The organism is Pseudomonas sp. P4_B4, from assembly GCF_056402255.1.
In genome coordinates, this window is sequence record NZ_JBFUHS010000016.1 from 1 (window position 1) to 115343 (window position 115343).

The window sequence follows — 115343 nt, forward strand, 5'->3', positions numbered from 1 at the left end:
AGATGCACCACGGCCCGGAGCTGGTCGAGCGTGACGCCGCCATTGGCGGCCACGCTGACCGTGAACACCAGCAGGTTGCTGAGGGCTGTATGCCCTTCCACCACCGTGCCATTGAGCGACAGGTTCACCGCCTGGCCCGAGGCCGTGTCCGTCAATCCGGAAGCCCCGGCCACCACGCCCAGTGCATAGGTCAGCGTGCCGGCACCATCGGCGCCAAACGCCGAGTTGAAGTTGGCGGCGAAGCTCTGGGTGTCATTGGTCGTCAGTATCGTTTCGTCCACCGTCAATGTCGGCTCCGTGCCGGTGGTGGTAATGCTCGGTCCATCGTCGTCGAAGATGATCCTGGAGCCGATTTCGGTTTTTGTAATTGAGGCCTGGACCAGCGTGAAACCACCAATATCAAAATCGGCGTGCTCATTGCCCTTGGCAGTGACGGCCGCGCCGTTCTCGACGAGCACGCGGTTGTGGTCCGACGTAGTGGTGTATTCAATCTGGTAGCCGGCTTTAACGCCGGTGATGGTTGCGACCCCTGCAGCAATGCTGATGGTGATGGCCGGATCATTCACCGAGCCGCTTGAATTCTCGATCACCTGCCCGGTGCTATTGTTGAAGACTCGAACATTGGTGATGGCCACCGACGCATCACCCGCATACCCATTGATGAAATCCGCGCCAGGCTCAGCAGCGGTGCTGAATGCGCTGACTCTTACCACGGCACTCTTGCCACTTTGCAACTGCACAACGTCGAAACTGGCCATCTTCGCATTGAAGACGTCGGTAAAGTCGATGTTGGATTCAACATCGGCTTCGTTTTGACTGAGGTTGGGAATGGTTAGATCCTGCCTGGCACCCGTGACGAACGAAAAACGGATGCCTTCCTGTTCCGTAATCATCTGGTTGTTGGTGCCTAAGGTGGTCGGGTTAGCCGCCTGGCTGGTAATGATCGTGTCGCCAGTGTTTATATTGGCGCCGCTTGACTGGTCAGCGGGGTCCTTGCCGGTGGCGATGATGGTGGGATCCGTGATCCGCAACACACCAGCGTCATCGACAATGTTCGGATTCGCCTTCGTGAACATCAGGAACAGGTTCGAACCGGAGGGCACACCGGTCAGACTGAATTCCAGGTCCTGGCTAGCCCCGATGAAAACCTTATCCAGCAGATTGAGCGAATCATCGGCATTCGTCATAACGGGATGTTTGAGCGGTTGGTACTCCACGGTCCAGATCTTGCCACCCGTGGCCGGCGATCCGGTTTCATCAATATAGGCAGCGAACACGATCGCGCCGGTTGCACTCCCGGCTCGGCCCACAACGATGTTGTTGTTCGTATCCGTATAGAGAAGGATGCTGGTGCCATCGAGGGTATCCAGTCCGCTGTCCTCGCCATTGAGCGGTGCGCCAGAGAAGCCGACGAAGCTGATATCGATACTGCTTGCTCCGGGGTCAGCGGTGATGGTGAATGCATTGCTGCCGGTGTTGTCCGCGGCACCGGTATAGCCACTCAAGGCCGCCCCCGTGGCGGTACCTGCCCCCAGTGCGGCTAAACGGGTAGTGAAGGTCGAAGGCAGGGACGCCACCAGAATGTCATTGTCGTCAGCGTCCCCCGCAGGGGTTGGAGTGGCAGTGGCGTTCTGCAATCCGGCCGTTTCGTCCAGCGTAACGTCCTCGCCGGTTGCCACGACGCCCAAAACGCTGTCCGTAAACGACATTGTCGCCACGGCGTCATCAGCGGTGCCGACCACTCCATCGGCGCCCGCAGAGGCCGCTGTGAGCAGAAACGTTGCGCCTGCCGAGTCGTCGGGATTCACGTACCACGAAGTGGTGACGCTGCCGTTGACTTGGCCGTCGAGATCGCCGGCGCCGCCGTCGGTCACGGACCAGGGCTCGTGACCCTCGCCGGTGTTGGTATCGAGCACATCGTCGGACGTGCCCCACACACCATCCGCGCCAGCACCGATGGCATGGTCCACTTCGAGCGTCACTGTGCTGCCGGCGGCGAAGCCGCTGGCCGTGATAATGGCGGTGCTGCCGGGTGCGTAGTCTTTAAGGTCGGTGGTGACGAACGGAGTGTTTGGGCGGGGTGGATCGCTCACGTAGGTAAAGGTCCAGTCGTGGCTGGCGGGTGAAAGATGGTCATCGGCGTTGTTGGTCAGGTCACTCGTTGGCGATGAGGTTTTCTTGCGCATAGTCATGACTTTCTCCTGAGTGGGTCCAGTCATCGGGGGTCGACCTTGGACCATTTTATGATCTTCTATAGGTCCCAACTATGAACAAGCACCGCAGGCTACACATCGACCGATACTCCCAGGCGGGATGGGAGATTCAGACTACTTGGGAGAGGAGATGGAACGTCACGAAGGTAGAGTTGATGGCTTCGATAAATCCCCGGCATCCGGGCTTTTCGAACGTTATCTACAAGTCGTGAAAATGAAGCGTTGAAACAGGCGGGGGAGCTGCAAAATATGGTGTCCCAGGGCAGGTTCGAACTGCCAACCTTCCCCTTAGGAGGGCCATCTAACAGCCTAATGACTCTAGACTACCCCAGCAATCACGGAGATTTCAAGGGCTATTGAGTACAGCAGTACACAGCCGTATAGTTCCTTTTGCACCCACATTGCACCCACGAAGGCACAGTGAAAGAGAAACTGACAGTTCGGCGCCTGTCCTCCCTCAAGGTCACGGGGAAGGAATACGAAATCCACGACAGCACGGTGCCTGGCCTCTTCGTCCGTGTGACCAAGGCCGGCGCCAAGTCTTTCTTGGTGACTTGGGCCAGGGGCAAGAAGAAGACCCTCGGCCGGGTCGGCATCATGACCCTCGACCAAGCCCGAGAGGAAGCCCTACTGTACCTCAACGAGGCGCGCAAGCATGGCGAGCCCCTGGCTGTCGCCCAGGGCCGCACGGCGGCCACCTCCCCCACCCTTCGCAACTTCATCGATGACACCTACCTGCCGTGGTTCAAGGCCCACCACCGAGGCCACGAGAAGACCGCGCACACTCTTTCGACCAGCTTCAAGCCGATCATGGCCATGCGCCTGGTGGAGGTCTCCGGCCGCGACCTGGAGCAGATCCGCACCGGCTGGCTGAGGGCCGGCAACAAACCAGCCACAGCCAACCGCAAGATGGGCACCATCAGCGGAGTCTTCAGTCGGGCCGTGGACTGGAACTATCTGGAGGCCTCACCGCTGGACAAGGTGAAGGCGCTGAAGGTCGACGCCAAGGGTCGCATCCGCTACCTGTCGAAGGATGAAGCCAAGGCCCTCCGGGAGGCCCTGGACGCGCGTGAGGAGCGCATGCGGGTGGAACGTGACAGCGCCAACCAATGGCGCGCCGAACGCAGGCGGGAGCCCATGGCGGACCTGCGCGCGCTCGCGTTCTCCGATCACCTGAAGCCCATGGTCGTCCTCTCGCTAAACACCGGGCTACGCCGCGGCGAGCTGTTCAACCTGCGCTGGCCACACGTGAACCTGCAGGGAAAGACCCTTACCATCGCCGGCGAGGATGCCAAGACCACCGAGACCCGGCATATCCCATTGAACGCCGAGGCGCTGGCGACTCTGCAGGCATGGAAGAAACAGGGCGACGCTGGCGGCTATGTCTTTCCCGGCCAGGAGGGTGAACGCATGACGGACGTGAAAACGGCCTGGCTGGAGTTGCTGAAAAATGCCGGGATCGAAGACTTCCGCTGGCACGATATGCGTCACGACTTCGCGTCACGCTTGGTGATGGCTGGGGTTCCGCTGAACACCGTTCGCGATCTGCTGGGGCACAGCGACATCAAGATGACGCTCCGCTATGCCCACCTGGCGCCAGATATCAAAGCTGCGGCGGTGGAGTTGATCTAGCTAGCAAAAGATCAATCTTGATCCGACTCTTCTTGCCTGACCCGCTGTTCTATTGCCACATGCAGCTTGGACTTGAAGCTTTCCAAGTCTTGCTTAGGCACCTTGATTGGCTCACGCGAATCGTCCCCCTCACTAAGAGCCTCGCCGATCGCTTCTTCCACGGCCCGCCACATCCGCTCAGTCAGCCCTCGATCACGGAGATGGGGGATGTCAGCATTGGTGAGCACCACTACATCCTTGCGGCTTTCGACGATTTCGATGATGGTCGGCCAGCTATCCGCGATTACGCTGAGCTTCGCGTTTTCCCATGGCGAGCAATCCTCAGCAGAGCGAGGCAACCGGTGCCAAAAGGGCGGCGACAGCTTAATCGTCTCCCATATGCGGGTTTCCTCATACGAAAGCAATTGCGGATAACGGGAAGCCAAGAGCACCAACCGCACTCCTTCGTTACTAGACCACAAGCGGTCGTCGAGACTAGATGCCAAGTCAGTGGGCGCATCTGGATCTTCGTGTTCAGCGAATACCGACCTTGGAAGCGACACGTCCGCCAAGGCTTGCTCGACAGCCCATTCAACTACGCCGGTAACAGTTCGCTTCTGAATACGCGCAGCGAGGTCAATCCCGTATTTGATTCGGGGATCGATTCGCAGCGAAACGCTTACGGTCGTTGACTGGTCAGCTGACTTTCTTGGGCGTGCCATAGATGTCCATCTCTTTTTGAACGCAAAGTCTGCTAGCAAACGCAACTGCTGTCAATTTTGCAATTCCGTCCAGATTCGTTCAGTTGTTTTGTGCAGCATTTGCTTGCACAAAACGCAAATGCACCCTAGCATCCTCCTCCCGGTAAACCCTCAACCCGACCAGTAAGAGAATCGACATGACCCGAGCAGCCCCGATCATTCCGCTTGCAATTGGCCCTGAAGAAGCTGGCCGCATGAGCGGCCACACCCGTTCCGCGATCTATGATGCGATCGCGAAAGGCGACCTGGAGTCCTTCAAATCCGGCAAGCGCCGCCTGATTCTGGTTAAGCAGTTGGAAGCCTGGCTTAACCGCCTCGCAAAGGAGAACGCCCGATAGCTACCACTAGCATTACCGCGCCCTTAAGCCCCACAGCCTGAGATAGCCTCGTGAATGTTGACGTCAGGAGAGTGCTAAACCGAGCTGATATCTGCATCGAGTTCGGACGGCTTGTCATTCTCCCCACCAGCGGTGCTCCTGTTCCACAGCACTGGTTTCAGGAGCACTCGCCCGGTCTTACCCGAGAAATCCTGACCACCCTCGGGATAGAGGCATACGAATACTGCAGCTACACAACAGGGTATTACGGTAAGCACCAAGCGGCCGGCGTAACCCTGCAGTTCGAGTCCGCAATATCCGACTCAACACCCTACGCCATGTTCAATGCAAATCTAACGCGCAGCCGGAGTACCAAAACAGCCAAGAAGGGCTCGCCTCTACCGAAAGGACACTTTCGCATCGGCAAGCGCTGCCACCTATATCGCTTCTGGAAATCAACGGGGCTTCCTGAACCCACACGCCTGGCAGCTCTCCACGACTACATGGGCAACCTGGCTGGCATCCTGTTCACGGCAGACTGGGTGAAAGGCCGCGAAAACCGTATGGATGCCGGCTCGCTACGCCCCTTGTCCGTCTCTGCAGGGGAAATCCGCAAAGCATTTCTACCGGACAACTTACGGACAACACCCGGACAAGCGCCGGACAACATCCAGACAAGGGTGCCGGACAAGGATTCCGCTCTATCCCTTGAAAATCGAGGTCTTCAGCCAAAACCAACTACGTGTCACGAAAACCACGGTAAAGCGGTAATCAGTGAGCGCAGGGACAAGGGAGCTGGCTCGTTCCCTCCTCAGCGCCAGACACCTCAGGAACAGCATTGGGAGGACTGGCTCAACGACTACAAACGCCCCGTGCAACCAGACTCCGACTTTAAACAATCGGTGGGGAGTCTCGAATGAGCGGTGCTGGCGGACTATCTGTTCGGTTGAGCAAGCGGGGCTGGCTAGAACTCAGCTGATTTGCTGTGGCTCCTTGAGCGAAGCCCCTACCTGCCGGCTAGGCTTCACAAAACTCACACGAGAATGCAGTGGCCAATCATGATGTTTCAACAAAACCCTTTCGAGTCCGAAGCCGCCCGCTCATTGTTGGATCAGCTGCTGGAGGACTCGCGCCTCTATCACGGTAGCTCTGACTACAAGATGCTCTTGGACTTCATGGTGAAGCTCAGGAACTTCGCGCCCTTCAACGCGCTGCTGCTGCAGATCCAGAAGCCGGGACTGAGCTACGCCGCGTCGGCATACGACTGGCGAGAGCGCTTCAATCGCCGTCCTAAACGGGATGCCCGCCCTTTGCTCATACTGTGGCCCTTCGGGCCAGTGGCTCTGGTTTATGACGTTCAGGATACCGAGGGGGCCCCACTTCCCGCAGACGTCAAATTTTTCCAGGCGAGCGGTGATATCACCGAGGAACGCATGATGCGTTTCCTTACCCTGATAGAGCGCAAGGGCATCAAGCATCATTACTTCGATGCTGGTGACTGCAGTGCCGGCTCCATCGAGCAGGTTCGAAAGCCGCCAGCCCCAAAAGACACGAAAGACAAAAAAGCCAAGGAGCCCAGCGAATACCTGATGCGGATCAACCACAATCACACCCCCAATGTGCAATTCAGCACTTTGGCGCATGAGCTCGGCCATCTTTTCCTTGGACATCTCGGCGCTGACGAGCGACTCAATATTCCCCAGCGGCTGCGGCTGACTGAGGCTCGAATGGAGCTGGAGGCCGAGTCCTTCGCCTATTTGGCATGCAGCCGCAATGGGGTTGCGTGCAGTTCGCAAAGCTACCTGGCCAATTACGTCGACAAGCACACAAGCGTCGATGACCTCGACATCTACCAGATCGTCAGGGCGGTCGGTCAGATGGAAACCCTCTTGGAACTGACCGCCCATACGCACTATGAGGTGCCCAAGGCCAAGCAGTGAAGGGACATGGCTCACTTGTTTGTCCTGACGAAAACTTCACTTCAAATTGCCAAATGATTTCGACAAATCCCTGGGAGAAAAAAATGGGCGGATGGGGTAGTGGGCGCGGACAGGTTGGCAAGGACACCACATACGACATGCTGGCACTGGATGTTCGTCTCCTGCAGCGTGATGGCCTGCTTTCACCAGGCAGGACTGTCGACAGGTGTTGGTCGCTCAATGGTGAAAAAGTCGGCTCCATCCAAATTCGGGCAAAGGCTGACCATGTAACTCTCAACTACCGAACCCGAGTCAGTGGCGCCGAATGGCCGACGATGGCGTACCCCGTCTTTCTGGAATGGACAGACTGCGCCTATGGCGGGCGTCGGCCATGGTTTCTGTGCCCTGGGCAGGGCTGCGGGCGGCGCGTGGCGATCCTGTTCGGCGGATCAGTCTTTGCCTGTCGGCACTGTCACAAGCTGGCATATTCAAGCCAGCGGGAACGCTTCCGTGATCCGGCTATGCTTCGTACCGACAGAATCCGAGAAAAGCTGGGTTGGAAGCCAGGCATCTTCAACGGTGAGGGAGTCAAACCCAAGGGGATGCACTGGAAAACCTATAACCGCCTGAAGGCCGAACATACTGGGTATGTGCTGGCAACGCTAATGGCTATGGAAGACTGCTATGAGATGTTCGAGCACGAACAGGCCAGGATTGAATAACTGCTGAACCTTGCCAGCTGCAAAGTCCGCCCGACGCACTGCCACTGACCAGTCATTTGCATTCGTCCTGACCAACCGTTTGCATTCGACTTGACCAGCACACGCCGTAGTGACGACCGGCAGAGAACGGCCGATACTGTTGAAAAAGTCGGTCCCTCCAGACTGCCCGCGTACTGACTGCTGAAAACGCCTTTTTTGCGCGCAGCTACGCGAAATCTGAGCCCGGAACCCTCTGCTTAAAGTAAAGATTCCAATCTCAAGCGCGTACTTTTCTATCGTGGAAACTATGGCCGACTTTTTCAACAGAATCGGCCAAAAGCAGCCATTGAGGCTAGACAATAAATCTGTGTTCTTTTGGGATGTCGATGATGTGCTGGAAATGGCTGAACAGAAGGAGGCCTGTCGCGATAGCAGGCGGGCGCCTGCTTTTCTGGCCGTCGCAGCTCAGTCAATCATTAACGCAGTATGGATAATAAGAGGGCTTGAGTCATGAAATGAACCTCTGACCCAGATGTCTTCCCGGCCATGTCTCCGGACCAGATGCACAACTGGTGCTTTAGCTGGAACTCGTCTAGAGCCCGACCAGCGACAAGGCCAGTTTTTGCAAGCGCCAAGCTCGGGCTCCGAGTGGCGAGTTCATCTAGCGACGCAACTTCCGGTGCCTTCGCGCCTGCGGGGGTCACGGGTAAGCGATGTACCCTGCCCGCCACAGTAATTTTTTCCAACGCCGCAAACGGCCCGGAAACAGTTTCGCGATTAAATCCGACGAAGACGACACGCGCCGACGAGGCCTTCAGCTTATGAAGGTTGCCCTGCACATCAAGGGCCTCGAAGAGAAGGAGGTCCGTGTAAGCATCCTTGCCAGCGGCGAGTGCTCCCGGCCTCCCCCCGGGTTTGCCCMAGATTGCAAGCCCTCCATTGCTGTGCGCTGCAAGGGCGAAACGCGGCGACGCCACACTCGTTTGCACCTGCTCTGGGTCACTTGGAACGACCGGCGGATGAGCATCTCCCAGAGCCGTGATTACCTTGTGCACATCAGAGAGCAGACCCGGCAGCGCGCCAGTCGCTGCCAAGTTGTGCGACAGATTTGCCGGCCGCGGTATGGCAAGCAGTGCGTGCTTGCCGCTGGCGACAAGCGCACTCTCGAGCCCTCGGGCGAGGATCACGTTGAGCTTTCCGTCAGGGTACGTGAAGTGATCGGTAAATTCAGGAATCCCCCTTCCGCCGCCGTCGTGCGTCGGTGTACCGAGCATAAGTACACCGTAGTCGATCACAGCATCGCGGAGGTGTGCCGCCGTGATCTCTATATCAACAGGCGAAGGAATTCCTTGGTGGTTCTGGGCAGGTGGGAGATCGCATAGAACATCCGTAGCAGGGGCTCCGCGGCATCCGTGCGGGGTGGCGACGTACCAGAACTGGGGCAGTGTCCCATCAGTGCGACCGAGTATCCGGGCTGTCGAGGCAAACGGCTTGTGACTTGCTCGAGGATTGAGCTTTTCGAGCCTCTCAGTGAACTCGGGTGCTAGACCGGTCACGTCGACCAGGCCCGCCCGCACCACCAACAGTGACCCGCCGCGGAAGACGATCAAGGGATGAAGGCCAGGGATCTGCCGACGATGCTTCTCCTTTCCTGTCAGTACGGTGTAACTGGTCCCGCTTAAGATCGGAAACAGGTCCGTGGACTTTGGCTCTTGCTGCAGTGTCTGGTCAACCCGTAGCACTTCAACGAACGAGCCCCTAAACATCGTTCCTAAAATCAACTCGAAATGAATCGATTCCACGGCGTCGGATATCTCGATTTGTGCCCATCCCGGCTTCACTTCGACTTGAACTTTCGCTTCTTTGGCTTCTTTGCCCGGATCGGCCGGTTTGTAGGCTTTGACACTGAGCGCTACCTTGGACAGCAACGGATGGTCGCCATTCCGCCAGTTCAGGGTCAAGATCATGCTTCCTCCTCCGGCTCGCGATCGACCCCGAGCGGTGGGCTGGGCTGGCTGATGATCGCCACAATTGCTTCCGCACGTGCCGTGAGTTCCGCCAAAGGGTCCGGGTCGGGTGCGGGTGGACGGTCGAGCACGGCGAGTAAGTCTTGGAGCGGCCGCGTGTCGCCAGCGGAAATGATGGCCGCAATAATGGCGTCGGGCGAGACGGAGAACCATTGCACCGGTGCTGTGGTCGGAACTGGCGCAGTGACCAGGTTAAGCCAGCCCGGTAGCTCGGGAAGCGTCAACACCTCCCCTACCAGGGGCGCATGGTTACTGAGTGTTGAGTAGGCTGTAGGATCGCCAACGAAGGCCTCGGCAAGCCCCTCAGCCGTATCGCCCGGCCGCACCGTGTACGTGCCGAGTGGCGTCCAGCCAACTGGTTCGGGGATAGTAGGCAACGGGCCAACAGCACTGGGGTGTGGCTCCAGATACACCGTCGCCATCGTTCCGCCGGTCGCCTGCAGAGCCAGGGTAAGGTGTCCGTCCGCGGAGATGTTCAGCGCTGCCCCACGCCCCTCTACCCTCACCTCCCCTGCTAGTGGGGCGACCAGGGTTGCCGTCACTGCTACCCGCGTGGCGACGACGATATCAAGGGTGTCGCCTGGGTTGACCACAAGTGGTTTGACGCTGGGGGTAAGAATCGCATGCGCCGGCGGGTAGCCTCCGGGCGGTGGCCATGCCCTCCCCGTTAGGTTGCCGACGACGGTCAACGCCGATCCCCAATCAACCTCAAGCCCACTTTGGTGAGCCAAGTACGCGGTGGCGTGACCGTTAGAGTCGGTCGTCAGGAACTCGATCACATCGGGGTTGGTCAAGATGACGTTTAGGTTCGCCAGCGGATCGCCGTACTCGTTGATAAACCTCAGCGTGGTCAAGGTGCCAAGCTTCCCTTCGCGGGCAGCCTGGATCTTATCGAGGCGCATTACCGTGGCCGGCCCAACGTCGTCGATGATTTGCGCAACTGGCACACCGAGCAGGTCCCGCTTGAAGTTACGAACCGCTTCGGCCGTCTCATTGCCATAATTGCCATCGGCGCCCCATTGCGGAAGGCAATTGGGGTTCCACACCAGCAGGGCTTGCTGCACCTTCCAAACCGCGTCTCCGGGAGTGTTCTTGGTCCGGGAAATGCGATCCTGATCTGCCGCTACCTTTTCCAGAACAGGGTCCCCGGCGAACAGCTCGGAGATAAGCACTGGTTCGTCACCGCGTCCGCGGCGTCGCCAAGGCTGATCGCTCAGATTGGTGTCCGGCACCGAATTCCACAGATCCCAATCGGTGCCGTTCCGTGACGAAGTCGTTCGGACAACTCCGTCCATGCCGACGACGAACAACAGCACACCGAGATCCGCCGCCGTGATGGCCACCACACCACCCAACGGGCTCGCCTTGACTCCTGAGGAGACGACCAGAAGGGCCGACCAATCCCCCCCTGCGGCAGCACGCGAGGAGACCCGCACGAAGCCGTCGGTATCGACACCGAACGCCAGCACTAGGTCGGTAGTCGCGGTCGTGAGCCGGGCGAGCGCGAGCGGACCTTGGGTGGCGAAGGTCGTCGCGACATCCATGACCTGCGGTGCGGAGATCGCAGCCGGCACCGCCCCTCTCTTCGGGTTGATCTCGAGGGTGTAGAGCCAACCCTCGATGCCGACCGCGGCGACCAGGACCCTCCCATCGACGGCCAGCGCCGCTGCGCCCGCCCCTGGGACGAACTCGCCTGTCGGCTCAGAGACGGCGGTCAACCAGCCAGTTGGTCCGGTAGTCGTGGGTTTCCCATGGAACCACGTCAGGACACCGTCGTCCGAAATCGCGACGGCATCGACTTTGCCAGGCGCCGCGGAGACGGCAGCTGGGCCAGTCGTGCGGCAGAACGTGGCGTCGGGGTCCAGAACCGCCGGCCCGCTGAACGCGTCGTCGAGCGGTTTTGCGGAGAACGCCACCATCCGGCCGTCCGTGGCGACACCCACCACGACGAGTACCTTCTCGGCTGGGCGGACCACCGCCGGTGACTTGCCGGGGGCGATCGTATCGCCTGAGCTGGTCTGCACTGTTGTGAGATTCTCCATTGCGCCGGAGTCCCAGGCGAGCTGGTAGAGCCCATGACGTCCCCCCATGAGCGCGAGGTAGACCAACCGTCCTGTGGCAGGCTCAGCCCACGACAGCACCGCCGGACGGGCCGGCCACACCTCCCCTGGCGTCGGCACCAATCGCAGAGCCTGCCCCCATCCCGTCCAGAATGAGAAGTGTCGCCGCTCCAGCCGGTCTTCCTCATCGAGGTACACCAGCACTGCTGCATCGGAACCCAAAGCCACGGCCGCGACGGGCACTATCCGCGGCCAGCGCTGAGAGCGTGCGATCCGCCGTAAGTCGGGCATGCTCCCCATTCCTCCATACCCAGGCCACATGGGGGTACCCAGCCTCCGATCGCGCAGGAGGTCGCGGATGTATCGCGGTGCGAGCGGCCTACCGCGGTGGGCTTTTGCCATGCCTTGAATCGCCGCGACGACACCCGCAACAATCGCCGTAGCCCAAGAAGTGCCAGAGAGATAGTCGTACGCTGACGCTCCATCAGCCTTAATGGCAGCAAAGACATTTGTGGCTTGGGCATAGCAATCGACCCGCTCGCCTCGGACGGACATAAAATAGGGTTGCCAACCCTCCGGATCGTGGATCTTGTCACCTCCACCAACAATGATGGCCCCTGAGTCGGACCAGGAAGGGAGGCTCAGGTCCACGGCGATAGAATGGGCTAGCCAATCGGGTGCCGTTGGAGGGTCGTCGAGGTCAATCCCGGAGTTCCCGGCCGCTTCGACAACCGTGACCCCTAGCGCCGTGGCGTACTTGATAGCCTGATGGACCACAAAGTTGGTCTCGAGGGGCGCGGTTAAACCCGGCTCTTTTAACTTCGAAATAGGCTTAAGGAGAATTCCCTCTTCGAGAAGGACCACTCCACCAGGACCGACTTCATGTGCGGCACGCACGATAATGGCGGCCCAGCCGTACACGGTACTAGCCCGCAGAATGGAGATGAGCAGGAGTTCGGCATCCGGAACAACACCTACGGAGCTGACTTGGTCATCGGAGCCAACCAGCAGACCCGCAACTGATGTACCGTGGCTCTTATCTTCCTCGGTCGCCTTCGGTGAGACAGCGACAACCCTAATCCGTGCCGCTCTGAGGTCTATATGCTCGACCCAAAATCCCTTCTCGACATCCGCCACCTTCACGTCAATGCCGGTACCCCCGGCAATCTGCCATGCATGTAGCACGTCAACCCCGAGCGGTGATCGCTGCAGATGCAGACTTAAACCTGAATTCGGATTGGTGCCCCACGACACCGTCCCGTCCCGAAAGCCGCAACCCGCCGTTTCCGGCCGCACACCGGACCAATCGACCAGCGGTAGCCCAGCCACCAGCGGCACGACGGTTTCCAGCAAGTTCTCAGGGCACTCGATGGAGAACCAACGCAATAGGTCGGGAGGTGCCTCTCCCGCCATTCGGGCGGCGTCCATCAGGTCAGTAATCGCTGCCGCGCTCAGCCCGCTGGCACCTGCAAACAACGGTTCAAGCGTTGCTGTGGGGAGCACCACCTGCAGCGCTACCCAGCCTGCGGCGAAAGCGGGGATCACTTTGGAAAGTGCTTCCTCAACACCAGGCGCTGCGGCCAACGCGAAACCCTCGACGAAATGCAACTCGACAGTGGACATGGGCTAATCCCCCGAGCTCGGGTTGTTGAGCACGGCTTCGACCATGACGTCCCACCGCAGGTGCGAGGTCGGAGGGCCGATAACTGGAAGCACGCTCCGCTCGACCCACAGCACAGGAAGACCGTCAGTATCGCGCGCGAGCATCGCCCGGCGCCGTAGCCGGACGCCTGAGCTCGGCACTGCGATTGCGCCGAGGACGTGCCCACGGCCAAATCCGGGGCCGGACGGTCCACCGATCAGTCGCGAGATTGGCCCGGGGCGCGCGCGTGGTAGAGGGCCGCTGAGATCAGCCAAAACCGCCTGATACCACGCCCGGCGACGGACGTAGGGATGCCAGTGCTCGGGCAGCGTTGTCATGGGTTGGTAGCGGAAGTCCCGCATACCGGTGCGACGGGTATCTGCAATTGCCTCTGCGGTTTCGACATTCTCCAGCAGATCGAGCCCGTCGACTCGTAGCTCTACGGCCCAGGTGAGGTTCGCGTCCTCGTCGATGCCGAGCACGATGTCGTCCAGCACCGGGCCGGCGTGTGGTGCCACCGCGACAGGCCACACCACCAGGTCCGTTGGCCCTAAGCCACGAACCTGGAACATCGACCAGTCCGAGGGTGATTGAAGCGTCCACGTCTCCCCGAACGAGTCGCGCACAACCACGCTCTCTCCCAGCCTGACCAGCACACCCGAAGTCGGCGGTCGATCCGCATCGACGGCGCCAGGCGGTGGGATCCATCCCAGGGGAACTGGGAAGACAAACCAGTCCTCGGCGTGCGCCACAGCCAGGTCGGACCTCAGCATCGACGCAAGGTGGGACCGGTCGGGGGCGAAAGCACCAGGATCGACTGCAACGTCCTCGATCTGCCACCAGCGCGGGTGCGGGGCACCAGGAAAGGTCAGACGAGTGGGAACGACCTCGCGCGGATCGGGCACGTGGCCCTCGCTGGGCAGCCGGAGGGGCGGGTCCGGGTCAACCCGCACGCTGAACCAGTCGACGTCGCCGCCGCGGTACTCGTGCACCTCGAGCGGAACATCCCCCGCTGCGAACGCAGCCGAGTAGCCGAGCGTCGAGGTGGAGAATCGGTCCGGAGGCGGCGATGGTACGTCGGCCCAAATGGCGTCACCGGCGAGAACGCCAGAAAGGAACACCGCGCGGCCATCAATTGCCTCTGCCAGCACGTCGTACGGCGCCGGCAGCACACCGAACCGGTACTGGCCGACCGCGGCGGGGTCGAGCTTAGCGGATACCGCCCGGCCAAGCCGTGCACGGCGCCCAATGGTCCACCAGTCCCCTGGCTCGGCCTCTATGAGGGCCTCGGCAGGAATTACGGTCGGATCCAGGACCGGGCGGCTCGGGTCGAGGTCCGGACGGTCCGGGCCATAGCGAAGCGGCATGTGCTCGGGGGTGAGGGTTACGGCCACCGGCGACGAGGCGTCCTCGCCCTGCAGTTCACCCAGCTCCCACTGCCGAGCAAGGAACCACACCGGATCGGCGATCTCCGCGCGTAGCCCCAAGCCTAGGTCGGTACGCCCCGGCTCCAACCACCCCCGCATGAGTGTATTCATGTCGGCCACCCGGATAGGAAGTCGCACGGCTGCTCGAGCTGCACGGTCGGCGACGGCGTTGCCCACGGCAACCCACCCCGATCGGTGGGTCGCGCTGCACGCGCGCGAGTGAGCTCGCGCACCTCAAGGACAGTGCCCAGTAGCGCCACGTCCGTCAGTGGAACCGCAAGGTCGGGAGGCACCGCGAGCAGCACAGCCTGCGGTGCACGAGCCTTGGGCGCATTGAACCCGAACGCGGCCTGGGTCGTGTGCTGGCGCGACGGCACGGAGTCGACCCACGAGTCCAACAACGCAACGGAGACCTTGCCCTTCTTGTCCTCCTCACCCGTGACGCCAGGCCCGTAGAACACCTGTACGGGACCAGTCTTCGACCATACCTTGTCGTCGGGAGCGATCAGTGAAGCCGGCCAGGGCTCGTCGGCAGTAACCTGGTGAGCCTCGAGTGGTGCGAGCCTCGGCCGGACTGCCGCCACAATCTCTAGCCAGTCGCGGTCCAACGCCCCAGCTTGGACTGGTTGGTCCCAGCCGTCCGGCAGTTCGCTCCGCTCGACAACCGCCAGAACGGGTAAGTCCGGTCGCGCGAGCAGCGACCGAATGCCCGCCTGCAACGCCCCGACCGAGCCGGGAACGCCGTCATCGACCAGCTTTTTCCGCTCACCCAGCCGCTCTTCAGCCTCCTTTCGCCGGTCGTCGCTGCTCCAGTCTGGGGACACCTTGTGCAGGCCGAGGCGCCACTGGCGATCAAGGGTCTGCTCGTCCACGGCGCCAGCGCCAGAGACCGAAGCGTGCGCTGCGGAAGCGAGGTCAGCGACGGTTTGCCACCGTACCGACAGGTTCGCAGTCATCGCGGCCACGAGCTTCACGTGCGTAGTCGACGGCACTCCTGCAGCCTCGCTCCCGCCCAGCATTGCCGTCGCACGCACCAATACCGGGTTCGCTGGGTCGTTCAGTTCATCAGGACCGACAAGCATGGCGAACCCCGGGTCGGCGACCACGACCGGATCAACATCCGCGCCTTGTCCCTCTGCAGGGTCCACCGGCAGGACTGCCCAGCACGAGACCTCCACGCTGGTCGCCTCGCGAGGGGTGCGGATACAGCGCAGCTCCGGAGGGGGCGCGAGTCCGGCAGCGGCCTCCATCGCACTACCGCCTGCCTCGGGGCTGCGGGTGACCAACGCGTGTATTCCGTCGACCAGGAGCAGGTCCGCGTAGGTATCCAGCAGCGCATCCAGCGGCGCGAGCTCTGCAGCGAGTTCCGGCGGCAGCCCCGCTGGCAGTGTTCCGGCACGGGCCGCGTCGAGCACCTGCACCCCATCGCAGACCCGGCGTGTCGGGTCGTTGGGCTCGGCGGGTCCCGCACCGACGGACTCCACTGGAACCGTTGGGTACTCGGTGCGCAGCACCCGGACGGCGTCCGGATCGCCGGCGACTGTCTCGACCTCCAGTCCGAGCGCCTCGAATGGATGTACACCAAGCCTCACCCGTTCACCGAATGCGACCGCTCGGCGGACCTTATCGGAGTCCAAGTCCAGCTCCCAGCGGTTGTCAGTGGGATCATTCACTGCGGCATCACGAAACACCGCGGCGACCTGAGCCTGGGCGAACGATGGCGCGTGCAGCAGCCCCGCTGCGGTGGGCCCTGGTCGCAGGACATCGGGGTCGTTGGGTACCCACGGGCGCGGCGCGTCGACCCAGCCGTACGCACCGAGCAGGAACGGAGCGCTGTCGTTGGCGAGGCGCACCAAGCGCCGGTACGCGACGCCAATGAGCCAGGGGTCGACCCGGAACGACGCGGTGTCGAGCGCGGCCTTCACTGCGCGCAGCACCCCCTCAGCGTCGCTCTCGGATGCATCGACGAGCAGCTCGCAAGCCTTCTGTACGGACCAAAACCAGGTGACCAGTTCTTCACCCACACCACCGAGTGCGAACAACTCGTTCGATACGGTATCTGTCCCCGCAATGACGACTTTCTGGAAGTTATCGTCCAACGGGATCTGCCGTCCGCGATCAATCTGCGCGGGATCGGGCGGCGCCACGCTATTGGCATCGAGCCACGCCCGGCCAACGACCGCCCGGCTGGCGATCATCGACTCGCGGATCAAATGCCCCAGCAGACCAAGAGTTCGCTCACTGTTGGTGTACAGCGGTTCGGGATGCTCCTGAATAATCTTTCGGAGCTGGTCCAGGTTCGGCCTCATCATGAGGTTTGGCGGGTCAACGTCGATGAGCGGCTCACCGTCCTTAGGCGGGCCCGGTAGGTGCCAACGGGGACCGGCGGGCGCCACTTGCGCCAGAGGATACGGAATCCCCCGCCAGGCACGTGCCGTCGCCACGTCGTACTCGGTGGGGAGGCTCACGGCATAGCCGTGCTGGATCTCGATCGCCTGGAGCTCGGCCAGATCGAGAATCGGACGGACTCGCCAGAATGCCGACGGCGCGTGGCGGCCATACAGGCGCAGGAGCTGTTCGGTGTCCGCCCCGACGACCGGGGATGCCCCGAGTACGTTGGTACCCGCTGCTGCAGCAGCAGCCGCGCCCGAACGCCAGTGACGCGCCCAATCAACGATAGCCTTCTCCAGCGCCAGGACGTCCGGATCATCGTTTGGATCGTCTTGCCAGGCAGAAAACAGTGACGTCGGCAGCAGGCCGTACGGCTGTTCCCCGACCCGGATCGCCGGCAGCGGCCCCTGTACGGCCAGGTTCTGCGCGGCCCACGCAGCCAATGCAGGCTCGCGCCCCGCTGCTCCGACAACGTCGCGCAGAGCACGGCCCCACAGCAAGGGCCACAATCCTTGCACTGCCGCCCGGCCAAACTCAAGGTGGCGTAGATCACCCTGCGGCAGGGGTAAGTATTCGCCCTGCTCTGCCGGCGGTATGCCGAACGCCTGCAGGAGCGACACGGTGGCGTTTTGATTGGCGGCACTGACCTCGAGCAGCCCGCCCCAAGTGTCTGGGTCGTCGCCCAGCGGGGTGGTCGGCATACCCGCGACCGTGTTGGTCGGAGTGCCCTGCGCGACCGGGGCGAGTCTCCCTGACGCCGCGTGGGCGGCGATCAGGTCCGCGGCAGAAGTCTTGCCCGCGCCGACGACGACAAGCGTCGCGATGCCGAACGCCTCCGCGCCGGTCAGCGGGATATCAGCGGCAAGGCCGACGCCAGCGGCTCGCTCGTAGTCGAGCCACCACAGTGCTGGTAAGGAATTCCCAGGCTTGGTGAACGCGTCGGCCTGGAGATCCTTGGCAATCTCCGTCGCATTCGGATGCAAAGTCGCGACGCGACGCCGCGTGCCATTTGTGAACAGCAGCCAGACGTCGAGGGCGTCTGGCACTCCAATCGGGGTCCCGACACTGAGTGCTGGGGCGCTCGGGGCGGTGGAGACAATGCGCACCGGCCCGGCACCTTGATCCACGACCGCGGTCGCTGTGCGCCAAAGCCACCAGGCGCGGCGCGCGCCCAGCGCAGCAGCGGCCGATCGGAACGCTGCGACCTCGCGAGGCTTCGGGTCCGGTTCGCCGGGAGGGACCGTCCCCAGAGCATCCTTGAGCACCTCAAGTTCCTTGGCAATCGGCGGTGCCGGGCTTCGACCGAGGGAGAAGTCGTCCGGGTAGACCCGCAGGCGAAGGGTCCAGCCACCCGCACCCTCGTCTACGAAGCGGGTCTCGAGTCTCACCGGAGTGAGCACCTCAACGCGGCTCACAGCAGTGGCCCCATGAGCACGCGCACGGGCAAGGCGAAGTGAATCTTCGCGAACTCCGCTGCGTTGTCCGAATCGGGCTGGTCCTTGTTGTAGAACCGGTAACCGGCCGGAGGCTCCTCAAGCACGACCCAGTGGTTCGCCAGCGCCGACGCTGGCACGGGAAACCCGAAGAACGTAACGTCCGCACCGATGGTGCCAGTGAAGGTGGGGTCCACACGCCGCGGTTTGTCGAGCGGCTGGCCGGGATCCGGCGGGACATTCCAATTCGGTGACAGTGCGGGGTCTGGCCGAGCGTCGTAGAGGTAGACGACGGTGGTCGGGTAACGCCGAAAGATCGGCGACCGAAACACAACCACAGCTTCACTCCCCCGCGGCGATGGGGACAGTTCGGGCGCGCTCAGGGGTGTACCGGTCGGCCAGAACCGGATCGGTCTGATGTCGAAGATGTCATCGGGGCTACTAGGTGCTGGCGCCCCAGGCGTGCGTTGCCAGAATCGGCGCAGCGGCGAACTGCGTGGTACCAGTGGCACATTGCGCCACCGTAACTCGGATGCTGCCTGGACATTCGCGCCGATGAGCAACGCCCGAACAAACATCGGATTCGTCTCCACTCCGACAACCTCGTGCTCGGCCAGGTCGCCAACTCCAGGCAGCATCCAGTCCGGCGACTCCTGGGATAGGAAGCTCCACAGCGGTAGGTCGAGGTCGGGCTCGACCTCGAGCGGGCGCATCGAGCGCACGCCCGGCAGGGTTGCATAAACCCGACGTGCAGCCGGAGGTTCTGTCACCGTCGGATCGATCGCTGCAAGCACCGCCTTCCCGAGCGCGCCGAGGTCGACGGGGGAACAGGGTGGCGCCCATTGATCGGGCCGCTCGGCCCAGTCGTCCAGCGGGTCGACCAAGCCCCCCTCGTACCGCAGTGCCCGCCGGACAGCGGCAAGGTCGGTTCGTCCACGCTGGTCAGGGGCTAGTGCAGCAAGCACGGCGGCCAGACGACCTAGATGCGGATCACCACCATTCAAGAGCCCCGCAAGCGCCAGCTTTATTGCTTCTGGATCATCGGTCGCGGCGTGGATCGCGCGCTTCACCGCGGCGTCGCGGTCGGGATGGGGGTCACGCTCGCGGCGCGCCAGAACGTCCCGCGGTTCGGTGGGGTCAGGGCACTTCGCCGCGGCTCTGATGAGAGCTGCCAGGTTACCCGCTTCCGACAGCGCAAGAACCCCGCGCGCCGGGCCCGGTCGGGTGGCACGCCGTGCGGCAGAGGAAAACAGCGCTGGCGTGAGCTGGGATGCGAGACCACTCACGGCGTCGAGTACAGTCCCACCGGCGTCGGTGGGAAGGCGCCCCAGACCCGAGGCCAGCGCCACGAGCGCTCGCACGGGATCGCTCGGGACCCTGCGTCGCCATAGCGAACAGCTCGCCGCCACCCCGAGTGCCAATGCACGGATGCGCTCTGCGGCAAGCACGGTATCACCAAGTTTGATAGCTGCAGCGTCGGCGATCCGGTTCTGCCACGTGATCGCAGTCCACGCACCCAATCCTGCCGCGCCCCGCAGCCGGGGGTCCTCTGTGAGCTGCGCCACCCAGCTGCCAACTGTGAGTGCCGCGACAGTGTCAGCAGCAGAGAGGAACGCACCGGGGTAGTTTGGCGCGGTGATGACGTTGCGCCCATCGGGGATGGTGATCGGTGTCTGCAGCGCGGCGACGTCCGCCGCCACTGTCGGCGGCGGTGGGGTGTCCGCGGGGTCGGGGACAGCGTCGGCCGGGACCCGCAGCGCACCGGCCGCCGAAAGCGTTGACGGGGGTGTGCCGTCGCGGGGCTGATAGCGCAGGTCGGCGCGACCAAACGGTCGACCACCGCGCAGGGCGAGATCAGCCAAGTCGGCGCGCTTGAGCTGGGCGGCGAGCTCCTGGAAGTCGCCCTTCGGGCCGGTGCGAAACTCCCAATGGTCAAGGCAGACGGTCGTTACGGGCTCTTCAGATGCCGTGCTCCAGGCGTGTTTGCCGTCGTCTTTGAAGGCCTTGACCAGTACCGCAACGTACGTCGTGTCGTCTTCGAGCATCATTGGGCTGATCAACCGCGCTCTCTCGAACTCACCAACCTTGTGTACGTGAGCCCATAGCGAAGATTTCTCGAGATCGTATTTAGCTAGGCTCGCCGGAGCGATCCGCACGGTTCCGTCCGGAAGCACGGTCACGCCGTCCGCCCCGCCTGGCCCGACGACCAGCACGAGCCAGGGGTCGAGCTTGTCTCCAGCCGGCGGGAATGGTGTGTAGCGCCAGGGCAGGTCGAGGGCGGCGAACTCGACGTGAGCACACTTCTTCGCCTCGGCGTCTCCGGTACCCGGGGCGGGGAACCGTCGCACGATGCATCCAGGCGCCAGGCGCTCAACATCACGCGGGCCCATGAGCTGGTATTTTGGCTGGATTTCCCTGGTCTCGCCTGTCGAGTCCTGGATGGTGACGGTCAGTTCCCCTCTCAGGCGGCCCGCATCCGCGGTCAACTTCCCAGTGCGCAGCGCGTGGTCGAATCGGGCATAGAAGCTGGCCATCGCTATAGCACCCCCGTCAGTACCACGGACTCGTCCAGGTCGACGCGAGGCACGGCAACCGTAGTCCTCTTCGTCCGAGTGGACTCGTCACGCGCGAACTCATGTGCCGCGGTCGCGCTCTGGAAGACTGCGTTACTACCCACGGCCGTCCACAGCTCGCGGGTGGCACTGAGCACGGGGCTCGGATCGGACAGTGCCGGTTCGGCGCGGGCGGCCTCCACCATAGTTCCGTGGTACTTCAGGTCCAGGAGCACGCCGTTCCTCGCAGCCAGATTCGGCTTCGGAAGGCGCGTGTCAATGACGACCTGGTCAACCGCGCGATCGTCGTCGACGTGGGGGAACGATGTAAGCGGCTGGTCGGCAGGACTGAGTACACGCCCCGCTGGCAGATCTTCGAATGGCGGGCGGTTGAGTAGCTCCGCGTCCGTCAAATTTAAGTAGATGGCCGGTGCGAACCCATCCTCAACAACAGCGCCCGCCCCGACGATGTCGACGGACGCACGTTGCGGCAGGGGCACACCACTCACCCGGTCGACCGACAGCCCAAGCGGGACGACTCGCTGCTGAAGCTGAAGCGAGCCAGTCGGGGGGACCAACACATACTCTTCGGTGGGTTGGCGGGGCGCGAGCACCACGTGTGGGTCGGCCGTGCTGGCCGCACGCAGGCTTCCCTGCGCGGAAAGCGCGTTGAGTACCACCTCGATCAGTGACAATGACGTTGGCAACCTGTCCGCAGGGCCCGATCCTATGACAAACGTCTGGTCCCACGAGATCTCAAACAAAAAGACTGAAATCGACAGCGTCCCGTGCACCGTGACGGGGCCCGGGCCGGAAATCTTCCCGGACAGCGTCACGCTCGCGAACGAGAACCCAGAGACGGACACCGAGAAACCCGCCGCGACCTGCGCATCGAACCGGAACGGCCGAAACTGTACCAGCGCGTCGACCTCGATGAACCCGTGAGCTTCGATGATCAAGTTAATGCTCACCTCGATGCGCCCACCGAGCTGGATGGAGTTCGACGTCACCGCGAAATAACCTTCGACGCGCATCGTCAGGGGAGCCGGCACCGACTGAGACATCCCAACGCGGCGCAGGGCAGGCAACTTGGCGGGTTTCGGGTCGAACCCGGGGAAGAACCCGCCGATGGCGAGCACGGTGTAGGCCTGACTGCCCCAGCTTAGCCTCAATGCAGCGTCGCCGTAGACCTGGAAGATGCCCATCACGTGGCTGTCCACGAGGCTGGCGTCGACCGTGACTAGCTGCTCTACGGGATCGATCACACCGAGCACATCCAACCGAAAGCTTATAAGAGCCGGCAGTTCGGGGATTGCCATGCGGGCGACACCCAGGATCGCGATCTTGCCCTCTGGCAACTGGACCACGACAGCCAACTCAAGGGAGACCAAGCTTGCCTTGGGTCCCGACGAGAGCCACGAGAGCTTGAGTGATGGACCGAAGAGGTGTGTACCCGTGCGTCTCGGGAACAGCCGGTCAAGCGTGGGCGCAAATTTATCCCTATCAGGGATATCCGGCGGCCGCATTTGGAACAGGGCATCCCCGGCAGCACCGGTGCGGATCGCGTTGCGCAACTCCTCGAGATTAAGCGTGCGGTTGACGCCGACGATGCCGCCCACCCGGTCGAGCGAGAACCCGAACGATAGCTGGATCGGTGGGCTAAACCCGATGCCGAGCACTGCCAGGAAGCTGGGGTCGGTACCGTCCACCGCTAGGATCGCCGACGCGCTGACGAGCACGGGCGGAATGGGAACCACGAGACGTCCACCCCAGCCCTTCTCCGTCACCCCGTCGTCGGGCAGCCGAACGAGCGAGCCTCCACCTGGCAGCGAAGGTCCTCCGCCGATTGGCGAAGCGATCGTGGCCTCGAGTGAACCGAGCTGGAACGGACCGACGGGGATGGGATCGAGCACCGTGCCGTCGGGAAGTGGCAGCGGCGCAACGTACAGCATGGCCGTGCTCGCCGCGACGTGCACTGGGCCGAGGTTCAGTTCGGCGCGTAGGCTAGTGGTGGCGAGGTTCTCGACGTCGCCCAGGAAATTGTCAAGGCCGGGGATGTCAGCCAGCGCGCCGAGGGTCGCACGCTTGAGTTGGCTGAGGAGGGTCTTGAGCTTGGCGTCCCAGACGGTGCGGGCCTGCGTCCAGGCCTCGGCACTGAGCGTGGTGGGGTCATCGAGGAACCCGCGAATCTGGTTCGCTGCATCGACGAGCGCGTCAAGGTCGGCGGACAGGGCGCCGGCAGCCGCGAGCCGGTCGCGCAGCGAGTTCACGTACCCGAGCAGCTCGCTTGACGCGCTCAAAGGCATGCCCTCCCTCTTTTACCAACGGTGTCCACTGTCTTCGGACTCGTGCCATTGATTGCTGCCGGCTGCCCACTCCCCCTCTCGCCGACAGATGCTCGGATTTCGGTGCTCGGCTTAAACTCAAGCAGTATAGTGGCCTGCTGAATTCCTGCTCAGGTGTTTCTTTCAGGCCACAGAGTATGCGAGGCCCCCGGCTTCCCGGGTATCAGCCCTCTCCAGGTTGTTTTTTCGGAGTTTCCCAAGAGAAAAGCCACGCCGGATCTGCTGAATGGAGCGTCTCTGGACTTGACCCAGCGCGGGCACAAGAAGAGAGTCTCGACGCAGTGCAAGGCGACGGCAGTGCGTTTGGGTGAACGGCCGGTTTGTTCAATCTGAACCCAGGCCAAGGGCGGCCGTCCGCTTTGGGTCGGTTGCCGTCCTTCGCGACAGGCAAAAAACGGCCGATTCTGTTGAAAAAGTCGACCATGGTTTCCGCAGCAGAAAAGTATGCGTCCGAGATTGAAATCTTTACTTTCGGCAGAGGCTTCCGGACTCAGATTTCACGTAGCAGTGTGCAAAAAAGGCGTTTTAACCAGTCAATGACCAGGCTGTTTGGGCGAACCGACTTTTTCAACAGAATCGGCCATAAGCAGTCGGTAGACAGGCTAGTGGCAAATTGGTAGCGTCTCGTTGCTGCGCTGAATCTTTACCGCGGCCGAACTCGCCGTCATCCATGTCGCTTTTCTCTTTGGGCTATGTCGCGTTTGCTGCGACTCCCTCCCAGCTAAGCCAAGGTTTACGGGACGACAAGGAACGTATACGACATTACTGTCGTGTCTCAATGCGACAGTAATGTCGCCCAATAGTAGTTAGGCGTCATTATGAAGAGCTTTCTTCTCGCTGCAGCGAAACTCGCCACAGGCCTTTTCTTTGCAGGTTTGGCTCTCGCGATTTCGATCGCGCTTTTCTCTTGGGCAACCGATAGCTACAGGAGTAGCCAGGCCAAGCAGTACGAGACCATTAAGGAGTGGTCAGCAGACCTCAGCACGAATCTCGGTTTACAACTTCAGGCTAAGACAAAGGTTGTGTCCGGGAAGCTCTTGTTATCCGTAGATGTCGTCGGATATCCGGCCTACCTATCGGACCCTCGCCTGGCTGAACGAAACCAGAAAGCACAACTCATCATCTACTTCGTCGACCAGGATGGCTTCAGAGTCTTCAGCAAACCAATTGAGCTTTCCGAATTTAGTGGCATCTTAGGCGCGAAGGGCGAGAAAATTGGCCTTCGAACCCAACTGCAAGAATATGTCTCAATCGAGGACTACAAGAGGTTTCAGCATCTTCAGGTCGAATGGACCCTGGAAACCAAGGTACCGCCAGATCTTGCCCTCGATGTAAAGGAAGATCAGAGTCGCCTTGATCACTGCGCTCCCAACATATCGCAAGCAGAACGGCTCAAACGCCTATCAAGACACGGAGAGTTACGACAAACAAGCTCCGGCTCTTATTCTGCAGGCTCTCGATCCGTGCACTTTTTCCACGATGGAACACTACTGAATTGCCAATAAAGAGCTTCTCGCGCTGGCCCAGCGATGGGCAACTATCGGCCGATTCTGTTGAAAAAGTCGGCTTCGCTTTCCACGGCAGAAAAGTACGCGCCTGAGATTAAAATCTGAGTTTTGTGCAGAAGGCTCAGGGCTCAGATTTGACGTAGCAGCGTGCAAAAAAAGTGTTTTCACCGCTCAATGCATGGGTAGCCAGGCCGTGTCGACTTTTTCAACACAATCGGCCACAAGCAGTCACTTGCTACCGACGCTTTGCACATCCTCCTATCCGATGCGTTTCGAGATGTGTGTTAGCCTGCTCAGCCAAAGAATAATGCCCGAACGGCCCCCATTGGTGTCTGGGTTACGGTCGCAGGCATTTTAACGATTTAGGTCAACACAGGGATGTCGTCGTGACTATCGCAGCCACCCAAGCGAAACTTCATTGGAATTATTTCTTGGCTTTGGAGCGTGACATGGATGTGCTCTCACGCTATGTCGAGTTCTGCGAAGAAAATTTTGCAGTTTATTCAGTGGAGCTCGCTCATCTTCTTTTCGCAGCTGCTTCCGAAGTCGACGTTGTGTGTAAGCTAATCTGCGAACAGGTGTCCCCTGGAGCACCAAGAGCAAACATCAACGACTACAAGGCCGTTCTCTTGCAGGTGCTACCAGACCTTCCTATTACCGAAGTTTTTGTCCCTCGTTATGGGTTGTCATACCGTCCATGGTCTAACTGGGAGGGCGATAAAAATCCAGCCTGGTGGCGAAGTTACAACAACGTGAAACATGAGCGGGACGCGTACTTTAACGAAGCAACACTCAAAAACTCGCTGAATGCTCTTGGTGCCTTGCTCGTACTTACCGTCCACTATTACTCTCGAAAGTTGGCTCCAGAGCATGGACAGGTATTGAGGCCGAAGGACACAACGCGGCAGCTAATGCCAGAATCGACGCTGCTTCGCCTTCAAGAAGACAACTACTTTTCACACCTCATTGTGTGAATTCTCGGGAGCGGAGCGGTTACTGGGGTCTATTTCGAGTTGGCCAAGGGAGACTTCATGAAAAAAGTGTTGATTTTAATGCTCGCGACTCTGATCGCTGGATGCTCTACGTCAGGAACATCCATTTTGATCGGTGAGGGTGGTGCGCTTCCACCCACAGACCCAAGCTCGATCTCACTGCTCTTGGAGCCACCGCAGAAAAAGCACACGGTAGTTGCCCTGGTTGAGGGAGTCGCGGCAACAGACGATTACTTCACGAAAGCAAAGACTGAAGCCGCTGCGATCACGGCCATGAAGGAAGAAGCCGCAAGGATTGGCGCAAACGCCATTGTGCTAACCGGTAAAGGCACCCAGCCTTATGGCCAAGTAACGGTTGGGAACAGCACTGGCTCGGCGTACGGTTCCGCAACGGCTACTGGCTTCAACGCCAACGCTTATGCCACAACTGTCAGCTCTGCTATAGGCTGGGAAAAGATTACCTTTAGCGGCACAGCAATCCGATACACGGATGAGGGTGAGTAGGCTGCTTTTCGCACTTCGTGCGCAAAACGCACCGGCCTCCGGTTATCAAAGGCGCTAGGGGATTTCATGAGAAAGCTGCTGGCTGTTTTCACAATTGTGCTTTGTGGGTGTTCAGGCTCGAGCTCGGACTGGACCGCCTTCGTATACCCCGATATAGAAAGCATTCCTGGCCCTGACCAAGCCCAGAATTACACCATAGGAAAATACAGCTCCTTTGAGGAATGTCAGGTTGCAGCCATTGATCGCTTGCGAAGAAATGATGCACAAAGCGGGAAGAGTGGTGATTACATGTGTGGCTATGAATGTAGCCACAGAGAAAACCTTGGTGGGTTGCTGGTTTGCAAAGAAAAGCGCAAATGATCCTCCCCTAACAACTCGTTCAAGGCGGACGCGCTCCGCGCGCCGCCTGAATGTCTGCAACGGGTCGGTCTCTGCCGGTCGTCACTACGGCGTGTGCTGGTCAAGCACGTCTGCTTGGCGCTCACCGCTGAAGATCGAGCCACCATGTCTGTTTCAAAAAGGCATGCCTAACCAGATACGGGCAGATTTTACCTTTTTCAGCCTTTTCGCTTGATAAGTAACACCCAAAGTGCAACATTATTAGTAGAACGCCCTAACTGATACAGGCACCCCTTCATGTTCATCCGCGCATACCTCAGAGCATCAACAGACGAGCAAGACGCCGGCCGCGCACGGGCTTCGCTTGAGCAATTCGCCGCCGACCACAACAAGGTCATCGCGAGCGTGTACCTGGAGAACGCGAGCGGCGCCACGGCTGACCGACCTGAGTTGCTGCGCCTGCTCAAAGATGCGCGCAAGGGTGACGTGCTGCTGGTGGAGTCTATAGACCGACTTTCCCGCTTGCCGGTGGAGGACTGGCAGAAGCTCAAGTCAGCGATTGACTCCAAGGGCTTGCGCATCGTCGCGCTCGATCTGCCAACCAGCCACCAAGGAATGCAGGACACCAAGGGCGACGAGTTCACCGGGCGGATGCTGGGAGCGATCAATTCGATGCTGGTGGAAATGATGGCCGCCATTGCGCGCAAGGATTACGAACAGAGGAGAGAGCGACAAGCACAAGGAATTGAGAAGGCGAAAGCCGAGGGCAAGTATCAGGGGCGCCCGGTAGACGAGGATCTGCACAAGCGAGTCAGGGAGTTGCTTAAGGCTGGGCTAGGTATTCGGGCAACAGCACGGCACGCGAGCTGTTCAACGACGACCGTTTTGCGCATAAAAAACGAACATTAGCCCGACTATTGCTTCTCGACCACGGGTTTTTTCTTTTCATCAATTATCTCATTGTAGCGACCGACCTGCAGCTGCATCAGCTGATTAGGAAGCGTCAAAGAAATGATAAAAGCTAGAGTAGCGAACGATAGATATACCCTCTCAAGCCAGATGAGGGTTGTGGCTAAGTCTTTGTTTTTCTCAAGAAGATTTGCAGCGAATACCATACCCAAAATGATTAGATACAGCATGAAAAGCCATTTATAACGGATGATTCTGTTAACAAAGGTCGTTTTTGTTGCAGCTGCCTCACGCCAAATCTTTGCCGTCGGCTTTGGCTCTATGAGTAACGTAAGAACGGTCATCAGAAAACCGGCCAAGATCGAGAAAACGTCAGTAATCATTGACCTGGCGTCGTTATTCTCGTGCACCAAAGGTTGACCATGCCAACCGCACCAGCCGCTGACAAAGGCCGCGCCCAGGAAGAATAGAAGACGACGCCAGTCAATATTCATTATTGCTCCAGCAATTTTTGATTCTTGAGTTGCCCAAAATACTTGACCATAGCATCCCAAATCTCTACATGATTTACCGATGTCCCATTTTTCTCAACGTTGACAGCAGAGTGAAGCTTGACATCATCGCTAGTGATCGGTGTTCCATCGCGCGTCAGAATAGTGAAACTATCGACAGGAGAGTCGTCATCAGAGAGGATCTCGTTCGCCAAGTCAGTGATTGTACTTTGGGACTCGACCGTGGCCCGAGAATTGCCATCCAGGCCTATTTCCAGCGCTACGGTCATGTCTTGGAGTGACTTTTCCTGGGAGCGAGTAGGGTCTTTGCCAATCAGCGCCATTACCTCCTCGCCCACGGAAGACAGAACACCGCCAAGCCATCCTCCATCTGCCTTCGGCAGACTCAACTTATAGGCATTCACATTCAACCGGATAGATTTCGCACCTTGCGCATTAAGGATAGCGACTTTGTCAATGTTGCTTGAGGCATGAAACTTTATAGGGTCGAGCTGGTATTTTTGCGCCTTGATGAGCATGAAAAAATAACCCGCACATTTTTGATGTGACAGTCCGTGACCGCAAAACAACACGTTGTGCTCGCTGATAAGTACGTAACACTCCCCGGTCTTGATTTCTTTGCCGGCAGGTGCGCCTAAAACGCCCTCATCGTCGAGCTTGCCTAACGCCTTTGGGGTTAGCGTCGAGCTATGGGTGCCAGGAGAGTATCTTGCGAGATGGTAGAGCCTGCCCACCGGCGAGTCTCGAAACCGCTGGATACGCACGACATCATCAAACATCTGGATTTCGGTCTGCCCGATACCCAGCTTATCGGAGATATCGATAAGCGCCGTACTGAAATCCACCAAGCCACCAGCCGGGTCGATGACTCTAAAACAGTAGATACGCTTAAGAACTCGACTCATGGACACATCCTGCATTCGAATGAAGAAAGATGCAGAAGGATGAATGGCCCTGACGAGTGGCCCGGAAGAATTGCGGGCCTAAGAAGCGCGGGGTTGACGTCCTTTTGCACCCACTACGCACCCGCGAACTAAAACTGGCACGGGGCTAAAACCGTGAAACCATTGAAATAGATGGTGTCCCAGGGCAGGTTCGAACTGCCAACCTTCCCCTTAGGAGGGGGATGCTCTATCCAATTGAGCTACTGAGACACACGTTGACCGCGACGAAACGCGATGCGATGGACGGCGTGCATGTTAACGGCCGGGCTGGCTTTTGTCATGTCGTCCGTAGGCTTTTTAAGTGTAGGCAGACGCCTCGGCCGGGCGCGGACTTGTTTACCCTGCAAATTGCGCCATTACAAAAAGCCAGCATTGCAAAATGCAATATGGCGCTTTACCAAAAATAACTTAATTCGTTGTTTTTAAAGAATTTAATTGCCGATAGACTCTGGCATGCGAGCGGCTTCTCCTGTTCTTACAGAACAATTGAGGCCCGCCCCATGAACATCGCCCTTTTACTCTCGAGTGCAATCGCTCTGACGGTTTTGCCGGGTTTTCATTTTACCCCCGAGAGCGGTGCTGCGCAGGTTGCCCAGCGAATGCCACATTACCTTCAACTGCAGAAAGCCCCGCATTTGGCAGTTATGGGCGACCAGCACGGCTTTGTCAGCCAGGAAAACATCCTGGTACCGGCTCCGTCTGCCGAAGCTTGGTATTTTGAATGAACCCCTCCAGGAGCACAGCATGTCCAGATCAGCCGCGAGTTTCTTCATCCTCGCCTTGTTGAGCGGCATTTTTCATCTGTCATTGACCCAGGACATGGTCGTCACCCTCCCCCTGATCGCCTGTGGTGTATTCAGCGCCCTGTTCGTGCTCGCACTGATTGCCGGACGCAAGATCAAATTTGATCCGGTCCTACGTTAATCCGGGTATGGCAGACCCGGCGCAAGGGCCTGCCATCCATCCTGAATTCACCCCATCCATACGACTTCCCCTAGTAAATCGGCCATTTGCCACTATTCTGTAAAAGACAAGGAACAGGGATCGAGTCCGCTTTTGCTGCCTGTCAGAAGCCTTTCGTGGGTTGGAGAAAGCGCTAAGCGATACGGCCCGGTCGAACTTTTCAAACCAGTCAGCATTTCTGATAATTGGTGCTGGCAGAAAGCCTTTATACAGTTCAATATTTGTCACAGAATTGACGCCAAGGATCTGGCTTGTTTGAGGCATGATGCGCGCCTATCAATTCAGGTTGAACATTTGGTCAGAGCGCTTGTCCTATCAGACATCCTGCGGCCAATCCCGAAAACCGCTCCCCTGAACTAACCGGTTAAATATATGCGCCCATTGAAACAGGCAATTTATTCCAGCCGTACGGCTGACAAGTTCGTCGTACGTCTGCCAGACGGAATGCGTGAACGCATTGCCGAGGTGGCTCGCAATCATCATCGCAGCATGAACTCCGAAATTATTGCGCGCCTTGAGCAAAGTCTTATTCAGGAAGGCGCACTGGGAGAAGAACTGAGCATGCGCCTGGACAGCCCGGAGCTTTCCTTGCACGAACGGGAACTGCTGCAGCGCTTCCGCCAACTCTCCCATCGACAGCAGAACGCCCTGGTTTCACTGATCGCTCATGACGCTGAAATGACGACCGCCGACGCGTCCTGATTCAGCCAGAAAGTTCAAGCCAGCCTGATCGCTGGCTTTTTTTTGCCTGAAATCCGGGCACAAAAAACCCGCCGGACGGCGGGTTTTAGTGAAACGGACTTTAGAGCAGGAAGATTGTCGCCAGCCCCAGGAAGATGAAAAAGCCGCCGCTGTCGGTCATGGCCGTGATCATCACACTGGCCCCCATTGCCGGATCGCGCCCCATCTTCGCCAGGGTCATCGGGATCAAAACCCCCATCAACGCCGCCAGCAACAGGTTGAGCGTCATCGCGGCGGTCATCACCACGCCCAATGACCAACTGCCATAGAGCAGGTAGGCAACCACACCGATCACCCCGCCCCAGATCACGCCGTTGATCAGCGCTACCGCCAATTCCTTGCGCATCAGGCGCGAGGTATTGCCGGTACTCACCTGGTCCAGCGCCATGGCCCGAACAATCATGGTGATGGTCTGGTTACCCGAGTTACCGCCGATCCCCGCCACGATCGGCATCAACGCCGCAAGCGCCACGAGCTTCTCGATCGAACCTTCAAACAAACCGATGACCCGAGAAGCCACGAACGCGGTGATCAGGTTGATCGCCAGCCAGGCCCAACGGTTACGCAGGGATTTCCAGACCGACGCAAAAATGTCTTCCTCTTCACGCAGACCCGCCATGTTGAGAACTTCGCTTTCGCTCTCTTCACGGATCAGGTCGACCATTTCATCGATGGTCAGACGGCCGATCAGCTTGCCGTTCTTGTCGACCACGGGCGCGGAGATCAAGTCGTAACGTTCGAACGCCTGGGCCGCATCGTAGGCGTCTTCGTCCGGGTGGAAACTCACCGGATCGCTGGCCATCACCTCGGAAACCTGTTTATCCGGATCGTTGACCAGCAAGCGCTTGATCGGCAACACGCCCTTGAGGACGCCGTCGTAATCGACCACGAACAGTTTGTCGGTATGGCCCGGCAACTCCTTGAGACGGCGCAGATAACGCAAGACCACTTCAAGGCTGACATCCTCGCGGATGGTCACCATCTCGAAGTCCATCAACGCACCGACCTGTTCCTCGTCGTAGGACAGTGCCGAACGCACACGCTCGCGTTGTTGCTGGTCGAGGGTCTCCATGAGCTCATGGACGACGTCTCGCGGCAGCTCGGAGGCCAGGTCAGCGAGTTCGTCGGCATCCATGTCCTTGGCGGCTGCCAGGAGCTCGTGATCGTCCATGTCGGCGATCAGCGATTCACGAACCGAATCGGATACTTCAAGAAGGATGTCGCCGTCGCGATCGGCCTTGACCAGTTGCCAGAGCGTCAGACGATCGTCCAGCGGCAAGGCTTCAAGGATGTAGGCGACGTCGGCGGAGTGCAGGTCATCGAGTTTGCGTTGCAACTCGACAAGGTTCTGCCGGTGGACCAGGTTCTCGACCCGGTCATGATGCGGGCCTTCCTGGCGGTGAGTCAGGTCTTCTACCACTCGCTGGCGCTGCAGCAACTCAACCACCTGAGCCAGGCGATCCTGCAAGCTTTCCTGCGTTTTCTTTACTTCAACATCGGACATAGGCGAACTCCACTCCCAGCAGCGGGGCACGCCGGAAGGATCAATCAGTCAATTCATGATTGGTGAAACGGGGTACCGAGTAACTACTGGGTAAGTCCATGGAGGTATTCCACAAGCCCCGGCGGGGCTGACGGGCGCAATGATACACCGCCTGACGGTTTTAAACGTTAAAAAATCTTGGCTGAAACAAGCGCTTGCACAACAAACTTGAGCATCGTCCTGATCCACAAAAATGCGACGACGTATTCTGAAAAGAAAACACACCACCCTTCGAAAATTGTAGCCGCTACCCTTGAAAAGGAACGTCATGGAGGACGCCTGATGCCATCAGTTGCACAATTCCTTTTACTGCTCGGCCTGCTCAGCCCCCCGCCCCTGGCGCTCGCCACCACCGTTCAGCGCTGCGAGGCGGCCAATGGGCGCATTACCTTCACTACACTGAGTTGTGCCGCGGGAGAAAGCGTTTCACTTCAGGACGTCCGTGCCTTTACACCCGGCAGCACGATGGCGCTTATGCCGCCAGCCGAACCCCGTGAAACATCAGGAATGAAAATCCAAAGGAAAGAGCCGACCGTGGTCGATCAGGCGCAGGACAAGTGCGCAAACCTGATCAGTGCCAGGCAGCGCCGGGAGGCGATCATCAATCAGCGAGTGGTCGCCGGCATGAGCCAGCAAGACGTCGAAAGCGCCCTCGGCAAGCCGGACAGGATCAGTATTCGCAATTCAGCCACGAGCTACCGCTACGACACCCTGCGAGGTCGCAGCGCACAGGTGGAGTTCGACGAGAGGGGATGCACGAAAGGAAAAGCCAAATCCCGGACGGCAAAAAGCCCGCATTAGATGCGGGCTTTCTGTTGTATGGTGCACTCGACAGGATTCGAACCTGTGACCGCTCGGTTCGTAGCCGAGTACTCTATCCAGCTGAGCTACGAGTGCATTTTGTGTTTTTAGACCAGACCACAACTGGCTGAAGCCAAGTTACTTGCATTACTGCAACCAACTCTTAAATGGTGCACTCGACAGGATTCGAACCTGTGACCGCTCGGTTCGTAGCCGAGTACTCTATCCAGCTGAGCTACGAGTGCATTTGTTGCCGCGCATTATAGGCCGTCTAATCTCTATGTCAAGCACTTTTTCTAGTAATTTCAACAACTTACCGAAGAAGCCAGATTACAACGTACTACGCAAATAATGGCGGAGAACGGGGGATTCGAACCCCCGACACCCTTTTGAGGTGTACTCCCTTAGCAGGGGAGCGCCTTCGGCCACTCGGCCAGCTCTCCGCAACACGGGGCGTATATTAACCAGCTTCTTCCCCGTTTGCAAACATAAAAAACGATAAAAATTAATGGCTTGGTTCTTCGTCCTTCTCTTTCTTGATACGCAGGTAAATTTCTTCCCGGTGAACAGCCACCTCTTTGGGGGCATTAACACCGATGCGCACTTGATTTCCTTTGACGCCGAGCACGGTCACGGTGATTTCGCCATCACCGATAATCAGGCTTTCTGCACACCGACGAGTCAGAATCAGCATACCTTTCTCCTCACGCATTACATTTCAGGGACAACAGTCTGCAAAAAAAAGGCACTCGACCCACAACCGGAGCGGTCGCAGCCCTACATGCCTGAGTATTGACTAGCGCGAGCAAAAGAACAGCCTCGGGGGTCACGCCATTCAAAAAAACAAAAGGCGCGGTCAGACCGCGCCTTTTGGCAAACGCATCACTCGCCCTGGCGGGCCGGTGCGTCCAGTTCGAAAGCCGTGTGCAGAGCGCGCACAGCCAGTTCCAGGTACTTCTCTTCGATCACTACGGAGACTTTGATTTCCGACGTCGAGATCATCTGGATGTTGATGCTTTCCTTGGCCAGGGATTCGAACATGCGGCTGGCCACGCCTGCGTGAGAACGCATGCCAACGCCGACGATCGACACCTTGGCGATCTTGGTGTCGCCCACGACTTCACGGGCACCCAGCTCGCCAGCGGTTTTTTCCAGTACGGCTTGCGCCGCCTGGTAGTCGTTACGGTGCACGGTGAAGGTGAAGTCGGTGGTGTTATCGTGCGCGACGTTCTGCACGATCATGTCGACTTCGATGTTCGCGGCACTGATCGGGCCGAGAATCTTGAAGGCAACGCCCGGGATGTCTGGCACGCCACGGATGGTCAGCTTGGCTTCATCGCGGTTGAAAGCGATACCGGAAATGATCGGCTGTTCCATGGTTTCCTCTTCATCAATAGTAATGAGGGTGCCCGGACCCTCCTTGAAGCTGTGCAGTACGCGCAGCGGAACGTTGTACTTGCCGGCGAACTCGACCGCGCGGATCTGCAGCACCTTGGAACCGAGGCTGGCCATTTCCAGCATCTCTTCGAAGGTGATCTTGTCCAGGCGCTGAGCCACGGACACCACACGCGGGTCGGTGGTGTAGACACCGTCGACGTCGGTGTAGATCTGGCATTCGTCAGCCTTCAGGGCTGCCGCCAGCGCCACGCCGGTGGTGTCGGAACCGCCACGACCGAGGGTGGTGATGTTGCCGTGCTCGTCGACGCCCTGGAAACCGGCGACAACCACCACACGACCTGCCTTCAGGTCACCGCGAATCTTCTGGTCATCAATCTGCAAGATACGCGCTTTATTGTGCGCGCTATCCGTCAGAATCCGCACCTGGTTGCCGGTGTACGACACCGCCGGCACGCCGCGCTTGATCAGCGCCATGGCCAACAGGGCAATCGTCACCTGCTCACCGGTGGAAACGATCACGTCCAGCTCGCGCGGAACCGGTTGGCCGTCGCCACTGATTTGCTTGGCCAGATCGATCAGACGGTTGGTCTCGCCGCTCATTGCAGACAGCACAACCACCAGGTCATCGCCGGCATCGCGGAATTTCTTAACCTTGTCGGCGACCTGCTCGATTCTCTCGACAGTGCCGACCGAGGTGCCTCCAAATTTCTGTACGATCAAAGCCATTTCAAAGCCGCCTCTGCCCATGAAGGGCGCCCAAATAATCACTCAAACAGCGTTGCGGCCCACCACTAGACTGCGGGCCGCAAGTACTGCCTTATAGACCCTGCTCTACAAACGGAACGGTCAGGGCCAGTGCCGCATCCAGTGCGCCAGCGTCGGTACCGCCGCCTTGCGCCATGTCTGGACGACCACCACCCTTCCCGCCCACTGCCGCAGCGGCTTGCTTCATCAAATCACCGGCTTTGAGTTGGCCAGTCAGGTCTTTGGTTACGCCTGCAACCAGAACGACCTTTTCCTCATGGACACTGCCGAGCAGGATCACTGCGCGGCCGAGTTTGTTTTTCAGTTGATCGACCAGCGCCAGCAGCGCCTTGCCATCCTGACCGTCCAGACGCACGGCCAGCACTTTCACGTCCTTGACATCCAGCGCCTGGGCCGACAGATCGTCGCCCGCGGCACTGGCAGCCTTGGCTTGCAACTGCTCGAGTTGCTTCTCCAGCAGACGGTTGCGCTCCAGCACAGCCGACAGCTTGTCGATCAGGTTGTCGCGGCTGCCCTTGACCAGGCTGGCCGCTTCCTTGAGTTGTTCTTCCGCCGCGTTCAAGTAGGCCAGCGCTTGCGCACCGGTGACGGCTTCGATACGACGCACACCCGATGCCACACCGCCTTCGCTGATGATTTTCAGCAGGCCGATGTCGCCGGTACGGTTGGCGTGGATACCGCCGCACAACTCGACGGAGAAATCGCCCATGCTCAGTACACGCACGTTGTCGCCGTATTTCTCGCCGAACAGCGCCATGGCGCCTTTCTGCTTGGCGGTTTCGATATCGGTTTCTTCGGTTTCAACTTCGGAGTTCTTGCGAATCTCGGCGTTGACGATGTCTTCCAGCGCTTTCAGTTGTTCAGGCTTGATGGCTTCGAAGTGACTGAAGTCAAAACGCAGGCGCTGACTGTCGACCAATGAGCCTTTCTGCTGAACGTGATCGCCCAGCACCTGGCGCAATGCAGCGTGCAGCAAGTGAGTCGCGGAGTGGTTCAACGACGTGGCGTGACGCACCTCGGCATCAACGTGGGTCTCGACCGGCGTACCGACGATCAGGCTACCCGAATCCAGGATACCGTGGTGCAGGAATGCACCGCCGGTCTTGGTGGTGTCACGCACGTCGAAACGCGCGCTGCCCGCCTGCAGATAACCGCAATCACCGACCTGGCCACCGGACTCGGCGTAGAACGGCGTCTTGTCGAGAACGATCACGCCCTCATCGCCTTCGCTCAATACGTCGACCGACTGGCCATCTTTATACAGCGCAACGATTTTGGCGGAACCGCTGTGAGCGATGTAACCGGTGAACTCGGTGGCCACGTCAACCTTGACCAGGCTGTTGTAGTCCATGCCGAAGGAGCTGGCGGAACGGGCACGGACGCGCTGGGCTTCCATCTCACGCTCGAAACCTGCTTCGTCGATGGTCAGGCTGCGCTCGCGAGCGATGTCACCGGTCAGGTCCATCGGGAAGCCATAGGTGTCGTAGAGTTTGAACACCACGTCGCCCGGCACCACGTCGCCTTTGAGTTCAGCCAGATCCTGCTCGAGGATCTTCAGGCCCTGCTCCAGGGTCTTGGCGAATTGCTCTTCTTCGGCCTTCAGCACGCGCTCGATGTGCGCCTGCTGGGACTTCAGTTCCGGGAAGGCTTCGCCCATCTCGGCAACCAGGGCCGCGACGATCTGGTAGAAGAAGCTGCCCTTGGCGCCCAGCTTGTTACCGTGACGGCAAGCGCGACGGATGATCCGGCGCAGCACGTAGCCGCGGCCTTCGTTGGACGGCAGCACGCCGTCGGCGATCAGGAAGCCGCAGGAACGGATGTGGTCAGCCACGACTTTCAGCGAAGCCTGGGCGTCGTTGGTACAGCCGATGGCCTTGGCCGAAGCGCTCAGCAAGCTCTGGAACAGGTCGATTTCATAGTTCGAGTGAACGTGCTGCAGCACTGCACTGATCCGCTCCAGGCCCATGCCGGTGTCCACCGACGGCGCTGGCAGCGGGTGCAACACGCCATCGGCGGTGCGGTTGAACTGCATGAACACGTTGTTCCAGATTTCGATGTAACGGTCGCCGTCTTCTTCCGGCGAGCCCGGTGGGCCACCCCAGATGTCGGCGCCGTGATCGTAGAAAATCTCGGTGCAAGGACCGCACGGGCCGGTATCGCCCATGGTCCAGAAGTTGTCGGAGGCGTACGGCGCGCCCTTGTTGTCGCCGATGCGCACCATGCGCTCGGCCGGAACCCCGATTTCCTTGGTCCAGATGTCGTACGCCTCGTCATCGCTGGCGTAGACGGTGACCCAGAGCTTTTCCTTCGGCAGGTTCAGCCACTTGTCGGACGTCAGGAAGTTCCAGGCGTAGGTGATCGCGTCACGCTTGAAATAATCACCAAAGCTGAAGTTACCCAGCATTTCGAAGAAGGTGTGGTGACGAGCGGTATAACCGACGTTTTCCAGGTCGTTGTGCTTGCCGCCGGCGCGCACGCATTTCTGGCTGCTGACGGCGCGGGTGTACGCGCGCTTTTCCTGGCCCAGGAAGCAGTCCTTGAACTGGTTCATCCCCGCGTTAGTGAACAGCAGGGTTGGGTCGTTGCCCGGAATCAAAGAGCTGGAGGCTACACGGGTGTGGCCTTGCTCTTCGAAGAAGCGAAGGAAGGCTTCACGGATTTCTGCGCTTTTCATTAGGTTCTTCCACGGAGGCTGCGGCCAAAGGCCTGTTCGAAACGTCAACAGACGAAGCGACGGCAAAGGGCCGCATTATATCGGCCCTGCGCGCGGGGTACAGCGTGTTTATACGATAGAAACGCTCAATTGGAGCGCTAACGCTATCACTTGCGCGAAAAGCCGACGAATGTCGCGACGACTTGCTCGATTTGCCCACGGCTGACGTCCATGTGGGTGACCATGCGCAGACGCGCGGCGGCACTGAGCTTGATCCCGCGCTCGGCGGCAAAGGCCTTGATGGCCTCGGCCTGGTCGCCCATCTGCACGTAAACCATGTTGGTCTGCACCGGCTCGACCTCGTAGCCTGCCGCGCGCAGGCCTTCGGCCAGCAACTGTGCGTTCGCGTGGTCGTCGGCCAGGCGCTCTACGTTGTGATCCAGTGCATACAGGCCTGCCGCCGCCAGAATGCCGGCCTGACGCATGCCGCCACCGACCATCTTGCGCAGGCGCCGGGCCTTGCCGATCAGCTCGGCCGAGCCGCACAGCACCGAACCGACCGGTGCACCCAAGCCTTTGGACAGGCACACCGAGACGGAATCGAAATACTGGGTGATTTCCCGGGCATCGACACCCAGTTTCACTGCCGCGTTGTAGAGGCGTGCGCCGTCCAGGTGCAGTTGCAAGCCATGCTCGCGGGTAAAACTGCGCGCCCGCGCCAGATATTCCAGCGGCAGGACTTTGCCTTGCATGGTGTTTTCCAGCGCCAGCAAACGCGTACGGGCGAAATGGAAGTCGTCCGGCTTGATCGCCGCCGCGACCTGCGCCAGGTCCAGCGAACCATCGGCCTGTACTTCCAGCGGCTGTGGCTGGATCGAGCCAAGCACCGCCGCGCCACCCCCTTCGTACTTATAAGTGTGGGCCTGCTGGCCGACGATGTACTCGTCACCGCGTTCGCAACGAGCCATCAACCCCAGCAGGTTGCTCATGGTGCCGGTCGGCACGAACAGTGCCGCGGCAAAACCCAGGCGCCCGGCCAGTTCGGCTTCCAGGTGATTGACCGTCGGATCTTCGCCATACACGTCATCGCCGGTGGCGGCCTTGGTCATTGCCTCGAGCATGCTGGCGCAAGGTTGGGTGACGGTGTCGCTGCGAAGATCGATAACGCTCATGAATCTGGCCTCGGTAAGCAGGGGAAATCCCTTTCAGGAAAGAATTACTGCGGGCATGGCGACGATTAATCAACCCTCGCGTAGGAAAAGGCCGATTAAACCAACGGAAAAGTCGATGACAATCATCCAAAAGGGGTCATGCGCATACCGGAAATATGTGATAAAAACGCTGCGCCGCCACACATTCCGGCGGCAAAAACGTTCTCAGGGCGGGGTGCAACTCCCCACCGGCGGTAATTGCGCACACTGCGCATAGCCCGCGAGCGCTTGGTGACAGCACGGCTTCGGCGGTGCCTGGCAGCAAGGTCAGCAGACCCGGTGTGATCCCGGGGCCGACGGTCATAGTCCGGATGAAGAGAGAACGGGATTGACAACAAAGGGCCGTCCGCCGGCATTCGTGCAAGCGTGCGTACCCTCAGATCCCCTTCGATTCATAACGCCCTGTTTTTCACACAAACAGGAGTCAGAACATGCAACCCACCGCAATCGACAGCAAAAGCAAACACCATCACGGCGAGCGCGTTGCGTTCATCCAGGCCTGTTGGCACAAGGACATTGTCGATCAGAGCCGTAAAGGCTTCGTCGCCGAAATGATTGCCCAGGGTTATCAGGAGTCCGACATCGACTTCTTCGAAGTCGGCGGCGCCTTTGAAATGCCCCTGCACGCCAAGTTGCTGGCCAAGACCGGTCGTTATTCCGGCATCGTCGCGGCAGCCCTGGTGGTAGACGGCGGGATCTACCGACACGAGTTCGTCGCCCAGTCGGTGGTCAGCGGCTTGATGCAGGTACAACTGGAAACCGAAGTGCCGGTGTTCTCGGTGTCCCTGACCCCGCACCACTTCCATGCAGGCGAAGAACACCAGAAGTTCTTTTTCGAGCATTTCCTGCATAAAGGCCAGGAAGCGGCGAAGACCTGTGCGGATACGTTGCTGAAGATCCGTTCGCTGCGTCGCAGTGAGCCGCGTGCGGTAGCGGTCTGAAGTGACCCGGGTGAAGCTTCTGGCTTCACCCAAATCAACTGTGGGAGCGAGCAAGCTCGCTCCCACAGGGTTTTCCCACATTGGTTTTGTGTTGGGCTTAAGCCAGGTTTTCGTCGGTGGTCGGCACGACCAGGATGCCGGCACGCAAACCGTTCTTCACCTTGGGGTTCGGGAAGATGATCCGGGCGCCCTCCTCTTCGATGATCCAGCGGGTGTTGGCGATGTCTTCCGCCAGCAGGTAACCCACTTCCAGTTCCGAAAAGTTCTCGATGTCCGCCGGCAGGTTCAGGCGGAAGCTGTCGCTGTGCTTGATGATTTCCCGCGCCACGCTGTACAGCTGCAAACCGTCCAGCGCCTCTTCAGTCAGTTCCGGCTCGGTGCCCTCGATGATCTGCTTGAGACGCTTCTCCAGCAGCGAGACGTTGACCCCGGCGTTCTGACCGAATGGCCGCGCCTTGCCCAACTCCAGGGTAAAGGCCTCGGCACCCAGCTTGTCGTAGGTGTAGGCGCTGAAGACGATCGACGGCTTGTTCTGCAACAGCACCGCTTCCATGCCGGCGGCGCGCAGGCGCGCCAGTTCCTGACGCGAATGCTGGCGGTCTTCCTTCCACGGGTACAAGGCGAACTGCTCGATTTTCGAACCACGAATCGCCGTGTGCAGGTCGTAATGCAGACGCTGACGATCCGGCAGGCTGAAGAAACTGGCGGCCAAACGCTCCAGTTCACAGGCGCGCAGGGCTTCGGAACCGCTGCTTTGTTCGTGACGGCCATTGAACAGCCGATTGACGTCCTGCTCGACAAAACGCTCGCCTTTGCGAATCGCTTCGGGGTTACCGAACAGGAACAGAATACGTGCGCGCGGCTTCAGATCACCGCGGGCAATGTCGTGCAACAGGCGATCGAGCAACTCGATCGGCGCTGTTTCGTTACCATGGATCCCCGCCGACAGCAGCAGGTCCAGGCCGTTGTCACGGGCTTCAGGTGGCCGGACTTCCAGCGCACCTTCGCTCAACCAGCGCATGCGCACGCCTTCGACAGTCAGTTGAGTCTTCTCCGCCGGTTCGCGGCCGGCGAGGGTCAGTTCAAGCAGTTTGCCGAGGGCGAGCATAGAGCGGTTTCCTTAGTGGTCGTGATTGCAATCCGGGCCGTGAACGTGATCCTCGTCGTCGCCGAGTTCAGCCGGTTCCATCTCCAGTTGCAGACTTACCAGATTAGTCGCCAATGGGCGCAACAGCAGGTTTGCGTATTCGGCGTCGCCTTCTTCGACGTCCACGCCGATCAACAGTTGGCCGCGGCCGTCCTGTTGGATCCACAGCTCTTTGCCTTGCCACAGGACCGCGACGCGGGTGCAGGACGTCTCCAGTTGCGTGCCGTCGGTGTCTTCAAGGATCAGCTGCAGGGTATCGCTCATGTCTTTACGCTCTCGTTTGAGATGAAGCAGCGCGCTGCCGTAGAAGGCGGCGCGCCGTCGATCAATTGATCTGGAATGGATAAACCGCGCCCAGTTTAAGGATTTGCGTCAGTTCATCCAGTGCCGTCCGGCACTCAAGCAGCAATTGCGGGTCCGCCAGATCGTTTTCGGTCATGCGGTCGCGGTAGTGCTTCTCGACCCATTCGTTCAGTGTGCCGTACAACGGCGCCGTCATGATAACCCCTTGATTGACGGCCGCCAGCTCGGTTTCGTTGAGTGCGACGCGCAACCGCAGGCAAGCCGGGCCACCGCCGTTCTGCATGCTCTGCTTGAGATCGAAGACTTTCACTTCGCGGATCAGGCCGCCGGAGCTGGTCAAACCCTGCAAGTATTGCCAGACACGCTCGTTGCCACGGCATTCTTCCGGCACGATCAACAGCATGGAGCCGTCAGGACGCGACAGCAGCTGGCTATTGAACAGGTAGGAACGAACGGCATCTTCCACGCTTACTGCGGAACGCGGTACGCAGACTGACTGAAATTTCCCACCGGCTTTGGCGAGTTTGCTCTGCAATTCAGCGAGCATCTTCTCGGTGTCGAGGAACGCGTCCTCGTGATAGAACAGCACTTCGCCGTTACCGACCGCAATCACGTCGTTGTGGAACACACCCTGGTCGATCACCGACGGGTTCTGCTGGGCGTAGACCACGCCGTCATCGCTCAAACCGTGCAGACGGGCAACGGCCTGGGACGCTTCGAGAGTCTGGCGCGCCGGGTACTTCTGCGGTGCCGGGTAGCGGGTGTCGAACGCGCTGCGGCCGAACACGAAGAACTCGACACCGGCTTCGCCGTATTCACGGCAGAAACGCGTGTGGTTGGCCGCGCCTTCGTCACCGAACTGCGCCACGGCCGGCAAGGCCGCGTGGTGGGCGAAGTGTTTCTGGTCAGCGAACATCGCCCCCAGCACGCGGCTGGTGGTCGGGTGTTCGATGCTGCGGTGGTATTTGCAGTTGAGGTTGGCGGCGGTGAAATGCACGCGGCCATCAGCCGTGTCGGCGCTAGGGCTGACGGTAGCGGCGTTGGCCACCCACATGCTCGAGGCCGAGCAACTGGCCACCAGCAGCGGCATCGCGTCTTTGGCAGCGCGCTCGATCACTTCAGCATCGGTGCCGCCAAAACCCAGGCGACGCAGTGCGGCCACATCCGGGCGCTCTTGCGGTGCCAGTACGCCTTGCTGGAAACCCATTTCCATCAGCGCTTTCATCTTTGCCAGGCCTTGCAGCGCCGCTTCCTTGGGGTTGGAAGACTGCTGACTGTTGCTCTGGGACGCGACGTTGCCGTAGGACAGGCCGCCGTAGTTATGGGTCGGCCCCACTAGACCGTCAAAATTGACTTCATAGGATTTCATCAGCGAGGCTCCACGAGAATCTGTTGTTATAGGCTTCAGTAACTAACTGTTCAGTGCGACCGAGGCGTGGCCTTCGCGAGCAGGCTCGCTCCCACAGGTTTTGCATAATCCCTGTGGGAGCGAGCCTGCCCGCGAATGGGCGTTACGCCATTTTCACGCCAGGCGTAAGGGCCGACGGCATCACCAGGCTCGGCGTTTCCAGCGAGGCCACCGGGTACGCGCAATAATCCGCCGCGTAGTAGGCGCTGGCGCGGTGGTTGCCCGAGGCGCCGACACCGCCGAATGGCGCGCTGCTTGCGGCACCGGTCAGCTGCTTGTTCCAGTTGACGATACCGGCACGGCTTTCCAGCCAGAATTGCTGGTAACGCGCTTCGGAGTCCGACAGCAGACCGGCGGCCAGACCGTAGGCGGTGTCGTTGGCTTCAGCGATCGCTGCTTCAAAATCAGCGTAGCGGATCACCTGCAGCAACGGGCCGAACAGTTCTTCGTCAGGACGATCGGCAACGGCGCTCACGTCCAGGATGCCCGGGGTCAGCAAGGCCGATTGAGCCTGAGGCTGAGTCATTTCCAGCAGCGCCACAGCGCCGTTGGCCAGCAGGTGCTCCTGAGCATCCATCAACGCTTTTGCCGCGCCAAGGGAAACCACCGAGCCCATGAACGGCGCCGGTTGCTGATCGAAAGCACCGACCTCAATGGTCGAGCTGACCGCCACCAGGCGCGCCAGCAACGTGTCACCCCAGGCACCTTGCGGCACCAGCAAGCGACGGGCACAGGTGCAACGCTGGCCGGCGGAGATGAACGCCGACTGAATGATGGTGTACACCGCGGCATCGAGGTCAGCGACCTGATCAACCACCAGCGGGTTGTTACCACCCATTTCCAGCGCGAGGATCTTGTCCGGACGACCGGCGAATTGCTGGTGCAGGTGATTGCCGGTGCGGCTGGAACCGGTGAAGAACAGCCCGTCGATGCCTGGGTTCGCCGCCAGGGCGATGCCGGTTTCGCGAGCGCCTTGCAGCAGGTTCAATACGCCGGCCGGCAGGCCAGCCTCGATCCAGCACTTGACCGTCAACTCGGCGACTTTCGGTGTCAGTTCGCTTGGCTTGAACAGCACGCTGTTACCGGCCAGCAGTGCCGGAACGATGTGGCCGTTCGGCAGGTGACCCGGGAAGTTGTAAGGACCAAACACCGCGACCACACCGTGGGGCTTGTGGCGCAGCACAGCGGTGGCATCGCCCAGCGGGCCGCTCTTCTCGCCGGTACGCTCGCGGTAGCTCTGCACCGAGATCGCGATCTTGTTGACCATGCTGGTTACTTCGGTCGCGGCTTCCCAAAGGGGTTTACCGGTCTCTTCACCGATGGTGCGGGCCAGTTCGTCCGCATGGTTTTTCAGCGCGGCGGCAAAGGCTTCCAGCACCGAGATACGTTCTTCCAGGGTACGCCGTGCCCAGCCAGGGAACGACTGACGCGCCGCTTGCACAGCCGACTCGACCTGAGCGGCGGTGGCGCCAACGCCGGACCACAGCACCTGCTGGGTCACCGGGTTCAGCGACTCGAAGGCTTCGCCCTGACCTGCCAGCCATTCACCTGCGATGTAAAGCGACTTCATTATTTCGACTCCCGAGCTGCGGACAACGCCACGGCGCGCACTTGATCGCCAGCGTTGAGTTGAAGACGTTTGGCGGTCTGCGGATCGACCACCAGGGTGCCGGCGGCCAGACGTGCCGGCGCAGCAGTGATCCGGCAGTCCTCGCGCTTGCGGTTGTGAATGATGAATGGCGTGGCATCGTCACCCGGCGTGCCGACGGCCAGCACCAGTGCCTGGCTGTCGCGCACGGCGCGGATCTTGCCGGTTTCGCACTCGATGGCCGGGCCTGCGTCGAAGATATCGACGTAGCCCTGGTAGCTGAAACCTTCGCTCTTGAGCATGGCCAGCGCCGGCTCGGTGTCCGGGTGAACCTGACCGATCACGTTGCGCGCATCCGGCGACAGGAAGCAGGTGTACAGCGGGAATTTCGGCATCAGCTCGGCGATGAACGCCTTGTTGCCCACGCCGGTCAGGTAATCAGCCTGGCTGAATTCCATCTTGAAGAAGTGCCGGCCCAGGCTTTCCCAGAACGGCGAGCGCCCGGCCTCGTCGGAAACCCCGCGCATTTCGGCAATGATCTTGTTGCCGAACAGTTGCGGAAACTCGGCGATGAACAGCATCCGCGCCTTGGACAGCATGCGGCCGTTGAGGCCACTGCGGTAATCGGCGTGCAGGAACAGCGAGCACAGCTCGGAGTTGCCGGTCAGGTCGTTGGCCAGGAACAGCGTCGGGATCTCACGATAGATGTTCAGCTCTTGCGAAGCGCTGACCGTCAGACCGACCCGGAAGTTGTACCAGGGCTCACGCAGGCCGACGGCGCCGGCAATGGCGGAAATACCCACCACGCGAGCGTCGTCATCTTCGAGCACGAACAGGTAGTCCGCATCGCCCCGCCCGGCTTCGCCGCGAAAGGTCTTCTCGGCCCAGCCGACCCGATGGGCCAGCCGCTCTTCGTTGGCCGGCAAGGTGGTCAGGCCGGTGCCGGTGCTGCGGGCCAGTTCGATCAGAGCGGGTAAATCGCTGCTGCGTACGGGACGAACGATCATGCTATCTCCTCAAACGGGCCGCTTGCGCCACCCGTGAAACTTCGCTGCTTTCTAAACAAGCAATCAGGCCAGGCCGCTGTCAAACCGCGACCAGGCGCACGCTGGCACCCTCGCCAACGCCCAGGGCTTCGGCCGCTTCCAGGTCCAGGGTCACTGGTTTGCCTGGCGCGTAATCGAGCTCGAGCATCACTGCGCGGTAATCCTGCAACTGGGCATTGGCAACCAGATACTGGCGACCGACGCCTTTGACCGGCTCGCCGATCTTCACCGGCACCACGCGGCTCTGGGCGATCGAACGGATCCCCGAGACACGGGCATGCAGGGTCGGGCCACCGTCGAAGATGTCGATGTAGTGATCGGTCTCGAAACCTTCGCGCATCAGGATGTCGAAGGTGATCTGCGCCCGCGGATGCACCTGGCCCATGGCTTCTTGAGCGGAGTCCGGCAGCAGTGGCACGTAGATCGGGTAATGCGGCATCAGTTCGGCGAGGAACGTACGGCTTTTCAGCCCGCACAGACGCTCGGCTTCGGCGTAGTTGAGGTCGAAGAAGTTGCGACCGATGGCATCCCAGAAAGGCGAGTCGCCGTTTTCATCGCTGTAACCGACGATCTCGGTCACCACGGAATCGGCAAAACGCTCCGGATGGCTGGCCACGAACAGCAAACGGCCACGGGAGTTGAGCTCCGACCACGGCGACCCCACCAGCTCGCGCTGCACGTAGAAACTGGTCAGCAAGCTGTTGCCGGTCAGGTCATGGCACTGCGAGAGCACGTGGATTTTGTTGTGAATCTTCAGCTCGCGGGAAGCGTGCACGAAGGTTTCGTTGCGGAAGCTGTAGAACGGCTCGGAGTAACCGGCCGACGCCACGATGGCCGAGCAACCGACCAGCTTGCCGGTAGCGGAGTCTTCGAGGACGAAGAAATAGCTTTCCTCACCGTTGAAACTCACTTCGGCGGCGAACGAGGCTTCGCTTGCGGCGATCTTGTCACTCAGGCGCTCAACGTCATCCGGCAAGGAAGTGACACCAATCGGACTGTCCGCAGCCAGACGCTGTACCTCGCCCAGATCAGCCATTTGCGCGGGGCGCATCACCAGCATGGTGTCACTCCTTAATCTCAGAACTTACAGAAAAAAAATCCCGGGCCATCTCCGCAGGAGACTGTGGGAGCGGGCTTGCTCGCGAAAGCGCTGGGTCAGACAGCAAAAATGTTGACTGATACACCGTTTTCGCGAGCAAGCCCCTTGGCCTTGCCTTTCCAGGCATCGCTCAAGACGCAACCGATCAACAGGCCCATGCCACGAACCTTGGTGAACAGGCCGTACTTCTCGCCGATCTGCTCAAGGCGGGCCTTGAACTTGTCGTGCTTGGCGTTGACACCGGCCAGCACCTCAGGCGTGTTGATCACGTCGATCACCGCTTCCGCGACAGCGCACGCCAGCGGGTTGCCGCCGTAAGTGGTGCCGTGGGTGCCGACGACCAGGTGCTTGGCCAGGTCTTCGGTGGTCAGCATCGCCGCGATCGGGAAACCACCGCCCAGGCTCTTGGCGCTGGTCAGGATGTCCGGGATCACGCCGTAATGCTGGTAGGCGAACAGATGGCCGGTACGGCCCATGCCGGTTTGCACTTCGTCGAAGATCAGCAGCGCGTTGTGCGCGGTACAGAGCTCGCGGGCACCTTGCAGGTATTCCAGTTCAGCCGGGATCACACCGCTTTCGCCCTGGATCGGTTCCAGCACCACGGCGCAAGTCTTGTCGGAAATGGCGGCTTTCAGCGCGGCCAGATCGTTGTACGGCACGTGGGTGATGCCGGTGATTTTCGGGCCGAAACCGTCGGAGTACTTCGACTGGCCACCGACGTTCACAGTGAACAGGGTACGGCCGTGGAAGCTGTTGAGCGCGGCGATGATCTCGTACTTCTCGCTGCCGAAACGGTCGAAACCGACACGACGGGCCAGCTTGAAGGCGGCCTCGTTGGCTTCGGCGCCGGAGTTGCAGAAGAAGGCGCGGTCGGCAAAGGTGGCGTCGACCAACTTGTGGGCCAGGCGCAGGGCCGGCTCATTGGTGAACACGTTGGACACGTGCCACAGCTTGTTCGCCTGCTCGGTCAAGGCGCCGACCAGCGCCGGATGCGCGTGACCCAAGACGTTAACGGCGATCCCGCCGGCGAAGTCGATCAGCTCGCGGCCGGACTGGTCCCAAACGCGGGAACCGGCGCCACGCACAGGAATGAATGCGGCAGGCGCATAGTTGGGAACCATTACCTGATCGAAATCGGCGCGTTGTACCGCAGCGTGCTCAACGGACATCGGAGTCTCCTGAAGAGAAAACACTCGCCTGAAACTGGCGAGCTTGGTGAGGATTGTAAGGACAGTTTTCAGCCCGGCCTTGCCGCCAAGCGACAACTTCTTATAGCGCAAACCCCGGATTTTCCCGGGTTTACGGCAATGCGACATATAGGGTCGCAAAGGCGCAGTTTAACTGGCGGCGGGCGTTTGCGGCAGGCTTGCTGCGTTGTAACTCTTGCCAATGGTCCGAGTGCGGTAAATATGTACCGCACAGCGTCCAGCTTCGCGGGTTTTCCTAGTGGCCTTTCAAATCCAACGGCCACTGACCCCATGATTACCGAATCTACTGCCACTGTTGCTTCCGACGCTTTCAGGCCGGACGCTCATTTCCAGCATCTGCAGAATGCCATCCCCTCTTGGCTCCGTCAGACGGCGCCCCACAGACGCGAGGCGCTACGCAACATCACCCCCGCCCTGCCCGCCGGACTACGGGCGGCGTCGAAACCTCAGCACACGGAACTCGCCCGATTGATCGCCCGCCAGGTCGCCAGCCAGAACCAGGTCGACAAGGCGCTGGCCAACCTGCAGAACCCCGCGGATTTCGCCGAACCGCTGCTCAAGGCCGAACTCAAACGCCGCTTCGGTCTGGATGTGAATGTGCGCGAAACGTTTTTGCGCCTCTACATGCCTGATCACCTACCGTGGTTAAGGCTGAAGTCGGGCGCTGCGCGCACCTGGACGGTATCGCTGCTGGACGCCGCACTGCACAATTTCGAAAGTGCCGAGACCCGCGCCGATGCCTTCGAGCCCGCCTCGACTTACATCACCGCGCCGTCTTCCAACGGGCAATTCCTGACCTTGCCGCAGATCCTGGAAAAAATGCCTGTCACGGTATTTACCGGCATGTGCCGGGAGCTGGACATTGGCCAGCGCTATAAAACCTATCTGGAAGACAACCTGGCCATTGGCAACCCAGTGGACTCGGCACTCCTGCAAGGGAAAATCCGCGACAGCCAGAAATCCGCAATCACCGCTGCATTGCACCTGGCGCAGATGCAAAACCTCCTGGGCAGCGGCACCCACAGCCTGATTCTCGGCCTGCTCGACAACCTGCCGCATCTGCGCCTGCACAAGCAGCCATGGCGCTATCATGACCTGACGATCCTCAACGCGCGCCTGACCGGCATCCTGTTGTTTGCCCCGGACCTGGAGCGCGCCCGGGAAGTGGTTCGTGTGGTGGCTTACATACCGGGCGACCCCGAACAGCCGATCAAGGAATACCCCTCGTCTGCGGCCTTCGCCGAGGAACTGGGCCGGCGCCTATGCGACCCCGCCTATCAACAGTTTTTCAGCCGCTTCATTAACCATGAGGATCGCGGTTACTTTTTCGCACAGCTGAACCAGCTGCTTGTCCCGATCACCTGGCAACCGATTCAGCCAGGCGATTCTCGTCCGACCTGGCGGGAACAACCCAACCCGCGCGCGGATCTGCAGATCGTGGCAACGCCTGTCACAGGAGAACTGTGGACTCACCTCTACCAGAGCAAGCTCAACAAGATCCTCAACGATGCGCGAGTGATCGCGGTGTCCACTGCAACGGTCGACCAGAAAGCCCGCTGGGCGCTGTGGGACTCTTTCACGGAAATTGCCTCGGCACTGCTGAACATCGCCGCTTTCGTGGCACTGCCGTTCGTGCCGTTTCTCGGCGAGCTGATGCTGGGCTACATGGCCTACCAGTTGCTCGACGAAACCTTCGAAAGCGTGGTCGATTGGGCCGAGGGGCAAAGTCGCGAGGCCTTCGGACACTTGATGGGGGTGGTGGAGTCCGCGGTGCAACTGGGAACCTTTGCCGCAGGGGGTGCGATCGCGGCCGGCGAATTTCGCTCGGTATTGCCCCGGGAGATCGTTGAATTCATCGACCGCTTCAATACGGTAAAGCGGCCGAACGGCGACACCCGCTACTGGCAGCCCGACCTGACCACCTATGAACACCCTGCGGTGTTACCCAAGGATGCAAAACCGGATGAGCTGGGGCTGCACCCGCATCAGGGCAAAAACCTGCTGCCCCTGGAAATCAAGCACTACGCCGTGAGCAAGGACCCGCTAACCGGCGAGTACCGCATCGACCACCCCACCCGCCCTGACGCCTATAAACCACAACTGCGACACAACGGCAGCGGTGCCTGGCAAACCGAACTCGACCAGCCGTTGAGCTGGGACCAGGCCACCGTATTGCACCGTGTCGGTCCAGACATGCAGCGATTTCCAGCCAGCACCCGCGAGCGCATCCTCAATATCAGCGGCAGCCACGAAGATGTCCTGCGCAAGATGCACGTGCATGCCGGACAGGTGCCACCGCTATTGGCCGACACACTCAAACGCTTCAGGATCGATCAGGACATACAAACCTTTATCGATCAGATCGGCAGTGACCAACCGGAACACTTCCTCAAGGCGGATCCGGTGACGCAGCTGGAACTGCTCAATGAAAACGGCTACTGGCCAGCAGACAAAGGCCTGCGACTGATAGACGACAACGCGCAAACCCTTTGGCAAAGCCCGGCGCCCGATGTGCCCATCGTGCAAATCGATACCGCCCGCCTCACCGACGGCGACCTGCTGAAAACCTTTCTCCTGACCCTGTCGGACAGCGAAGCCAGAACGCTGATGGGCGAAGAATTCGGCCACCCCTCTCCTGGCCTTGAAAACCGGACGCAGCGGTTGCGCCAGATACTCGCGCGGCTTGCCAAACAAAAACGGCAAAGCCTGTTCGATCAGCGTTATCGCAGACTCGAACGTGGCGCTCGCGCAGCCATACAAGTGGTCATGGATGCCGAGCCCGGACTGCCACGCAGCGTTGCACAAGCGATTGTGGACACAGCAAGCGATCTGGAACTGCAACAGCTGAAAAACTCAACCGTTGCCCCTCGCCTGACCGAGCTGAGCCGGGAGGCCAGATTGCAAGTACGCGTGACACGCGCCTACGAGGGGCTTGATTTGCCATCGACCGAGAACAACCTCGACACCGACCGACTGGCCTTGCACACCGTGGAAAAACTGCCGGGCTGGACGGGACAGCTACGGTTGGAAATCCGCCAGTACGCCCATGAAGGTCCGCTGATCGACAGCGTTGGCAGTGCCGACGCCCCCCGTCGTAAAGTGCTGGTACTCAAAGAAGAAGGCTCGTATCAGGCGTTCGATCATGACGGCGAAGAACTCAGCGGTATGGGCTCGCTATACACCTGCCTGCTACAGGCCATGCCGGACAGCGAACGTACTGCCTTGAATCTTCATATCGGTGAAGGTGAACGGCTCAAGCAGTTGATTCGCCAGCACGCCTTGAACCGTGATGCATTGCGCGCGCTGCTGATTCAACACCCCAACCTCAAACCCACCTACGACCCCAAGGTGATGCGCTTGCTCGGTGGCAGTGACGGGTATCGTCGAATGCCAGGCAACACACCCACCTTGCAAACCCGGGCTCAGACACTGTTTCCCCATCTATCCGCCGAAGAGCTCGACGCCTTCGTCGAACGCCTGCAACTGCATCCCAGCGGACCGCGGGCAGAGCTGAGTCGGCTCATGGCTCAACATGCGCAACTGTTGGAGACGCTTTCTTCCTGGCGCGATGAAATTCCGCTGTTCATTCCAGACACGCCAATCAGGATCACTCCCGAGCAGTTCGCTGCGCAAAAGCAGGCCCGCCATCAATTCACCATCAATCTGGCGGACTGTTGGCGACAGCAATGGACCGTTCCCGATACCCCCCTTGAAACGGCCAACTTCAACTTCTTCCAACCCATCATCGGCCAATTGCCGACCCTGAGCACCGACTTCAGCGGCGTCACTATGCTGACCCTGGAAGGCAGTAGTGCCACGCGGGGCGTGCATGAGTTTCTGCGCAGTTTTACCGGTTTACGCATCCTGAAACTGCGCAACTTCAACCTTGGCCGCTTGCCGGACACCGTGCCATCGCTGCAACTCGAAGAACTCATTCTGAGCAATTGCGCGATCACCCTCAGCCCCGAAAGCCAGCTCGGACTCTCAGGCCTGCATCGGTTGACCACTCTGGACTTGTTCAACAACCCCTTGGGCCTGACACCCGATGTCGGCAGCATGCCCGATTTGAATTACATCGATTTATCGCAGACGCGCATCGCTGATCTACCGACTAACCTACTGACTCGTCCGCGCCTGCGCACCGCTTTGCTCAATGACAACCAGATCAAGGAGTTGCCCGGCGCCCTGTTCACATTGCAACAAAGCACCCAAGAGGGCTTCGACCTGAGCAACAACCCGTTTTCAAGCGCAACCCGTGAACGCCTCAAACAGCACTTCCAGCAGACCCGTCAAGACTTCGGTATCTACGCCGAAGAAGCAGATATCCTCCGCGCGCAGGCGCTGTACCCCTGGATGGACCAGGAAGATGCCAGCAAATTCGTCTACAAACTGCCCGGGACCCTGATTGAGGGGCGAGTCGAACTGACACGCCTGGAGGCAGAACTTGCCACCCTGGAGAACGACCTGTCCGCCTGGACCGTCGATATCCCTGCCGTCCACCCTCACAGCAATCAACCGTTCACTGCGCAGCAACTGCAGATCGAACATTCGACGCGGAACGCCTTCAGAGAGTCCGTACTGCGCTGCTGGCACCGGGAAACCGATCTGGATGATTTCAACGGTTCGCTACAAGCGATTACCTATGATCTGAGTCTGGACACACGGATTACCGGAAACCTGCCGACACTGAGCGCAGATTTCAGCCATGTTTCCCTGGTTTACCTGAGTAGCGAGAGCGGCCTGACCACAGGTGTCACGGGGTTCCTGGAGCGCTTCCCCAAACTCAAGACCCTCGTAATCATTGACTTCAGGCTGGGCGATATCCCGGAGGCGATCTTCCGGATGAGCGATTTGAAGTCGCTCAATCTCCTCGACTGCAACATCACCCTGACCCCGCAGTCGGTCCTGAACCTGGCCGAGATGGCCCACCTGGAATTCATCGACTTGAGAAACAATCCGCTGGGGCTGGCTCCGGATATCAGCCAGATGGCGGACCTGACGACCCTGCAACTGGACAACTGCGGGCTCACCGAATTACCTGCTGGACTGTTGCAGCTCAAGAGCCTGGAAACCGTAGACCTGAGCGGTAACGCGATCAGCCGGATACCCACCGACATCCTCGAGCTGCCGCTGGAGGTCGCCGAAAGCATCAGCCTGCGGGGTAATCCGCTCTCTGAAGAAAGCCTGCAAATTCTGCTTGAGTACTTCAGGCTGACCAGCGTCGACTTCGGAGTTCAGGAAGTCATCGAACGGGCAGAAATGGAAGTGTCCTCTTCCGGTGAGACTGATCCGGACGAGTGATCGCCATCAGGCGCGGATCAACCGCGCTCCGGCGGCACCGATGACAATTCGAACGGGCTGCTGCTGCGCCGCTGGTTGCGATCTTCCCGCGGCGTGGCACCGAAGAAGTTGCGATAGGCGCTGGAGAAATGCGGCCCCGAGGAGAAGCCACAGGACAGGCCGATCTGGATGATCGACTTGCTGGTTTGCATCAACATCTGCCGGGCCTTGTTCAGGCGCAGTTCCAGGTAATACTGGCTCGGCACGCGGTTGAGGTATTGCTTGAAGATCCGCTCCAATTGCCGACGGGACACGCACACGTGCTGGGCGATTTCGTCGGTGGTCAGCGGCTCTTCGATGTTGGCTTCCATCAGCAGCACGGCTTGTGTGAGCTTCGGATGGCTGGAACCGAGGCGGTTCTGCAACGGAATACGCTGGCGTTCACCGCCTTCGCGGATGCGCTCGACTACCAGTTCTTCGGAGACCGCACCGGCCAGTTCCGCACCATGGTCGCGGGCCAGCACCGCCAGCAACAAGTCGAGCACCGACATGCCGCCGCACGCCGTCAGGCGATCGCGATCCCAATCGAACAGGTGGCTGGTGGCGATGACCTTCGGAAAACGCTCGGCGAAATCGTCCTGCCAGCGCCAATGCACGGCCGCGCGATAACCGTCGAGCAAGCCCAGCTGTGCCAGCGGGTAAACACCGGCAGACAGACCGCCGATCACGCAACCGGAACGCACCAGTTGCTTGAGCGCACTGCTGAGCGCCGGCGCCAGTGCGGTCGGTGGTTCGTCAGCGAGCAGGAACAGTTTCTGGAAGTTCTCGAGCTTGCCGGTCCACGCTTCACCCGGCAATTGCCAGGCGCTTTCGGCCGGCGGTTCGGCCTGCAGGAACGACAACTCGTAAACCACGTCCGGATGCACACGCTGGGCAACACGCAAGGCCTCCTCAGCCAGCGCAAGCGTCAGTGCTTTAGTGCTGGGCCAAATCAGGAAACCAATTCGATGGGCAGTCATGGTGGGCAATCCGAAGCGAAAACAGTGTTAGAAGCCAGAAGCGGCTGCAACCAAATTAGACCATCTGGCGCGCGCTGCGCAGCATGGCCTAATTTGGTGCGTAACGGGAGCGATTACTTCAGGCTACCCGAGAGGAATTGCTGCAGACGCTCGGATTGCGGGTTCACCAGCACTTCGCGCGGGTTGCCGCTTTCTTCGACCACACCTTGGTGCAGGAACACCAACTGGTTCGACACTTCACGGGCGAAGCCCATTTCGTGGGTCACCACGACCATGGTCCGGCCTTCCTGGGCCAGGGCCTGCATGACTTTCAGCACATCGCCGACCAGTTCCGGATCGAGGGCCGAAGTCGGTTCGTCGAACAACATCACCTCAGGTTCCATCGCCAGCGCACGGGCAATCGCCACGCGCTGCTGCTCGCCGCCGGACATGTGGCCAGGGTAAGCATCCTTGCGATGAGCAACGCCTACCTTGTTCAGGTAGTGCTCGGCCTTGTCGCGAGCCTCGGCTTTGGACATGCCCAGCACATGCACCGGCGCTTCCATGATGTTTTCCAGCGCGGTCATGTGCGACCACAGGTTGAAATGCTGGAACACCATCGACAGGCGCGAACGCATGCGTTGCAGCTGTTTCGGGTCGGCAGCCTTGAGCGCGCCGTCCTTGTTCGCCACCAGCTTCAGCTCTTCGTTGTTGAGCAGGATCTTGCCCGCGTGCGGCTGCTCCAGCAGGTTGATGCAGCGCAGGAAAGTACTTTTGCCGGAGCCACTGGAACCGATGATGCTGATCACATCGCCGGCTGCCGCTTTCAGGGACACGCCCTTGAGCACTTCGTGACTGCCATAGCGTTTATGCAGGTCTTGGACTTCAAGTTTGTACATGCTGTCGGTTCTCACAAAAACAGTCAGTCAGTGGTATTCAGTGCTTGCGCGGGGCCAGGTAGCCCAGCCAGCGGCGCTCGGCCATCTTGAACAGTTTCACCAGGATGAAGGTCAGGCACAGGTAGAACACGCCGGCGGTGATGTACGCCTCGAACGGCAGGTAGAACTGGGCGTTGACCGTGCGCGCGGCACCGGTGATGTCGATCAGGGTCACGATGGACGCCAGACTGGTGGTCTGCAGCATCATGATCACTTCGTTGCTGTACTGCGGCAGCGCCCGGCGCAAGGCCGACGGCAGCAGGATGCGCTTGTACATCTTGACCCGCGACATGCCCATGGCCCTGGCCGCTTCGATCTCGCCGTTCGGTGTAGCGCGCAGGCTGCCGGCGATGATTTCGGCGGTGTAGGCGCTGGTGTTGATCGCAAACGCCAGGCACGCACAGAACGTTGCGCTGGACAGCCACGGCCAGAGGAAGCTTTCACGCACCGCTTCGAACTGCGCCAGACCGTAGTAGATCAAGAACAGCTGCACCAGCATCGGCGTGCCGCGGATCACGTAGGTGTAGAGCCAGGCCGACATGTTGACGACCGCGTTTTTCGAGACGCGCATCAAACCCAGCGGCAAGGCGCACAGCAAGCCGAAGAACAGCGACAGCGCGAGCAGTTTAAGGGTGGTCACCAGGCCGCCGAGGTACAGCGGCAAGGCCTCCCAAATGACGTTGTAGTCGAAGATCATAGATCAGCCGCCCTTACGCCTACCGAGTAGCGCTTCTCAAGGTGACGCAATGCCAGCAACGACACACTGGTGATCACCAGGTACATCGCGGCTACTGCGAGGAAGAAGGTGAAAGGCTCGCGGGTGGCATCGGCCGCCTGCTTGGCCTTGAACATCATGTCTTGCAGACCCACCACCGAAATCAGCGCGGTAGCCTTGGTCAATACCAGCCAGTTGTTGGTAAACCCCGGAATCGCCAGACGAATCATCTGCGGCACCAACACCCGGAAGAACACCTGAAAACTGCTCATGCCGTAAGCCATGCCGGCTTCGGCCTGACCTTTGGGGATCGCCATGAAGGCGCCACGGAAGGTTTCCGACAGGTACGCACCGAAGATGAAGCCCAAGGTGCCGATACCGGCCGCCAACGGGTTCAGGTCGATGTACTCGTCAAAGCCGAGCAACGGTGCAACGCGGTTGAGCAGGTCCTGGCCGCCGTAGAAAATCAGCAGGATCAGCACCAGGTCGGGAATACCGCGGATCACCGTGGAATACAGGTCGCCCAGCCAGGCCAGCCAGCGCACCGGCGACAGGCGCAGTGCCACGCCGATCAGGCCCAGAACGATGGCCATGGCCATGGACGACAAGGCGAGCTGAAGCGTCAGCCAAGCGCCATCGAGGATGACAGCCCCGTAGCCTTTCAACATGATTCAGGTCCTCGAAAGTAGGATGAAAAAATGGCGCAAACCTCAGAGATCCTGTTGCTTGCGCCATTTCGGACTTGTCGCAGAGACGTGTTACTTGCCGTAGATATCGAAGGCGAAGTATTTGTCCTGGATTTGCTTGTACTTGCCGTTCTCGCGAATGGTCGCGATGGCTGCGTTGAGCTTGTCCAGCTCAGCCTTGTCACCCTTGCGAACCGCAATACCTACGCCGTCACCGAAGTATTTGACGTCGGTGAACGCAGGGCCGACGAACGCGAAACCTTTACCGGCGTCGGTTTTCAGGAAACCGTCATCCAAAAGCGTAGCGTCTGCCACGGTGCCGTCGAGGCGGCCGGCGGCCACGTCGAGGTAAATTTCGTTCTGCGAACCGTAAGGCTTGATCTCGGCACCCAGCGGGGCCAGGACTTCGCGGGCGAAACGCTCGTGGATCGAACCACGTTGCACACCGATGTTCTTGCCCTTGAGCTCGGTCAGGCCTTCGCTGACCTGAGTGCCTTCCTTCATGACCAGGCGAGCCGGGGTGTTGTAGTACTTGTTGGTGAAGTCCACAGACTTCTTGCGATCTTCAGTGATCGACATGGACGACAGGATCGCGTCGATCTTGCGCACTTTCAGTGCCGGGATCAGGCCGTCGAACTCTTGCTCGACCCAAACGCACTTGGTCTTCATCTCTTCACACAGTGCATTGCCGATGTCGTAGTCGAAACCAACGATGCTGCCGTCTGGCGCTTTCGACGCGAACGGAGGGTAAGCCGCCTCGATACCGATTTTCAGAGGTTTTTCATCGGCGAAGGTTGGCATGGACAGCACGGACAGTGCCAGGGCGCCAAGCAGCACGAGTTTCTTCATCTTGGGACTCCATCGGTAAAGGGCAAAAACGGCAGAGTGAGCAACAGCCCAATATGCGAGTGAGTGGAACCGGAAAGCAGTGCTGCGTCCTGGGAAGCGGGTGTTGAAATTCAACACGAGCAACGACGAGCGAGTGATCGGCATTCTAACGACAGGCCCGAGGCCGATATTTCTTCAATGCGACAACTAATTACAGAAGCACCGAGAAAGCCGTTTTAGCGCGTTGACAGCCCTGCAAAATCATGCAAGAGCAAAAGACATAGAACCGATCTGTGTTGCAAATTGCGGGCCTATTATTGGCAAACCCTTCTAATCCGGCAAGCGTAGCGTGGGTTCTTATTTTTCAGCGGTGCTTTTTACACCCCGATGTGGGGCTTGGCGTTTCCCAATGCCCCGTGTTGAAGCGATGCGGTTACACATTCAGTAACCTGAAAGAACGCAGGTAACAGTAGGAAAATGCCGACAGAGTATCCCGATAATTATTGGTAGATGTTGCTTCGACGCATGGCAGATCGCCTTCGCGAGCAAGCCCGCTCCCACAGGTTTTGTGGTGTGGTTCAGATCGCCTATACACCGCAAATCCCTGTAGGAGCGAGCCTGCTCGCGATGAGGCCAGCCCAGGCAACACATAAACCCAGGCACAAAAAAGCCCCGCCAGGCTCAACACCTGACAGGGCTTTCAGTGACTCAGAACCAGCGCTTACGCGACATTCATGGTCTTGTGCGTATCAATCAAATGCTGCACCACACTCGGATCAGCCAGGGTGGATATATCGCCCAACCCATCATATTCAGCCGTAGCAATCTTGCGCAGAATCCGCCGCATGATCTTGCCCGAACGGGTCTTCGGCAACCCCGGTGCCCACTGGATCACATCCGGCGAAGCAATCGGGCCGATCTCCTTGCGCACCCAGTTTTTCAGTTCCAGGCGCAGCTGCTCGTTCGGCTCTTCACCGTTTTTAAGGGTGACATAGACATAGATGCCCTGCCCCTTGATGTCGTGCGGCACACCGACCACCGCCGCTTCAGCGACTTTCGGGTGCGCGACCATCGCGCTTTCGATCTCGGCGGTGCCCATGCGGTGGCCGGACACGTTGAGCACGTCGTCCACGCGACCGGTGATCCAGTAGTAACCATCGGCATCGCGACGGGCGCCGTCGCCGGTGAAGTACATGCCACGGAAGGTCTTGAAGTAAGTGTCGACGAAGCGGTCATGGTCGCCAAACAGCGTACGCGCCTGGCCTGGCCACGAATCGAGAATCACCAGGTTGCCCTCGGCCTCGCCTTCGACGATGTTGCCCAGGTTATCCACCAGTGCCGGCACCACGCCGAAGAACGGACGCGCCGCAGAGCCTGGCTTGAGCGCGTGAGCACCCGGTAGCGGGCTCATCATGTTGCCACCGGTTTCGGTCTGCCACCAGGTGTCGACGATCGGGCAACGGGACTTGCCGACATTCTTGTAGTACCAGTCCCAGGCTTCCGGGTTGATCGGCTCGCCCACCGAACCCAACAGGCGCAGGCTGCTGCCGTCAGCACCTTCAACCGCCGCGGTGCCCGAAGCCATCATGGCGCGGATCGCGGTCGGTGCGGTGTAGAGGATGTTGACCTTGTGCTTGTCGACGATCTTCGCCACCCGCGTGATGTCCGGGTAGTTCGGCACACCTTCGAACAGCAGCGTGGTCGCGCCGTTGGCCAGCGGACCGTAGACGATATAGCTGTGGCCGGTGACCCAGCCGACGTCGGCGGTGCACCAGTAGATTTCACCCGGGCGGTAGTCGAACACGCGCTCGTGGGTCATGGCTGCGTACAGCAGGTAACCACCAGTGGTGTGCTGCACGCCCTTCGGCTTGCCGGTGGAACCCGAGGTGTAAAGGATGAACAGCGCTTCTTCGGCGCCCATCTCTTTCGGCGCGCAAACGGTGCCGGCCACTTTCATCAGGTCCTCGAACCAGATGTCGCGATGCTGGTTCCACTTGATGTCGCCACCGGTGCGCTTGCACACGATGACTTTCTGGATGCTGCTGGTTTCCGGGTTGGTCAGCGCGTCGTCGACGTTAGCCTTGAGCGGGATCCTCTTGCCGGCACGAACGCCTTCGTCAGCGGTGATCACCACTTTGGATTTGCAGTCGATGATGCGACCGGCCAGGGCTTCCGGCGAGAAACCGCCGAACACCACCGAGTGAATCGCGCCGATCCGGGTACAGGCCAGCATGGCGACCACGGCTTCGGGGATCATCGGCATATAGATCGTCACCACGTCGCCGCGGTGCACGTCCTGGCCACGCAGGGCGTTGGCAAACTTGCACACTTGCTCGTGCAGCTCGCGGTAGGTGATGTGGCGGCTTTCGGCAGGGTCATCGCCCTCCCAGATGATCGCGACCTGATCACCGCGCTCGGCCAGATGACGGTCGAGGCAGTTGTAGGAAACGTTCAGGGTGCCGTCGGCGAACCACTTGATGTCGACATGGTGATCATCGAAGGAAGTCTGCTTCACCGTGGTGAAAGGCTTGATCCAGTCGAGGCGCTTGGCTTGCTCGCGCCAGAAGCCGTCCGGGTTGACGACCGACTGCTGGTACATGGCCTTGTAGGTCGCCTCGTCGGTCAGCGTGTTAGCCAGAACCTCGGGACGAACGGGATACAGGGAAGCCGCACTCATCTTTCTTACCTCGGTGGAATAGTTGTTTTTGTATGACCACGTTTTAGCGGGGCCGGGGCTATAGAACCATTCGACGATGGTAGTAACAAGCCCCTACAAAATGTCGTGAATACCCCCGCGCCCGCACTGCCAAACATCACACAACACCTGTAGGAGCGAGCTCGCTCGCGATGGTCGTCAACGATAACGCGCCCAATCTGACACCCCGCGGTGCTCTCTGGCTCATCGCGAGCAAGCTCGCTCCTACAAAAGAAGAGGCTATTCAGGGATTGTTACAGGATCTGTCAAAAGTGTTTATCAAATCCACGGCTATATGGAAGAGGCGCGCACACCTAAAATCATCCACGCCAACAAGGCAACCTGATTAACCCAGTTGCAGCCCCCACGAAGGCAGTTAATCAAACACCCTGGTACTGAAGTTCCACACGCAATCTCAAAAGGATTGCGTGCCCCCTTTCGACCTCTAAAAGGTAAATATTAAATGAAAGCTTTATTGGTTCTGGCCCTCAGCAGCGTGTGCCTGACCGCCATGGCCGGCGAGGTCCCGACTGATGTCGCCCAGCAACAACCACCCATCGAGGAATACACTTACTCGATGAATCTGGACATCGCCAAAGTGATCTCCATGAGCGAAGCCCCGAACGTGTGTGAAGTTGTGCCGATGAAAATGGAATACGAAGATTCCAACGGTCAACGGCATATCCTGCGTTACAGCGCGATGGGCAACGGTTGCTCTAACGGCTGACCTCCTGCTTCACCCCTCCCCCAATAAGGTTCGACCCACCTGCCGCGATCTGGCAGATGAAGCGCCGAACCTTAAAAATCGATTAATTCGATTGTTTTAGGCATTTATTTGCACTTTTTAATCTAAATAGTCGACGTAGTATCAACTGCAACCCAAGACAAACAACGCTTACGAAACTGGAGCAACGACCATGAAAACCCAACTGATCCTCGCCCTGACCCTCTCCGTCCTGGCTGCCAACACCTTCGCTGCCGATGGTTACGACCGCACCGGCTCGGCTGCTTACACCAGCGAAGCAACTGTCGCTTCCGACGGTTACGACCACACCGGTTCAGCGTCCTTCGCAGCCGATGGCGCAGACCACATAGGCGCAGGCAAACTGGCTTCCGATGGCGCTGACCACACTGGCGCCGCCCGCCTCGCCGCCGATGGTGCCGACCACATCGGTGCTGGTCGCCTGAGCTGATCCGCCAGCGTGACTTCACAGCCCGACTTCGGTCGGGCTTAGTTGTGTCTGGAGCCTGAGAAAACCCCACCGAAACACAAGATGTAGTAAAAAAGCCTTTTTTGGTTATTTCTTGAGCAAAAATAATCCAGGGCAAAAAATCATGAAAAAAAATCTTCCCCCGCCAACATCGTTCAAAGCCCTGTAAACCCTCACTCCGACCGAAAAACGGCCCCCGTCGACCGATCCGTGAGCCATTTCGCCGCACCACAGCACGCAAAACTTCCCTATAATGCGGCCTTAAACGGGCCTGCAATATTCCCTTACAGGGATGAAAAGCCAGTCTGAAGCCCCGCACAAGCGATCAAAGCTTGCTGCGCCCATCAGTGGCTCTCGGAACCCCGTACAAAATTCTGTTTGATGCCTGCGTATAGCTGCTGCAAAAAACGATTCCTTTAGATCCAACGCGGCCAGTAAGGCTGTGTGAAAAACCGACCTATCCAATTTCACACGGGCACACTGGCCCTCACGCAGGAGACGACACGTCATGCTGAGCTGGGACGAATTCGACAAAGAAGACACGGAAGTAGCAGTCAAGAGCGCCAACGCTGGCCATGCCACCGAAGCCAACATGGACCGTCTCGACAGCGCTGGCGGTGCCGCCGCCCTGGAAGCCCGTGCCGTGACCGCCGCTGACTCCGCCGCCGTTGCCCGCGCCAAAGCCGCCCTGGATTCCCTCGACGTCGCCGAAGGCCTCGCCGAACTCGAAGGCGCCTCCGCCCGTGTCGCCGTTGACGAAAAGCGCATGATCAACTGCCGCGCCGACCTCAACCAACTCGTACCCTTCAAGTACGACTGGGCCTGGCAGAAGTACCTGGACGGCTGCGCAAACCACTGGATGCCGCAAGAAGTCAACATGACCGCCGACATCGCCCTCTGGAAAAATCCGGAAGGCCTGACCGACGACGAGCGCCGCATCGTGATGCGCAACCTCGGCTTCTTCTCCACCGCCGACTCCCTGGTTGCCAACAACCTGGTCCTGGCCGTGTACCGCCTGATCACCAACCCGGAATGCCGCCAGTACATCCTGCGCCAGGCTTTCGAAGAGGCGATCCACACCCACGCCTACCAGTACTGCATCGAATCGCTGGCCATGGATGAAGGCGAAATCTTCAACATGTACCACGAGATCCCATCGGTCGCGAAAAAAGCCACCTGGGGCCTGAAATACACCCGCTCGATCTCCGATCCGAAGTTCGAAACCGGCACCGTCGAAACCGACAAAGAACTGCTGCGCAACCTGATCGCCTACTACTGCGTTCTGGAAGGCATCTTCTTCTACTGCGGCTTCACCCAGATCCTCTCCATGGGCCGCCGCAACAAAATGACCGGCGTCGCCGAGCAGTTCCAGTACATCCTGCGCGACGAATCCATGCACCTGAACTTCGGCATCGACGTGATCAACCAGATCAAAATCGAAAACCCGCATTTGTGGGATGCCGAGATGAAGGAAGAAGCTTCGCAGATGATTCTGCAGGGTACTCAGCTGGAGATTGAATACGCTCGTGACACCATGCCTCGTGGGGTATTGGGCATGAATGCGGCGATGATGGAGGACTACCTCAAGTTCATCGCTAACCGTCGCCTGTCGCAGATTGGTTTGAAGGAAGAGTATCCAGGGACTACTAACCCGTTCCCTTGGATGAGCGAGATTATGGACTTGAAGAAAGAGAAGAACTTCTTTGAGACTCGGGTTATTGAGTATCAGACTGGTGGGGCTTTGAGCTGGGATTGATTCCAGAGCTTGCCGAGATTTGACGACTTGAGTCGACGAATCGAAAACCAAAAAGCCCCGATCTGATCGGGGCTTTTTTATGGAGTGGGAAAACTCTTACTCGCAATATCAGTAGTAGCTAAATTTCCTACGTATATTCCAGCGCCGTCTGTATTGAGGGCCACTCTAAGCAGCCCTAAGCTCTACTGCAGGTGCCTAAGAAACGCCCAACGTAGAAGCGACTTCATCACGCAGAATGCATGCTGGCATCCGCCATACATGCGCAATTCTGTGGGTAGGAGGAACCGCTTGTTGGGATTTCTTAGATCCTCTACGTCGGGCTCTGGCCCTTTTCAACTTTATACGTAGAGGTAATGGATATGCCTGCAAATACTTCATACCGATCAGTAATCTCTGATCCTTTCCATCCAATGATCTTTACCCTCCATAACCTACCGCTCCATGCCCTCTTGCTAGAAAATCAACCATGGTTCTGTGCCCGTGACATTGGCCGTTTGATGGGTGTCCATCTGAGTGATCGCATGGTCAGCAAACTGGATAAGGATCAGCGTTGCTTCTTGTGGATTGAGTATTTCCGACAACCACGGAAACAGCTAATGCTGAGCGAGTCCGGTGTGTATGCACTATTGGTGTATCACTATGTTCCCGCAAATCGATTGTTACGCGAATGGCTGACCCATCAGGTTGTGCAGGCCTTGCGCGATGCCGTGCAGCCGTATGCTGCGGATCGACCGATGTTGAGTTCGTTGGACTGGCCGGAAATGTCGTTAAATCTGCTGCACTGGCGGGGTGAAAGTTGGATTCGGCTACGAGACATGCCTTACCTGTTAGACGATCAAACGCAGCGGCGGGTGTTGGTAGCTAAGCCTTGGTGGCGGAAGGTAGCCCGGGTGTTTCAGTCGTCGAAGCATTCGAGGGACTAAGGACAGCCTGTAGGAACGAAAACGCGAGGGTTTCCTACAAGCACTTCACCAACTGTCCTCATTTCCATAACCAGCAACTCGCAGCCTCTCAATATTTGCAGGCAACAGCCCTCACTGCCTCAGCACACAGTTCAATCAGGCTTCAATTGCTTCCAACCGCTGCTTCAACTTCTCATTCAGCAACGCTCCATGTACTCCAGAATGAATTTCCCGATGGCAACTTGGGCACACGGCTCCCACATAGCGCGGGTGATCTAGTCCACCATCTGAGAGCCGGTTTACGTGATGCGGCTCTAAGTAGGGGGTGCCATCCTTTTTCGTAAAAGGAGCCGGTTTCTCACAGCTCTCACATTCTCCCTTGGCGCGCATCAGCACATAGTGCGCAACCTTTCGGCTGCGCTGGTAGATCTTACGCGGAGCGGATACCCCTAAATCATCGCTGCTGGGCTTACATGCAGCCAGCGCAGCCAACCGCGCAGCATCCAGAGACCCGGAAAGGTCAGCCTCATCTTCATCCTGTTCTTCAGCTTCAATTGCTTCAGCAGAAATTGCCACAGGGACTAACCGAAAAACAATCGCCGTCCGATCCTGGCCGCTCACATCCGGCTGGATCTGCTCAAACGTGTCGGCGCAAGAAAACTCGCCCATGTAAGCGTTGCCTTTACCTTTGCCTAGGGACTTAAACAAGTGAAGCGCTCGGCCATCCACGGCATGCTCAGCAATGGCTCGGTTGCCACGGGTCAAAGTCATCGGCCCGCGCTGCCCTTCACCGGTATAAAAGTAGGCGCCGTCTTCCCAGTGGTCGGCATACCCGTATTGTTCACCGCTATCGCCAGTGAACAAAAAAATCGCAGGGTAGGTAGCGGACGCTGCAATGCCGCTTTGCAGGCTTCCACCGAACGGTCCGTTGATTTCAGTTTTTCGGTCGTAAACAGCTCCCGGTCTGAACTGCAAGACATGCGTGCCCTCCCCACGCGGTAACTCCACAACAGTGAAGCCCCGCTTTTTTAGATAACTGTTGGTCGGGTGCCCACCGGAGAACTCTCCTACGGCAATGCCAGTTGCCAGAGAGACGATTTTCTTCGCCGGATACAGTTCACCGCCCGAGTGAACGGCGTAACGGTGAGCTAAGTTTTTTTCCCAGCCCTGCCACTCGTGCTTACTCCGAAATTTACGGTCAAATTCCAGCAACGCTTTGTCTATTCGTTCCTTCGAAACCGCTTTGATCACCACGAGTGCTGCCCTTTATCGACAATGGCTGTAGGAAAATCCCTACAATCACCAAAGTATCAAAAGGCTTCAATTTGTTATAGGGCGAAAAGCCACTATTTCTAAGCGCTATTGCTCAATAACGGGCAGCGGTGGAATGGACCAGCCGCTGTTCGCCTGCTACATGAATCTCATATCTTCCACGACAATACTCTGCGCCCTCACCTCCCCAACCCACTAATCCGCCACGGACACACCGCCGCCCTCACCCCACTCGGCCCAACAATCTCCGGCGTCTGCCCAAGCGACCTCGCACTCAACACACTCCCCACCCGTTCAATCAACTGATCAAACCCCAACGTCGCATCCTCCTGATGCAATTTGCGCAGTTGCTCAACCAGGGCGTAGGTGAAGGCCCCATAGCTGTTCGACCCCACCTCATACTCATTGGCCTTTTCGTTTTCCCGCGCGGCGTAGAGCATCAGGGGCATGTAGGGGCCGTGGTGGCCGTAGAGTTTGCCTTGGCGCAGCAGTTGGGCTTTTTTCTCGGGGCGAAGGCCCGTGGCGGCGCCTTGGGTGGTGCGGGTGCGGGTGAGTCCGCGGGTTTTGTTGTCTTGTTCGCTGAAGTCGCGGCGGTCGGCGTCGACGGCGTATACCCGGCGGTCCCAGTCGCCGGCGTAGGGGTCCCAGCGCAGCATGCGGTGGCGGATGTCGCTGGGTGGGGTGATGCCGCGCACGCGGCCGTTGCCGCGGGTCATGCCGCCGGCGTAGCAGCAGTCGAACATGACGGTGAGTTTGGCGCCGTGGCCGTCCGGGTCGAATGGCAGGTGGCTGTAGAACTGGCGGAACAGTTTGTCGGTGAAGTGGGTGCTTTCGTCGTCCCAGTCGAAATCGTGAAGCACCAGAGTTTCGTCCATGCAGTCGGCTTCACCACTGCTGCTGTAGACCGGCAGCTGGGTGCCGTGGCCGGAGTAGAACAACACGCGCTCGTCGCCGGCGCGGGCGCCTTCCACCAGCCATTCGAGGCGCTCGACGAAGTTGGCCCGAGTCGCTCGGGCGTCGTGCAGCAAACGGATGTCGCCGGCGTCGTAGCCGCTTTCCTGGAGCATGCGGCTGATCAGGTAGGTGTCGTTGATGCAGCCGTCGAGGCGTGCGCTCGGGTCGGGGTAATCGTTGATGCCGACCACCAGGGCGCGGCGTTTGCGTTGGCCGCTGCGGGACAGGAACGCCGGTACTTCCAGAGCGCGCGCAGCCACCACATCGCGGGCCAGTTGTGGCCACAGGCCGGTCTGGCTGGTGGGTGACGATAAGTAGGCCTGGGCGGCGTGATTAAGGTCGAGCAGGTCATCGCGCAATGGCAAGGTGAATTCGGTTTGCAGGTCGACTCGCGCGGAATCCGGCGAGGTGATCGGCCGGGTCAGCAAGCCATCGTTGGGGTTATAGAGGTGGAACCAGCGACGGATGCCTCGGCCGTTTTCGCTCAGGCGCAGGACCCGCCCGCCCCACACTTCGCGCATCACCAACGGCAGTGCGATCGGTGAGCCGAAGCTGACGAACACTCGGCCATCGATGCGCTTGAGCGCCGAACCTTTTTTCGCCACCGAACGGCGCAGGGCGTCGTAGCCGATCAGGCTGCCCAGGCCTTGGGCGAAGATGATCTGCGGATTGAATGCCTCGATCTTCGCCAGCAGATGTTGAGTCAACTCAGTGCGTAGCTCAGCGTCTTCGATCCATTGCACGAGGGCGCCGACCGTGGTGCGCAACATCTGGTTGACCGGCAGGCCCCAACTGCCGAAGTTCTCATCGGTCTTGCCCCTGGCATCGGCCCTCAGCATCGCCAGGCCTCGGGTGATCTGGGCGAAGTCCGGTCCCTCCTTGAGTTGCTCATCAAAGGACAGAAAGTCGATGTCCTGGTCATCAATGAGGCGCCCGTTCTGCGCCAGTTGGGTGCGGATCAATGTGCGCCATTGTTCCTGCCAGTTCGCATCGATACCGCCCTGCCCGCCCGTTGCCCGGCTGAACCCCACGCCGGGCAGGCACAGGACGCGCAGCCGTGTTGGCGCGACCTCCAATCCCGGCTCGACCAAGGCTTTGCTGGCCGGCGCCGCCACCGGAGGTACCGTTTGCCCTTGGGCGGTGACCATCAGATCCTGCAGGCGCCGCAGTTTCGCCTCCAGGCTGTCCGCACTGGGCGCGGCAGGCGTGAGTGCCGCCTGCCCCGGATCAGCCAGGGCACGGCTGCGGTTGCCGAGAAAGCCGCTGACCCATTGGGCGCTGCTCTTCCAGATCTGCTCTGGATCGAGGCCATCGAGGTAACCGGTGGCGCTGTCCACCACTTGTCGGCTTTGAGTCGCCAGTTCGGACTCGATCAAAGGCAACCCGGCGCGACTCGGCACCACGGTGGCCGCCAATGTCGGCGCAGTCGTTACGCTCGGTGCGGCACGCCAGATGGGTGCATTGCCGAAGTGCTGCGCGGCGACCACCCGTGGGCCGAGCGCACTGCGCGGCACCTTGAAGTGATCGCAAAGAAAGGCCAGCAAACTAGTGTGATCGTAGTGCTGCGCCTGGACATCGCCCGTCCAGGGGATCAAGCCTGGCTTGAGCCACGGCGAAGCCAGGATCGCCGGTACACGCACGCCGAGGCGGGTGAAGGGATTTTTCCAGGGCACATCGACCGTTGAACCGGTCGCCACGCAAGTTGGCGGCACCACGTGGTCATGGAAGCCGCCATGTTCGTCGTACAGCAGCACGAACAGGGTTTTGTTCCAGGCAGCGGTATTGGCCGACAAGGCATTGAACACCTCACCGACAAACTGATCGCCAAAGCGCAAATCTTCAGGTGGATGATGGGACACGTTTGGTCCGAGCTTACCGTTGAGCAGGCCATAGCTCGGCTCGATCCAGGACAGTTTGGGGAGTTTGTTACCGGCGACGTCTGACTTGAAGTCGTCGATGCTCAGGTGCTGCAAACCACCCTTGACCAGCGCCGCCAACGGGACGGCGCCATCGGAGTAAATGCGTGCGTCATGGCCGTTGTTGCGCAGCAGCGAAAAAATACTCTCGCCGCCAAACTGTGCGATCAGGCTTTTGATCCCGGCCAGCACTGTGCCAGTGGAGGGCATCAGCAGATGACCATTGCAACTGCCGAGCATGGCAAAAAAGCGGTTCGGCCAGGTCGGGCCTGGCACCGAGGAAAACCAGCGGTCGCACACGGTGAAGTTACGCGCCAATCCGTGGATGGCCGGCAGCGTATCTTTCGCTGGCGTAGCGCCGAACGGGATGTAGTTCATTGCCCGTTGGGCCATGGATTGCGACCAGGTTTTGTAGACTTTCAGGTCGGTGCGGGCCTTGTCGTAGGCGTCCTGGGCAAAACCGTTGAGCGTGGGGTTGGCCGGGCTGGTCTTGAAGGAGACGCCCAGTTGTTTCTCCACATTGACGAACTCGTGGCCAAGATCGAAACCCTCACTGTTGCTCGGCGGCAGCGCCGGAGGTAGAGGGGGCGGAGGCGCCCACAGGCTGTAGTTCTCCGGGAACTCCGAGGCCTGGGTAATCACCGTCGAATTGCCATTGGCCAGCTTCAGCGGGTTGGTGCTGGGCGCCTTGCGGTTGATACCGTCACACGCGGGATTGATGCTTGTGTAATCCCCCAGCAAATGGTCGAACGAACGGTTTTCCATCATCAGCACGACAACGTGCTCAATCCCTGCGGGCCAGTTGTTCGGCATGGTGCGCTCCTTGCTGTGAAGTCTCGATTTCGACCTCTCGGGTTTCACGGCAATCAAGGCTTGGACGGCTGGAGAGTCCACTTGGCCCGGCACTTGCCCATGAAGCATGCGGCGATTCGATCTGCCAGACAACGCTAGTCAGGCGATGGGGGCTTGTCCAATGGCGGGAGCACCTATCCTTTCACCCAATCCACCGAATACATCGCAACATAGCTATCCACAGCCGTCCCAATCGTTGGAAAAAACGCCGTCTCCCCCAACCGCGCAAACAACCCGAACCGCTTGAGCTTGTCCTTGACCGGGTCTTTCATCTCGGCAATGCACAACTCGATACCCGCCGCGTGCAGGGAGTCGTCCAGTTCGGCGAGCATGTCGGCGGAGGTCACGTCGACGCTGGTGACTGGTTCTGCGGCGACCACCAGCCAGCGCACGGGCGTGGGCGATGCCGCCACGGCGTCCAGTACTCGGTCGCTGAACAGCTCGGCGTTGGCGAAAAACAAGGGTGCATCCCAGCGAAACAGGACCAGGCCGGGTATCAGCCGCGCGTCGGGGTAGCGCTTGATGTCGTGGTAGCCCTTGACCCCATCGGCGCGCCCCAATACCGCGGAGTACGGGCGCCAGCCATCCCAAAGGAACTCAATGACGGCAATCACGATGGCCAGGCCGATGCCCTCGATCGCGCCGAACACGGTCACGCCGACCGTACAGACAATCGACAGCCAGCATTCCCAGCGCTGGATGCGATAGATCCGTCGCAGGTCGGTGATTTCGATCAGGCCAATGGCCGAGGCAATCACGACCGCCGCCAGGGCGCTGGACGGTAAATGTTGCAGCAGGTCCGGTGCCACCACCAGCAGCAAGGCAACCGCCAGTGCGCCGACGACGCCGGTCATTTGGGTTTTGGCTCCGGCGGCCTCGGCCACGGGCGTACGTGACGAGCTGCTGCTGATCGGGAAGCCTTGGAAAAAACCGGCCGCCAGGTTGGCGATGCCGAGGCCCACCATTTCCTGGTTCGGGTTGACGTAGGTTCGGGTCCGCGCCGCATAGACACGGGAGAGCACGCTGGTGTCGGCGAACGAGACCAGTGCGACGGCGCAACCGCCGATCAACACCGGGACGATGTCGGCGCTGGTGATCCAGGGGATGGCGAAACCGGGCAAGCCTTGGGGGAGCGAACCGAGGACCGACACACCGGCGCGTGTCGCAAGGTCGAGTACACCCACGGCGACTGTCGCGCCTACCACGGCGATCAGGATGCCCGGCAGTCGCGGCCATCTTTTGAGTAGCAGGATCGCCGCCAGGGTGAGCCCGCCCACCACGAATGTGGTCCAGTTGACCTTTCCCTCCATCACCGCCGAGGCGATGGCCCATATGTTTCTCAACGGGCCCTCGGACTCAATCGAAAAACCAAACAGCTTGGGCAGTTGGCTGATCAATACGGTCAGTGCGATGCCGTTCATGTAGCCGTAGCGGATCGGTTTGGATAGAAGCTCGGTGATAAAACCCAGGCGCGCCATACCGGCCAGGATACACACCGATCCCGAGACGATCGCCATCATCCCCGCCAGGGCGACGGCACGCTGCGGGTCGCCGCCGGAGAGTGGAATGATGACGGCAAGGATGACGGCCACCAGGGACGAATCCGGCCCCATCACCAGAATTCGGCTGGGGCCGAACAAGGCATAGAACAGCAGCGGAATGATGGTCGCGTAGAGGCCATAAATGCCGGGCACGCCCGAAGCCACCGCATAAGCGATACCGACGGGCACCAGCATCGTGGTCAACACCAGGCCGGCCACGATGTCGTAACGCAACCATGCCGGTTGGTATTCGCGCAGCATGCCCAGCCCCGGTAGCCAGCGGCGCCAACCGGTCTGTTCATCCCGGCGGGCTATCCGGCCCGGCTCCGGGAGCGGGGGCGAAGCATCTGAATGGCTCATGAACCGCCCTCTTTGATGGACTGTGCAGACTCGGCGACATCGAAGTGATCTCAGTGTAGCTATTGCTTCGAATGCGCCATCACTGGAAGCTGTTCACCAAAAGGATTTGGAACCCGACATGAAATTCGACCTCGCCTACTGCCTCGGCCTCAACGACAAGTTGTCGATCTACGACGTTCGGGATCTGAATTTCGACGAGACGATGGATTTCGACTCCGCCAAGGAGCATTTCCAATGCCCCAACGATGCCTGTCGCCTGGCGTTCGATGCCGCCAATGAATTGGGCACCTTCAACGCCAAGAATGTGAATTACGTGCGCACGCCGCACTTCAAGAACCTGCCGAGTACGCGGCATGTCGAGGGCTGCCCTTATGTCAGCTTGAAGACGCCGGCGTCGGATGTGGATGAGGCGGAAACGGATGACAGCCGCGAGGAAAATTTCCCGTCGGAATTGTTACTGACTCGCCGTGAATATGTGCGTAAGCCGTCCAGCCCGGTGGAGATTGCCGATGTGGTTCGGGATGAGCCATCGGTGCCTAAGGCGGCTAGTAATGTCGAGCAACCGAGCAGGGAATTGGCCCCGGACAAGACCAGCGTCTTCGCCCATCCGGTGGAGTGTTTCGTTTCAAACTTCGACGACAAGGATTTGCTCAAGCGCGTGCCGCTGAAGATTGGCGAGCACACCGCGCCTTACGGGTCTTTTTTCAAGAAAATCGAATACCTGCAAGACAACAAAGGGCTGATTTACTGGGGCAAGATCAAGGAGATCAAGGACTACACCCAGAGCTTTCGCATCGATTTCGAGAAGAAGGTCTGGTTCGAGAAAAAGCCTTACTCGGTCAATGTCTACCTGAGCAAGAAGCTCATAGACAGCTACCGCAAGCGCAAGGCGTTCCTGGAGGAGCTCAAGCACGCCATCGAGAGCGGGCGGGAGTTGTACTGCTTCTTTTATGGCGTAACACCCGAACTGAAGCAGGTGCCGAGCAAGAAAACCCCCGAGCAGACGTTCGGGGTGTTCAGCGCCAACATTGAAAACCTGGACCACTTTATTGTGCGGGAAGCGCCGGGGTTGGCGGGCAAATAAGTGCAGTGCCATTCGTCTGGCTGAAAAGAAAAATCAAAAAATGCATTTGATCCGGGCTCAAAACAACTGTACAAAAACACAGTATATTTTGACCAACACTCTCGAGCCCGGAGAACACCATGGCCTCTCAAGCGATGAAAATCACCCTGGAACGTATCGCCCTCTTCCAATTCACCCCGGCCCACTGCGCCCAGGCCCGAGCGATGCTGGGCTGGAGTGTGCAAGAGCTGTCGCGGGAATCCCGGGTCTCGGTGGATGCCATTCAACGCTTCGAGGCGCGCCAGGAGGTGCTGGATGTCACGCGCCTGGCGCTGGCCTATCGGTTCGAATCGGAGGGGTTGGTGTTCTTCCCGGGGTTTGCGCCGGGTCGAGGGATGAATGTGAAGGGGTCGACGCCGAACCCGGTTGGGCGGGCGGATTTTGCGATGGTGGAGTGAGGGTCAACAGATGAACGAAATCGACGATGGCGATAACTGCGTTTATCAGGCACTGGGCATTCCCGATGCTGGCGATATGCGGGCCAAATCTGAATGCGTTATGAAGATTGGCCTTCTGCTGGAAAGCGGTCGGTTGAGTAAGACTGATGCTGCGCAGAAGCTCGGATTATCTGCCGAAGAACTAAACGAAATACTTCGAGGGAAGTTTCGCGACCTGAGCGTGGCAAAGATCTCGGGGTTCCTTGAGCAGTTAAAGAACTAGCGTGGCTAACTGATTTAGTTGAGCTCCCAAGCCGGTCCGCAGACCGGCCGGGATCACAACTTTACGCGTTCTGCACCAGCACCCGCTCACTCTCCCCTTCCACCGTCAGCCACCACGCCCCACCACGCTGCGGATGCATCAAGTTGAACGCCTCGCCCATCTGCGGCGTGGTTATCGATACGTTGCGCTCCCAGGCCAGGGCCAGGATGCGGTCGAAGGGTTCGTACCAGGCGTGCATCGACAGGTCGAAGGTGCCGTTGTGGATCGGCAGTAACCAGCGGCCCTTGAGGTCGAGGTGGGCTTGCAGGGTTTGTTCGGGTTGCATGTGCACGTGCGGCCAGTCGACGTTGTAGGCACCGGTTTCCATCAGGGTCAGGTCGAATGGGCCGTACTGTTCGCCGATGCGTTTGAAGCCGTCGAAGTAGCCGCTGTCGCCGCTGAAGAAGAGGCGTGTGTCACCGTCGATCATCACCCACGAGGCCCAGAGGGTGCTGTTGCTGTCGAACAGACCACGGCCGGAAAAGTGCTGCGACGGGGTGGCGATGAACTGGATGCCATCGACTTCCGTGCCTTGCCACCAATCCAGTTGGCGGACTTTGCTGGCGTCGATGCCCCACTTGATCAGGGTGTCGCCTACGCCCAGCGGGGTCAGGAAGTATTTGGTCTTGTCCGCGAGCTTCAGCACGGCCGCATGATCCAGGTGGTCGTAGTGGTCGTGGGACAAGATCACCGCTTCAATCGGTGGCAATTGTTCCAGGCTGATCGGTGGCTGGTGAAAACGCTTGGGGCCGGCCCATTGCACAGGCGAGGCACGCTCGGCGAAGACCGGGTCGGTGATCCAGAACTTGTCGCGCAGCTTGAGCAACACCGTGGAGTGGCCCAGGCGATAGACGCTGTGGTTGGGCGCAGCAATCAGCGCGGCTTGAGTCAGGGCTTGCACCGGGACGGGCGCGTTCGGGCGGGTGTTTTGCGGTTTGTGGAACAGCACGTTCCACAGGATGCCCATGGTTTTGCCAAAGCTTAAACGTTGAACCGGCGTGAAGTTTTGATACTGCCCTTGAGCCTGTCGGGACGCTTCAGGTGTGGAGGCGTTGTCCGCCGGGGAGTTTGAATTGGCCATGACTGAATGACTCCAGAAAAACCGCACATATCACGATTTTCCGCTTTGGGACGATAAATGGCCAAGGCACGCACGCATCAGCCGGACTTTCTATTTTTGCTGGGCAGGGTTAACAAAACATTACACTGCACAGTGTAGTTTCTAGGTTGCATCAAAGTCGATGACAAGTAAACTACCGAGTGTAATTTCCCCTCTCTTCCTGCCGAAGCGTACTTATGACAGCTCCACAGCGCCTCACCGACCGAAAACGCCAAGCGATCATTCAAGCCGCGATCAACGAATTCCGTGACAACGGCTTCGAGATCACCAGCATGGACAAGATTGCTACCACTGCCGGTGTGTCGAAGCGCACGGTGTACAACCACTTTCCCAGCAAGGAAGAGTTGTTCGCCGAGATCCTCAATCAATTATGGATCCGGGTGACGGCAGAACAGGAAACGGCCTACCGTCCCGACCTGCCGCTGCGCGATCAACTGCGCGTGTTGCTGATGGCCAAGCTGCAAATGTTGGGCGATGACAATCTGCTCGACCTGGCACGGGTGGCCATTGCGGCAACGATTCATTCCCCGGAACGGGCACAGAACATGGTGGCCCGAATGGGCGCGCGCGAAGAGGGACTGACGGTGTGGATTCGGGCCGCTCAAGCGGATGGCCGATTGAAGGCCGTGGCTCCCGAATTCGCCGCTCAACAGATCCATGGCCTGCTCAAGTCCTTTGCATTCTGGCCACAGATTTCCATGGGGCAACCCGGCTTGTCAGCCAAGGAGCAAAACACGGTGGCGGATTCCGCGCTGGACATGTTTCTGGCCTGCTATCAGGTGCAATAAATGACAAGGTCGACGGCGGTGTCGAAGGATTGATGGCGCTGACTTGAATGGCGCGATGTGTTTCAGAATGAAACTGGCGCTGAGGCTATAGTGAGCCTCAGTCCCAGCGCCAAACAGAGAGCATCATGACCAGCACGAGCCACGAAACCGCTGCCCCCGTCGATCACCTGCGTTTCCATCGCCCTCATGCCCACCTGGCGCCGACCTTTGGCAATGACAAGTTTGCCCTGCGCGCCGAAGCCTTTGCGCGGTTCTTCGGCACACCGACTTTTCTCGGCGCACAAACGCTGATCGTGGTGGCCTGGGTGTGCCTCAACCTGTCCGGTTTCACCCATTTCGATTTGTACCCGTTCATCCTGCTCAACCTGGCTTTCAGCCTGCAATCGGCCTATGCCGCGCCATTGATTCTGTTGGCCCAGACTCGCCAGGCTGCGCGGGACAAAGCCCAATCCGATGCCGATGCGCAACACCGCGAAGCGCTGGCGACCGCCAACAGTGAGCGACAGGCGCAAGCCGCGAAAAACACTGCGCAACTGCTGGAGTTGCTTGAGCAGAACACCCGCCTCACGGAAATGACCAAGGCCCTCACCGAGCGCATCGAAAACCTGACCACGGAAATGCATCAGCACTTCGTGCGCAAGGATGAGCCGAAGGCCTGAACGGTTTCACGGCAGTTTCAGCGCCCGCCCCAACTCATCGAACAAGGTGACCACCGAGCGCAAGGCGCGGCAGTCGGGACGGGTCAGCAGCCACAGCGCAGTGTCGTATCCGTGCAACGGTTCGCTCAGCGGCTGTAATCCGTCGCCGATCAAGAAGTCCGGCAACGCCGCTACACCCAGCCCCGCCCTGACCAGCTCGGTCACCGAAAGCATGCTGTTGCAACGATAGCCCGGCGTTACGCCCGGCAAGGCCTGGCGACGCCAGGTAACGGTCGGGTGATCAGGCAGAAAGTCATCCGGGGCGATCCAGGTCAATGCGGCCAGGTCAGGGGTATTGAGCGATTGCAGGTATCGCTCGCTGGCACACACTCGGTAGGAAATGTCCGCCAGCCGCCGTCCCACCAGATGCTCCGGTGGCGTGCGGGTCAGGCGCAGGGCGATATCGGCATCCCGGCGGCTGAGGTTGGCAAAATCATTGGACGTGCTGAGCTCGAGGGTCAGCGCCGGATAGTTCGGCATGAACTGCGCCAGCGCCGGCAACAGCAAACCTTGCAGGACCGAATCGGTACAGGTCAGACGCACGATGCCGCTGATCACTTCACCGCCCTGCTCCACACCGATGCGCGCCGCCTCTAGCGCCTGCTCAGCGCGCTCGGCCTGTTCTGCCAGGGACTGCGCCAGGGTGGTGGGCAGGTAACCGGCGCGGCTTTTTTCGAACAGTTGCTGACCCAGTGCAGCCTCCAGCCGGCGCACCGCTCGAAACACCGTCGAGACATCCACCTTCAGCAGTTGCGCGGCCCGGGCCAAAGAGCCGCCGCGCACCAGCGCGAGGATCAGGGCCAGGTCCGGGTAGTCCAGTCGATAGTGCGTGGCTGCATTGATCACTTGGATAAACGCCAATATTGAGTGCGTGAACGCCAATCTATAGTGGGCACCAGCAATCAACAAGTGCAGAGGCCCCACATGGAAACCCGCCCGATTCGCATCGTCCTGATCGGCGACTACGACCCGCAAGTCACCGCCCACCAGGCCATTCCCGTCGCCCTCGAAAAAGCCGCTGAACACAGTGGCCTGAACGTGCAATGGCAATGGCTGGCCACCGATGAAATCCACGCCGAGACACCGTTGCACACATTCGACGGGGTCTGGTGTGTGCCGGCCACCCCTTACCGGAACATGGACGGTGCGCTGCTGGCGATTCGCTTTGCCCGCGAACAACGGCGACCTTTCCTCGGCACCTGTGGCGGTTTTCAACACGCGGTGCTGGAATATGCGCGCAATGTGCTGGGCTGGTCGGATGCCGAACACAGCGAGACAAATCCCGATGCAGCACGGGCGCTACTGACACCGCTGTCGTGCGCGCTGGTGGAAGCGGTCGATACGATTGATTTGCTTGAGGGTTCGTTGCTCGCCCAGGCGTACGAAAGCGCCGAGATTCGTGAAGGCTATCGCTGTCGATATGGGGTCAATCCGCAGTTCGAAGGGGAGTTGCTCAAGCGCGATTTGCACGCCGTCGGCCACGATTCGGAACAAGGGCTGCGCGCGGTCGAACTCAGCGGTCATCCGTTCTTTGTCGCGACCTTGTTCCAGCCCGAGCGGGCGGCGCTCAAGGGTGTCTTGCCGCCGTTGGTTGGCGCCTTTGTCGAAGCCTGTGCGGGGCGCTCGTCATGATCGCCGATACGCCAGCCGCGCCTTATTACGCGGTGATTTTTACCTCACTGCGCACCGAGGGTGACCAGGGTTACGCCGAAGCGGCCGCACGGATGCTGGAACTGGCCCGTGAACAGCCGGGGTTTCTCGGCGTGGAATCGGCGCGGGGCGAGGATGGGCTTGGGATTACGGTGTCGTACTGGGCCAGTGAAGCGGCGATTCTGGCGTGGAAGCATCATCCTGAGCATGCGGCCATTCGCGAGCGTGGGCGCTCGACCTGGTATGCGCGGTGTCATACGCGGGTGTGCCGGGTTGAGCGGGCCTACGGGTTCAGTCTGTAAATGATGCGGTGTTCTTACGGACGTCTTCGCGGGCAAGCCCGCTCCCACAAGGATCGATGGCAGCACACGAAACCTGTGGGAGCGGGCTTGCTCGCGAAGAGGCCAGTCAAATCACCGCAAAAACTCAGCCCTGAACCAGGCTGCGAACCGCCGATATCTCCGGCACTTCCCGCCGGTTCATGTACACCCGCAACGGCTCGGTAATGTTGATCCGGTCATCGATGTTCTGGTCCAGCAGCAACTGAATCAATTCACGCTTGAGCATCATGGTTTGCTCGGGCCCCATGGCCCAGACGAATTCGCTGGTAGGGATGATGCCGTCGTCCGCCACGTCCATGCCAAACGAGTCTTCGCTGAAGCGCACGATGTAGTACCCGGTCTTGCGGTTGAGGCCGACGAAACCCTTGAGTTGGTCGGCAGCCTGGCAGATGAGCTGGGAAGTGATACGCATGTTAAACCCCGCAATGGTGATCGTTGGTTTGCACGCAGGGCCTGCATTTCCCTCTGCTGGGGAAATTACAGGGCCCCAGCGTACTGCAAACGGGCGCACAAAAGCGCTGACGAAAATCAGCTTTAGACAGGTTTATGTCGGTCTCGCGATAGCGCCTGCAAAGATGAGTTGTTAAAAGGGACCGCTCACTCATTGCGAAAGGATCTCGACCATGCCCGCAACCTTTACTAAAAGTGCCCTGTTACTGAGCCTGTTGCTCGGCCTCGGCCTCGGCCAGGCACAGGCCGCCAGCGAACCCGGCCCTGCGGCACTGGCGACTCGTTTGGGCATTCCGCATCCAGCGGTGATCGCCCACCGTGGCGCGTCGTTCGATGCGCCGGAATCCACCGCCGCCGCCTACAAGACTGCCCGCGACCTGGGCGCCGACTATCTGGAAATGGACCTGCAGCGCAGCAAGGATGGCGTGCTGTTTGCCCTGCACGACAACAATCTGCAACGCACCACCGACGTCGCGGCAAAATTTCCCGAGCGCAAGGACAGCCCGGCGAATGCGTTCACCATGGCCGAACTGAAAACCCTGGACGCGGGCAGCTGGTTCAATGCCGCGTACCCGGATCGCGCGCGTCCCGCCTTCGCTGGCCTGAAGATTCTGACCCTTGATGAAATCATCGACATAGCCGAGGGCAACAGCCTGCACAAGCCCGGCCTGTACATCGAGACCAAGGAGCCCAAGCAGTTCCCCGGCATCGAACACGACCTCAAGGAAAAACTTCAGGACCGGGGCTGGCTGAGCCCGACCGCTTCGAAACTGGCAAAAAGCGAGCTGGCGGTCGGCCAGGGCAAAGGCAAGGTGGTCCTGCAGACCTTCGAGAAGAGCAGCCTCGAACTGCTGCAAAAAGAGATGCCGAAGATGCCGAAGATCCTGCTGTTGTGGGTCGGTGAAGGCAGTATCGAGCCCAAGTCCAAGGTGACATTTGCCGAGTCCGGCGAAAAGGATAAAGCCGCTTACTACGCCAAACAGCAGCCGAAGGACAAGGCCGAATTCCAGCACTGGGTCGACTACGCCAAAGCCCAGGGCGCCATCGGCACCGGCCCGTCCGCCGCACTGACCCAGGGCGGCGACCAGAGTTATTCGGACCTGGTGCAACCGTGGATGAACCGGTACACCCACGATCAGGGCCTACTGGTGCACGTCTACACCATCGATGATGCGGTGGACTACCAGAAAGTCATGGACGCCGGAGTCGACGGCATCTTCACCAATCGCGCCAGCGAGTTGTTGAAGTTCTATAAACGCCCGGCGGCGGCGAGTGTGGCGCAGGTGCTACAGAACAACGGATATTGATCCAGAATTGCGCAAAACCTGTAGGAGCGTGGCTTGCCCGCGAAGGGGTCATCAGCTTCAACATCAACGTTGACTGACACTGCGCTTTCGCGAGCAGGCTCGCTCCCACAGAAATTGATGCAGGACATGTAGAGGGTTTTAAGGGTGGATTAAGTTACACAGGCTAACCTGATCTCACTTGAACGGATCACCCAAGGAAAGAAGCCCATGAAGACCCTGACTGCTTTGTTGACCGCTGCAACCCTGACCCTAACCGTGGGCCTGGCCCAGGCCGATGTGCGGGTCGATGAGATCCCGCAACTGGTCAAGGACGGCAAGATCAAGCCGCTGGAAGACCTGAACAAGATCGCGCTGGATCTGCACCCGGGTGCAACGATTACCAAAACCGAACTGGACAACCACTTCAACGGTTACGAGTACGAGATCGAGCTGCGTGACGCCAAGAACGTCGAGTGGGATGTGGACATCGATGCCTCCAACGGCAAGGTCCTGAAGAACAAACAGGACACTTAATCTGTCTAGTCCTGAAATAGGTTTACACCTGTTTCACCCTAACGCCCGATGCACCGCATCGGGCGTTTTGTATTTCAAGGACAGGTGTGGGCGCTCCTGGTTGTAGATCAAGATCGCCTCCCGCACCATTTGCTCCGCTTGCGCCAGGTCTGTCGGCCGGTGGAGCAAGAGTTCTGTCTTCAATATGCCGTTGACCCGCTCTGCCAAGGCATTTTGGTAGCAGTCGTAGCCATCAGTCATCGTCACCCCATGCCCGTACTTGAGATCGACTGTGTACCGACTCGGTAAGCAACCCGGTACACAGTGGTTTGCATCAAGCGCTCAATGCGGCTGTTGAGTTGCGGCTCGTTGCCCTGCTGCGTGGCAAGCTCGCATAGGATGTTTTGCACATCGCGCTGACGATCTTCGAATTGCCCCAGTACTTGCGTCACAAAAAAGTCATCAGCGCTTGCGATGATGCCGCTCAAGTGAACCTGCGAAACCTGCGACAGGCGTCTCCCCTTGCGAGCCCTCATGAACCACAGCATCGATCACAGTCATCGAGACACGGATCTGTTCGGCCTGCTTTACGGTTTCAGCTTTCGCCCCGGTGAGGCCGGCCGGGAAATCAATTCCGCCGAGGCCTTGCAGTACCTGCAACAACCGGAAAGCGACGAGCAATTTCTCTGGCTGCACCTGAACCTCGCCCATGCCGCGTGCGAACGCTGGATGAAAAGTCATCTGGAGTTGCCCGAGGAATTTTTCGAGGCGCTGCACGAAGGCTCGCGCTCGACGCGCATCGAACATGTCGACTCCGCGTTGCTGGCGGTGGTCAACGACGTAGTGTTCAACCTCAGCAACATGGTCTCGTCGGATGTCTCGACGCTGTGGGTGTGCGCCCGCAGCCAATTGATCATCAGCGCACGCCTGCAACCGCTGCACTCGGTGGACAAATTACGCTCGTCGGTGAAGGCCCGGGAATGCTTTCGCTCCCCGCTGGAGTTGCTGGTGCATTTGCTGCGCGACCAAGGTGAAGTGCTGACCCAGATCGTGCGCAAGACCAGCCAGAGCGTGGATCAGATCGAAGACGAATTGCTCTCTTCGCGGCTGTCGACCAACCGCGCTGAACTGGGCGCCAACCGCCGAGTGCTGGTGCGCTTGCAACGGCTGCTGGCGCTGGAGCCTGGCTCATTGCTGCGCCTGCTCAACCGGCCGCCGCAATGGCTGCAAAAGGAAGACGTGAAGGAGTTGCGCAAATCCACCGAGGAGTTTGCGCTGATCATCAACGACCTCACGGCGCTGGGTGAGCGGATCAAGCTGTTGCAGGAAGAGATCGCCGCCAACATCAACGAACAGACCAACCGCACGCTGTTCACCCTGACGGTGGTGACAGTGCTGGCGCTGCCGATCAACATCATCGCCGGTTTCTTCGGCATGAACGTGGGCGGCATTCCGCTGGCCGGCGATCCGGAGGGTTTCTGGATCCTGGTGGCGCTGGTCGCGACCTTTACCGTGATTGCCGGGCGCTGGGCGTTTCGCAAGCAGCAGGATTACTGACCGCAGCTGGAATCTTGTGGGAGCGGGCTTGCTCGCGAAGGCGTCAGGCCAGTCAATATCAATGTTGAATGACGCACCGCCTTCGCGAGCAAGCCCGCTCCCACAGGGTTCACCTTCAAAGACCGGTGATTTCAGATCAACGGCCCGCAAATCCCCCAAACACTGATCCAGAGCAGTCTCCCTGTAACAATTGGCAACGATTATCACTGATACACCTCCCTCCTCAGGAATGTCAGTGATGGCTACGCCCTCCTTCACCGCCACCCCCGCCAGTAGCGCCAAACCGCAATTCGACAAAAAACCCGGCCTGCTCACCATCGTGGTGTTTTTCGCCGTGCTGGCCATCGGCTTGTTGTTTACCGCTTACAGCCTGATGCACGACATGAACGAACTCGGCACGGTGGTGACCACCTGGACGCCGTTCCTGCTGTTGGGCGTGGCGCTTTTGATTGCCCTGGGCTTTGAGTTCGTCAACGGCTTCCATGACACCGCCAACGCAGTGGGCCACGGTGATTTACACCAACTCGCTGCCGCCGAACGTTGCGGTGGTCTGGTCCGGTTTCTTCAACTTCCTCGGGGTGCTGCTGTCCAGCGGCGCGGTGGCATTCGGCATTATCGCCCTGCTGCCGGTGGAGCTGATCCTGCAAGTCGGCTCGTCCGCCGGCTTCGCGATGATCTTCGCCCTGCTGATCGCCGCGATCCTGTGGAACCTCGGCACCTGGTGGCTGGGGCTGCCGGCGTCGTCCTCGCACACCCTGATCGGTTCGATCATCGGGGTCGGCGTGGCCAACGCCCTGATGCACGGCCACGACGGCACCAGCGGTGTGGACTGGGCCCAGGCCACCAAGATCGGTTACGCGCTGCTGCTCTCGCCACTGGTGGGCTTCGGCTTCGCGGCGCTGCTGTTGCTGGCCCTGCGCGCGTTCGTCAAGAATCGTGCGCTGTACAAGGAGCCAAAGGGCGAGACCCCGCCGCCGTGGTGGATTCGCGGCCTGTTGATCGTGACCTGCACCGGCGTGTCGTTTGCCCACGGCTCGAACGACGGCCAGAAAGGCATGGGCCTGATCATGCTGATTCTGGTGGGCACGCTGCCAATGGCCTACGCACTGAACCGCACCATGCCGGCCGATCAAGCCTTGCAGTTCGCGGCCGTCGCCGAAGTGACCCAGCAAGCGCTGGTCAAGGCGGCACCGCTACCGGCCCCCGCCGACCCACGCGCAGTGCTGTCCGAATACGTGCGCAGCAAGGAAGCCACCCCGCAACTGGTGCCAGCGCTGGCTGCGCTGACCGGTAGCATCGGCGCCCAGGTCAAGGGTTATGGCTCGCTATCGAAAGTCCCGGCCGAGGCCGTGGGCAACGTGCGTAACGACATGTACTTGAGCAGCGAAACCATTCGCCTGATGGACAAGAACAAGGTCGGTAATTTCGACGCCGACACCAATGGCAAGCTGCAACTGTTCAAGCAACAGATCGACAACTCCACGCGGTTCATTCCGTTGTGGGTGAAGATCGCCGTGGCCATCGCCCTCGGCCTGGGCACCATGGTCGGCTGGAAGCGCATCGTGGTGACCGTCGGCGAGAAAATCGGCAAGACCCACCTGACCTACGCCCAAGGCGCCTCGGCAGAAACCGTGGCGATGCTGACCATCGGCGCCGCCGACATGTTCGGCCTGCCGGTGTCGACCACTCACGTATTGTCCTCGGGCGTGGCCGGAACCATGGTCGCCAACGGCGGCGGCTTGCAGATGAAGACCATCCGCAACCTGCTGATGGCCTGGGTGCTGACCCTGCCGGCGGCGATCCTGCTGTCGGGTAGCCTGTACTGGTTGTTCACCCAACTGTTCTGATCACTCCCGCCGGTACTCACATCCCGCCGCGAGCAATCGCGGCGGGATGTTTGCTTTCAGCCCGGCGCAAAGCCGCGCATTTCATCGCCAAATCAAGGTATTGATCGCTTCGTTCGAGGATGGCGCTTCAGTTTGTCAGTCTGTTGCCGACTCTTATGAGAGCCAAAGTATTCCTGGGTGAGAACCGTGAACTTATTCATCAATCAGTTGCACAAGCACGCTGATTTCAGAAGTGCGATCTACGCTGGCGACATCTTCCTCAACACCGAACTGAACGCGGCAAAGGAACTCTGTGCCTTTGCCCAGGAAAGCATCACCGCCGCCTTCGATGGCGAGACCAATCACCAGGCGCTGCACACACTGATGCCGGTGGAAGAGTTCGTGGTGCTGGTGACTCGCCTCAAGGGCCAGTTCACCAACAGCCTGCGTGCCAAGGAGCTGATCCGCAGCTTCACCGACGAAATCGGTGGCGCTGCGCAGGAGTTCATTTTCGACGTACCGCGCATCCGCGTCGTGCCCAACTACGACTACCTGCACGCTGGCGTCAGCTACGCCTACAAGCCCCATCGCGATACCTGGTACGGCGGTGTCGACTGCCAGATCAATACCTGGATGCCGGTCTACACGATCCAGCCTGAGCAGACCATGATGATCAACCCGGCCTACTTCGACGTCCCGGTGAAAAACACCTCGGCGCAGTGGAGCCTGTCTGACTGGATCGACGTGCAACGCCAGCGCGCCAAGGACAACGTCAAGGAAGAGGCGCGCCAGCACCCGGTGCCCACCGAAGCGATCAACAGCGCCTCTGAACTGCGCATTGCCGGCAACACCGCCGAGATGCTGGTGTTCTCGGGTTCGCACCTGCACGGCACCGTGCCCAATTACACGCAACACACCCGCTTCAGTGTGGACTTTCGCCTGATGCACCTCGACGACCTCAAGCAGCAGCGCGGCGCGATCAACGTCGACAGCGCCTGCCCGGATGTCGGCGCCGGTTTCAAAGACTACTTCCACGTCCACGACTTTTCGAATTTCCGAGGAATCCCGCAATGACCAAGCGTCGCATCACGCCCGCCGAGGCCCAGTACAACGAAACCCGCACCAACGTCCTGAAACGGGTCGATGCCGAATACGTGGCCGACGCTCCGTTCGTCTTCGCCAACCGCATTGGCGTGACCGCCGCATTGTCGCGTATGGAACTGTTCAAGAAGGTCGCAGAAGTGCCGGGCGCGATCATTGAGTGTGGCGTGTACAAGGGCAACTCGTTGATGCTCTACATGCACCTGTCGATGATCCTCGAACCGTATGCGATCAACCGCTCGATCGTGGGTTTCGACACCTTCGAAGGCTTCCAGAGCATCGACAAGAAAGAAGACCCGGCCGACGTCAACGAGACCATGTTCGCCGACACCGACCAGTCGCTGATCCAGGACATGATCGACGCCAACGACCTGTTGCGCCCGGTCAACCGCATTCCGCGTTGCGAACTGGTCAAGGGCGATATCGTCAAGACCGTGCCGGAGTGGGTCAAGACCCGTCCGGACCTGGTCGTGGCCATGCTGATCCTCGACACCGACCTGTACGAATCGACCAAAGTCGCGCTGGAAACCTTCCTGCCGTACATGCCCAAAGGCGCGATCGTGGTGCTCGACGAAGTCGCCTACCGCAACTTCCCGGGCGAAACCAAGGCCCTGCGTGAAGTGCTCGACCTGAACAAGATCGAACTCAAGCGCCTGCCGTTCGATTCGTGCGTGGGTTACTTCCACGTCTGATCCAAAGTCCTGGAATCTGGTGCAAAACCTGTGGGAGCGAGCCTGCTCGCGAAAGCGGTCTGACATTCAGCAATGATGTTGACTGACACGCCGCCATCGCGAGCAGGCTCGCTCCCACAAGGACCGGTTTCAGATCTCTAAGCCAACGGGCCCCCTCGCCACAAAAACCGGTTCAAACACGACTCAACAAACCTCACGAGTCACCAGCATCCGCTCCCGAACCACGTCATACATCCAGTGGTAGACGTAGGTGTACGGCAGGAAGAACAGCAACACACCGATATCCAGCACGAACGCTTGCCACAGGCTGACATTCAGCCACCAGGCGATCAGTGGCACGCCGAGGGCGACCAGACCGCCTTCGAACAACAGCGCATGCACCACGCGGACCCAGGCGTTGTGCACGATCGCCCAGCGCATCAGCAGGCGATCAAACATACCGTTGAACACCACGTTCCAGGCGAGGGCCAGTGCAGCCATGGCGATGGTCACAGCACCCATGTCCAACATCGGTTTGTCCATGATCCAGGCCAGCAACGGGGTACAGATCAGGATGGCCAGCAGTTCGAAGCCGATGGCTTGAAAAATACGTTCAGTAATGGATTTGTTGGCGCTCATGGCCGAACTCCCTTGAGTGACTGTGGTTGCCATGATCTGTCATCACGCCGATACTTCATAACCAATAACCATCGATCAAGGCGATAGTTCATGGCCTCTCACGAAGTGTTGCTGGCGTTTGTCGAAGCCGCGACCCAAGGCTCGTTTTCCGCCGCGGCACGCAAGCTCGGCCGCAGTCAGTCGACCATCAGCGCAGCGGTGGCCAGCCTGGAAATCGACCTGAACCTGACGCTGTTCGACCGCAGCAGCCGCAAGCCCGGCCTGACCCCGGCCGGGCACGTCATGCTGCAACGGGCCGAAGACATCCTGGCCGCCACCAGTCGCCTGGAAATAGCCGCCAGCCAACTGTCCCAAGGGGTGGAAGCGAAGCTGACGGTGGCGCTGTCCGATACCTATCAGTCGGACCGCTTCGAAGCTGCCCTGAGTGCCTTCGAGCAGCGTTACCCGGACCTGGAACTCGAATGCCTGATCGCCGAATGCGATGACCTGATGTCCCTGGTACAAAGCGGCCGGGCACAGATTGCCTTCGCCGAAATGCAGGACAGCTACCCGCCGGACCTGGTCAGCTCGACGGTGGACGAGCGCACGGAAATCGCCTTGTTCGTGTCCCCGGCACACTCGTTGGCGACGTTGGACTACGTCGACCGGGACGTACTGCAGCAGCACCGCGAACTGCGTCTGGCCACCATCATCAATCCCTATGAAAGTCGGGCGAAGGGCCGCGTCTGGTCGGCGCCGAGTTATCTGATGCTGTTGGAAATGGCCCAGGGCGGATTCGGCTGGGCGCCGCTGCCCCGCTGGCTGGTCGAGCGGTTCGGGCCCGGCACGTTGCAGGAACTGGTGGTGCGCGGCTGGCCGAAAACGGTGTCGGTGGATGCGTTGTGGTCGCGGCTGAATCCGCCGGGGCCGGCGGGGAGTTGGTTGCTGGGCAAGATGCTGGAATAGCGGCGCGGCGATCCGACTTGCTCGCGAAGAGGCCAGAACTGCCGCATCAATCCAACGCCTTGAGCCGCTCTTCGATAAACCGCCGCTCCGGCTCTTGCCGGGTCAACGCCAGAGCCCGCTTCCATGCCGCCCGCGCCTCTTGCTTGCGGCCCAGTTGCCGACAAAACTCCGCCCGCGCCGAATGCGCCAGGTGGTAGTCGAGCAGTTCTCCCCGCTCCAGAATGGCGTCGACCAGCGTCAGCCCCGCCAGTGGACCATCGCGTTGCGAAATCGCCGCCGCACGATTCAACTCGATCACCGGTGACGGCACCGCCCGCAGCAGGACGTCATACAGGCCGACAATCTGTGGCCAATCGGTTTCCCCCGCCGTCGGGGCTTCGGCGTGTACCGCCGCGATCGCCGCTTGCAGGCAATAAGGTCCGAATCGTCCCATGGTCAGCGCCTGTTCGATCAGCGTGCAGCCTTCGCTGATCAACCCGGCGTCCCACAGCGAACGGTCCTGTTCGTCCAGCACAATCAGCTCGCCGCTCGCCGAGGTCCTGGCCGGGCGGCGCGACTCGTGCAACAGCATCAACGCCAGCAAGCCCATCACCTCCGGCTCCGGCAAAAGCTCCACCAGCAACCGGCCGAGACGGATCGCTTCGCGGGTCAAATCCTCGCGGATCAGTTCGGCCCCGATGGACGCCGAGTACCCCTCGTTGAACACCAGGTAAATCACCCGCAATACGCTGTCCAGACGCTCGGGTAACTCAGCGAGTGTCGCCACTTGATAGGGGATTTTCGCATCGCGAATCTTCGCCTTGGCGCGCACGATGCGCTGGGCGATGGTGGCCGGGGCCGAGAGAAAGGCCCGGGCGATTTCTTCCGTGGTCAGGTCGCAGACTTCCCGCAGCGTCAGCGGCACTTGCGCGTCCGCCGCCAGGGCCGGGTGGCAGCAAGTGAAGATCAGCCGCAGGCGATCGTCTTCCACGTCTTCATCACTCCAGTCGGCCTGCTCCAGCGCCTCCAGTTGCGCGATCAGCAAGGGCTGCGACGCGGCAAAACGTGCGCGCCGACGCAAGGCATCGATGGCCTTGAAGCGCCCGGTGGACACCAGCCAGGCCCGCGGATTGTTCGGCACGCCGTCACGCTGCCAGCGTTCGACGGCGATGAAAAACGCTTCATGCAAGGCCTCTTCGGCGAGGTCGAAATCCCCCAGCAAGCGAATCAAGGTCGCAAGAATCCGCCGCGAGTCTTCGCGATAGACCCGCTCGACCTGCGCCTGAACCGGCAGCCCCGGCATCTTAAGGATTCAACTGCCGGACGGGGCGCACTTCGACACTGCCGACCCGGGCCGCCGGAATGTTCCCGGCGACCTGGATGGCTTCGTTGAGGTCCCTGGCATCGATCAGATAAAAACCGGCCAACTGCTCCTTGGTTTCGGCGAACGGGCCATCGGTGATCGACATCTTGCCGTTGCGCATACGCACGGTGGTGGCGGTCTGTACCGACTCCAGCGCTTCGGCGGCGACCATCCGGCCGCTGCCCTGGATCGACTCGGCATAGGCCATGCACTCTTCGTCCTTCGGGCTTTCCGGTAGCGAATGCAGCAGGCGCTCATCGCTGTAGACCAAGCATAAATACTTCATGAACGTCTCCTGATTCGAACGGATCAACTATGGCCGTGGATTGGCCATTTGACGCGGCGCCCCGACAAATAACATCGATCAGGGTTTCAGATCGAACAGGACGGTGCCGCTCATCATGTCGAACGGCGCCGACCAGTGCTCATGGACGATCTGCCACAACCCGTCTTCCTGGCGATAGCACGCACTGCCGCGCATCCAGCAGGCCTGGGTTTCGCCCTTGTCGTTGGTGCCGCCGCAATGGGCCAGCCAATGGGCGAAGGCGATCTCCTGGGACGCCTCGATGCGGATGTCCTGGAACTCGAAAATGTGCGGGCCGGGGCACATTTTCATGCAATCTTCCCAATGCGCGCGGTACGCCTCCTTGCCCTTGAATTGCAGGGCCTTGACCGCGTCGAACGAGACGATGTCGTCGGCGTACAGGGTCATGACCTTATCCACGTCCTTGGCCATCACGGCCTGGCGATAGGTTTCGATCAGGTTCTGGATCTGGGTTTGTGCATTCATGGTGGTTCTCCGTGGTTTTTACTAAGAAGACACCCTTAGTCGTCCAGCGATCCGGCAAATCGACAGACGAAATAAAAATAAACCATAAAGCCAAACTCGCTAGAATCCGAGGTTCATTTTCAGTTGGAAACAGGACACTCCAGTGACAGCCCGACTCGTGCCTTATGAAAACCTGAATGCGCTGCAGCGCCAACAGGTCGAGGCCATTGAAGTGCATTCGCAACAGATCAGATTCTCGGGTGACATCCACGGCGCATTGCACACGTTGTTGTCCAAGCCCGGACCCGGCGTCAAGGGATTCGCCCTGCTGGCCGAGGATGTGCCCGTCGCGTTCCTGCTGCTAAAGCGCCCGCCGGTGTTGCCGGCCTGGGCCGATGAACACAGCGCCACGCTGCATGCGCTACAGGTCGATCAGCGCGCCCAGGGCAAGGGCTACGGCAAGGCCTGCCTGCAAGCGCTGCCCGAGGCGGCACGCCTGGCCTGGCCGGAAATCAGGGGGCTGGAGCTGTCGGTGGATGCCGACAACGAAGCCGCCATCGCCCTGTACACCAGGTTTGGCTTTGTCGACAGTGGCGAGGCGTACAAGGGCCGGATCGGTTATGAGCGGCGGATGGGGTTGGTGTTTTGACTGCTCAATAGCCGCTACAGATATTGCTGACACAACTGCGCCCCTGTGGGAGCGGGCTTGCTCGCGAAAGCGGTGTATCAGTCAATAGTGATGTTGAATGTACCGGCCTCTTCGCGAGCAAGCCCGCTCCCACAGGGGTTCTTCAGTGTGGCTTACAACGCCAGCACCATCTCATGCCACGCCATGCCGCCATGGTCGGACGCCGAAGGCTTGATGTAGGCAAAGCCAAAACCGGCATACAACGGAATATGCCGTTCCTTGCACATCAGATTGATGGTGACCTTGCCCATCCCACGCATACGCTCGATGAATTCGCCCATCAGGCGCTTGGCCAGGCCTTGGCCCTGATAATCCGGGTGCACCACCACCGACATGATCACCACGTGCGGCCCCGCCGGGTCGTGGCCGATCAGTTCCTTGAACGCCTCGTCCGACATTTCCACCTGAAGCGCCGCACCGGAGTTGATGAATCCGGCGACAACCCCGTCCACTTCCGCGACGATAAACCCCTCGGGCCAGGTGGCGATGCGGGTAGCGATCTTCTCGCGGGTCGCGGCTTCGTCACCTTCGTAGGCAACAGTTTCGATGGCATAGCAGCGGTCCAGATCGGCGGGGGTGACGTTGCGGATGACGGTGTTCATGGCAGCTCGGAATCAGCGTGGGAAAGGCTGGGGATGATAAATCAGCCGCCGTGGGACATCGAGAGACGAATCGGCTGATCCGCCTCTCGATACACGTGTCACGCCTTGATCGGCAGCCAGATTTCCAGCTTGCCAGTGTTGAGCTTGGGGTTGAAGTCTTCGCTGTAGCGTTCGAATTCCGGGGCGTCCAGCGCCTGGTGTCCGGACTGTGGCAGCCAGGTGTCGAAGATGTAGCGAAAGGTCTGCGGCAAAGTATCCAGCGCCCCCTTGTGCTCGAACACCGCGTAATACTGGGGTTGCACTTCAACCCAGCGGTAGGTTTCCGGCAAGTCGTCGAGCTTGCTGATCTCGACCCCTGCGATGTAATCGAAGCCGCCCTTGCCGTCGAAATTGCAGCAGACACCGTAAGTGACTTCGCCTTTTTGACCCGGAATTTGGCCCAGATGCGGGTTGAACTTCTCCCAGAGTTCGGGAATGTCTTGAACGGTTTGTTGGGTAAATGTTCCGCCCAGCCCTGCAATCAGCAGGAAGTGCCCGTGTTCAAAGCGTGGCTGCGTCAGTTCGACGCGTGCTAACTCATCCATGACTCGACTCCTGACGCATAAAAATGGGTTCGGCTGGGAGTATAGAAGCCAAACCCGATTCGCCCAATTACAGTGCGTGCAATTGCTCGACGGCAGCGGCGCCAACGAACTCGTTGTAACCCGATAGGATCACGTAGACCGCAAAATAGCAGAAGATCGCCGCCGATGCCATATAGGAATAACGCAGCAATTTGTCGCCCAGCAACTTGCCGCCATGGCTCGCGGCGAAGCACAAGCCTGCCGACCAGAGCAGCCCGGCACAGAGGAAACCGCCGAGAAACAGTGCAGAACTGAGCGGGCCACCGCCACCGGAACGGGCGATCAGGGTGCCGCCCACTGCGGCGAACCAGAGAATGGCGCTGGGCGAAGACATGGCGAGAAAGATCCCGCGCAAGAACTCCTTGCGGTGGGAGTTGTTCCCGACCTCCGCCGTCTCGGCCAGCAGCGACTCGTGGTGAATCGCCGAATAGATCATCTTCGCCGCGAAGTACACCAGCAGCGCCGAGCCACCGATCCACAACACCCAACGCACGCTTTCGTACTGCAGCAACACGGTCATGCCGGCCAGCGCCAGTACCGCGTAGATCAGGTCGCCGACACAGGTCCCGAGCCCCAGCGCAAAGCCCTGGAAATAGCCGCGTTGCATGGCCAGGGTGATCATCGCGATATTGGCCACGCCGATGTCCAGGCACAGCGAGATGCTCAGCAAGAAGCCGCTGGTAAATTCCATCGAACCCTATCCTTCGGACAAATTTGTTTACATTGAGGCTGGACAGTCTGCCACAGCTGCCCTTACATTCCGCCACAGGTCACCGCAGACCTGCGTCGCTCGGACGGTTCCGGGCGCTTACGTTATCCGAGGCAACAATGGCCGAACAAGGTTCGCCGCGCCGCTTTGCGCGCATAGATCGACTCCCCCCTTACGTTTTCAACATCACCGCCGAATTGAAGATGGCCGCCCGTCGTCGTGGCGAAGACATCATCGACTTGAGCATGGGCAACCCCGACGGCGCCACGCCGCCGCACATCGTCGAAAAACTCGTCACGGTGGCCCAGCGCGAAGACACCCACGGTTACTCCACCTCCAAGGGTATTCCACGCCTGCGCCGGGCGATTTCCAACTGGTATAAGGATCGCTACAAGGTCGACATCGACCCGGAAAGCGAAGCCATCGTCACCATCGGCTCCAAGGAAGGCCTGGCGCACTTGATGCTGGCGACCCTGGATCAGGGCGACACCGTGCTGGTGCCGAACCCGAGCTACCCGATTCACATCTACGGCGCGGTGATTGCCGGCGCCCAGGTGCGGTCGGTGCCGCTGGTGCCGGGCGTGGATTTCTTCGCTGAACTGGAGCAGGCCATTCGCGGCTCGATTCCGAAGCCGAAGATGATGATCCTCGGTTTCCCGTCCAACCCCACCGCGCAGTGCGTGGAGCTGGATTTCTTCGAGCGCGTCATTGCCCTCGCCAAGCAGTACGACGTGCTGGTAGTGCACGACCTGGCCTACGCCGACATCGTCTACGACGGCTGGAAAGCCCCGTCGATCATGCAGGTGCCGGGAGCCAAGGACATTGCGGTGGAGTTTTTCACCCTGTCCAAGAGCTACAACATGGCCGGCTGGCGCATTGGCTTCATGGTCGGCAACCCGGAACTGGTAAACGCCCTGGCGCGGATCAAGAGCTACCACGACTACGGCACCTTCACCCCGCTGCAAGTGGCGGCGATTGCTGCGCTTGAAGGCGACCAGCAATGCGTGCGCGACATCGCCGAGCAGTATCGGCAGCGACGCAATGTGCTGGTCAAGGGCCTGCATGAACTGGGCTGGATGGTGGAAAACCCGAAAGCCTCGATGTACGTCTGGGCGAAGATTCCCGAGGCTTATGCGCACCTGGGTTCACTGGAGTTCGCCAAGAAACTGCTGTCCGAAGCCAAGGTGTGTGTCTCGCCGGGCGTTGGGTTTGGTGAGTATGGCGATGATCACGTGCGCTTTGCCCTGATCGAAAACCAGGACCGGATTCGTCAGGCCGTGCGCGGGATTCGCGGGATGTTCCGGGCGGATGGGTTGGCACAGAAAACCAACGCCTGACACATAGCTCTGTGAAACTCACAAACTGTGGCGAGGGGGCTTGCCCCCGTTCGGCGGCGAAGCCGTCGTAATTCCTGAAACCGCGTCTTACCTGAAGAACTGCGATGACTGGATTTGGGGCCGCTTCGCAGCCCAACGGGGGCAAGCCCCCTCGCCACAAAGAACAGGGTCAACCTTTCACCCACAAAAAAACCGCATCGCTGCGGTTTTTTTGTGCCTGCCGAATCGCTTAAACGAACAGCGACAACAACAGGATAAAGCCCAGGCCAACCACGGAGAGGATGGTTTCCATCGCGGTCCAGGTCTTGAAGGTTTCAGCCACGGTCATGTTGAAGTACTGCTTGACCAGCCAGAAACCGGCGTCGTTAACGTGGGACAGGATCAACGAACCGGCACCAGTGGCCAGCACCAGCAGCTCGCGGTTCACGCCCGGAATCATCCCCACCACCGGCACTACGATACCGGCACCGGTAATGGTCGCCACGGTCGCCGAACCGGTCGCGATACGAATCACCGCTGCCACCAGCCAGGCCAGCAGGATCGGCGAGATCTGTGCAGCCACCGCCATGTGACCGATCACATCACCTACACCGCTGGTTACCAGCATCTGCTTGAAGCCACCACCGGCACCGATGATCAGGATGATCGCGGCGGTCGGCGCAAGGCTCGCATCCAGCCATTTGAGCATCTGTTGCGAACCGATGCCCTGCTTGTAGCCGAAGGTGTACAGCGACAGCAGCAACGCCAGCAGGAGGGCCGAGATCGGGTGACCGATCAGGTCCATGAAAGTGCGGAAGAAGTTGCCGTCCGGCAGCACCACATCGGCAAAGGTCTTGAGCAACATCAGGAACACGGGTGACAGCACAGTGATCAGGGTAATGCCGAAGCTAGGCAGATCGCCTGCATCCTCATCGCGCACCAGTTGATCCACCAGTTCCTGATTCGGATGACCAGGAATGTGCTTGGCAATGAACGTACCGAAGATCGGGCCGGCAATAATGGCCGTCGGCAGTGCAACGATCAGGCCGTACAGGATGGTTTTACCGATGTCGGCACCGAACACGCCGATGGCCAGCAGCGGACCCGGGTGCGGCGGCACCAGGCCGTGTACCGCGGACAGACCGGCCAGCAGCGGGATACCGATCTTGATGATCGACACGCCGGTGCGGCGAGCCACGATGAACACCAGCGGAATCAGCAACACGAAGCCGATTTCGAAGAACAGCGGAATGCCGACCAGGAACGCGGCGAACATCATCGCCCACTGCACCTTGTCCTTGCCGAAGGCGCGGATCAACGTCTGCGCAATTTGATCCGCACCGCCTGATTCGGCCATCATTTTGCCGAGCATCGTGCCCAGCGCGAGGATGATGCCGACAAAGCCAAGCACGCCACCGAAGCCGTCCTGGAACGCCTTGATGATGGTGCCGATCGGCATGCCGGAGGTCAGCCCGAGGAAGGCTGCGGCGATGATCAGTGCGAGGAATGGGTGCAACTTGAACTTGGTGATCAGGACGATAAGCCCGATCACCGTGACCACTGCATCGAGCAGCAGGAACGTCTCGTGGGACATGCCAAACATTAGGGGTGTCTCCTGGTTGTTGTTGTTATTAAAGCGGGTTGATCAGAAGTCGTGAGGACAGCGCTGTCTTTGCAAACACAGTCATACCGCCTGCTTCAGGCCGTTCGCCTGCCACCAGGCATGAGCCTGCGCCGCCAGTTGCTCGACGCTATGGGTCGAAGCATCCAGCGCCAGGGTCAACGGCTCGCCGACGGGCGATTCGAGGGTGGCGAACTGGCTGTCGATCAGGGTCGACGGCATGAAGTGGCCTGGCCGATGGGACACACGGTCGGCGGCCACTTCGGGGGTCAACTCAAGGAACACGAAACCCAGGCCCGGCAAGGCACTGCGCAGACGTTCGCGATAGACGTGCTTGAGCGCCGAACAGGTCAGCACCGGGCGCTGGCCCTTGGCGTCGACACGGCGCAGTTCATCGCACAGGCTGTCGAGCCAGCCGGCACGGTCTTCATCGTTCAGGGGAATACCCGCGCTCATCTTTTCGATGTTGGCGGCAGGGTGAAAAGAGTCGCCTTCAATGGCCGTGGCGCCGCTCAAATGGCACAGGGCCTCGCTGACGCACGTCTTGCCGCAACCGGCAACGCCCATGATGACCAGGGCGGTGATGGGATGATTCATGTAACACCTCAGCGCGCAGACAGCGCTACCTTTGCCAGTTATGACACTAGATCAAAAGCAGATGTTGCCGACGCCTTTCTTGTCATTTTGTGGGTTGCAGCAGGTTAGGTCTCAACACCAAAAAGCGAGGATCAGGCGAACCCTCGCTCACGCATTTGCAGCTGCATCGAGACAGCGCTACCTTAGTGCCTTGAATTTTGTTTGGCAAGCCGTCGATGAATCCAACTAAAAACGATAAAAATACCCGCACCACTGGCCGCCCTACCCTGAACGAAGTGGCCCGACTGGCCGGCGTCAGCCCGATCACCGCCTCCCGCGCCTTGCGCGGCGTCAGCACCGTGGCCACCGAGCTGGTGGAAAAAGTGCAGAAAGCCGCGCTGGAACTCAACTATGTGGTCAACCCTGCCGCCCGCGCCCTGGCCTCGGCCCAGAGCCAATCGGTGGTGGTGTTGGTGCCGTCGTTGTCGAACCTTTTGTTCATCGACACCCTGGAAGCCATCCATCAGGTTTTGCGCCCCAAGGGCTTCGAAGTGCTGATCGGCAACTTCCATTACTCCCGTGATGAAGAAGAAAACCTGCTGCGCAACTACATGGCCTATCAGCCGCGCGGCTTGTTACTGACCGGTTTCGACCGCACCGAAAGTTCGCGGCGGATGATCGAGGCCAGCAATATTCCGTGTGTGTACATGATGGAGCTGGACAGCGCCGCCGGGCTCAACTGCGTTGGCTTTTCGCAACTGGCGGCCGGTGAAACAGCTGCCGAACACTTGCTGTCCCGCGGCCGCAAACGCCTGGCCTACATCGGCGCGCAACTGGATCAGCGCACCTTGCTGCGCGGCGAAGGCTTCCGCAAAGCCCTGCAAAAGGCCGGTCTGTATGACCCGGACCTGGAAGTGCTGACGCCCCGCTCATCCTCCGTCGGCCTCGGCGGCGAACTGTTCCTGCAACTGCTGGCCAGTCATCCGGATGTCGATGCGATCTTCTTCGGTAACGACGACCTGGCCCAGGGCGCCTTGCTCGAAGCCATGCGCAATGGGGTCAAGATCCCCGAGCAGGTGGCGATCCTCGGCTTCAACGACTTGCCCATGTCCGAACACATGGTCCCGCGCCTGAGCAGCATCAACACCCCACGCGAAGCCATCGGCCGCCGCGCGGCGGAACAGATGCTGACGCTGATGGCCGGCAATACCGTGGCCAAGCCGGTGCAGGACATGGGGTTTGAGTTGAAGGTGCGCGAGAGTACATAAGCGCGACACAAACCACTGTGGCGAGGGGGCTTGCCCCCGTTCGGCTGCGGAGCAGTCGTATTCCAGTTCACTTGGTTTAACTGTATAACCGCAGTGTCTGTTTTGGGGTCGCTTCGCAACCCAACGGGGGCAAGCCCCCTCGCCACAGGGAAAGCCTCTCGCCCTCGCTCTGTGTTTAGTCCTGCGGATCGAGGTTATCCAGTACCCGGTTCACCGCCAACTCGGCCAGCATGATGATCTGTGCGATCGCCAATGCCGTATTGCGCTGGCTACCTTCCAGAAAAGCAGCAAAGTCATTGGTCATGACGCTCGCCGAGGCCAACGACTCGCAGGCGTGCGCCAACAGAGTTTCGTTATTGATGCCGGGTGAGATGGAGAACATTGGGCTGGGATTGCGTGGGGGGTTCGGCGTGGGTTTGAACATGGTGATGCTCCTAGAGTGATGGAGCTGCCACGATTCGCTGCTAGACGAAAATAAGGTGGCAGCCATGCGCGGGCTAGCAGACCAGGACTCTAGAACCCGGTAGACCCGAAGGTCTTCCCGCGCACAGCCGCCATAACATGAACTGACAGGCATAAAAAACACCTGTTCATGAGTGGTGGACGCTATGCGCCTAAAGTATCCAGGCTGCTAGACCCGATCGCTGAATTTGCAGCGACGCGGAACGATAGAGTCCGGATACCAGGCGCACAAGCCGGCGGATTCTGGCGTAGTTGTAGGCAATGACGCAATAAATCGTAGGCAGCGGAAACCTGCCGAAACGCCTTTCCTACAGACCACTCCTACAATTACACCTACGCCATACGCGATGGAGCAGCTCAAATGGAACACACACTGAAGATTCTCGGCAAAGCCTCGTCCATCAACGTCCGAAAAGTCCTGTGGACCTGTGAGGAGCTGGGCATAACCTACGAACGCGAGGACTGGGGCAGTGGCTTCGCGTCCACCCACAGCCCCGAGTTCCTGCGCTTCAATCCCAACGCACAGGTGCCGGTGATCATCGATGAAGCCGGCGTGTTGTGGGAATCCAATACCATCTGCCGCTATCTGGCCGGCAAACACCAACACCACCACGAGCTGCTGCCTGGTGAACCGGCGGCACGCGCCCGGGTGGAACAGTGGATGGACTGGCAAGCCACCGAGCTCAATCCGTCGTGGAGTTATGCGTTCATGGCGCTGGTGCGCAAGGACCCGGAGTTCCAGGACGCGCATCGCCTCGAAGTCGGCATCCGCGGCTGGAACCAGAAGATGGGCATCCTCGAACATCAACTCGCGACCACCAAGGCGTATGTCGCCGGACCACAGTTTACTTTGGCCGACGTTGTCATCGGTTTGTCGGTCAATCGCTGGCTGATGACGCCGATCGACCGTCCTGACTACCCCGCCGTCGATGAATATTTCAAACGCCTGGCGCAACACCCCGGTTTCCTGAAGCATTGCTGCAATGGCTTGCCTTGAATGGCCGCAGGTTGCCGCCTGGATCGCCACACAGCAAGGCAACCTCAGGTTTGCAAGGCCACTAGTCGGCCAGCATTGAGGACGAAATCAGTCCAGCGGCTTGTCGGGGGTTACCGTCCGTCGAGCATGTCCAGCAGCGCCTGCACCGCCGCCGACGGCGGTTTGTTCGTCGCGACCACCAAGGCAAACTCGCGCTCGATCCGCGGCAACACCGGTACGACGCGCAAACCTTGCCGATTGCCCGGCAGCGTCATCTCCGGCACCAGGCTCACGCCGATGTTTTCCCGCACCAGGGTGAACGCACTGCTCCATTCGCGGACCTCGACGCGCACATCCTGCAGTTGCAGCCCCGCATCGGCAGCCAGGCTTCGCGCATTGGTCGAACAACCGCCCGTGGCCAGTACAAAAGGTTGCGTCACCAACTCTTCGAGGCAGACGCCTTCTTCATGGGAACGCCGCGCCAGCGGATGGCCCCCGGGCAATACCGCCATCCAGGCATCGCGTCCCAAAGGACTGGCCTTGCGCTCGGCAGACGGATTGAGCACCACGCCAACATCCACCAACCCCGCGCCGAGCAGGGTTTCCACTTCGTCATCGCTGACCTCCAGTGCGACCACCTCAATGCCGGGGTAAAGCCGATTGAACTGACGCAGCAACGGCGGCAGAAAGGTCGCCAGTACCATGGGAAAACTGGCCAGGCGAATCGTCCCGCGTTCAACACCTTTTGCGGCCTCGACGGTGCTGCGAATGGCTTGTAGCGCACCGAGCATGGTCCGTGCCTGCTCGATAACCGGCAGGCCGATGGCTGTCGGCAACGTCTGGCGGTTTTCCCGGGTGAACAATTGAACACCGAGGGTTTCCTCGATCAAGGCCAGGGCCTGGCTGGCGCCTGACTGGGTCATGCCGACCCGTTCGGCGGCTCGGGTGATGTTGCCGATATCCGCCACGGCCACCACCATTCGCCAGTGCATCAGGTTCATCATGGCAGTAGCTTTCCTTATGGCAGCTTTCTGAAAGATTAATTTTACCGGGGGCGCCGCGCACTATGACACTGGCGTAAATCCACAACCAGAGCCCGCCCGATGAAGCTGTATTACGCCCCCCAAGCCTGCTCGCTGGCGCCGCATATCGTGCTGCGTGAACTGGAACTGCCTTTCCAATTGATCCGCGTCGACAACATCAGCAAAACCACGGCCGACGGCGACGACTTTCTCGCCATCAACCCCAAGGGTTACGTCGCTGCCTTGCAACTGGATAACGGCGAAGTGCTGACCGAAGGGCCGGCGATTCTGCAATTCCTGGCTGATCTGCGGCCGCAAGCGAAACTGGCCGCAGTGCAGGGGACATTCGAGCGAGTACGGTTGCAGGAATGCCTGAACTTCATCTCGACGGAGATTCACGGCGGGCTCGGCTGGCTGTTCAACGCTCGATTTACCGAAGAGGTGAAAGCGCTGATCAAGGAGAAACTGTTCAAGCGTTTTGCCGTGTTGAACCAGACGCTGGAGCGGCAGGATTACTTGATGGCGGGCGGGTTGAGCATTGCTGATGTGTATTTGTTTACGGTGCTGCGTTGGGCTCGGTTGTTCGACATTGAATTGAATGAGTGGCCGGCGTTGGCAAGGTTTCAAGCCAGGGTGGATCAGCGGCCGGCGGTGAAAGCGGCGTTGGCCGCCGAGTTGGCGTAAGACTTGAGATCAATCGCGAGCAGGCTCGCTCCTACAGGGTATCTTTGTTGACCACGGGATTTGTGGGCACAACCGACCCAATGTGGGAGCGAGCCTGCTCGCGATGGCTACCTTCCAGACACTACAAAACTACAGGTTGGCACTCACCTTGATGGCCACCTCCCCCGGCACCCAGCCCTTCCACACCTGCGGCTGTTCACGCAAAAACGCTTCGGCGACTTCACGGGGTTTCTGCCGCTTTTCACTCATCTGGCCCAAGGTCTGGTTCAACAGATCGATCGGCAAATCGACCTTTTCAAAGAACGTCACCAGGTCCGGGTATTGCGCCTTGAACGGTGCCGATACGCCGATGGCCAGGCTCGCCGGCATCGAGCGCGTGCCTTTGGGGTTCGGGTTGTTGGCGTCGGCCAAGGTTTTCCAGGCTTCAGCGTCGAACGGCGGTTCGTCGAGTTTCACCAGTTTGAAACGCCCCAACAGCGGTGTCGGCGACCAGTAGTAGAACAGCACCGGTTTGCCACGACGGATCGACGACGCCACCTCGGCATCCAGTGCGGCACCGGACCCTGTGCGGAAATTGACGTAGCTGGCAGTCAGGTCATAGGCCTTGAGTTTCTGGCTGTTGACGATTTCCGAGGTCCAGCCAGTCGGGCTGTTGAGGAAACGTCCACGGCTCGGGTCTTCAGGGTCACGGAACACGTCCTTGTACTTCGCCAGATCAGCAACGGATTTCAGCTCCGGAGCCAAGGGCTTGATGCCGCGCTCGGGATCGCCCTTGATCACGTACTCCGGCACCCACCAGCCTTCAGTGGCGCCTTTGACCGTATCGCCGAGGCCGAACACCTTGCCCTCCGCCGCCGCCTTGACCCAGGCGGGACTGCGTCCGGCCCACTCTTCACCGATGACCTGAATATCGTTTTTCGCCAGCGCCGCTTCAAGGCTGACGGTGCTGCCCGGCAGCGTGTCGGTCGGGTAGCCGTAACCTTTTTCAACGATCAGGCGCAGGATTTCCGTGATGAAACTGCCGCTTTCCCAGGTGATATCGCCAAAGTGGATAGGTGCCACTTTTTCCGTGGCCGATGCCGGGTGGGACAACAGGCTCAGGGCCAGCAGCGAACTGCCGAGCAGGGTTTTGATCGATCTCATGCGGACCTCTTGTTCTGGAGTGGGCTGTTCAGGAATTGATTGGCGCTGTGCCGGTCGCACAGGGCCTGGGAACGGGTCATGTAGTCGCTGACCGAACGCAGCGAGATGCCCAGCACCGCGGCGATTTGCGGATAGGTCAGGCCGTCGATCCGCGACAGCAGGAAGGTCGAGCGGACTTTGCCTGGCAGCCGTTGAAGACTGCGATCCACACGGCTCAGGGTCTGGGACACCTGAGCCAGTACCTCCGGCGATTCGGCGTGGATCGGCTCGGCCTGTTGCAGTTGCTGAAGATACCGGCGCTCCAGCCCCCCTCGGCGCCAACGCTGATAGAGCAGGCGCTGGGCGATGGTGGTGAGCAAGGCACGGGGTTCACGGATTGCCGTCAGGCCAGGGGCCTGGAGCAGTTGCACGAAGGTTTCGCCGGCAATGTCTTCGACAGCGGCGGCATCGTTCAGGGACTGACGCAGGCGCGTGCAGAGCCAGTGGTAGTGAGCGCGGAACAGGCCGTCCACGTGTTTGCGATGAAGAATATCGGCGCCGGACATAGGGGCTCCTGGGTTAGGGGTCGCTGAATGTCCGGTGGTCCGGTGAGGCGAATCCTAGCAAGGAGCCTTATTCATTAATAATACTTAAAACTTATTTTTATATTCTATTTTGAAATTAAAGCTTTATTGCGTCCTATCGCAAATCCCCATACCCCAACGTCTCGGCTTCACGCTGATAATCGAGCACAACCTGATAGTCGCTTTCGCTGGCGGGCAGTACCTCTGGCAAACCGAGGATTTCGGCAACCTCCGGCAGTTCGCGCAACGCCAGGTTCATCACCCTTAGCAGCTCTTCAGCCTGCTCATCGCTGACCGTCGCGGCGGTAATGAACGGTAAGGCAGGACTGAGCGCAGTGCGGGCAATCACTCGCAAACCAGCCACTTCCTCTGCGGCATGGCGTGCCAGATAGGCAAAGGTCACGCTGTCGATGGCCGCCAGATCGGCAAGGTCTTCGCGTAACCAGCGCAGGCTTTCACGATGACTGCCGCTGATGCCGACCTGAGCAAAAAACCGCCCGTCACGTTGCAACGGCGCCAACCGGTGGCGCAGCAGATTCATGCCGCTGTTGGAATCCAGGCCATTGATCACGCCTCGGCTGCCGCGAAAATCCGCCAGGGTTGGCCGTGCATCATCAATGCGTCCCAGAATCAGGCTGCAATGATTGCCGCCGCTGCTGTCCGGCAGCTCATAACGAGGCCGCCCCAGCACCCGGACCTTGCCGTGCAATGCCGTCATCAGCGGATAGCCGCAGGTTTGTGTCAGCAGCAAGTGCTGCGACAACCACATCTGCATCAGTGACAGGCCTTCGGCATCACGACGGGTGTCGCCCAGGTGCTCGAGGATTCGCGCCAACCAGCGTGTGTTGGCCTGATGGATGGGTTCCGGGGCGGTGTACATCAGCAGTTCAGCGATGTGTTGGGTCATCGAAATAGTCCCATGCAATGAAAATCCCCTGTGGGAGCGGGCTTGCTCGCGAATACGGTGTGCCAGTCCACTTAAATGCTGGATGCCCAATCGCCTTCGCGAGCAAGCCCGCTCCCACAGGGGGGGAAGGCGTTTAGCAAAAAAATCAGTGGAACGGATGCTGTGGGCTATCAATAGCCTTCACTCCATGTTCACCCCACAGCTGCCCATAACCCCGCACCAGAAACCCGCCACTGCGCGCCAGCCATTGCTCGCGGCGGGCCCGGTAAGCGCGGGGCAAGTCGTACCAGGGCAACCCCGGCAACTCGTGATGCACCAGATGAAAATTGAGGTTCAGGAACAGCCAGCGCCACGGCCACGCCGCTTCATTGAGCACCGTGCGTTGCTCCGGCGCGGCATGAGGTCGATGTTCATAGTAGGAGCGAACCATGGCGATCGACAGCGCCGGCACACTGATCAAAAACAGGTAATGCCAAACTGGCAACACACTGAAGCTCGCGATGAACAGCAGCATCAACCCGGTCATCAAGCCGTGACTCAACCACATCAGCCAGGCCTGGCGCTCGCCCGCTCTCAGGCGTTGCAGTTCTTCCCGAACCAAGGCCAGCAAGGCCAGCGGTGCACCCAGGGCAAAGCGGCCGAGCACGGTTTTGTTCAGCCAGTGCAGGCTGCGCACCAGCGGTGAACTGCCCTGCCACTGCCCGGTGCTCAGGTAACGGCTTTCCGGATCGCGACCGGGGATCGTCAGGTCTTCGTCGCGGTGATGCAGCAAATGGCTATCGCGGTACAAGGTGTACGGATACCAGACGGCAAACGGCGCGTAGCCAAGGATTTTGTTCAGGGTTGGCCAGCGCGTGGGATGGCCGTGCAGCAGTTCGTGTTGCACGGATAACCACAGCACCAGCAATGGAATCAGCAACAGCGTGCTCCACCACAAACCCAATCGATGGCTGTTCAACACGATGCCAAACCAGCCGCCATACACACCGATCAACAGCAACCAGGTCGGCCATTCGGTGCGCGCGGTGAAGCGTCGGCGCAGGGTTTCGATTTCTTCTTGGTGGGCGCTATCAAAGTAATGGGGCATGGCGTTGCTCAGATCGGGAACCAGTCCCCTTCTGTGCATTGGCCTTGGGAAATCTTGCAGATTTTTTCTGGAGGATCGCTCCCATGTTGCATGGGAGCGATCAATCAACGCGGGATCAGTGACCGAACACACCGACCTTCTTGGCCTTCTTGTCCGCGCGCTTTTCAATGGCGGTTTTCACCGGTTTCTTTTTCGCCGATTTCTTTGAATCCATACCTTTGGACATGATGCGTACTCCACTCATGGGGATGTGAGATCAGGTATACACCTATCCCGGCGCGCGCGTTCTTTTATAATCGCCCGCTTTGCACACCGACAGTCCGAGACCATGCCAGATACCCAATTCACCCTGCTCGACGAGCCGTTATGGCCATTGATGAACAAGTTCTACCGCGCTCACCAATCGTCGATGAAAGCCGTACGCGACGCAAAGCTGTGGGTGGCCCGGCGTGAGCAGATTGTTGCCGTGCTGTGTTTGCGTCCGGTGTCCGGCGGGCATTGGCTGACCGGGTTGTTTGTCGATCCGGCCTGCCGCGAACAAGGGCTTGCCGCCGGGTTGATTGCGGCCGCGGTGAAGGATTGCGAACTGCCGGTGTGGTTGTTCTGCCATCCGGACTTGCGGGGGTTTTATGAGCGACGCGGGTTTACTTTCAATCCGCCGATGCCTTACGCGATGGTTGAACGCTTGAGCCGTTATGCGCGCAGCAAGCCGATGATTGCGATGGGGTTGGCGCCTGCTCAAGCCTGATGAAGGTCAAATGTGGTGGATTTGGGTCAATCGTCCGCGTTGGGGTCCAGGTCCGGGAACATCACCTCGGTGAAGCCAAACTTGCTGAAGTCGGTGATGCGCGACGGGTACAGGCGGCCGATCAGGTGATCACACTCATGCTGCACCACCCGTGCGTGGAACCCCGAGGCAATGCGTACGATGGGCTCGCCCTTGGGGTCGACACCTTCGTAGCGAATCTGCTGGTAACGCTGCACCGCGCCACGCAGGCCAGGCACGGACAAACAACCTTCGAAGCCCTCTTCCAGGGTCGGGCTCAGCGGTGTGATCAACGGGTTGATCAGGATCGTCTGCGGCACGGCCTCGGCATCCGGATAACGCTCGCTGTGCTCGAAACCGAAGATCACCAGTTGCAGGTCGACGCCGATCTGCGGAGCAGCCAGGCCAACGCCCCCCACACTTTCCATGGTCTGGAACATGTCATCGATCAGTTGCCACAGCTCGGGGCTGTCGAACATCTCGGCCGGCACTGGCGGGGCAATGCGCAGCAGGCGCTCATCGCCCATTTTCAGAATTTCACGAATCATGATCAGGTTTCATCAATGGTCGGTTTGTGTGAGTGATCGCGGCCCAGGCCCGACACGTGGTGTTTTTCCTCATGGACGGGACCATGCTCGCCAGCCACTTTTTCACCAGGGTCCTTGCCCTCTCGTGACATGTGCTCGATCACGGCATTCATCTCCGCGCCCAGCAGCAGCACCGCGGCGGAAATGTAGAAATACAGCAACAGCACGATGATCGCACCGATACTGCCATACATGGCGTTGTAGTTGGCGAACTCCTTGACGTACAAACCGAAGCCCAGGGACGCGATGATCCATACCACCACCGCCAGCACTGAGCCTGGGGTGATGAAGCGGAATTCCTGTTTGACGTCCGGCATGACGTAGTAGATCAACGCCACCGCGACCATCAGCAGGATCACGATCACCGGCCAGCGCGCGATGGTCCAGAGGGTGACGATGAAGTACTCAAGGCCGACCTGTGCAGCGATCCAGCTCATCACCTGCGGCCCGAGCACCATCAGTGCCGCGGCGATCAGCAGCATGCCGGCAATGCCGACGGTGTAGATGATCGACAACGGAAAGCGTTTCCACAGCGGGCGCCCTTCAACCACGTCGTAGGCGGCGTTCATCGCGCTCATCATCAGCCGCACGCCGGCGGAGGCGGTATACAGCGCTATCACGATACCCACTGACAGCAAGCCGCCCTTGGATTGCTGCAACTGGTCGATCACCGGGTTGACCTGCTCCAGCGCCTGGGGCGGCAATACGAGTTCCGATTGCAGGCGCAGCCAGGAGAAGAAGTCGGGTAGATGCAGGAAACCGATCAGGGCGATCAGGAACAGGATGAATGGAAACAGCGAAAAGAGCATTTGATAGGCCAGCGCCGAGGCATAGGTCGACATCTCGTCGGCGATGAACTCGGTGACCGTGCGCATCATCACACGGTGCAGGGGCAAGCCTCTCATGTCCGGGAATATCATTCGCGTCTCCATTCGCCGCATACGGATTGGGTTGAAGTCGTGGCGACTCAGGGGCTGTTTTCTTTCATCAAGGTAGCCCAGTTGGCGAGTTTGAAACAAATTCAGCGTGCAAGTTCAGGCTGACACAAAAACGGCCACCTGAAGATGGCCGCGTCTTCTTTTCATTCAAGGCATTTCAATGCAGGAAAGTCGTTACACAAGGTTGACCGGGGGCTTTTGCAGGGAGTTTCATTTATTTCACCACGACATTTCATCGTTCAGTGCAGGTTGCGCTTTATGTTTGCGGGCCAACCCCTGAGAATGCGCAACACATTCAGGCCATGGCGCTGAAGATCCAATCCCGTAGGAACGTTATGAAACTCGATAAAAAGCAGGCCATTGCCCGCAGAAACCAGGAACTCGGCGGTGCTGTGCTTGGCGTCAACAACTGCCACTTCGCCGAACTGAACCGTAACCGCAACATCTGGTGGTTCGACCTCCCGGTGACGCGCCTTGCAATCGGTCAGTACGAGTGGATTCACCTGCTGATGCACACACCGGACACCGACGAGCTGCTGCACCTGAAAGTGCCGACCGTGTTCCTGCGCGAGAAACTCGAAGGCCTGGTGGTGCGCAATGAAGGCAAGCGCAAGGCGGCATTGAGCCTGGAACTGAGCGCCGACAAGGACTCCTTCCTGCAGGACATGCGCCCGACGGGCACCAACGTCAACTTCGCGCCGTTTCGCTTGTAGGAGCGAGCTTGCTCCGGGCGGCGTTCCGACGATGGATTCAAGAGCGCTGCGTTTAACCAGTAAACACGCGTTATCGTTAACGACCATCGCGAGCAAGCTCGCTCCTACAGATGCAAAAAGCCCCGCATCTGCGGGGCTTTTTGTTGATTACGCGGTAGCTTTCTTCGCGTTGATCTTCTTCAGCTCTTCATCGCGCAATTCACGACGCAGGATCTTGCCGACGTTGGTGGTCGGCAGTGCATCGCGGAACTCCACGGAGCGCGGGACCTTGTAGCCGGTGACGTTGGCGCGCATGTGCTCCATCACCTGTTCCTTGGTCAGGGTCACGCCCGGTTTGGCAACGATGAAAATCTTGATCGCCTCGCCCGACTTCTCGTCCGGTACACCGATGGCCGCGCATTGCAGCACGCCCGGCAAGGTGGCCAGCACGTCTTCGAGCTCGTTCGGGTACACGTTGAAACCGGACACCAGGATCATGTCTTTCTTGCGATCGACAATGCGCATGTAGCCATCGGGCTGGATCAGCGCGATGTCACCGGTCTTCAACCAGCCTTCGCTGTCGAGGATTTCATCCGTGGCTTCCTGGCGCTGCCAGTAACCTTTCATGACTTGCGGACCCTTCACGCACAGTTCGCCGATTTCGCCCAGAGGCTGCTCGACACCGGCATCGTTGATGACTTTGCACAGGGTCGACGGCACCGGAATACCGATGGTGCCAACCTGGATGTGTTGGATCGGGTTCACTGTCGCCACCGGGCTGGTTTCGGTCATGCCGTAGCCTTCGCAGATGGCGCAACCGGTCACCGCCTTCCAGCGTTCGGCCGCGGCCAGTTGCAGGGCCATGCCGCCCGACAAGGTGACTTTCAGCGCAGAGAAATCCAGTTTGCGGAAGCCTTCGTTGTTGCACAGGGCCACGAACAGCGTGTTCAGGCCGACGAAGCCGCTGAACTTCCACTTCGACAGTTCCTTGACCATCGCCGGCAGGTCGCGCGGGTTGCTGATCAGGATGTTGTGGTTGCCCGCCAGCATCATCGCCATGCAATGAAAGGTGAACGCATAGATGTGGTACAGCGGCAGCGGCGTGATCAGGATCTCGCAACCTTCATTGAGGTTGGAGCCCATCAGTGCCTTGCACTGCAGCATGTTCGCCACCAGGTTGCGGTGGGTCAGCATCGCGCCCTTGGCCACGCCGGTGGTGCCGCCGGTGTATTGCAGTACCGCAACATCACCACTGGCCGGGTTGGCTTCCGCCACTGGCTGGCCCAGGCCTTTGCTCAGCACGTCGTTGAATTTGACGGCCTTGGGCAAGTGATAGGCCGGCACCATCTTCTTCACGTACTTGATGACGCTGTTGATCAGCAGACGCTTGAGTGGCGGCAGCAGGTCGGCGACTTCGGTGACGATCACGTGCTTGACGCCGGTTTTCGGCACCACGGTTTCCGCCAGGTGCGCCATGTTGGCCAGGCAGACCAGGGCCTTGGCACCGGAGTCGTTGAACTGGTGTTCCATTTCCCGCGCGGTGTATAGCGGGTTGGTGTTGACCACGATCAGCCCGGCGCGGATGGCACCGAAGACGGCTACCGGGTACTGCAACACGTTGGGCAGTTGCACGGCGATTCGATCGCCAGGCTGCAAATCGGTATGCTGTTGCAGGTAAGCGGCAAAGGCACCGGACAATTCGTACAGTTCACCGTAGGTGAGTGTCTTGCCCAGGTTGCTGAATGCCGGCTTGTTGGCGAAGCGTTGGCAGGATTGCTTCAACACTGCCTGAATATTCGGATACTCGTCTGGATTGATGTCGACAGCAATCCCAGCTGGGTACTTATCCTTCCAAAAGTCTTCGATCATGGAAGCCCACTCCTCAGCAACGCGAATTCAGCACCGCATTTGATGCGATTATTATTGGTGTTTGGTCATTGGTGAATCTGGCTGATAGAAGGCCGAGAAGTCACAAAGCGCGCCGAGAGTAGCAGCTTTGCCAAGGGTCGACTAGAGCCAAAATCGGCCTCTACGGTCACAATTGTGACTCAAGACTTGCAAGCGGTCATTTTAGAGCAAAAAACCTATAAAGCCCTATAGCCCACGAAAACCGGGGCTTCGATGTATGAATGTAGGAGCGAGCTTGCTCGCGAAAAACCGGAAGCCGCCACTGGGCAGCTGGTTTGCGCGTTATCGTTCACGACCTTCGCGAGCAATCGAGCGTCGACCGGCTGCTCCTACAGCGATCCGCGCAAAGCGCGGCCATTCACAGATCAGGCAATATCACGCAACTCCCGCCGCAAAATCTTGCCCACCGGCGTCATCGGCAACGACTCACGCAGCACAATGTGCTTCGGTACTTTGTACGCCGTGAAATTCTCCTTGCAGTAAGCCTTCAGCTCCTCAAGGCTGACCCCCGCTTCACGGGCCACCACGAACAGCTTCACCGCCTCCCCCGACCGCTCGTCGGGCACACCGATAACTGCACAGTTGGCGACGTTCGGGTGAGCCATCACCACGTCTTCGATTTCGTTCGGGTACACGTTGAAGCCCGAGACAATGATCATGTCCTTTTTGCGGTCAACGATACGCACGAAACCGTCCGGATCGATCACCGCAATGTCACCGGACTTGAACCAGCCCTCGGCATCCAGCACTTCGGCCGTGGCATCGGGTTTCTGCCAGTAACCCTTCATGATCTGCGGGCCTTTGATACACAGTTCGCCACGCTCACCCAGCGGTTGTTCGACGCCGTCATCGCTGATGACTTTCAGCGTGGTACCCGGCACCGGCATGCCGACCGTGCCGATCCGCGATTGACTGCCATAGGGGTTGGTGCAGGCCACCGGCGAAGTTTCGGTCAAGCCGTAACCTTCGGTGATGCGGCAACCGGTCAGTTGCTCCCAACGCTCGGCGGTGGCCTTGACCAACGCAGTGCCGCCAGAGTTGGTGAGCTTGAGGCTGGAGAAGTCCAGAGTCTTGAAGTCCGGGTGATCCATCAGCGCAACGAACAGCGTATTGAGCCCCAGCAACGCTGAGAACCGCCAGTTCTTCAGTTCCTTGATGAAGCCGCCGATATCCCGTGGATTGGTGATCAGCACGTTGTGGTTGCCCGTCACCATCATGCACATGCAGTTCGCCGTGAAGGCATAGATGTGGTACAGCGGCAGCGGCGCGATCATCACCTCCTGGCCTTCACGCAGCAGCGGCTGACCGTCGCTGGCCGACTGGCTGAGGCAGGCCCGTGCCTGTTGCATGTTCGCCACCAGGTTGCCGTGGGTCAGCATCGCGCCCTTGGCCAGGCCCGTGGTGCCGCCGGTGTATTGCAGCACGGCGATGTCGTCGAGGCCGACGCTCAGCGGCTTGATACCCAGGCCACGGCCCATATGCAACGCACTCTTGAAAGAAACGGCCTGGGGCAAGGAATAGTCCGGGACCATCTTCTTGACCTTGCTCACCACAGTGTTGACCAGCCATCCCTTGGCGGTGGGCATCAGGTCGCCCATCTTCGCTTCGATCAGGTACTGGATATCGGTGTCGGGCAGCACTTCCTGGACTTTCTGGCCGAACATGTTCAGGTACACCAGCGCCCGGGCACCGGAATCCTTGAACTGGTGGCGCATTTCCCGCGCTGTATACAGCGGGTTGGTGTTGACCACGATCAGCCCGGCGCGCAAGGCGCCGAACACGGCAATCGGGTAATGCAGGACATTGGGCATCTGCACCGCAATGCGGTCCCCCGGCACCAGGTCGGTGTGGCCTTGCAGATAACCGGCGAAGGCGGCGCTCTGGCGTTCCAGTTCGGCGTAGGTCAGGGTCACGCCCATGTTGCTGAACGCAGGGCGGTCAGCAAACTTCTTGCAGGAACGCTCGAACACCTCGATCACCGACTTGTAGGTTCCCAGATCGATATCCAGGGGTACACCGGCCGGGCGTTTGTCATTCCAGAAATCAGGTTGCATTGTTGTTGTCCTCTTTACCTGAATCTATCCGGGGCCACTTTTCTGTCATTTTTCAAAAAAAATGCAAAAAGCGGAGCTTCACGGACACTAGCAGTTATGACGTAGCAGGCAAATATGCCCACAGCCGTCATTGACCGTATGAATCTACTCGCCGTGGCGTAGGCTGATCAGACGCCCAGCCAAGGATGCGCTATAAACTGCAACGAGCTGTTTGCGACCAGGCAGCCTCATGCAAAGGAACCGCCATGATCCATGACACTTTCTGGCTGACCACGAGCGACCACAGCCGCCTCTTCGTCAACCAGTGGCTTCCCGACGGCAGCCTCAAGGCAATGATTCTGCTGGCCCACGGCATGGCCGAACACAGCGGTCGCTATGGTCCCCTGGCGCAAAAGCTCTGTGACCAGGGCTATGGCGTGTGCGCGCCGGACCTGCGTGGACATGGCAAAACTGCCGAAAACGGGACCCTCGGGCATTTCGCCGATGACGATGGCTGGTGCAAGGTCGTGAGCGATCTGGCCTGCATCAACCAGCACATCGGCCAGCAGCACCCTGGCGTGCCGATCGTGCTGTTGGGTCACAGCATGGGCAGCTACATCGCCCAAGGCTATCTGCTGCACCACAGTGCCAGCCTGCACGGGGCAATCCTCAGCGGTTCGAACTTCCAGCCCGCGGCGCTTTATCGCGCGGCACGGCAAATCGCCCGTCTCGAACGCCTGCGCCAGGGCCAAAAAGGACGCAGTGCATTGATCGAATGGCTGTCGTTCGGCTCGTTCAACAACAAATTCAAACCGGCACGCACGCCGTTCGACTGGCTCAGCCGTGATCCGGCGCAGGTCGATCTGTACGTCAACGACCCGCTCTGCGGTTTCCGTTGCACCAATCAACTGTGGATCGATTTGCTCGGTGGCTTGCAGCAAATCAGCAAAGCGTCCAATCTCGCCCAGATCGATCCGGGCCTGCCGCTGCTGGTGATTGGCGGCGAATGTGATCCGGTGAGCGAAGGCAAACGTCTCAAGGATCTGGCCGACGCGCTGCGGACGGCCGGTAGCCAGCACCTGCAACTGACCGTTTACCCGCAGGCGCGGCACGAACTGTTCAACGAGAGCAACTGCGATGAAATCATCGCCGATGTACTGAACTGGATCGCACAGGCCTTGAGCACTCCTCGGCCGCACCGGTCCGAATAGTTTTTTTGTGAGTTTTTTAATTCGTAACAGGAATTGAGACAAATGACCCAGGTTACCAACACCCCTTACGAAGCCCTCGAAGTCGGCCAGACCGCCAGTTTCAGCAAGACAGTCGAAGAGCGCGACATCCAGTTGTTCGCCGCGATGTCCGGCGATCACAACCCGGTGCACTTGGATGCCGAATACGCCGCCAGCACCATGTTCAAGGAGCGCATCGCCCACGGCATGTTCAGCGGCGCGTTGATCAGCGCAGCGGTCGCCTGCGAATTGCCTGGCCCGGGGACCATCTACATCGGCCAGCAAATGAGCTTTCAGAAACCGGTGAAGATCGGCGACACCCTGACCGTGCGCCTGGAAATCCTGGAAAAACTGCCGAAGTTTCGCGTGCGCATTGCCACTCGCGTGTTCAACCAGCGCGATGAACTGGTGGTGGATGGCGAGGCGGAAATCCTCGCGCCACGCAAGCAGCAAAGCGTGACCTTGACCACGCTGCCGGCGATCAGCATCGGCTAACCCTCTGTGACGAGGGGGCATTCCGACAAGCCCCCTCGCCACAGTCCCCGTAGTACCTCAAATACTGCAGTCTCTTGCAATTCCTGCTCGCATAAAAAACGCCAGGCTAGCTGGCATTATTCATGTCGGTCATTTTTCAATTCCTCGCGGTTGATGAAAGGTGCAATGAGAAGTGCACCCTGCATGCCAGCCTGGAACTGATTACTTATTCTTTATTTTTCAAAGAGCTAGCCATTATCAGAAAATCTGTATCCGTTTTATTTGCATGATCTGTCATTTGGCCTGCATGCAGAATGCCTGTATTTTCCAGACTGACCGAATCAAGACGACCGATTGATGAATCCTGAAAAGCTCGAACTGCTGATTACCCGCGAAATGCCCTTCGGCAAGTACAAGGGGCGAATCATTGCCGACCTGCCCGGCCCTTACCTGAACTGGTTCGCCCGGGAGGGTTTCCCTCACGGCGAGTTGGGCGGCCTGCTGGCCCTGATGCAGGAAATCGATCACAACGGTTTGTCGGACTTGCTCGAACCGCTGCGCGCCAAACACGGCAAACCTGCCCCGCGCCACTGAATCACCTACCGAGTAGCCCATGCCCGACAACACCCGCCGCGCCCGTGATGAAGCCTTCTGGCAAACCTTTGCCGACCGCTACGATGTCGAACCCGGCCCGCTCAACCTGGAGAACGGTTACTTCGGACGCATGTCGCGCACGGTGGTCGAGGAATACCAGCGCAACATCGAGCTGATCAACCGCAGCAACTCGGTCTATGTGCGCCAGCGCTTCGAACAAGGCGACAGCCTGAAGATCCGCGCGCAGATGGCCAGGTTGATTGGCGTACCCGCCGACAGCATCGCCCTGACCCGCAACGCCTCGGAAGGTTTGCAGTCGCTGATCCGCAACTACAACCGGCTGCAGCCCGGCGATCAGGTACTGGTTTGCGATCTGGAATACGACACGGTCAAAGGCGCCATGCGTTGGCTGGCGCGCAATCGTGGTGTCGAAGTGATCGAGATCGAACACGCACACCCGGCAACCTTCGACAGCCTGCTCAATACCTATCGTGAAGCCTTCGCGCGACATCCGCGGCTGAAGCTGATGGCCCTGACCCACGTCACCCATCGCACGGGCCTGGTGATGCCGGTGCAGGCGATTGCAGCCGCGGCAAAGGAACACGGCATCGACGTCATCCTCGACGGGGCCCATGCCCTCGGCCAGCTCGAATTCGACCTGAGCGAACTGGGTATCGCCTTCGCCGGCTACAATCTGCACAAGTGGATCGGCGCACCGCTGACGCTTGGCTTTATCTACATCGCTCCCGAACGCCTGGCCGATATCGATCCGGACATGGGCGAAATGCATTTTCCGCCCGCTGACATTCGCGCCCGTACCTCGTACAGCACCCCCAATATCCCGGCGCTGCTGACCCTGCCGCTGGTGCTCGAAGAACATTGGGCGATGGGGGGTGCCGCGGCCAAGGGTGCGCGGCTCAATTATCTGCGCAACCGCTGGGTCGGTGCGGCTCGGCGGTTGCCGGGCGTCGAAGTCCTGACCCCGGATGACCCGCGCCTGTATTGCGGCATCACCTCGATGCGTTTTACCCGGCATGCCGACCAGCAACTCATGGTCCAGCGCCTGCTCAATGAATACAACCTGTTCACCGTGACCCGCAGTGGCGCGGCATGCGGTCCGTGCATCCGCATAACACCGGGGCTTACCACCACTGCGGCTGACATGGATGTGCTGGCCAGGGCACTGACCGAACTGGGCTGACGTCAGACGGTGTATTTGTCAAAGTCCTCGGGCTTGATCTGTGTCGACACGGCGAACGTGTCGATGCCGATGGTCATCTGCCCGAAGTATCCGTCTTCAGCCGAGTCCCGCCCCAGGGTGTGCACGCTCAGGGTCGATTCTTCACCGCCCATGGTTGTATAAAAAAAGTCCTGATCGTTGGTCAGTACCGGTACGGCTCGACCGCTGTACGGTCGGTTGCCGAGTACCGAGCGCGAGGCCACCTCAGGCAGGTAAAGCTGCCCGACCCAGGCGACATGCCGTTCTTGCAGATAGTTGTTGCCGGCCGTGATGCGTACGGCGACGTGAATGTGCAATGCGCGACCGGCGTAAAAACCCGGATAGATCGTGGTAAAGCGCACGATGCCCAACTTGTCGGTGAACTGCCCGCCACGCAGGTAGGTATCGTCATCGGTGCGCGGGACGGCGCCGATGTCACCGGTATCGACCTCGACGTCCGGGTTGATCTTGCCCCAGCCCGAATAGGCACCGCGGGCATTGCAGTGCCAGATATCCACCAGCGCATCGGGGACCGGCTCACCGGTCATGGCATCGACAATGGTCAGCCGCAACACCAACGGAGCGCCTTCAGCGCCTTCGCTGATGTTTCTGCGGATCAGTTTGGGGTTGCGGAAATACGGGCCGGCAATCTGTTCGGGGGACAGCAGGTAAACCGGTGCAGCGGGTGCAACTGAGGTGGTAGCGTCCATGACGTTCTCTCTTCCATAAGATGGACGCAGGCTAGCACTGGCCGATTTTCGTTATGCGGTAACTATGTATCGCATGATGTCCTTGGTCCCACAGGTTTCGAGTCGTACCTGTTTGTTCCGGGCAAAAAAAAACGGTGCACCGACCAAGCGCACCGTAAAGCCGTAGAACACACAACGAGGTGTAGGGTGAAGCGATCAGTCCAGCAGCGCCAAAGCCTCGGCGGTGCATTCCTGAATGCGGGCCCAGTCGCCGTTCTTGATCCACTCCGGATCAAGCATCCAGCTACCGCCCACGCACATGACGTTTTTCAATGCCATGTAGCTCTTGATATTGGCAGGTCCCACGCCGCCGGTCGGGCAGAATTTCACTTCGCCGAACGGGCCGCCCAAAGCCTTGATGGCCGCGACGCCGCCGCTGACTTCGGCTGGGAACAGCTTGAAGCGGCGATAGCCCAGACCATAGCCTTCCATGATGCCCGAGGCATTGCTGATGCCCGGCAACAGTGGAATCGGGCTGGCGACGCTGGCTTCCAGCAGATCACGAGTGATGCCCGGCGTGACGATGAATTGCGAGCCGGCCGCTTCCGCCGCCGCCAGCATGTGGCGATCCAGCACGGTGCCGGCACCGGTCACCAGTTCCGGACGCTGCTCACGCAGAATCTGGATGGCCTTGAGGCCGAATTGCGAACGCAGGGTCACTTCCAGGGCCGTCAGGCCACCGGCCGCGAGGGCGTCGGCCAGCGGCAGAACGTCTTGCTCGCGGGCGATGGTGATCACCGGCAGAATCCGCGCTTTCGCGCAGATGCTGTCGATCAGGGCAACTTTGTCCGCCATGGAAACGGTCGGGGATAGGTTTGTCATAGCGGCTGTTCCTTGGCTCATGGGCACCAGTAAATCTCTAACGTGGGTTGCAGAAACGCGCGAATCGGCATTGCGGCGACATCGTCACCGGCCAGTGCGGTACTCAGGGTGGTCAGCTTGGACTGACCGGAAATCGATAGAACCTTATGCTTGGCCGAGGCCAGCAGCGCGCGGCTCATGGTCAGGCGCTGATGCGGCACGGTCGGCGCCAGCATCGGCCAGCAACGACGAATGCCATCAGCCTGCAACGCCTCGGCAAGGTTCGGGCTGTTGGGGAACAGCGACGCGGTGTGGCCGTCATCGCCCATGCCGAGGATCAGCATGTCAATCACCGGCAGCTCGGACAGCAAACGGTCGGCCTGCTCGGCCGCCTGTTCCAGGTTGGCGCTGGCGCTGGCGCTGTACAGGCTGAGGAACTGCGCCTTGGCCGCCGCACCTTGCAGCAGGTAACGCTTGATCAGACCCGCGTTGCTGTCGGCGTGCTCCACCGGTACCCAGCGCTCGTCGGCCAGGCTGATCACCACGTTCGACCAGTCCAGCGTCTGCTTGGCCAGGTGCTGGAAAAATGCCACCGGGCTGCGGCCACCGGAAACCACCAGGGTCGCAGTGCCCTGGGCGTCGATCGCGTCGCTCAGTTGTTTCGCCACGTTCAGTGCCAGGCTTTCAGCCAGCAGCACCGGGCTCTTGTATGCATGGGCGCTGACGCCCTGCGGCAGTTTCAAATCAGATATCGCCATACCA

General features: G+C 59.7%; 101 protein-coding genes, 4 tRNA genes, 3 pseudogenes and 1 riboswitch (1 of these 109 running past the window's edge). Of the genes and pseudogenes, 45 read left to right on the top strand and 63 right to left on the bottom strand.

The window, feature by feature from the left end; translation table 11 throughout:
* The coding region (locus AC1DVE_RS17615) for a DUF5801 repeats-in-toxin domain-containing protein (RefSeq protein ID WP_477784114.1) at positions 1-1709 on the bottom strand (1709 nt) is incomplete at its 3' end.
* Positions 1710-2633: 924 nt separating this feature from the next.
* Here AC1DVE_RS17615 and AC1DVE_RS17620 point away from each other — a divergent pair.
* Complete coding sequence (locus tag AC1DVE_RS17620) at positions 2634-3845, top strand: tyrosine-type recombinase/integrase (RefSeq protein WP_477784068.1); 1212 nt, start codon at positions 2634-2636, stop codon at positions 3843-3845.
* An 11-nt stretch (positions 3846-3856) separates the two neighbouring features.
* Here the strand turns inward: AC1DVE_RS17620 and AC1DVE_RS17625 are convergent, their stop codons facing one another.
* Complete coding sequence (locus AC1DVE_RS17625; protein WP_477784069.1) at positions 3857-4546, bottom strand: hypothetical protein; 690 nt, start codon at positions 4544-4546, stop codon at positions 3857-3859.
* A 176-nt stretch (positions 4547-4722) separates the two neighbouring features.
* Here AC1DVE_RS17625 and AC1DVE_RS17630 point away from each other — a divergent pair, with 176 nt between their 5' ends.
* The 4 genes from AC1DVE_RS17630 to AC1DVE_RS17645 all read left to right on the top strand — a co-directional run bounded on the left by AC1DVE_RS17630 (position 4723) and on the right by AC1DVE_RS17645 (position 7543).
* Positions 4723-4923, top strand: coding sequence for a helix-turn-helix domain-containing protein (locus AC1DVE_RS17630; protein WP_218482573.1), 201 nt, complete (start codon positions 4723-4725; stop codon positions 4921-4923).
* A 50-nt stretch (positions 4924-4973) separates the two neighbouring features.
* On the top strand, positions 4974-5822 hold the full coding sequence (locus AC1DVE_RS17635; RefSeq protein ID WP_477784070.1) for a hypothetical protein: 849 nt from the start codon (positions 4974-4976) through the stop codon (positions 5820-5822).
* A gap of 138 nt (positions 5823-5960) precedes the next feature.
* Entirely contained in the window at positions 5961-6842 is an 882-nt protein-coding gene (locus AC1DVE_RS17640; protein WP_477784071.1) for an ImmA/IrrE family metallo-endopeptidase, read from the top strand.
* Between the two features lie 137 nt (positions 6843-6979).
* Complete coding sequence (locus AC1DVE_RS17645) at positions 6980-7543, top strand: hypothetical protein (RefSeq protein ID WP_477784072.1); 564 nt, start codon at positions 6980-6982, stop codon at positions 7541-7543.
* Positions 7544-7998: 455 nt separating this feature from the next.
* On the opposite strand, the gene AC1DVE_RS17650 is transcribed toward AC1DVE_RS17645, so the two are convergent.
* The 6 genes from AC1DVE_RS17650 to AC1DVE_RS17675 are packed head-to-tail and all read right to left on the bottom strand — an operon-like array spanning position 7999 to position 23360.
* Positions 7999-9489: a hypothetical protein gene (locus AC1DVE_RS17650; RefSeq protein ID WP_477784073.1), complete on the bottom strand. Its 1491-nt coding sequence runs from the start codon at positions 9487-9489 to the stop codon at positions 7999-8001.
* Positions 9486-13232 carry a S8 family serine peptidase gene (locus tag AC1DVE_RS17655; protein WP_477784074.1) on the bottom strand — a complete coding sequence of 1249 codons (3747 nt, stop codon included), beginning with the start codon at positions 13230-13232 and terminating at the stop codon, positions 9486-9488. The genes AC1DVE_RS17650 and AC1DVE_RS17655 overlap by 4 nt, the downstream gene beginning before the upstream one ends.
* 3 nt (positions 13233-13235) lie before the next feature.
* A complete protein-coding gene (locus AC1DVE_RS17660; protein WP_477784075.1) occupies positions 13236-14789 on the bottom strand; it encodes a hypothetical protein in 1554 nt (517 codons plus the stop codon).
* The gene (locus AC1DVE_RS17665; protein WP_477784076.1) at positions 14786-18484 is read right to left on the bottom strand and encodes a hypothetical protein; all 3699 of its coding nucleotides are present in this window, start codon (positions 18482-18484) and stop codon (positions 14786-14788) included. The genes AC1DVE_RS17660 and AC1DVE_RS17665 overlap by 4 nt, the downstream gene beginning before the upstream one ends.
* Positions 18481-21036: a hypothetical protein gene (locus AC1DVE_RS17670; protein ID WP_477784077.1), complete on the bottom strand. Its 2556-nt coding sequence runs from the start codon at positions 21034-21036 to the stop codon at positions 18481-18483. The genes AC1DVE_RS17665 and AC1DVE_RS17670 overlap by 4 nt, the downstream gene beginning before the upstream one ends.
* 2 nt (positions 21037-21038) lie before the next feature.
* Positions 21039-23360: a DUF6603 domain-containing protein gene (locus AC1DVE_RS17675; RefSeq protein ID WP_477784078.1), complete on the bottom strand. Its 2322-nt coding sequence runs from the start codon at positions 23358-23360 to the stop codon at positions 21039-21041.
* An 857-nt stretch (positions 23361-24217) separates the two neighbouring features.
* Here AC1DVE_RS17675 and AC1DVE_RS17680 point away from each other — a divergent pair.
* The 5 genes from AC1DVE_RS17680 (at position 24218) to AC1DVE_RS17700 (ending at position 27651) form a co-directional block, all read left to right on the top strand.
* Positions 24218-24904: a hypothetical protein gene (locus tag AC1DVE_RS17680; RefSeq protein WP_218497413.1), complete on the top strand. Its 687-nt coding sequence runs from the start codon at positions 24218-24220 to the stop codon at positions 24902-24904.
* Between the two features lie 389 nt (positions 24905-25293).
* Positions 25294-25881, top strand: coding sequence for a hypothetical protein (locus AC1DVE_RS17685; RefSeq protein WP_477784079.1), 588 nt, complete (start codon positions 25294-25296; stop codon positions 25879-25881).
* 57 nt (positions 25882-25938) lie between these two features.
* Positions 25939-26403 (top strand): hypothetical protein, encoded by a 465-nt coding sequence (locus AC1DVE_RS17690; RefSeq protein WP_477784080.1) that lies wholly within the window; start codon positions 25939-25941, stop codon positions 26401-26403.
* 66 nt (positions 26404-26469) lie between these two features.
* Complete coding sequence (locus AC1DVE_RS17695) at positions 26470-26763, top strand: hypothetical protein (RefSeq protein WP_477784081.1); 294 nt, start codon at positions 26470-26472, stop codon at positions 26761-26763.
* Between the two features lie 276 nt (positions 26764-27039).
* Positions 27040-27651, top strand: a complete 612-nt coding sequence (locus AC1DVE_RS17700) for a recombinase family protein (protein ID WP_477784082.1) — start codon at positions 27040-27042, stop codon at positions 27649-27651.
* 5 nt (positions 27652-27656) lie between these two features.
* On the opposite strand, the gene AC1DVE_RS17705 is transcribed toward AC1DVE_RS17700, so the two are convergent.
* From AC1DVE_RS17705 to AC1DVE_RS17715, 3 genes are all read right to left on the bottom strand, one after another.
* The gene (locus AC1DVE_RS17705) at positions 27657-28145 is read right to left on the bottom strand and encodes a hypothetical protein (RefSeq protein ID WP_477784083.1); all 489 of its coding nucleotides are present in this window, start codon (positions 28143-28145) and stop codon (positions 27657-27659) included.
* Positions 28145-29068 carry a ubiquitin family protein gene (locus AC1DVE_RS17710; protein WP_477784084.1) on the bottom strand — a complete coding sequence of 308 codons (924 nt, stop codon included), beginning with the start codon at positions 29066-29068 and terminating at the stop codon, positions 28145-28147. The genes AC1DVE_RS17705 and AC1DVE_RS17710 overlap by 1 nt, the downstream gene beginning before the upstream one ends.
* Before the next feature lie 172 nt (positions 29069-29240).
* Positions 29241-29317, bottom strand: a tRNA-Arg gene (locus AC1DVE_RS17715).
* Between the two features lie 290 nt (positions 29318-29607).
* Here AC1DVE_RS17715 and AC1DVE_RS17720 point away from each other — a divergent pair.
* From AC1DVE_RS17720 to AC1DVE_RS17730, 3 genes are all read left to right on the top strand, one after another.
* Positions 29608-29832 carry a hypothetical protein gene (locus tag AC1DVE_RS17720; protein WP_223455794.1) on the top strand — a complete coding sequence of 75 codons (225 nt, stop codon included), beginning with the start codon at positions 29608-29610 and terminating at the stop codon, positions 29830-29832.
* A gap of 19 nt (positions 29833-29851) precedes the next feature.
* Positions 29852-30031, top strand: a complete 180-nt coding sequence (locus AC1DVE_RS17725) for a PA3371 family protein (protein WP_095944573.1) — start codon at positions 29852-29854, stop codon at positions 30029-30031.
* A gap of 411 nt (positions 30032-30442) precedes the next feature.
* Positions 30443-30772 carry an Arc family DNA-binding protein gene (locus AC1DVE_RS17730; protein ID WP_223455793.1) on the top strand — a complete coding sequence of 110 codons (330 nt, stop codon included), beginning with the start codon at positions 30443-30445 and terminating at the stop codon, positions 30770-30772.
* Positions 30773-30872: 100 nt separating this feature from the next.
* On the opposite strand, the gene mgtE is transcribed toward AC1DVE_RS17730, so the two are convergent.
* A complete protein-coding gene (mgtE, locus tag AC1DVE_RS17735) occupies positions 30873-32315 on the bottom strand; it encodes a magnesium transporter (protein WP_103397747.1) in 1443 nt (480 codons plus the stop codon).
* Between the two features lie 321 nt (positions 32316-32636).
* Between mgtE and AC1DVE_RS17740 the strand changes: the two genes are divergently transcribed.
* Positions 32637-33155 carry a cell envelope protein SmpA gene (locus AC1DVE_RS17740; RefSeq protein ID WP_223455796.1) on the top strand — a complete coding sequence of 173 codons (519 nt, stop codon included), beginning with the start codon at positions 32637-32639 and terminating at the stop codon, positions 33153-33155.
* 19 nt (positions 33156-33174) lie between these two features.
* Here the strand turns inward: AC1DVE_RS17740 and AC1DVE_RS17745 are convergent.
* The 7 genes from AC1DVE_RS17745 to ltaE all read right to left on the bottom strand — a co-directional run bounded on the left by AC1DVE_RS17745 (position 33175) and on the right by ltaE (position 39143).
* A tRNA-Arg gene (locus AC1DVE_RS17745) sits at positions 33175-33251 on the bottom strand.
* 72 nt (positions 33252-33323) lie between these two features.
* Positions 33324-33400, bottom strand: a tRNA-Arg gene (locus AC1DVE_RS17750).
* Between the two features lie 107 nt (positions 33401-33507).
* A tRNA-Ser gene (locus tag AC1DVE_RS17755) sits at positions 33508-33598 on the bottom strand.
* A 62-nt stretch (positions 33599-33660) separates the two neighbouring features.
* Positions 33661-33849 (bottom strand): carbon storage regulator CsrA, encoded by a 189-nt coding sequence (csrA, locus tag AC1DVE_RS17760; protein WP_002554426.1) that lies wholly within the window; start codon positions 33847-33849, stop codon positions 33661-33663.
* Between the two features lie 188 nt (positions 33850-34037).
* Positions 34038-35279: an aspartate kinase gene (locus AC1DVE_RS17765; protein WP_007971040.1), complete on the bottom strand. Its 1242-nt coding sequence runs from the start codon at positions 35277-35279 to the stop codon at positions 34038-34040.
* 91 nt (positions 35280-35370) lie between these two features.
* Positions 35371-37992, bottom strand: a complete 2622-nt coding sequence (gene alaS / locus AC1DVE_RS17770) for an alanine--tRNA ligase (protein WP_223534289.1) — start codon at positions 37990-37992, stop codon at positions 35371-35373.
* A 146-nt stretch (positions 37993-38138) separates the two neighbouring features.
* Complete coding sequence (gene ltaE, locus AC1DVE_RS17775; protein WP_477784085.1) at positions 38139-39143, bottom strand: low-specificity L-threonine aldolase; 1005 nt, start codon at positions 39141-39143, stop codon at positions 38139-38141.
* 196 nt (positions 39144-39339) lie between these two features.
* A riboswitch (FMN riboswitch) is annotated at positions 39340-39510 on the top strand.
* Between the two features lie 103 nt (positions 39511-39613).
* Between ltaE and AC1DVE_RS17780 the strand changes: the two genes are divergently transcribed.
* A complete protein-coding gene (locus AC1DVE_RS17780; RefSeq protein WP_046042328.1) occupies positions 39614-40123 on the top strand; it encodes a 6,7-dimethyl-8-ribityllumazine synthase in 510 nt (169 codons plus the stop codon).
* Between the two features lie 97 nt (positions 40124-40220).
* Here AC1DVE_RS17780 and astE read toward each other — a convergent pair whose 3' ends face one another.
* The 7 genes and pseudogenes from astE to AC1DVE_RS17815 form a co-directional block, all read right to left on the bottom strand.
* Complete coding sequence (gene astE, locus AC1DVE_RS17785; protein ID WP_223455790.1) at positions 40221-41231, bottom strand: succinylglutamate desuccinylase; 1011 nt, start codon at positions 41229-41231, stop codon at positions 40221-40223.
* A gap of 12 nt (positions 41232-41243) precedes the next feature.
* Positions 41244-41534 (bottom strand): hypothetical protein, encoded by a 291-nt coding sequence (locus AC1DVE_RS17790; RefSeq protein WP_046042326.1) that lies wholly within the window; start codon positions 41532-41534, stop codon positions 41244-41246.
* 61 nt (positions 41535-41595) lie between these two features.
* Positions 41596-42942 (bottom strand): N-succinylarginine dihydrolase, encoded by a 1347-nt coding sequence (gene astB / locus AC1DVE_RS17795; protein WP_223533451.1) that lies wholly within the window; start codon positions 42940-42942, stop codon positions 41596-41598.
* Positions 42943-43084: 142 nt separating this feature from the next.
* Positions 43085-44554 carry a succinylglutamate-semialdehyde dehydrogenase gene (gene astD, locus AC1DVE_RS17800; protein WP_223455795.1) on the bottom strand — a complete coding sequence of 490 codons (1470 nt, stop codon included), beginning with the start codon at positions 44552-44554 and terminating at the stop codon, positions 43085-43087.
* Positions 44551-45576, bottom strand: coding sequence for an arginine N-succinyltransferase (gene astA / locus AC1DVE_RS17805; protein WP_223455788.1), 1026 nt, complete (start codon positions 45574-45576; stop codon positions 44551-44553). The genes astD and astA overlap by 4 nt, the downstream gene beginning before the upstream one ends.
* A gap of 79 nt (positions 45577-45655) precedes the next feature.
* Positions 45656-46675 (bottom strand): arginine/ornithine succinyltransferase subunit alpha, encoded by a 1020-nt coding sequence (gene aruF / locus AC1DVE_RS17810; protein ID WP_046042322.1) that lies wholly within the window; start codon positions 46673-46675, stop codon positions 45656-45658.
* Positions 46676-46818: 143 nt separating this feature from the next.
* A pseudogene (locus tag AC1DVE_RS17815) lies at positions 46819-47883 on the bottom strand (aspartate aminotransferase family protein); the annotation flags it as partial.
* A gap of 507 nt (positions 47884-48390) precedes the next feature.
* On the opposite strand from AC1DVE_RS17815, the gene AC1DVE_RS17820 reads away from it, so the two are divergent.
* On the top strand, positions 48391-53223 hold the full coding sequence (locus AC1DVE_RS17820) for a dermonecrotic toxin domain-containing protein (protein ID WP_477784086.1): 4833 nt from the start codon (positions 48391-48393) through the stop codon (positions 53221-53223).
* A 17-nt stretch (positions 53224-53240) separates the two neighbouring features.
* Here the strand turns inward: AC1DVE_RS17820 and argR are convergent, their stop codons facing one another.
* The 6 genes from argR to acs all read right to left on the bottom strand — a co-directional run bounded on the left by argR (position 53241) and on the right by acs (position 60044).
* Complete coding sequence (gene argR, locus AC1DVE_RS17825) at positions 53241-54221, bottom strand: transcriptional regulator ArgR (protein ID WP_046042318.1); 981 nt, start codon at positions 54219-54221, stop codon at positions 53241-53243.
* 113 nt (positions 54222-54334) lie between these two features.
* Positions 54335-55099: an ABC transporter ATP-binding protein gene (locus AC1DVE_RS17830; RefSeq protein ID WP_223455786.1), complete on the bottom strand. Its 765-nt coding sequence runs from the start codon at positions 55097-55099 to the stop codon at positions 54335-54337.
* Between the two features lie 37 nt (positions 55100-55136).
* Positions 55137-55835 (bottom strand): ABC transporter permease, encoded by a 699-nt coding sequence (locus AC1DVE_RS17835; RefSeq protein ID WP_223455785.1) that lies wholly within the window; start codon positions 55833-55835, stop codon positions 55137-55139.
* Positions 55832-56521 carry an ABC transporter permease gene (locus AC1DVE_RS17840; protein ID WP_015096506.1) on the bottom strand — a complete coding sequence of 230 codons (690 nt, stop codon included), beginning with the start codon at positions 56519-56521 and terminating at the stop codon, positions 55832-55834. Before AC1DVE_RS17840 ends, AC1DVE_RS17835 begins: the two co-directional genes overlap by 4 nt.
* Before the next feature lie 90 nt (positions 56522-56611).
* Positions 56612-57388 carry an ABC transporter substrate-binding protein gene (locus AC1DVE_RS17845; protein WP_223533450.1) on the bottom strand — a complete coding sequence of 259 codons (777 nt, stop codon included), beginning with the start codon at positions 57386-57388 and terminating at the stop codon, positions 56612-56614.
* A gap of 700 nt (positions 57389-58088) precedes the next feature.
* Positions 58089-60044: an acetate--CoA ligase gene (gene acs / locus AC1DVE_RS17850; RefSeq protein ID WP_223533449.1), complete on the bottom strand. Its 1956-nt coding sequence runs from the start codon at positions 60042-60044 to the stop codon at positions 58089-58091.
* Positions 60045-60525: 481 nt separating this feature from the next.
* Here acs and AC1DVE_RS17855 point away from each other — a divergent pair, with 481 nt between their 5' ends.
* The 4 genes from AC1DVE_RS17855 (at position 60526) to AC1DVE_RS17870 (ending at position 63952) form a co-directional block, all read left to right on the top strand.
* The gene (locus AC1DVE_RS17855; RefSeq protein ID WP_223533448.1) at positions 60526-60789 is read left to right on the top strand and encodes a DUF2790 domain-containing protein; all 264 of its coding nucleotides are present in this window, start codon (positions 60526-60528) and stop codon (positions 60787-60789) included.
* Positions 60790-60979: 190 nt separating this feature from the next.
* A complete protein-coding gene (locus tag AC1DVE_RS17860) occupies positions 60980-61255 on the top strand; it encodes a hypothetical protein (RefSeq protein ID WP_223533447.1) in 276 nt (91 codons plus the stop codon).
* A gap of 526 nt (positions 61256-61781) precedes the next feature.
* Positions 61782-63029 (top strand): ribonucleotide-diphosphate reductase subunit beta, encoded by a 1248-nt coding sequence (locus tag AC1DVE_RS17865; protein ID WP_007978181.1) that lies wholly within the window; start codon positions 61782-61784, stop codon positions 63027-63029.
* Positions 63030-63388: 359 nt separating this feature from the next.
* Positions 63389-63952, top strand: coding sequence for a BRO-N domain-containing protein (locus tag AC1DVE_RS17870; RefSeq protein ID WP_477784087.1), 564 nt, complete (start codon positions 63389-63391; stop codon positions 63950-63952).
* A gap of 135 nt (positions 63953-64087) precedes the next feature.
* On the opposite strand, the gene AC1DVE_RS17875 is transcribed toward AC1DVE_RS17870, so the two are convergent.
* From AC1DVE_RS17875 to AC1DVE_RS17885, 3 genes are all read right to left on the bottom strand, one after another.
* Positions 64088-65185, bottom strand: coding sequence for an HNH endonuclease (locus tag AC1DVE_RS17875; protein ID WP_477784088.1), 1098 nt, complete (start codon positions 65183-65185; stop codon positions 64088-64090).
* 197 nt (positions 65186-65382) lie between these two features.
* Positions 65383-68886 (bottom strand): alkaline phosphatase family protein, encoded by a 3504-nt coding sequence (locus AC1DVE_RS17880; RefSeq protein ID WP_477784089.1) that lies wholly within the window; start codon positions 68884-68886, stop codon positions 65383-65385.
* A gap of 173 nt (positions 68887-69059) precedes the next feature.
* The gene (locus AC1DVE_RS17885) at positions 69060-70826 is read right to left on the bottom strand and encodes a SulP family inorganic anion transporter (RefSeq protein WP_223455776.1); all 1767 of its coding nucleotides are present in this window, start codon (positions 70824-70826) and stop codon (positions 69060-69062) included.
* A gap of 118 nt (positions 70827-70944) precedes the next feature.
* On the opposite strand from AC1DVE_RS17885, the gene AC1DVE_RS17890 reads away from it, so the two are divergent.
* The 3 genes from AC1DVE_RS17890 to AC1DVE_RS17900 all read left to right on the top strand — a co-directional run bounded on the left by AC1DVE_RS17890 (position 70945) and on the right by AC1DVE_RS17900 (position 72609).
* On the top strand, positions 70945-71910 hold the full coding sequence (locus AC1DVE_RS17890; protein ID WP_223455775.1) for a hypothetical protein: 966 nt from the start codon (positions 70945-70947) through the stop codon (positions 71908-71910).
* A 119-nt stretch (positions 71911-72029) separates the two neighbouring features.
* Positions 72030-72347, top strand: a complete 318-nt coding sequence (locus AC1DVE_RS17895) for a helix-turn-helix domain-containing protein (RefSeq protein WP_046042301.1) — start codon at positions 72030-72032, stop codon at positions 72345-72347.
* 10 nt (positions 72348-72357) lie between these two features.
* On the top strand, positions 72358-72609 hold the full coding sequence (locus AC1DVE_RS17900; protein WP_223455774.1) for an XRE family transcriptional regulator: 252 nt from the start codon (positions 72358-72360) through the stop codon (positions 72607-72609).
* 61 nt (positions 72610-72670) lie between these two features.
* Here AC1DVE_RS17900 and AC1DVE_RS17905 read toward each other — a convergent pair whose 3' ends face one another.
* A complete protein-coding gene (locus AC1DVE_RS17905; RefSeq protein WP_477784090.1) occupies positions 72671-73729 on the bottom strand; it encodes an MBL fold metallo-hydrolase in 1059 nt (352 codons plus the stop codon).
* Positions 73730-73944: 215 nt separating this feature from the next.
* Between AC1DVE_RS17905 and AC1DVE_RS17910 the strand changes: the two genes are divergently transcribed.
* Together AC1DVE_RS17910 and AC1DVE_RS17915 are read left to right on the top strand one after the other, a co-directional pair.
* Positions 73945-74556 carry a TetR/AcrR family transcriptional regulator gene (locus AC1DVE_RS17910; protein ID WP_477784091.1) on the top strand — a complete coding sequence of 204 codons (612 nt, stop codon included), beginning with the start codon at positions 73945-73947 and terminating at the stop codon, positions 74554-74556.
* A gap of 125 nt (positions 74557-74681) precedes the next feature.
* Positions 74682-75215, top strand: coding sequence for a DUF1003 domain-containing protein (locus tag AC1DVE_RS17915; protein WP_223533442.1), 534 nt, complete (start codon positions 74682-74684; stop codon positions 75213-75215).
* A gap of 6 nt (positions 75216-75221) precedes the next feature.
* Here the strand turns inward: AC1DVE_RS17915 and AC1DVE_RS17920 are convergent, their stop codons facing one another.
* Positions 75222-76163: a LysR family transcriptional regulator gene (locus tag AC1DVE_RS17920; protein WP_477784092.1), complete on the bottom strand. Its 942-nt coding sequence runs from the start codon at positions 76161-76163 to the stop codon at positions 75222-75224.
* A 15-nt stretch (positions 76164-76178) separates the two neighbouring features.
* Here AC1DVE_RS17920 and AC1DVE_RS17925 point away from each other — a divergent pair, with 15 nt between their 5' ends.
* Positions 76179-76886, top strand: coding sequence for a CTP synthase C-terminal region-related (seleno)protein (locus tag AC1DVE_RS17925; protein ID WP_477784093.1), 708 nt, complete (start codon positions 76179-76181; stop codon positions 76884-76886).
* Entirely contained in the window at positions 76883-77206 is a 324-nt protein-coding gene (locus AC1DVE_RS17930) for an antibiotic biosynthesis monooxygenase family protein (RefSeq protein WP_477784094.1), read from the top strand. Before AC1DVE_RS17925 ends, AC1DVE_RS17930 begins: the two co-directional genes overlap by 4 nt.
* A gap of 124 nt (positions 77207-77330) precedes the next feature.
* Here the strand turns inward: AC1DVE_RS17930 and AC1DVE_RS17935 are convergent, their stop codons facing one another.
* A complete protein-coding gene (locus AC1DVE_RS17935; protein WP_223455767.1) occupies positions 77331-77657 on the bottom strand; it encodes a DUF2025 family protein in 327 nt (108 codons plus the stop codon).
* Between the two features lie 211 nt (positions 77658-77868).
* Between AC1DVE_RS17935 and AC1DVE_RS17940 the strand changes: the two genes are divergently transcribed.
* Both AC1DVE_RS17940 and AC1DVE_RS17945 read left to right on the top strand, forming a co-directional pair.
* Complete coding sequence (locus tag AC1DVE_RS17940; RefSeq protein WP_477784095.1) at positions 77869-79002, top strand: glycerophosphodiester phosphodiesterase; 1134 nt, start codon at positions 77869-77871, stop codon at positions 79000-79002.
* Positions 79003-79209: 207 nt separating this feature from the next.
* Positions 79210-79515 carry a PepSY domain-containing protein gene (locus AC1DVE_RS17945; RefSeq protein WP_223455765.1) on the top strand — a complete coding sequence of 102 codons (306 nt, stop codon included), beginning with the start codon at positions 79210-79212 and terminating at the stop codon, positions 79513-79515.
* A gap of 33 nt (positions 79516-79548) precedes the next feature.
* On the opposite strand, the pseudogene AC1DVE_RS17950 reads toward AC1DVE_RS17945, so the two are convergent.
* Together AC1DVE_RS17950 and AC1DVE_RS17955 are read right to left on the bottom strand one after the other, a co-directional pair.
* A pseudogene (locus AC1DVE_RS17950) lies at positions 79549-79764 on the bottom strand (integrase core domain-containing protein); the annotation flags it as partial.
* Entirely contained in the window at positions 79758-79982 is a 225-nt protein-coding gene (locus tag AC1DVE_RS17955) for a hypothetical protein (protein ID WP_223455798.1), read from the bottom strand. The gene AC1DVE_RS17955 and the pseudogene AC1DVE_RS17950, both read right to left, overlap by 7 nt.
* 46 nt (positions 79983-80028) lie before the next feature.
* On the opposite strand from AC1DVE_RS17955, the gene AC1DVE_RS17960 reads away from it, so the two are divergent.
* The 4 genes and pseudogenes from AC1DVE_RS17960 to AC1DVE_RS17975 all read left to right on the top strand — a co-directional run bounded on the left by AC1DVE_RS17960 (position 80029) and on the right by AC1DVE_RS17975 (position 84670).
* Positions 80029-81051: a transporter gene (locus AC1DVE_RS17960; RefSeq protein WP_223455764.1), complete on the top strand. Its 1023-nt coding sequence runs from the start codon at positions 80029-80031 to the stop codon at positions 81049-81051.
* 238 nt (positions 81052-81289) lie between these two features.
* A pseudogene (locus AC1DVE_RS17965) lies at positions 81290-82898 on the top strand (inorganic phosphate transporter).
* A 186-nt stretch (positions 82899-83084) separates the two neighbouring features.
* Positions 83085-83951 carry a hypothetical protein gene (locus AC1DVE_RS17970; RefSeq protein WP_223455762.1) on the top strand — a complete coding sequence of 289 codons (867 nt, stop codon included), beginning with the start codon at positions 83085-83087 and terminating at the stop codon, positions 83949-83951.
* A complete protein-coding gene (locus AC1DVE_RS17975) occupies positions 83948-84670 on the top strand; it encodes a TylF/MycF/NovP-related O-methyltransferase (RefSeq protein ID WP_056725897.1) in 723 nt (240 codons plus the stop codon). Before AC1DVE_RS17970 ends, AC1DVE_RS17975 begins: the two co-directional genes overlap by 4 nt.
* Positions 84671-84853: 183 nt before the next feature.
* Here AC1DVE_RS17975 and AC1DVE_RS17980 read toward each other — a convergent pair whose 3' ends face one another.
* The gene (locus AC1DVE_RS17980; protein WP_223455761.1) at positions 84854-85288 is read right to left on the bottom strand and encodes a multidrug/biocide efflux PACE transporter; all 435 of its coding nucleotides are present in this window, start codon (positions 85286-85288) and stop codon (positions 84854-84856) included.
* A 90-nt stretch (positions 85289-85378) separates the two neighbouring features.
* Between AC1DVE_RS17980 and AC1DVE_RS17985 the strand changes: the two genes are divergently transcribed.
* Entirely contained in the window at positions 85379-86233 is an 855-nt protein-coding gene (locus AC1DVE_RS17985; RefSeq protein WP_223543442.1) for a LysR family transcriptional regulator, read from the top strand.
* 46 nt (positions 86234-86279) lie between these two features.
* Here the strand turns inward: AC1DVE_RS17985 and AC1DVE_RS17990 are convergent, their stop codons facing one another.
* From AC1DVE_RS17990 to AC1DVE_RS18000, 3 genes are all read right to left on the bottom strand, one after another.
* Entirely contained in the window at positions 86280-87515 is a 1236-nt protein-coding gene (locus tag AC1DVE_RS17990) for an RNA polymerase sigma factor (protein WP_477784096.1), read from the bottom strand.
* 1 nt (position 87516) lies between these two features.
* The gene (locus AC1DVE_RS17995; protein WP_007985194.1) at positions 87517-87861 is read right to left on the bottom strand and encodes a YciI family protein; all 345 of its coding nucleotides are present in this window, start codon (positions 87859-87861) and stop codon (positions 87517-87519) included.
* A 78-nt stretch (positions 87862-87939) separates the two neighbouring features.
* The gene (locus AC1DVE_RS18000) at positions 87940-88365 is read right to left on the bottom strand and encodes a YybH family protein (RefSeq protein ID WP_223543444.1); all 426 of its coding nucleotides are present in this window, start codon (positions 88363-88365) and stop codon (positions 87940-87942) included.
* A gap of 142 nt (positions 88366-88507) precedes the next feature.
* Between AC1DVE_RS18000 and AC1DVE_RS18005 the strand changes: the two genes are divergently transcribed.
* Positions 88508-88993 carry a GNAT family N-acetyltransferase gene (locus AC1DVE_RS18005; RefSeq protein ID WP_477784097.1) on the top strand — a complete coding sequence of 162 codons (486 nt, stop codon included), beginning with the start codon at positions 88508-88510 and terminating at the stop codon, positions 88991-88993.
* A 152-nt stretch (positions 88994-89145) separates the two neighbouring features.
* Here AC1DVE_RS18005 and AC1DVE_RS18010 read toward each other — a convergent pair whose 3' ends face one another.
* From AC1DVE_RS18010 to AC1DVE_RS18020, 3 genes are all read right to left on the bottom strand, one after another.
* Positions 89146-89634, bottom strand: coding sequence for a GNAT family N-acetyltransferase (locus AC1DVE_RS18010; protein WP_223536481.1), 489 nt, complete (start codon positions 89632-89634; stop codon positions 89146-89148).
* Positions 89635-89732: 98 nt separating this feature from the next.
* Positions 89733-90218 (bottom strand): GyrI-like domain-containing protein, encoded by a 486-nt coding sequence (locus AC1DVE_RS18015; RefSeq protein WP_223543446.1) that lies wholly within the window; start codon positions 90216-90218, stop codon positions 89733-89735.
* A 67-nt stretch (positions 90219-90285) separates the two neighbouring features.
* Positions 90286-90948 carry a LysE family translocator gene (locus AC1DVE_RS18020; protein ID WP_477784098.1) on the bottom strand — a complete coding sequence of 221 codons (663 nt, stop codon included), beginning with the start codon at positions 90946-90948 and terminating at the stop codon, positions 90286-90288.
* A 137-nt stretch (positions 90949-91085) separates the two neighbouring features.
* Between AC1DVE_RS18020 and alaC the strand changes: the two genes are divergently transcribed.
* Entirely contained in the window at positions 91086-92303 is a 1218-nt protein-coding gene (alaC, locus tag AC1DVE_RS18025; protein ID WP_477784099.1) for an alanine transaminase, read from the top strand.
* A gap of 229 nt (positions 92304-92532) precedes the next feature.
* On the opposite strand, the gene AC1DVE_RS18030 is transcribed toward alaC, so the two are convergent.
* Together AC1DVE_RS18030 and AC1DVE_RS18035 are read right to left on the bottom strand one after the other, a co-directional pair.
* Entirely contained in the window at positions 92533-93885 is a 1353-nt protein-coding gene (locus tag AC1DVE_RS18030; RefSeq protein WP_223455753.1) for a GntP family permease, read from the bottom strand.
* Positions 93886-93966: 81 nt separating this feature from the next.
* Positions 93967-94500 (bottom strand): gluconokinase, encoded by a 534-nt coding sequence (locus AC1DVE_RS18035; protein WP_057713573.1) that lies wholly within the window; start codon positions 94498-94500, stop codon positions 93967-93969.
* 215 nt (positions 94501-94715) lie between these two features.
* Between AC1DVE_RS18035 and gntR the strand changes: the two genes are divergently transcribed.
* Positions 94716-95747, top strand: coding sequence for an HTH-type transcriptional regulator GntR (gene gntR, locus AC1DVE_RS18040; protein WP_223455752.1), 1032 nt, complete (start codon positions 94716-94718; stop codon positions 95745-95747).
* Between the two features lie 175 nt (positions 95748-95922).
* Here gntR and AC1DVE_RS18045 read toward each other — a convergent pair whose 3' ends face one another.
* On the bottom strand, positions 95923-96171 hold the full coding sequence (locus AC1DVE_RS18045; protein ID WP_095942720.1) for a DUF6124 family protein: 249 nt from the start codon (positions 96169-96171) through the stop codon (positions 95923-95925).
* 399 nt (positions 96172-96570) lie between these two features.
* Between AC1DVE_RS18045 and AC1DVE_RS18050 the strand changes: the two genes are divergently transcribed.
* Positions 96571-97206 (top strand): glutathione S-transferase family protein, encoded by a 636-nt coding sequence (locus AC1DVE_RS18050; RefSeq protein ID WP_150756286.1) that lies wholly within the window; start codon positions 96571-96573, stop codon positions 97204-97206.
* Positions 97207-97316: 110 nt separating this feature from the next.
* On the opposite strand, the gene AC1DVE_RS18055 is transcribed toward AC1DVE_RS18050, so the two are convergent.
* Entirely contained in the window at positions 97317-98189 is an 873-nt protein-coding gene (locus AC1DVE_RS18055; protein WP_477784100.1) for a LysR family transcriptional regulator, read from the bottom strand.
* 99 nt (positions 98190-98288) lie between these two features.
* Between AC1DVE_RS18055 and gstA the strand changes: the two genes are divergently transcribed.
* Positions 98289-98891 (top strand): glutathione transferase GstA, encoded by a 603-nt coding sequence (gstA, locus tag AC1DVE_RS18060; RefSeq protein WP_477784101.1) that lies wholly within the window; start codon positions 98289-98291, stop codon positions 98889-98891.
* A gap of 129 nt (positions 98892-99020) precedes the next feature.
* Here the strand turns inward: gstA and AC1DVE_RS18065 are convergent, their stop codons facing one another.
* The 4 genes from AC1DVE_RS18065 to AC1DVE_RS18080 form a co-directional block, all read right to left on the bottom strand.
* On the bottom strand, positions 99021-100034 hold the full coding sequence (locus AC1DVE_RS18065) for an ABC transporter substrate-binding protein (protein WP_223457957.1): 1014 nt from the start codon (positions 100032-100034) through the stop codon (positions 99021-99023).
* Entirely contained in the window at positions 100031-100579 is a 549-nt protein-coding gene (locus tag AC1DVE_RS18070) for a sigma-70 family RNA polymerase sigma factor (RefSeq protein WP_223457959.1), read from the bottom strand. The genes AC1DVE_RS18065 and AC1DVE_RS18070 overlap by 4 nt, the downstream gene beginning before the upstream one ends.
* A gap of 133 nt (positions 100580-100712) precedes the next feature.
* Entirely contained in the window at positions 100713-101504 is a 792-nt protein-coding gene (locus tag AC1DVE_RS18075) for a phosphate/phosphite/phosphonate ABC transporter substrate-binding protein (RefSeq protein ID WP_477784102.1), read from the bottom strand.
* Between the two features lie 145 nt (positions 101505-101649).
* Entirely contained in the window at positions 101650-102591 is a 942-nt protein-coding gene (locus tag AC1DVE_RS18080) for a fatty acid desaturase (protein ID WP_223543450.1), read from the bottom strand.
* 328 nt (positions 102592-102919) lie between these two features.
* On the opposite strand from AC1DVE_RS18080, the gene AC1DVE_RS18085 reads away from it, so the two are divergent.
* Entirely contained in the window at positions 102920-103339 is a 420-nt protein-coding gene (locus AC1DVE_RS18085; RefSeq protein ID WP_223457965.1) for a GNAT family N-acetyltransferase, read from the top strand.
* Positions 103340-103365: 26 nt separating this feature from the next.
* Here the strand turns inward: AC1DVE_RS18085 and def are convergent, their stop codons facing one another.
* On the bottom strand, positions 103366-103905 hold the full coding sequence (gene def, locus AC1DVE_RS18090) for a peptide deformylase (RefSeq protein WP_103397564.1): 540 nt from the start codon (positions 103903-103905) through the stop codon (positions 103366-103368).
* Between the two features lie 2 nt (positions 103906-103907).
* Positions 103908-104864 (bottom strand): YihY/virulence factor BrkB family protein, encoded by a 957-nt coding sequence (locus AC1DVE_RS18095; RefSeq protein WP_046042267.1) that lies wholly within the window; start codon positions 104862-104864, stop codon positions 103908-103910.
* 353 nt (positions 104865-105217) lie between these two features.
* Here AC1DVE_RS18095 and AC1DVE_RS18100 point away from each other — a divergent pair, with 353 nt between their 5' ends.
* The gene (locus AC1DVE_RS18100) at positions 105218-105595 is read left to right on the top strand and encodes a hypothetical protein (RefSeq protein WP_223457969.1); all 378 of its coding nucleotides are present in this window, start codon (positions 105218-105220) and stop codon (positions 105593-105595) included.
* Between the two features lie 147 nt (positions 105596-105742).
* Here the strand turns inward: AC1DVE_RS18100 and fadD1 are convergent, their stop codons facing one another.
* Both fadD1 and fadD2 read right to left on the bottom strand, forming a co-directional pair.
* Positions 105743-107443, bottom strand: a complete 1701-nt coding sequence (gene fadD1 / locus AC1DVE_RS18105; protein ID WP_223457971.1) for a long-chain-fatty-acid--CoA ligase FadD1 — start codon at positions 107441-107443, stop codon at positions 105743-105745.
* Between the two features lie 404 nt (positions 107444-107847).
* Positions 107848-109536, bottom strand: coding sequence for a long-chain-fatty-acid--CoA ligase FadD2 (fadD2, locus tag AC1DVE_RS18110; RefSeq protein WP_477784103.1), 1689 nt, complete (start codon positions 109534-109536; stop codon positions 107848-107850).
* A 245-nt stretch (positions 109537-109781) separates the two neighbouring features.
* Between fadD2 and AC1DVE_RS18115 the strand changes: the two genes are divergently transcribed.
* From AC1DVE_RS18115 to AC1DVE_RS18130, 4 genes are all read left to right on the top strand, one after another.
* Positions 109782-110726 carry an alpha/beta hydrolase gene (locus AC1DVE_RS18115; RefSeq protein ID WP_223457975.1) on the top strand — a complete coding sequence of 315 codons (945 nt, stop codon included), beginning with the start codon at positions 109782-109784 and terminating at the stop codon, positions 110724-110726.
* A 42-nt stretch (positions 110727-110768) separates the two neighbouring features.
* Positions 110769-111239 (top strand): MaoC family dehydratase, encoded by a 471-nt coding sequence (locus AC1DVE_RS18120; protein WP_007995982.1) that lies wholly within the window; start codon positions 110769-110771, stop codon positions 111237-111239.
* 336 nt (positions 111240-111575) lie between these two features.
* A complete protein-coding gene (locus AC1DVE_RS18125) occupies positions 111576-111812 on the top strand; it encodes a DUF3820 family protein (RefSeq protein WP_003227425.1) in 237 nt (78 codons plus the stop codon).
* A 19-nt stretch (positions 111813-111831) separates the two neighbouring features.
* A complete protein-coding gene (locus tag AC1DVE_RS18130; RefSeq protein ID WP_223457977.1) occupies positions 111832-113013 on the top strand; it encodes an aminotransferase class V-fold PLP-dependent enzyme in 1182 nt (393 codons plus the stop codon).
* Between the two features lie 2 nt (positions 113014-113015).
* Here AC1DVE_RS18130 and AC1DVE_RS18135 read toward each other — a convergent pair whose 3' ends face one another.
* From AC1DVE_RS18135 to zwf, 4 genes are all read right to left on the bottom strand, one after another.
* Entirely contained in the window at positions 113016-113741 is a 726-nt protein-coding gene (locus AC1DVE_RS18135) for an intradiol ring-cleavage dioxygenase (RefSeq protein WP_223457979.1), read from the bottom strand.
* 195 nt (positions 113742-113936) lie between these two features.
* Positions 113937-114602, bottom strand: coding sequence for a bifunctional 4-hydroxy-2-oxoglutarate aldolase/2-dehydro-3-deoxy-phosphogluconate aldolase (locus AC1DVE_RS18140; protein WP_223457981.1), 666 nt, complete (start codon positions 114600-114602; stop codon positions 113937-113939).
* 17 nt (positions 114603-114619) lie between these two features.
* Positions 114620-115339 (bottom strand): 6-phosphogluconolactonase, encoded by a 720-nt coding sequence (gene pgl / locus AC1DVE_RS18145; RefSeq protein WP_223457983.1) that lies wholly within the window; start codon positions 115337-115339, stop codon positions 114620-114622.
* Positions 115326-115343: the 3' end of a glucose-6-phosphate dehydrogenase gene (gene zwf, locus AC1DVE_RS18150; RefSeq protein WP_223457985.1), read on the bottom strand. Its footprint extends 1452 nt past the window's final position; the window shows 18 of its 1470 coding nt (coding positions 1453-1470); its start codon lies off the right edge, out of view; it ends in the stop codon at positions 115326-115328. Before zwf ends, pgl begins: the two co-directional genes overlap by 14 nt.

Bases quoted from the DNA above. Each gene is read 5' to 3' on its own strand.
- AC1DVE_RS17625 (WP_477784069.1), bottom strand. From the start codon at position 4,546: ATGGCACGCCCAAGAAAGTCAGCTGACCAGTCAACGACCGTAAGCGTT.
- AC1DVE_RS17630 (WP_218482573.1), top strand. From the start codon at position 4,723: ATGACCCGAGCAGCCCCGATCATTCCGCTTGCAATTGGCCCTGAAGAA.
- AC1DVE_RS17640 (WP_477784071.1), top strand. From the start codon at position 5,961: ATGATGTTTCAACAAAACCCTTTCGAGTCCGAAGCCGCCCGCTCATTG.
- AC1DVE_RS17645 (WP_477784072.1), top strand. From the start codon at position 6,980: ATGCTGGCACTGGATGTTCGTCTCCTGCAGCGTGATGGCCTGCTTTCA.
- AC1DVE_RS17655 (WP_477784074.1), bottom strand. From the start codon at position 13,232: ATGTCCACTGTCGAGTTGCATTTCGTCGAGGGTTTCGCGTTGGCCGCA.
- AC1DVE_RS17660 (WP_477784075.1), bottom strand. From the start codon at position 14,789: ATGAATACACTCATGCGGGGGTGGTTGGAGCCGGGGCGTACCGACCTA.
- AC1DVE_RS17670 (WP_477784077.1), bottom strand. From the start codon at position 21,036: ATGGCCAGCTTCTATGCCCGATTCGACCACGCGCTGCGCACTGGGAAG.
- AC1DVE_RS17675 (WP_477784078.1), bottom strand. From the start codon at position 23,360: ATGCCTTTGAGCGCGTCAAGCGAGCTGCTCGGGTACGTGAACTCGCTG.
- AC1DVE_RS17680 (WP_218497413.1), top strand. From the start codon at position 24,218: ATGAAGAGCTTTCTTCTCGCTGCAGCGAAACTCGCCACAGGCCTTTTC.
- AC1DVE_RS17690 (WP_477784080.1), top strand. From the start codon at position 25,939: ATGAAAAAAGTGTTGATTTTAATGCTCGCGACTCTGATCGCTGGATGC.
- AC1DVE_RS17695 (WP_477784081.1), top strand. From the start codon at position 26,470: ATGAGAAAGCTGCTGGCTGTTTTCACAATTGTGCTTTGTGGGTGTTCA.
- AC1DVE_RS17700 (WP_477784082.1), top strand. From the start codon at position 27,040: ATGTTCATCCGCGCATACCTCAGAGCATCAACAGACGAGCAAGACGCC.
- AC1DVE_RS17705 (WP_477784083.1), bottom strand. From the start codon at position 28,145: ATGAATATTGACTGGCGTCGTCTTCTATTCTTCCTGGGCGCGGCCTTT.
- AC1DVE_RS17710 (WP_477784084.1), bottom strand. From the start codon at position 29,068: ATGAGTCGAGTTCTTAAGCGTATCTACTGTTTTAGAGTCATCGACCCG.
- AC1DVE_RS17720 (WP_223455794.1), top strand. From the start codon at position 29,608: ATGAACATCGCCCTTTTACTCTCGAGTGCAATCGCTCTGACGGTTTTG.
- AC1DVE_RS17725 (WP_095944573.1), top strand. From the start codon at position 29,852: ATGTCCAGATCAGCCGCGAGTTTCTTCATCCTCGCCTTGTTGAGCGGC.
- AC1DVE_RS17730 (WP_223455793.1), top strand. From the start codon at position 30,443: ATGCGCCCATTGAAACAGGCAATTTATTCCAGCCGTACGGCTGACAAG.
- mgtE (WP_103397747.1), bottom strand. From the start codon at position 32,315: ATGTCCGATGTTGAAGTAAAGAAAACGCAGGAAAGCTTGCAGGATCGC.
- AC1DVE_RS17740 (WP_223455796.1), top strand. From the start codon at position 32,637: ATGCCATCAGTTGCACAATTCCTTTTACTGCTCGGCCTGCTCAGCCCC.
- csrA (WP_002554426.1), bottom strand. From the start codon at position 33,849: ATGCTGATTCTGACTCGTCGGTGTGCAGAAAGCCTGATTATCGGTGAT.
- AC1DVE_RS17765 (WP_007971040.1), bottom strand. From the start codon at position 35,279: ATGGCTTTGATCGTACAGAAATTTGGAGGCACCTCGGTCGGCACTGTC.
- alaS (WP_223534289.1), bottom strand. From the start codon at position 37,992: ATGAAAAGCGCAGAAATCCGTGAAGCCTTCCTTCGCTTCTTCGAAGAG.
- ltaE (WP_477784085.1), bottom strand. From the start codon at position 39,143: ATGAGCGTTATCGATCTTCGCAGCGACACCGTCACCCAACCTTGCGCC.
- AC1DVE_RS17780 (WP_046042328.1), top strand. From the start codon at position 39,614: ATGCAACCCACCGCAATCGACAGCAAAAGCAAACACCATCACGGCGAG.
- astE (WP_223455790.1), bottom strand. From the start codon at position 41,231: ATGCTCGCCCTCGGCAAACTGCTTGAACTGACCCTCGCCGGCCGCGAA.
- AC1DVE_RS17790 (WP_046042326.1), bottom strand. From the start codon at position 41,534: ATGAGCGATACCCTGCAGCTGATCCTTGAAGACACCGACGGCACGCAA.
- astB (WP_223533451.1), bottom strand. From the start codon at position 42,942: ATGAAATCCTATGAAGTCAATTTTGACGGTCTAGTGGGGCCGACCCAT.
- astA (WP_223455788.1), bottom strand. From the start codon at position 45,576: ATGATCGTTCGTCCCGTACGCAGCAGCGATTTACCCGCTCTGATCGAA.
- aruF (WP_046042322.1), bottom strand. From the start codon at position 46,675: ATGCTGGTGATGCGCCCCGCGCAAATGGCTGATCTGGGCGAGGTACAG.
- argR (WP_046042318.1), bottom strand. From the start codon at position 54,221: ATGACTGCCCATCGAATTGGTTTCCTGATTTGGCCCAGCACTAAAGCA.
- AC1DVE_RS17830 (WP_223455786.1), bottom strand. From the start codon at position 55,099: ATGTACAAACTTGAAGTCCAAGACCTGCATAAACGCTATGGCAGTCAC.
- AC1DVE_RS17835 (WP_223455785.1), bottom strand. From the start codon at position 55,835: ATGATCTTCGACTACAACGTCATTTGGGAGGCCTTGCCGCTGTACCTC.
- AC1DVE_RS17840 (WP_015096506.1), bottom strand. From the start codon at position 56,521: ATGTTGAAAGGCTACGGGGCTGTCATCCTCGATGGCGCTTGGCTGACG.
- AC1DVE_RS17845 (WP_223533450.1), bottom strand. From the start codon at position 57,388: ATGAAGAAACTCGTGCTGCTTGGCGCCCTGGCACTGTCCGTGCTGTCC.
- acs (WP_223533449.1), bottom strand. From the start codon at position 60,044: ATGAGTGCGGCTTCCCTGTATCCCGTTCGTCCCGAGGTTCTGGCTAAC.
- AC1DVE_RS17855 (WP_223533448.1), top strand. From the start codon at position 60,526: ATGAAAGCTTTATTGGTTCTGGCCCTCAGCAGCGTGTGCCTGACCGCC.
- AC1DVE_RS17860 (WP_223533447.1), top strand. From the start codon at position 60,980: ATGAAAACCCAACTGATCCTCGCCCTGACCCTCTCCGTCCTGGCTGCC.
- AC1DVE_RS17865 (WP_007978181.1), top strand. From the start codon at position 61,782: ATGCTGAGCTGGGACGAATTCGACAAAGAAGACACGGAAGTAGCAGTC.
- AC1DVE_RS17870 (WP_477784087.1), top strand. From the start codon at position 63,389: ATGCCTGCAAATACTTCATACCGATCAGTAATCTCTGATCCTTTCCAT.
- AC1DVE_RS17880 (WP_477784089.1), bottom strand. From the start codon at position 68,886: ATGCCGAACAACTGGCCCGCAGGGATTGAGCACGTTGTCGTGCTGATG.
- AC1DVE_RS17885 (WP_223455776.1), bottom strand. From the start codon at position 70,826: ATGAGCCATTCAGATGCTTCGCCCCCGCTCCCGGAGCCGGGCCGGATA.
- AC1DVE_RS17890 (WP_223455775.1), top strand. From the start codon at position 70,945: ATGAAATTCGACCTCGCCTACTGCCTCGGCCTCAACGACAAGTTGTCG.
- AC1DVE_RS17895 (WP_046042301.1), top strand. From the start codon at position 72,030: ATGGCCTCTCAAGCGATGAAAATCACCCTGGAACGTATCGCCCTCTTC.
- AC1DVE_RS17900 (WP_223455774.1), top strand. From the start codon at position 72,358: ATGAACGAAATCGACGATGGCGATAACTGCGTTTATCAGGCACTGGGC.
- AC1DVE_RS17905 (WP_477784090.1), bottom strand. From the start codon at position 73,729: ATGGCCAATTCAAACTCCCCGGCGGACAACGCCTCCACACCTGAAGCG.
- AC1DVE_RS17910 (WP_477784091.1), top strand. From the start codon at position 73,945: ATGACAGCTCCACAGCGCCTCACCGACCGAAAACGCCAAGCGATCATT.
- AC1DVE_RS17915 (WP_223533442.1), top strand. From the start codon at position 74,682: ATGACCAGCACGAGCCACGAAACCGCTGCCCCCGTCGATCACCTGCGT.
- AC1DVE_RS17925 (WP_477784093.1), top strand. From the start codon at position 76,179: ATGGAAACCCGCCCGATTCGCATCGTCCTGATCGGCGACTACGACCCG.
- AC1DVE_RS17930 (WP_477784094.1), top strand. From the start codon at position 76,883: ATGATCGCCGATACGCCAGCCGCGCCTTATTACGCGGTGATTTTTACC.
- AC1DVE_RS17935 (WP_223455767.1), bottom strand. From the start codon at position 77,657: ATGCGTATCACTTCCCAGCTCATCTGCCAGGCTGCCGACCAACTCAAG.
- AC1DVE_RS17940 (WP_477784095.1), top strand. From the start codon at position 77,869: ATGCCCGCAACCTTTACTAAAAGTGCCCTGTTACTGAGCCTGTTGCTC.
- AC1DVE_RS17945 (WP_223455765.1), top strand. From the start codon at position 79,210: ATGAAGACCCTGACTGCTTTGTTGACCGCTGCAACCCTGACCCTAACC.
- AC1DVE_RS17960 (WP_223455764.1), top strand. From the start codon at position 80,029: ATGAACCACAGCATCGATCACAGTCATCGAGACACGGATCTGTTCGGC.
- AC1DVE_RS17975 (WP_056725897.1), top strand. From the start codon at position 83,948: ATGACCAAGCGTCGCATCACGCCCGCCGAGGCCCAGTACAACGAAACC.
- AC1DVE_RS17980 (WP_223455761.1), bottom strand. From the start codon at position 85,288: ATGAGCGCCAACAAATCCATTACTGAACGTATTTTTCAAGCCATCGGC.
- AC1DVE_RS17985 (WP_223543442.1), top strand. From the start codon at position 85,379: ATGGCCTCTCACGAAGTGTTGCTGGCGTTTGTCGAAGCCGCGACCCAA.
- AC1DVE_RS17990 (WP_477784096.1), bottom strand. From the start codon at position 87,515: ATGCCGGGGCTGCCGGTTCAGGCGCAGGTCGAGCGGGTCTATCGCGAA.
- AC1DVE_RS17995 (WP_007985194.1), bottom strand. From the start codon at position 87,861: ATGAAGTATTTATGCTTGGTCTACAGCGATGAGCGCCTGCTGCATTCG.
- AC1DVE_RS18000 (WP_223543444.1), bottom strand. From the start codon at position 88,365: ATGAATGCACAAACCCAGATCCAGAACCTGATCGAAACCTATCGCCAG.
- AC1DVE_RS18010 (WP_223536481.1), bottom strand. From the start codon at position 89,634: ATGAACACCGTCATCCGCAACGTCACCCCCGCCGATCTGGACCGCTGC.
- AC1DVE_RS18015 (WP_223543446.1), bottom strand. From the start codon at position 90,218: ATGGATGAGTTAGCACGCGTCGAACTGACGCAGCCACGCTTTGAACAC.
- AC1DVE_RS18020 (WP_477784098.1), bottom strand. From the start codon at position 90,948: ATGGAATTTACCAGCGGCTTCTTGCTGAGCATCTCGCTGTGCCTGGAC.
- alaC (WP_477784099.1), top strand. From the start codon at position 91,086: ATGGCCGAACAAGGTTCGCCGCGCCGCTTTGCGCGCATAGATCGACTC.
- AC1DVE_RS18030 (WP_223455753.1), bottom strand. From the start codon at position 93,885: ATGTTTGGCATGTCCCACGAGACGTTCCTGCTGCTCGATGCAGTGGTC.
- AC1DVE_RS18035 (WP_057713573.1), bottom strand. From the start codon at position 94,500: ATGAATCATCCCATCACCGCCCTGGTCATCATGGGCGTTGCCGGTTGC.
- gntR (WP_223455752.1), top strand. From the start codon at position 94,716: ATGAATCCAACTAAAAACGATAAAAATACCCGCACCACTGGCCGCCCT.
- AC1DVE_RS18045 (WP_095942720.1), bottom strand. From the start codon at position 96,171: ATGTTCAAACCCACGCCGAACCCCCCACGCAATCCCAGCCCAATGTTC.
- AC1DVE_RS18050 (WP_150756286.1), top strand. From the start codon at position 96,571: ATGGAACACACACTGAAGATTCTCGGCAAAGCCTCGTCCATCAACGTC.
- AC1DVE_RS18055 (WP_477784100.1), bottom strand. From the start codon at position 98,189: ATGATGAACCTGATGCACTGGCGAATGGTGGTGGCCGTGGCGGATATC.
- gstA (WP_477784101.1), top strand. From the start codon at position 98,289: ATGAAGCTGTATTACGCCCCCCAAGCCTGCTCGCTGGCGCCGCATATC.
- AC1DVE_RS18065 (WP_223457957.1), bottom strand. From the start codon at position 100,034: ATGAGATCGATCAAAACCCTGCTCGGCAGTTCGCTGCTGGCCCTGAGC.
- AC1DVE_RS18070 (WP_223457959.1), bottom strand. From the start codon at position 100,579: ATGTCCGGCGCCGATATTCTTCATCGCAAACACGTGGACGGCCTGTTC.
- AC1DVE_RS18075 (WP_477784102.1), bottom strand. From the start codon at position 101,504: ATGACCCAACACATCGCTGAACTGCTGATGTACACCGCCCCGGAACCC.
- AC1DVE_RS18080 (WP_223543450.1), bottom strand. From the start codon at position 102,591: ATGCCCCATTACTTTGATAGCGCCCACCAAGAAGAAATCGAAACCCTG.
- AC1DVE_RS18085 (WP_223457965.1), top strand. From the start codon at position 102,920: ATGCCAGATACCCAATTCACCCTGCTCGACGAGCCGTTATGGCCATTG.
- def (WP_103397564.1), bottom strand. From the start codon at position 103,905: ATGATTCGTGAAATTCTGAAAATGGGCGATGAGCGCCTGCTGCGCATT.
- AC1DVE_RS18095 (WP_046042267.1), bottom strand. From the start codon at position 104,864: ATGATATTCCCGGACATGAGAGGCTTGCCCCTGCACCGTGTGATGATG.
- AC1DVE_RS18100 (WP_223457969.1), top strand. From the start codon at position 105,218: ATGAAACTCGATAAAAAGCAGGCCATTGCCCGCAGAAACCAGGAACTC.
- fadD1 (WP_223457971.1), bottom strand. From the start codon at position 107,443: ATGATCGAAGACTTTTGGAAGGATAAGTACCCAGCTGGGATTGCTGTC.
- fadD2 (WP_477784103.1), bottom strand. From the start codon at position 109,536: ATGCAACCTGATTTCTGGAATGACAAACGCCCGGCCGGTGTACCCCTG.
- AC1DVE_RS18115 (WP_223457975.1), top strand. From the start codon at position 109,782: ATGATCCATGACACTTTCTGGCTGACCACGAGCGACCACAGCCGCCTC.
- AC1DVE_RS18120 (WP_007995982.1), top strand. From the start codon at position 110,769: ATGACCCAGGTTACCAACACCCCTTACGAAGCCCTCGAAGTCGGCCAG.
- AC1DVE_RS18125 (WP_003227425.1), top strand. From the start codon at position 111,576: ATGAATCCTGAAAAGCTCGAACTGCTGATTACCCGCGAAATGCCCTTC.
- AC1DVE_RS18130 (WP_223457977.1), top strand. From the start codon at position 111,832: ATGCCCGACAACACCCGCCGCGCCCGTGATGAAGCCTTCTGGCAAACC.
- AC1DVE_RS18135 (WP_223457979.1), bottom strand. From the start codon at position 113,741: ATGGACGCTACCACCTCAGTTGCACCCGCTGCACCGGTTTACCTGCTG.
- AC1DVE_RS18140 (WP_223457981.1), bottom strand. From the start codon at position 114,602: ATGACAAACCTATCCCCGACCGTTTCCATGGCGGACAAAGTTGCCCTG.
- pgl (WP_223457983.1), bottom strand. From the start codon at position 115,339: ATGGCGATATCTGATTTGAAACTGCCGCAGGGCGTCAGCGCCCATGCA.